The organism is Microbispora sp. H10949 (assembly GCF_014161435.1).
Classification (GTDB): domain Bacteria; phylum Actinomycetota; class Actinomycetes; order Streptosporangiales; family Streptosporangiaceae; genus Microbispora; species Microbispora triticiradicis.
The window spans coordinates 1-115,343 of sequence record NZ_JABBWZ010000010.1 but is presented as its reverse complement, the minus strand read 5'-3'; the positions used below and the strand labels follow the sequence as shown (position 1 = coordinate 115,343).

Annotated in this window: 92 protein-coding genes and 1 pseudogene (1 of these 93 running past the window's edge); 44 read left to right on the top strand and 49 right to left on the bottom strand. The window is 72.2% G+C overall.

The features are described from left to right. The 12 genes from HHX40_RS25655 to HHX40_RS25600 all read left to right on the top strand — a co-directional run. Nucleotides 1-283 carry the end of an MFS transporter gene (locus tag HHX40_RS25655; protein WP_182882657.1) on the top strand. The gene continues 1,157 nt to the left of window position 1, outside the view, so only the last 283 of its 1,440 coding nucleotides appear in the window; the start codon falls outside the window, past its left edge; its stop codon occupies nt 281-283. 133 nt (nt 284-416) lie between these two features. Beyond that, nucleotides 417-1,256 (top strand): LLM class flavin-dependent oxidoreductase, encoded by an 840-nt coding sequence (locus HHX40_RS25650; RefSeq protein WP_182882656.1) that lies wholly within the window; start codon nt 417-419, stop codon nt 1,254-1,256. A gap of 117 nt (nt 1,257-1,373) precedes the next feature. Beyond that, a complete protein-coding gene (locus HHX40_RS25645) occupies nt 1,374-1,835 on the top strand; it encodes a PH domain-containing protein (RefSeq protein WP_244302238.1) in 462 nt (153 codons plus the stop codon). After that, nucleotides 1,832-3,448: a PH domain-containing protein gene (locus HHX40_RS25640; protein WP_182882655.1), complete on the top strand. Its 1,617-nt coding sequence runs from the start codon at nt 1,832-1,834 to the stop codon at nt 3,446-3,448. Before HHX40_RS25645 ends, HHX40_RS25640 begins: the two co-directional genes overlap by 4 nt. A 41-nt stretch (nt 3,449-3,489) precedes the next feature. Beyond that, nucleotides 3,490-4,503 carry an agmatinase gene (speB, locus tag HHX40_RS25635; RefSeq protein ID WP_182882654.1) on the top strand — a complete coding sequence of 338 codons (1,014 nt, stop codon included), beginning with the start codon at nt 3,490-3,492 and terminating at the stop codon, nt 4,501-4,503. Nucleotides 4,504-4,584: 81 nt separating this feature from the next. Further along, the gene (locus tag HHX40_RS25630) at nt 4,585-5,496 is read left to right on the top strand and encodes a class A beta-lactamase-related serine hydrolase (protein WP_220499586.1); all 912 of its coding nucleotides are present in this window, start codon (nt 4,585-4,587) and stop codon (nt 5,494-5,496) included. Between the two features lie 95 nt (nt 5,497-5,591). After that, on the top strand, nt 5,592-6,626 hold the full coding sequence (locus HHX40_RS25625; protein WP_259403051.1) for a rod shape-determining protein: 1,035 nt from the start codon (nt 5,592-5,594) through the stop codon (nt 6,624-6,626). Between the two features lie 35 nt (nt 6,627-6,661). Further along, nucleotides 6,662-7,525 (top strand): rod shape-determining protein MreC, encoded by an 864-nt coding sequence (gene mreC, locus HHX40_RS25620; protein WP_182882653.1) that lies wholly within the window; start codon nt 6,662-6,664, stop codon nt 7,523-7,525. Continuing rightward, nucleotides 7,522-8,076 (top strand): hypothetical protein, encoded by a 555-nt coding sequence (locus tag HHX40_RS25615; protein ID WP_182882652.1) that lies wholly within the window; start codon nt 7,522-7,524, stop codon nt 8,074-8,076. Before mreC ends, HHX40_RS25615 begins: the two co-directional genes overlap by 4 nt. Then, nucleotides 8,069-10,075: a penicillin-binding protein 2 gene (gene mrdA, locus HHX40_RS25610; protein WP_310738275.1), complete on the top strand. Its 2,007-nt coding sequence runs from the start codon at nt 8,069-8,071 to the stop codon at nt 10,073-10,075. The genes HHX40_RS25615 and mrdA overlap by 8 nt, the downstream gene beginning before the upstream one ends. Then, complete coding sequence (gene rodA, locus HHX40_RS25605; RefSeq protein WP_182882651.1) at nt 10,072-11,259, top strand: rod shape-determining protein RodA; 1,188 nt, start codon at nt 10,072-10,074, stop codon at nt 11,257-11,259. Before mrdA ends, rodA begins: the two co-directional genes overlap by 4 nt. Next, nucleotides 11,252-12,295, top strand: coding sequence for a DUF2293 domain-containing protein (locus HHX40_RS25600; RefSeq protein WP_310738274.1), 1,044 nt, complete (start codon nt 11,252-11,254; stop codon nt 12,293-12,295). Before rodA ends, HHX40_RS25600 begins: the two co-directional genes overlap by 8 nt. A gap of 15 nt (nt 12,296-12,310) precedes the next feature. On the opposite strand, the gene HHX40_RS25595 is transcribed toward HHX40_RS25600, so the two are convergent. Next, a complete protein-coding gene (locus HHX40_RS25595; RefSeq protein WP_117408784.1) occupies nt 12,311-13,213 on the bottom strand; it encodes a serine/threonine-protein kinase in 903 nt (300 codons plus the stop codon). A gap of 40 nt (nt 13,214-13,253) precedes the next feature. Beyond that, on the bottom strand, nt 13,254-15,263 hold the full coding sequence (locus HHX40_RS25590) for an N-6 DNA methylase (RefSeq protein ID WP_182882650.1): 2,010 nt from the start codon (nt 15,261-15,263) through the stop codon (nt 13,254-13,256). 97 nt (nt 15,264-15,360) lie between these two features. Here HHX40_RS25590 and HHX40_RS25585 point away from each other — a divergent pair, with 97 nt between their 5' ends. Next, nucleotides 15,361-16,056 carry a PP2C family protein-serine/threonine phosphatase gene (locus HHX40_RS25585; protein WP_244302242.1) on the top strand — a complete coding sequence of 232 codons (696 nt, stop codon included), beginning with the start codon at nt 15,361-15,363 and terminating at the stop codon, nt 16,054-16,056. Between the two features lie 29 nt (nt 16,057-16,085). Here HHX40_RS25585 and HHX40_RS25580 read toward each other — a convergent pair whose 3' ends face one another. Both HHX40_RS25580 and HHX40_RS25575 read right to left on the bottom strand, forming a co-directional pair. Continuing rightward, nucleotides 16,086-16,844, bottom strand: a complete 759-nt coding sequence (locus HHX40_RS25580; protein WP_182882649.1) for an SDR family NAD(P)-dependent oxidoreductase — start codon at nt 16,842-16,844, stop codon at nt 16,086-16,088. Between the two features lie 101 nt (nt 16,845-16,945). Then, nucleotides 16,946-17,515: a CGNR zinc finger domain-containing protein gene (locus HHX40_RS25575; protein WP_182877680.1), complete on the bottom strand. Its 570-nt coding sequence runs from the start codon at nt 17,513-17,515 to the stop codon at nt 16,946-16,948. Between the two features lie 185 nt (nt 17,516-17,700). Between HHX40_RS25575 and HHX40_RS25570 the strand changes: the two genes are divergently transcribed. From HHX40_RS25570 to HHX40_RS25560, 3 genes are read left to right on the top strand one after another with little or no spacing between them, the layout of a single operon-like run. Beyond that, complete coding sequence (locus HHX40_RS25570) at nt 17,701-19,101, top strand: endo-1,4-beta-xylanase (protein WP_310738273.1); 1,401 nt, start codon at nt 17,701-17,703, stop codon at nt 19,099-19,101. A gap of 38 nt (nt 19,102-19,139) precedes the next feature. Beyond that, nucleotides 19,140-20,246, top strand: a complete 1,107-nt coding sequence (locus HHX40_RS25565; RefSeq protein WP_182882647.1) for an acetate/propionate family kinase — start codon at nt 19,140-19,142, stop codon at nt 20,244-20,246. 38 nt (nt 20,247-20,284) lie between these two features. Further along, nucleotides 20,285-21,079 (top strand): PhzF family phenazine biosynthesis protein, encoded by a 795-nt coding sequence (locus HHX40_RS25560; RefSeq protein ID WP_182882646.1) that lies wholly within the window; start codon nt 20,285-20,287, stop codon nt 21,077-21,079. A 7-nt stretch (nt 21,080-21,086) separates the two neighbouring features. On the opposite strand, the gene HHX40_RS25555 is transcribed toward HHX40_RS25560, so the two are convergent. Continuing rightward, nucleotides 21,087-22,139, bottom strand: coding sequence for a carboxymuconolactone decarboxylase family protein (locus tag HHX40_RS25555; protein WP_310738272.1), 1,053 nt, complete (start codon nt 22,137-22,139; stop codon nt 21,087-21,089). A 146-nt stretch (nt 22,140-22,285) separates the two neighbouring features. Here HHX40_RS25555 and HHX40_RS25550 point away from each other — a divergent pair, with 146 nt between their 5' ends. Then, nucleotides 22,286-23,461, top strand: a complete 1,176-nt coding sequence (locus tag HHX40_RS25550; protein WP_182882645.1) for a sensor histidine kinase — start codon at nt 22,286-22,288, stop codon at nt 23,459-23,461. Then, the gene (locus HHX40_RS25545; protein WP_117408792.1) at nt 23,458-24,132 is read left to right on the top strand and encodes a response regulator; all 675 of its coding nucleotides are present in this window, start codon (nt 23,458-23,460) and stop codon (nt 24,130-24,132) included. The genes HHX40_RS25550 and HHX40_RS25545 overlap by 4 nt, the downstream gene beginning before the upstream one ends. 34 nt (nt 24,133-24,166) lie before the next feature. Here HHX40_RS25545 and metE read toward each other — a convergent pair whose 3' ends face one another. Together metE and HHX40_RS25535 are read right to left on the bottom strand one after the other, a co-directional pair. Next, nucleotides 24,167-26,443: a 5-methyltetrahydropteroyltriglutamate--homocysteine S-methyltransferase gene (gene metE / locus HHX40_RS25540; protein WP_182882644.1), complete on the bottom strand. Its 2,277-nt coding sequence runs from the start codon at nt 26,441-26,443 to the stop codon at nt 24,167-24,169. Nucleotides 26,444-26,591: 148 nt separating this feature from the next. Continuing rightward, nucleotides 26,592-27,443 (bottom strand): helix-turn-helix transcriptional regulator, encoded by an 852-nt coding sequence (locus HHX40_RS25535; RefSeq protein ID WP_182878185.1) that lies wholly within the window; start codon nt 27,441-27,443, stop codon nt 26,592-26,594. An 85-nt stretch (nt 27,444-27,528) separates the two neighbouring features. On the opposite strand from HHX40_RS25535, the gene HHX40_RS25530 reads away from it, so the two are divergent. Then, the gene (locus HHX40_RS25530; RefSeq protein WP_182882643.1) at nt 27,529-28,308 is read left to right on the top strand and encodes an SDR family NAD(P)-dependent oxidoreductase; all 780 of its coding nucleotides are present in this window, start codon (nt 27,529-27,531) and stop codon (nt 28,306-28,308) included. A 30-nt stretch (nt 28,309-28,338) separates the two neighbouring features. Here the strand turns inward: HHX40_RS25530 and HHX40_RS25525 are convergent, their stop codons facing one another. The 5 genes from HHX40_RS25525 to HHX40_RS25505 form a co-directional block, all read right to left on the bottom strand. Beyond that, nucleotides 28,339-28,680: an MmcQ/YjbR family DNA-binding protein gene (locus HHX40_RS25525; RefSeq protein ID WP_117408795.1), complete on the bottom strand. Its 342-nt coding sequence runs from the start codon at nt 28,678-28,680 to the stop codon at nt 28,339-28,341. Nucleotides 28,681-28,805: 125 nt separating this feature from the next. After that, nucleotides 28,806-29,435: a hypothetical protein gene (locus tag HHX40_RS25520; protein WP_220499585.1), complete on the bottom strand. Its 630-nt coding sequence runs from the start codon at nt 29,433-29,435 to the stop codon at nt 28,806-28,808. A 42-nt stretch (nt 29,436-29,477) separates the two neighbouring features. Next, nucleotides 29,478-31,868, bottom strand: a complete 2,391-nt coding sequence (locus tag HHX40_RS25515; RefSeq protein WP_182882642.1) for a family 43 glycosylhydrolase — start codon at nt 31,866-31,868, stop codon at nt 29,478-29,480. A gap of 42 nt (nt 31,869-31,910) precedes the next feature. Continuing rightward, nucleotides 31,911-34,832, bottom strand: a complete 2,922-nt coding sequence (locus tag HHX40_RS25510; RefSeq protein ID WP_182882641.1) for a family 43 glycosylhydrolase — start codon at nt 34,830-34,832, stop codon at nt 31,911-31,913. Between the two features lie 113 nt (nt 34,833-34,945). Next, the gene (locus tag HHX40_RS25505; protein WP_182882640.1) at nt 34,946-35,872 is read right to left on the bottom strand and encodes a MerR family transcriptional regulator; all 927 of its coding nucleotides are present in this window, start codon (nt 35,870-35,872) and stop codon (nt 34,946-34,948) included. 96 nt (nt 35,873-35,968) lie between these two features. Here HHX40_RS25505 and HHX40_RS25500 point away from each other — a divergent pair, with 96 nt between their 5' ends. From HHX40_RS25500 to HHX40_RS25490, 3 genes are all read left to right on the top strand, one after another. Then, the gene (locus HHX40_RS25500) at nt 35,969-36,790 is read left to right on the top strand and encodes an SAM-dependent methyltransferase (protein WP_182882639.1); all 822 of its coding nucleotides are present in this window, start codon (nt 35,969-35,971) and stop codon (nt 36,788-36,790) included. A gap of 3 nt (nt 36,791-36,793) precedes the next feature. Next, nucleotides 36,794-37,690, top strand: a complete 897-nt coding sequence (locus HHX40_RS25495; RefSeq protein ID WP_182882638.1) for a LysR family transcriptional regulator — start codon at nt 36,794-36,796, stop codon at nt 37,688-37,690. 453 nt (nt 37,691-38,143) lie between these two features. Beyond that, complete coding sequence (locus tag HHX40_RS25490; protein WP_244302245.1) at nt 38,144-38,581, top strand: DoxX family protein; 438 nt, start codon at nt 38,144-38,146, stop codon at nt 38,579-38,581. A gap of 24 nt (nt 38,582-38,605) precedes the next feature. Here HHX40_RS25490 and atzF read toward each other — a convergent pair whose 3' ends face one another. From atzF to HHX40_RS25450, 8 genes are read right to left on the bottom strand one after another with little or no spacing between them, the layout of a single operon-like run. After that, nucleotides 38,606-40,291 (bottom strand): allophanate hydrolase, encoded by a 1,686-nt coding sequence (atzF, locus tag HHX40_RS25485; RefSeq protein WP_182882636.1) that lies wholly within the window; start codon nt 40,289-40,291, stop codon nt 38,606-38,608. Further along, on the bottom strand, nt 40,288-40,992 hold the full coding sequence (locus HHX40_RS25480; RefSeq protein ID WP_220499584.1) for a cysteine hydrolase family protein: 705 nt from the start codon (nt 40,990-40,992) through the stop codon (nt 40,288-40,290). Before HHX40_RS25480 ends, atzF begins: the two co-directional genes overlap by 4 nt. Beyond that, nucleotides 40,989-41,522, bottom strand: coding sequence for a cysteine hydrolase family protein (locus HHX40_RS25475; RefSeq protein WP_182882635.1), 534 nt, complete (start codon nt 41,520-41,522; stop codon nt 40,989-40,991). Before HHX40_RS25475 ends, HHX40_RS25480 begins: the two co-directional genes overlap by 4 nt. A gap of 11 nt (nt 41,523-41,533) precedes the next feature. Beyond that, entirely contained in the window at nt 41,534-42,688 is a 1,155-nt protein-coding gene (locus tag HHX40_RS25470) for a BMP family ABC transporter substrate-binding protein (protein WP_182882634.1), read from the bottom strand. Between the two features lie 12 nt (nt 42,689-42,700). Next, a complete protein-coding gene (locus HHX40_RS25465; protein WP_182882633.1) occupies nt 42,701-43,603 on the bottom strand; it encodes an ABC transporter permease in 903 nt (300 codons plus the stop codon). After that, on the bottom strand, nt 43,590-44,639 hold the full coding sequence (locus HHX40_RS25460; protein WP_182882632.1) for an ABC transporter permease: 1,050 nt from the start codon (nt 44,637-44,639) through the stop codon (nt 43,590-43,592). Before HHX40_RS25460 ends, HHX40_RS25465 begins: the two co-directional genes overlap by 14 nt. Next, on the bottom strand, nt 44,636-46,156 hold the full coding sequence (locus HHX40_RS25455; protein ID WP_182882631.1) for an ABC transporter ATP-binding protein: 1,521 nt from the start codon (nt 46,154-46,156) through the stop codon (nt 44,636-44,638). Before HHX40_RS25455 ends, HHX40_RS25460 begins: the two co-directional genes overlap by 4 nt. Then, nucleotides 46,131-46,883, bottom strand: a complete 753-nt coding sequence (locus tag HHX40_RS25450) for a GntR family transcriptional regulator (RefSeq protein ID WP_244302247.1) — start codon at nt 46,881-46,883, stop codon at nt 46,131-46,133. The genes HHX40_RS25455 and HHX40_RS25450 overlap by 26 nt, the downstream gene beginning before the upstream one ends. Before the next feature lie 248 nt (nt 46,884-47,131). Between HHX40_RS25450 and HHX40_RS25445 the strand changes: the two genes are divergently transcribed. Continuing rightward, nucleotides 47,132-49,627, top strand: a complete 2,496-nt coding sequence (locus tag HHX40_RS25445) for a glycoside hydrolase family 9 protein (RefSeq protein ID WP_182882630.1) — start codon at nt 47,132-47,134, stop codon at nt 49,625-49,627. A gap of 12 nt (nt 49,628-49,639) precedes the next feature. After that, a pseudogene (locus HHX40_RS38320) lies at nt 49,640-51,439 on the top strand (glycoside hydrolase family 9 protein); the annotation flags it as partial. 56 nt (nt 51,440-51,495) lie between these two features. On the opposite strand, the gene HHX40_RS38315 reads toward HHX40_RS38320, so the two are convergent. After that, nucleotides 51,496-51,759, bottom strand: coding sequence for a hypothetical protein (locus HHX40_RS38315; protein WP_396788319.1), 264 nt, complete (start codon nt 51,757-51,759; stop codon nt 51,496-51,498). Here HHX40_RS38315 and HHX40_RS38310 point away from each other — a divergent pair. The 3 genes from HHX40_RS38310 to HHX40_RS25430 all read left to right on the top strand — a co-directional run bounded on the left by HHX40_RS38310 (nt 51,641) and on the right by HHX40_RS25430 (nt 54,908). After that, nucleotides 51,641-52,441 carry a cellulose binding domain-containing protein gene (locus HHX40_RS38310; protein WP_396788317.1) on the top strand — a complete coding sequence of 267 codons (801 nt, stop codon included), beginning with the start codon at nt 51,641-51,643 and terminating at the stop codon, nt 52,439-52,441. The two genes, HHX40_RS38315 and HHX40_RS38310, sit on opposite strands and share 119 nt — an antisense overlap. 99 nt (nt 52,442-52,540) lie before the next feature. After that, nucleotides 52,541-53,965 (top strand): cellulose binding domain-containing protein, encoded by a 1,425-nt coding sequence (locus tag HHX40_RS25435; RefSeq protein WP_182882628.1) that lies wholly within the window; start codon nt 52,541-52,543, stop codon nt 53,963-53,965. Nucleotides 53,966-54,140: 175 nt separating this feature from the next. After that, nucleotides 54,141-54,908: a ribonuclease HII gene (locus HHX40_RS25430; protein ID WP_182882627.1), complete on the top strand. Its 768-nt coding sequence runs from the start codon at nt 54,141-54,143 to the stop codon at nt 54,906-54,908. Between the two features lie 5 nt (nt 54,909-54,913). Here the strand turns inward: HHX40_RS25430 and HHX40_RS25425 are convergent, their stop codons facing one another. The 17 genes from HHX40_RS25425 to betA form a co-directional block, all read right to left on the bottom strand. Beyond that, complete coding sequence (locus HHX40_RS25425) at nt 54,914-56,518, bottom strand: DUF222 domain-containing protein (RefSeq protein ID WP_182882626.1); 1,605 nt, start codon at nt 56,516-56,518, stop codon at nt 54,914-54,916. Then, nucleotides 56,488-56,781 carry a hypothetical protein gene (locus HHX40_RS25420; protein ID WP_182882625.1) on the bottom strand — a complete coding sequence of 98 codons (294 nt, stop codon included), beginning with the start codon at nt 56,779-56,781 and terminating at the stop codon, nt 56,488-56,490. Before HHX40_RS25420 ends, HHX40_RS25425 begins: the two co-directional genes overlap by 31 nt. Before the next feature lie 9 nt (nt 56,782-56,790). Beyond that, nucleotides 56,791-57,033, bottom strand: coding sequence for a hypothetical protein (locus HHX40_RS25415; protein ID WP_182882787.1), 243 nt, complete (start codon nt 57,031-57,033; stop codon nt 56,791-56,793). 505 nt (nt 57,034-57,538) lie between these two features. Beyond that, on the bottom strand, nt 57,539-58,777 hold the full coding sequence (locus HHX40_RS25410; RefSeq protein WP_182882624.1) for a hypothetical protein: 1,239 nt from the start codon (nt 58,775-58,777) through the stop codon (nt 57,539-57,541). A gap of 41 nt (nt 58,778-58,818) precedes the next feature. Next, complete coding sequence (locus HHX40_RS25405; RefSeq protein ID WP_182882623.1) at nt 58,819-59,388, bottom strand: RNA polymerase sigma factor; 570 nt, start codon at nt 59,386-59,388, stop codon at nt 58,819-58,821. A 188-nt stretch (nt 59,389-59,576) separates the two neighbouring features. After that, nucleotides 59,577-60,407, bottom strand: coding sequence for a hypothetical protein (locus HHX40_RS25400; RefSeq protein ID WP_182882622.1), 831 nt, complete (start codon nt 60,405-60,407; stop codon nt 59,577-59,579). Beyond that, nucleotides 60,404-61,501: a 2OG-Fe(II) oxygenase gene (locus tag HHX40_RS25395; protein WP_182882621.1), complete on the bottom strand. Its 1,098-nt coding sequence runs from the start codon at nt 61,499-61,501 to the stop codon at nt 60,404-60,406. The genes HHX40_RS25400 and HHX40_RS25395 overlap by 4 nt, the downstream gene beginning before the upstream one ends. Then, on the bottom strand, nt 61,498-62,658 hold the full coding sequence (locus tag HHX40_RS25390) for a radical SAM protein (protein WP_182882620.1): 1,161 nt from the start codon (nt 62,656-62,658) through the stop codon (nt 61,498-61,500). Before HHX40_RS25390 ends, HHX40_RS25395 begins: the two co-directional genes overlap by 4 nt. Nucleotides 62,659-62,663: 5 nt before the next feature. After that, nucleotides 62,664-62,960: a hypothetical protein gene (locus HHX40_RS25385; RefSeq protein WP_182882619.1), complete on the bottom strand. Its 297-nt coding sequence runs from the start codon at nt 62,958-62,960 to the stop codon at nt 62,664-62,666. A 147-nt stretch (nt 62,961-63,107) separates the two neighbouring features. Continuing rightward, nucleotides 63,108-63,545: an aspartate 1-decarboxylase gene (gene panD / locus HHX40_RS25380; RefSeq protein WP_182882618.1), complete on the bottom strand. Its 438-nt coding sequence runs from the start codon at nt 63,543-63,545 to the stop codon at nt 63,108-63,110. A gap of 74 nt (nt 63,546-63,619) precedes the next feature. After that, nucleotides 63,620-64,219 carry a sarcosine oxidase subunit gamma gene (locus HHX40_RS25375; protein ID WP_182882617.1) on the bottom strand — a complete coding sequence of 200 codons (600 nt, stop codon included), beginning with the start codon at nt 64,217-64,219 and terminating at the stop codon, nt 63,620-63,622. A 16-nt stretch (nt 64,220-64,235) separates the two neighbouring features. Continuing rightward, on the bottom strand, nt 64,236-67,073 hold the full coding sequence (locus HHX40_RS25370; protein ID WP_220499583.1) for a 2Fe-2S iron-sulfur cluster-binding protein: 2,838 nt from the start codon (nt 67,071-67,073) through the stop codon (nt 64,236-64,238). Next, the gene (locus tag HHX40_RS36020; protein WP_220499582.1) at nt 67,070-67,348 is read right to left on the bottom strand and encodes a sarcosine oxidase subunit delta; all 279 of its coding nucleotides are present in this window, start codon (nt 67,346-67,348) and stop codon (nt 67,070-67,072) included. The genes HHX40_RS25370 and HHX40_RS36020 overlap by 4 nt, the downstream gene beginning before the upstream one ends. Before the next feature lie 14 nt (nt 67,349-67,362). After that, nucleotides 67,363-68,589 (bottom strand): sarcosine oxidase subunit beta family protein, encoded by a 1,227-nt coding sequence (locus tag HHX40_RS25365; protein ID WP_111699831.1) that lies wholly within the window; start codon nt 68,587-68,589, stop codon nt 67,363-67,365. Continuing rightward, the gene (locus HHX40_RS25360) at nt 68,586-71,054 is read right to left on the bottom strand and encodes a GcvT family protein (RefSeq protein ID WP_182882616.1); all 2,469 of its coding nucleotides are present in this window, start codon (nt 71,052-71,054) and stop codon (nt 68,586-68,588) included. The genes HHX40_RS25365 and HHX40_RS25360 overlap by 4 nt, the downstream gene beginning before the upstream one ends. A 2-nt stretch (nt 71,055-71,056) precedes the next feature. Beyond that, entirely contained in the window at nt 71,057-72,547 is a 1,491-nt protein-coding gene (locus HHX40_RS25355; protein ID WP_182882615.1) for an aldehyde dehydrogenase family protein, read from the bottom strand. Between the two features lie 86 nt (nt 72,548-72,633). After that, on the bottom strand, nt 72,634-74,286 hold the full coding sequence (gene betA / locus HHX40_RS25350; protein ID WP_182882614.1) for a choline dehydrogenase: 1,653 nt from the start codon (nt 74,284-74,286) through the stop codon (nt 72,634-72,636). A 113-nt stretch (nt 74,287-74,399) separates the two neighbouring features. Here betA and HHX40_RS25345 point away from each other — a divergent pair, with 113 nt between their 5' ends. Next, nucleotides 74,400-75,188 (top strand): IclR family transcriptional regulator, encoded by a 789-nt coding sequence (locus HHX40_RS25345; RefSeq protein ID WP_310738271.1) that lies wholly within the window; start codon nt 74,400-74,402, stop codon nt 75,186-75,188. Here the strand turns inward: HHX40_RS25345 and HHX40_RS25340 are convergent. From HHX40_RS25340 to HHX40_RS25330, 3 genes are read right to left on the bottom strand one after another with little or no spacing between them, the layout of a single operon-like run. After that, nucleotides 75,166-77,538: an FdhF/YdeP family oxidoreductase gene (locus tag HHX40_RS25340; RefSeq protein ID WP_182882613.1), complete on the bottom strand. Its 2,373-nt coding sequence runs from the start codon at nt 77,536-77,538 to the stop codon at nt 75,166-75,168. The genes HHX40_RS25345 and HHX40_RS25340 overlap by 23 nt on opposite strands. After that, nucleotides 77,535-78,677, bottom strand: coding sequence for an aromatic ring-hydroxylating dioxygenase subunit alpha (locus HHX40_RS25335; protein WP_310738270.1), 1,143 nt, complete (start codon nt 78,675-78,677; stop codon nt 77,535-77,537). The genes HHX40_RS25340 and HHX40_RS25335 overlap by 4 nt, the downstream gene beginning before the upstream one ends. Continuing rightward, entirely contained in the window at nt 78,674-78,991 is a 318-nt protein-coding gene (locus HHX40_RS25330; RefSeq protein ID WP_111699825.1) for a bifunctional 3-phenylpropionate/cinnamic acid dioxygenase ferredoxin subunit, read from the bottom strand. Before HHX40_RS25330 ends, HHX40_RS25335 begins: the two co-directional genes overlap by 4 nt. 160 nt (nt 78,992-79,151) lie before the next feature. Here HHX40_RS25330 and pdhA point away from each other — a divergent pair, with 160 nt between their 5' ends. Together pdhA and HHX40_RS25320 are read left to right on the top strand one after the other, a co-directional pair. After that, nucleotides 79,152-80,282, top strand: a complete 1,131-nt coding sequence (pdhA, locus tag HHX40_RS25325; RefSeq protein WP_182882612.1) for a pyruvate dehydrogenase (acetyl-transferring) E1 component subunit alpha — start codon at nt 79,152-79,154, stop codon at nt 80,280-80,282. 122 nt (nt 80,283-80,404) lie between these two features. Next, a complete protein-coding gene (locus tag HHX40_RS25320; RefSeq protein WP_182882611.1) occupies nt 80,405-81,316 on the top strand; it encodes an SGNH/GDSL hydrolase family protein in 912 nt (303 codons plus the stop codon). A gap of 13 nt (nt 81,317-81,329) precedes the next feature. On the opposite strand, the gene HHX40_RS25315 is transcribed toward HHX40_RS25320, so the two are convergent. Next, the gene (locus tag HHX40_RS25315; protein ID WP_182882610.1) at nt 81,330-82,058 is read right to left on the bottom strand and encodes a YqjF family protein; all 729 of its coding nucleotides are present in this window, start codon (nt 82,056-82,058) and stop codon (nt 81,330-81,332) included. Between the two features lie 236 nt (nt 82,059-82,294). Here HHX40_RS25315 and HHX40_RS37880 point away from each other — a divergent pair, with 236 nt between their 5' ends. From HHX40_RS37880 to HHX40_RS25300, 3 genes are all read left to right on the top strand, one after another. Then, on the top strand, nt 82,295-87,040 hold the full coding sequence (locus HHX40_RS37880) for a ThuA domain-containing protein (RefSeq protein ID WP_182882609.1): 4,746 nt from the start codon (nt 82,295-82,297) through the stop codon (nt 87,038-87,040). A gap of 194 nt (nt 87,041-87,234) precedes the next feature. Beyond that, on the top strand, nt 87,235-88,998 hold the full coding sequence (locus HHX40_RS37875; protein WP_182882608.1) for a discoidin domain-containing protein: 1,764 nt from the start codon (nt 87,235-87,237) through the stop codon (nt 88,996-88,998). A 17-nt stretch (nt 88,999-89,015) separates the two neighbouring features. Further along, nucleotides 89,016-92,489, top strand: a complete 3,474-nt coding sequence (locus tag HHX40_RS25300) for a discoidin domain-containing protein (protein ID WP_182882607.1) — start codon at nt 89,016-89,018, stop codon at nt 92,487-92,489. Nucleotides 92,490-92,497: 8 nt separating this feature from the next. On the opposite strand, the gene HHX40_RS25295 is transcribed toward HHX40_RS25300, so the two are convergent. The 6 genes from HHX40_RS25295 to HHX40_RS25270 all read right to left on the bottom strand — a co-directional run bounded on the left by HHX40_RS25295 (nt 92,498) and on the right by HHX40_RS25270 (nt 99,577). Beyond that, the gene (locus tag HHX40_RS25295; protein WP_310738268.1) at nt 92,498-93,433 is read right to left on the bottom strand and encodes an MBL fold metallo-hydrolase; all 936 of its coding nucleotides are present in this window, start codon (nt 93,431-93,433) and stop codon (nt 92,498-92,500) included. Nucleotides 93,434-93,527: 94 nt separating this feature from the next. Continuing rightward, nucleotides 93,528-95,000: an AAA family ATPase gene (locus tag HHX40_RS25290; protein ID WP_182882606.1), complete on the bottom strand. Its 1,473-nt coding sequence runs from the start codon at nt 94,998-95,000 to the stop codon at nt 93,528-93,530. A 168-nt stretch (nt 95,001-95,168) separates the two neighbouring features. Continuing rightward, nucleotides 95,169-95,675 carry a CGNR zinc finger domain-containing protein gene (locus tag HHX40_RS25285; RefSeq protein ID WP_182882605.1) on the bottom strand — a complete coding sequence of 169 codons (507 nt, stop codon included), beginning with the start codon at nt 95,673-95,675 and terminating at the stop codon, nt 95,169-95,171. A 9-nt stretch (nt 95,676-95,684) separates the two neighbouring features. Beyond that, entirely contained in the window at nt 95,685-97,130 is a 1,446-nt protein-coding gene (locus tag HHX40_RS25280) for an MFS transporter (RefSeq protein ID WP_182882604.1), read from the bottom strand. A gap of 51 nt (nt 97,131-97,181) precedes the next feature. Continuing rightward, nucleotides 97,182-98,792, bottom strand: a complete 1,611-nt coding sequence (locus tag HHX40_RS25275; protein ID WP_182882603.1) for an FAD-binding oxidoreductase — start codon at nt 98,790-98,792, stop codon at nt 97,182-97,184. 110 nt (nt 98,793-98,902) lie between these two features. Continuing rightward, nucleotides 98,903-99,577: a GPR1/FUN34/YaaH family transporter gene (locus tag HHX40_RS25270; RefSeq protein ID WP_182882602.1), complete on the bottom strand. Its 675-nt coding sequence runs from the start codon at nt 99,575-99,577 to the stop codon at nt 98,903-98,905. 189 nt (nt 99,578-99,766) lie between these two features. Here HHX40_RS25270 and pabB point away from each other — a divergent pair, with 189 nt between their 5' ends. The 11 genes from pabB to HHX40_RS25215 all read left to right on the top strand — a co-directional run bounded on the left by pabB (nt 99,767) and on the right by HHX40_RS25215 (nt 114,519). Then, nucleotides 99,767-101,905 (top strand): aminodeoxychorismate synthase component I, encoded by a 2,139-nt coding sequence (gene pabB / locus HHX40_RS25265; protein ID WP_182882601.1) that lies wholly within the window; start codon nt 99,767-99,769, stop codon nt 101,903-101,905. Next, on the top strand, nt 101,902-103,359 hold the full coding sequence (locus HHX40_RS25260) for a 4-hydroxyphenylacetate 3-hydroxylase family protein (protein WP_117408629.1): 1,458 nt from the start codon (nt 101,902-101,904) through the stop codon (nt 103,357-103,359). The genes pabB and HHX40_RS25260 overlap by 4 nt, the downstream gene beginning before the upstream one ends. After that, a complete protein-coding gene (locus tag HHX40_RS25255) occupies nt 103,356-105,140 on the top strand; it encodes an ABC transporter ATP-binding protein (protein ID WP_182882600.1) in 1,785 nt (594 codons plus the stop codon). The genes HHX40_RS25260 and HHX40_RS25255 overlap by 4 nt, the downstream gene beginning before the upstream one ends. Then, nucleotides 105,137-106,924 carry an ABC transporter ATP-binding protein gene (locus HHX40_RS25250; protein ID WP_138462281.1) on the top strand — a complete coding sequence of 596 codons (1,788 nt, stop codon included), beginning with the start codon at nt 105,137-105,139 and terminating at the stop codon, nt 106,922-106,924. Before HHX40_RS25255 ends, HHX40_RS25250 begins: the two co-directional genes overlap by 4 nt. Beyond that, nucleotides 106,912-108,417 carry an FAD-dependent monooxygenase gene (locus HHX40_RS25245; protein ID WP_182882599.1) on the top strand — a complete coding sequence of 502 codons (1,506 nt, stop codon included), beginning with the start codon at nt 106,912-106,914 and terminating at the stop codon, nt 108,415-108,417. The genes HHX40_RS25250 and HHX40_RS25245 overlap by 13 nt, the downstream gene beginning before the upstream one ends. Nucleotides 108,418-108,524: 107 nt before the next feature. Further along, nucleotides 108,525-109,217, top strand: a complete 693-nt coding sequence (locus tag HHX40_RS25240; RefSeq protein WP_167521585.1) for a class I SAM-dependent methyltransferase — start codon at nt 108,525-108,527, stop codon at nt 109,215-109,217. A 33-nt stretch (nt 109,218-109,250) separates the two neighbouring features. After that, a complete protein-coding gene (locus HHX40_RS25235; protein WP_182882598.1) occupies nt 109,251-110,081 on the top strand; it encodes a DUF5602 domain-containing protein in 831 nt (276 codons plus the stop codon). A 3-nt stretch (nt 110,082-110,084) separates the two neighbouring features. After that, complete coding sequence (locus tag HHX40_RS25230) at nt 110,085-111,083, top strand: thiamine pyrophosphate-dependent dehydrogenase E1 component subunit alpha (RefSeq protein ID WP_182882597.1); 999 nt, start codon at nt 110,085-110,087, stop codon at nt 111,081-111,083. Then, entirely contained in the window at nt 111,080-111,310 is a 231-nt protein-coding gene (locus HHX40_RS25225) for an acyl carrier protein (RefSeq protein ID WP_117408636.1), read from the top strand. The genes HHX40_RS25230 and HHX40_RS25225 overlap by 4 nt, the downstream gene beginning before the upstream one ends. After that, entirely contained in the window at nt 111,307-113,490 is a 2,184-nt protein-coding gene (locus tag HHX40_RS25220) for a 2-oxo acid dehydrogenase subunit E2 (RefSeq protein WP_182882596.1), read from the top strand. Before HHX40_RS25225 ends, HHX40_RS25220 begins: the two co-directional genes overlap by 4 nt. An 18-nt stretch (nt 113,491-113,508) precedes the next feature. Next, nucleotides 113,509-114,519, top strand: coding sequence for a 3-oxoacyl-[acyl-carrier-protein] synthase III C-terminal domain-containing protein (locus tag HHX40_RS25215; RefSeq protein WP_138462285.1), 1,011 nt, complete (start codon nt 113,509-113,511; stop codon nt 114,517-114,519). A 123-nt stretch (nt 114,520-114,642) separates the two neighbouring features. Here HHX40_RS25215 and HHX40_RS25210 read toward each other — a convergent pair. Then, nucleotides 114,643-115,343 (bottom strand): phosphopantetheine-binding protein (locus tag HHX40_RS25210; RefSeq protein ID WP_182882595.1); only part of this gene is annotated, 701 nt, incomplete at its 5' end.

Here is a 115,343-nt window from a genome sequence, read left to right as displayed (position 1 = left end):
CTACCTGACGGTCTCGGAGATCTTCCCGATGGAGACCCGGGCCCTCGCCATCGCCCTGTTCTACGCGGTCGGCACCGGGCTCGGCGGCATCATCGGGCCGGTGCTGTTCGGCCGCCTGGTGGAGAGCGAGAGCGTGGGCAACGTCGTCGTCGGCTACGTCATCGGCGCCGTACTGATGATCGCAGCGGGGCTGGTGCAGTGGTTCATGGGCGTGGAGGCCGCCCGGCGCTCGCTGGAGGACATCGCCGCCCCCCTCAGCGCCGAGCAGCACCAGATGGCCTGACCGCCCGGAGGCGCGCTCCGGCTCTCCGGCACAGGCACCTGTCTCACGGCAGGTGCCTGTGCCGTCCTCGCCTCCCTCCGTCCTGGATACTTGGAAGGCCGTGGAGCCGATCTCGCACACTGGAGGGCCGCCCATGAGGCTTGGAGTCGTCTTCGACCGCGACCTCCCGCCGGAGTCGCTCCCCCGGTTCGCCCGGGAACTCGACGGCACCGCGGTCTCCGACCTGTGGGTGGTGGAGGACCTCGGCTGGACGGGCGCGATCTCCTCGGCGGCCACGGCGCTGGCCGCGACCACACGCCTGCGCGTGGGCATCGGCATCACCCCGGCACCCCTGCGCAATCCCGTGCTGCTGGCGATGGAGCTGGCCAACCTGGCCCGCCTCCATCCCGGGCGGCTGGCCGCCGGGATCGGGCACGGAGTGCAGGCGTGGATGCGTCAGGCAGGCGCCGCCGCCTCGTCACCGCTGTCGCTGCTGGAGGAGACGATCACGTCCGTACGGGCGCTGCTGCGCGGCGAGACCGTCACCCTGCACGGACGCGAGGTGAGCCTGGACGGCGTCCGCCTCGTCCACCCGCCGGCCGAGCCGCCGCCCGTCCTCGCCGGAGTGGTGAGCCCCCGCTCGCTGGCCCTGTCGGGGCGGGTGGCCGAGGGCACGGTCCTCCCCGAGGGGCTGGGCCCGGATCGGCTGCGTTCGGTCATCGAGCGCGTCGGCGCGACCGGTGATCACGAAGTGGTGGCGTTCGTCTACCTCTGCGTCGGCGACGACGCACGCGAGGTCATGCGGCCCGCGGCGGAGTGGCAGGCCGCGTTCCTGCGGGTCGCGCCGGAGGAGGTCGCCATGGCGGTGGGCTCCCCGCAGGAGGCGTCCGCGCACGTCAGGGCGTTGTGGCAGGCGGGCGTGACCACGGTCGCCGTCCGCCCCGTGGGCGCCGACCCGCTCTCCCACGTCCGCGAGCTCCTGTCGGCCCTCTGACCCAGGAGTGACCCCCCGTCGGCGTACACGACCGGCATGGGCGGATGCCCGGGAGGTCGGCGGATCGGGCAGAGTTGAGGCGTGGACGTCCCGACCCTCCGACCCCCTCGGCACCGCGTGAGCCGCACCGCCATCTGGTACTGGGCCGCGCGGGCCGCTCTGGGCTGGCTCATCCTCCTCGCGGCCCAGGTGATCTGGCTGGTGGCCGACGATGCGGGCGTGCCGCTCTCCGCGCACGTCATCGGCCTCGCCGCGACCGCCGTCGTCGCGGCGGCGCACGTCACGCTCATGCCGCTGTGGCGTTACCGGGTGCACCGCTGGGAGGCCACCCCGGCGGCGGTGTTCACGCAGTCGGGCTGGTTCCGGCAGGAGTGGCGCATCGCCCCCGTCTCCCGCATCCAGACGGTGGACAGCGAGCGCGGCCCGCTGGAGCAGCTCTTCCGCCTCGCCAACGTCACCGTCACCACGGCCTCGGCCGCCGGTCCCATCAAGGTCGGCGGTCTCGACCGGGACACCGCCCAGCGCCTGGTCGCCGAGCTCACCGCCAACGCGCAGGCGACGGCGGGCGACGCGACATGAGCAGCTCGACGAGCGGTCCCCTAAGCGGCCCGGCCCCGACCGACTGGCGGCGGCTCAGCCCGCGGATGCTGCTGGTCCACCCGGTCCAGGAGGTCGTACGGGCCGCCCCGGCGCTGCTCGGCCTGCTGGTGGCGGGAACGAGCAGCGGCGGGAAGGGCCACCTGTGGACCCTCGCGGGCGTCGGCCTGACGGTCCTGTTCGGCATGCTCCGCTGGTTCACCACGACCTACCGGATCTCCCCCGAGCACGTGCAGGTCAGGCGCGGGCTGCTGAACCGGAAGGTGCTGACCGTGCCCCGCGACCGGGTCCGCACCGTCGACGTCACCTCCCACGTGCTGCACCGCGTGCTCGGCCTGGCCCGGGTGGAGGTGGGGACGGGCACCTCCGACCGCAGGCACGACAGCCGGCTCAAGCTCGACGCGCTGAGCGCCGCCGAGGCCGCCAACCTGCGCGTGGAACTGCTGCACCGCTCCCCCGCGGCCCAGTCCCCCGTGGCCCAGTCCCCCGCGGCGTCGCCGGTGCCGCCGCCCGCCGGGAGCACACCGGCCGCGGAGACCGAGCTCGCGCGGATGCGCCCCGGGTGGGTCGGGTTCGGGCCGTTCACCATGTCCGGGCTGGTCACCGTGGGCGTCGTCGGCGGCTTCGTGTCCCGCCTGGTCTCGGAGGGGAACATCGACCTCGACCAGGTTGGGCCGGTCCGGGAGACCTGGCGGTGGTTCAGCGCGATGTCGCTCGCGCTGGAGATCGCGACGGTGGTGCTCGTGCTCGTGGTGTTCGTGGGCGTCGCGTCCACGCTCGGCTACGTCCTGGCGTACGGGAACTTCCGGCTGACCCGGCACGCCGAGGGCACCCTGCACGTGACCCGGGGCCTGCTGACCAGGCGGGCCACCACCATCGAGGAACGGCGGCTGCGGGGCGTCGAGGTCGACGAGCCCCTGCTGCTGCGGGCCGTACGCGGAGCCCGGTTGTCCGCGGTGACGACCGGCCTGCGCTCGGGGCAGGGCGGCCAGCGCGGCGGCTCGATGCTGCTGCCGCCCGCGCCCCGCGCGGAGGCCGCCGCGGTGGCCCGGCTCGTGCTGTCCCACGCGCCCGGCGCCACCGGCCCGGCACCCCCGACCGAGCCCTTCACCGAGCCCCTGACCGCGCCCCTCATCCCGCACGGGCCCGCAGCGCTGCGCCGCCGGTTCACCCGCGCCTTCGGTGTGCACGTGCCGGTCCTGGTCGCGCTGCTCCTGTTCTGGGCGCTGGGCGAGCCGCCCCTGTGGCCCTGGCTCACCGCCGCCGCCCTGCTGCCGGTGACGGCGCTGCTCGCCGCCGACCGCTACCGGTCCCTCGGACACGCCCTGACCTCGGGATATCTGGTGACCCGATGGGGCTCGCTCGTCCGACGCCGGGTCGTGCTGCGGTGCGACGGCGTCATCGGCTGGACCGTCGAGCGGTCGTTCTTCCAGCGGCGGGCGGGCCTCGCCACGCTGACGGCGACCACCGCGGCGGGCGGGCAGAGCTACCAGGTGCGCGACGTCGAACTCGCCGAGGCGCTGCGCCTGGCCACCGCGGGCACCCCCGGCCTGCTCGACCCGTTCCTGCAACGTGCCGGTTCTGTCAGCCAATAGCATGTGATGTCCGATAAGACCGATTGACTGCCAGGAGTGGGATGAGCCGCTACGGCCAGATGTTCGGCCCCGACATCACCTTCCTCGGGGTCGAGCGCTGCGACCTCGACGACCCGGCCGGTTACGCGGGAGCCGACGTCGTGATCCTGGGCGCGCCCTTCGACGGCGGCACCTCACACCGCCCCGGCGCCCGCTTCGGCCCGAACGCCATCCGCCAGACGTGCTATCTCCCCCACGACGGCTCCCGCCCCAGCCTGGCGCTGCGCGTGGACGCCCTCAAGGACCTGCGCGTGCTGGACGCCGGGGACGTGGAGACCTACGCCGGCGACATCGAGGGCAGCCTGCGCGCGATCGAGGACGCCGTCGCCCGTATCGCGGCCTCCGGGGCCGTTCCCGTCGTCCTCGGCGGCGACCACACGATCGCCCTGCCCGACGCGACCGGCGTGGCGCGGCACCACGGCTTCGGCCGCGTCTCCATGATCCACTTCGACGCGCACGCGGACACCGGCGACATCGAGTTCGGCCACCTGCACGGCCACGGGCAGCCGATGCGGCGGCTGATCGAGTCGGGCGCGATCCGGGGCGACCGCTTCCTGCAGATCGGCCTGCGCGGCTACTGGCCCGGCCCCGAGATCCTCGACTGGATGGCCGGTCAGCGGATGCGGTCGTACGAGATGACGGAGATCGTCGCCAGAGGGCTCGACGAGTGCCTCACCGAGGCGTACGCGATCGCGCTCGACGAGTGCGACGGGGTCTACCTGTCGGTCGACGTGGACGTCTGCGACCCGGGCCACGCGCCGGGCACCGGCACGCCCGAGCCGGGCGGCCTGTCGGCCCGCCAGCTTCTCGACGCCGTCCGCAGGACCTGTTACGAACTGCCGGTCGTCGGGCTGGAGATCGTCGAGGTGGCCCCGCCGTACGACCACGCGGACATCACGGCCTACCTCGGCAACCGGGTCGTCCTGGAGGCGCTGTCGGCCATCGCCCGGCGCCGCAGGGACGCCGCCGAGGGCACCCGCTGGGACCCCAGGCGTCCCCTCCTCGACGGACGCTGACCCGCTTCATCTGATAGTCATGGCCGGGTGACGCGATCGAGAACCGCCGCCCCCACGGCCGCATCGACTGCCTTGGCCGTCGTGCTCACGGCGCTCCTGACGGCCTGCTCGGCGAACGGCACCCCCGCGGCCGCCACCGCCGCGACCACCGCCACCACCGCGAAGCCGGCGCCCCAGGCGGCCGCGCGAGCAGCCGCACAGTTGTCAGTGCGATCGTCCGCGAAACCGGTGCGGGTGCCGGCCGGAGTCACGGCGGGATACTCGATGGTGGACCTGGCGACCGGCAGGACCGTCGCGCAGCATCTGGCGCACCACCGGTTCCGGTCGGCGTCGGTGGTCAAGATCCTCATCGCGACCGACTACCTGGAGCGGCACCGGGGCGCGATCCCCGCCCGGGACAGGGCGCTGCTGACGCCCATGCTCCGCGGCAGCGACGACGACGCCGCCACCGCCCTGTGGCGGCGCGGGGGTCAGGGCGAGATCGTCCGGCGGATGGCGCGCCGGATCGGCCTGTCCGAAACCTCCCCACCGCCCGCGGCCAAACCCGGCTTCTGGGGCTACACCGCCATCAGCGCGGCCGACATCGCGCTCGTTTACCGGTACCTGCTGAAGCGGGCCGAACCCCGCGTCCGCGACTTCGTCCTGGGCAACCTGCGCCAGGCCTGGCGGTGCGCGAGCGACGGCTTCGACCAGTACTTCGGCATTCCCCGCGCCGTCCCCCGGCCCTGGGCGATCAAGCAGGGATGGTCCGGGTACGGCTCGGTGCCCCCGGTCCGGTGCGCCCGCGCGAAGGCCGCGTCATACCGTATCGGGCCGGTCACGATGGGCCGCGAACCGGTTGATTTCGGCCGTCCGGTGCTCCACACTACAGGCGTGATCAGCGACCGGCTGATCATGGTCGTGCTCACCCTGCAGCCCTCGGGGGCGTCCTTCGCGAAGTCGGCCGAACGGGTGACGAAGCTGGCGAGAGACCTCTATCTCAGCGTCACCTAGCGGCCCGCTTTCGTGCGGATGTGTTCTGTTTCAGAGGCGGGGGCGGCGGGCAGCGATCACGCGTGCTCTCCCTCCTCTCTGAAAGCTGGTCGCCGATGGGTTTCCCGTGGGGATTGCTCGGCCGGGACATGGCGGTCGACCTCGGTACGGCCAACACGCTGGTGTACGTGCGCAAGAAGGGCGTCGTCCTGGACGAGCCCTCGGTCGTGGCGATCAACCTGCACAGCGACCGGATCGTGGCCGTCGGGACCGCCGCGAAGGAGATGATCGGGCGGACCCCGCCCCACATCGCGACTCTGCGCCCGCTCAAGGACGGCGTGATCGCCGACCTCGACGCCGCCGAGCGCATGCTGCGGCACTTCATCCAGCTCGCGCACCGGAACCGCTACCTGGCCAAGCCCCGCGTCGTCGTCGCCGTGCCGAGCGGCACCACCAGCGTCGAGCAGCGCGCAGTTCGCGAGGCGGCGTACGAGGCGGGCGCCCGGCGCGTCCACATCATCGAGGAGCCCATGGCCGCGGCGATCGGCGCGGGCCTCAACGTGGGCGACACGACCGGCAACATGGTCGTGGACATCGGCGGCGGGACCACCGAGGTCGCGATCGTCTCGCTCGGCGGGGTGGTCGTGTCGAAGTCGGTGCGGGTCGGCGGTGACGAACTCGACGAGGCGATCGTCAACTACGTCAAGAAGGAACACTCCCTCCTGCTCGGCGAGCGCACGGCCGAGCACATCAAGATCACCATGGGCAGCGCCCGGCCGGGCGGCGACGACACGACGACACGGCCGATCCGGGGCCGCGATCTGGTCACCGGCCTGCCCAAGACGGCGACGATCACCAGGGGCCAGGTCAGGGAGGCCATCGAGGACCAGGTCCAGACGATCGTCGACGCCGTCCAGACCACGCTGGACCAGTGCCCGGCCGAGCTCGCGGGCGACCTGCTCGACAACGGGATCGTGCTGACCGGGGGCGGGGCGCTGCTCGAAGGCCTCGCCGGGCGGCTCGAAGAGGCGGTCGGCATGCCGATCCACCTCGTCGACCAGCCGCTCCAGTCGGTCGTGCTGGGCGCGGGCCGCTGCACCGAGCGGTTCGACGACATGCGGGACGTGTTCCTCCCCGAAACCCGCAGATGAGGACGGCAGGTCACCCAGGTCGCCCCGGTCGCAGGGTGCCCGTGCTGCTGGCGCTCGCCGCCGTCGCGCTGATCGCGGCGGACACGGTGATCCCGCTGGACCCCCTGCGGGCGTTCGGGTCGGCCGTCTACGGCGGGCTGGAGGACGCGGCGTCCTCCGGCGTCCGCTGGGCGTCGGGCGCGGGCCGCCTGGAGGACCTCGAACGGGAGAACGCCCGGCTGCGCGCCGAACTGCTCGCCGCCCGCCGGGCCACCCCGCCCCCGGCCGAGGGGAACGGCTATCAGGTCGTCTCGGCCCACGCCGTCGGCTTCGGCCGGGACGGCACCGTCACGATCGACGCCGGTGCCGAGGCCGGGGTGACCCCCGACATGACGGTCTTCGACGCTGACGGGCTGGTCGGCCGGGTCCTGCGGACCGGCCCGGGGACGGCGACGGTGCAGCTCGCCACCGCCTCCGGCGCCTCCGTCGGCGCCCGCCTGGAGGGCTCGCGGGAGGTCGGCCTGGTGACCGGCGTCCCCGAGCACGGCCTGCTGCGGCTGGGCCTGCTCAATCCTTCGGCCGACGTGAAACCGGGTGACCGGGTGGTGACGCTGGGCTCGCGCGACCTGCGGCCGTTCGTGCCGGACGTGCCGATCGGCACCGTCGTCACGGTCGAGCCGGCGGCGGACGCCCTGACCAGGACCGCGCTCGTGCGCCCCTTCGCACGGTTCACCGCGCTGGAGAACGTCACGGTGGTCCTCGGGCCGCTGCCGGACGCCCCGGCCGTCACGGACACTTCCACGAAGGAGCCCGAGAAGAAGTCCGAGAAGTCCGAGAAGACCAATAAGTCCAAGAAGTCGAAGAAAAAGAAGAAAGCGAAGAAGAAGGACACATCCGGGCACGCGGAGGGGGCGCGATGAGGGCGGTCATCCTCTCCGTGCTCCTCGTCCTCGCCGCGCCGGTTCTCCAGGTCACCGTGGTCAACGGGTGGGCACTTCCCGGGGGAGTGCCCGACATCGTGCTGATCTGCGTCATCGCACTCGTGCCGCTGCTGCGGGCCAGGGCTGTCGCGGGCGCGGGGCCGGGCACCGGGGCCGGGGCGCTCCTGGGGTTCGCCGCGGGCCTGGCCGCCGACGTCGCCCCGCCCGCCGACCACACCATCGGACGGCTCGCGCTGGTGCTGTGCCTGGCCGGCTGGGCGGCCATGCGGATCCCCGCCGACGACGGGGCCGCGCGCCGTGTCGCGGGCGCCGCCCTCGTGGCCCTCGGCGCGTCACTCGCCGAGGGCGTGCTCGCGGCCCTGCTGGACGGGGCCCCCTGGGCCGCCGCGCTCGCCCCCGGCGCGATCGCCTGGACCACCGGCGGCGCCGCACTCGTGACGGCCGGGCTCGCCCTCCTTCCCCGGCGCCGGTCCTTCGGACGGGTGCCGGCCTCCCGCCCCCTGTACCCGCGCGGGGGACGGCGTGCGTAGCGGCGCCCCCGGCTACGTCCGCGGCAGCGCCTATCGTGGACGCCTCACGGTGGTGTTCGTCGTGGTCACCACGCTCATGCTGACCCTGCTCGGCCGCCTGTGGTACCTGCAGGTCGTCACCGGCTCGTCGTATTCGAGGGCCGCGACGGAGTCGCGGGTGCGCTCGGTGGTCCTGCCGCCCGTGCGCGGGCAGATCCTCGACGTGCGCGGCCGGCCGCTCGTGGCCAACGAGACCCGGCCGCAGGTGTCGGTGGACTACATGGCCCTCCTCCACCAGCCCGACGGCGGGACGGACGTGCTGACCAGGCTGGCGCGGGCCCTGGGCCGGCCGTACCAGGAGCTCGCCGACCGGGCCCGGCTGTGCGGCAGGGACGTGCCGCGGCCGTGCTGGCCCGGCTCGCCGTACCAGCCGATCGTCGTCGCCGACGACGTCAGCGTGCGCACGGCGCTGTGGATCGCGGAGCGGCAGAACGAGTTCCCCGGCGTCAGCACGGCGCTGCGGCCGGTCCGGACCTATCCGCTCGGCCCGGCCGCGGCGCACGTCCTCGGCTACCTGCAGCCACCCTCCCCCGACGACCCCGAAGGGGGTCCGGAGCTGATCGGCCGCGACGGCCTCGAAGCGCGGTACGACCGCGACCTGGCCGGCCGGACCGGGATCAGGGAGGTGGCGGTGGACAGCACCGGCAAGGTCACCGGCCTGATCCGCGAGGAGGCCGCCGTACCCGGCGAGACGCTGGTGACCAGCATCGACGCGCGCGTCCAGGAGGTCGCCGAGCGGGCGCTGGCCCGGGCGGTGACCGGCGCGCGCCGGCGCGGCGAGCCCGCCGACAGCGGCGCGGCGGTCGTGCTGGAGGCGAGGACCGGGCGGGTGACGGCGATCGCCGACTATCCCAGCTACGACCCCGGCGTGTGGACCGGCGGCATCTCCCAGCGCGCCTACGAGGACCTGCCGCTGATCAGCGCCGCCGTGCAGGGGCAGTGGGCCCCGGGGTCGACGTGGAAGGTCACCTCGACGGCCGCGGCGGCGAAGGCGGGCTACGGGCTGCGGGACTCCTACGACTGCCCGGGCGGCTACAAGATCGGTGGCCGGGTGTTCCACAACTTCGAGAGCGCCGAACTGGGCCGGATGGACATGCGGCGGGCCCTGGTGGTCTCCTGCGACACGATCTTCTACCGCTTCGCGGAGCGGATGTGGAAGCGCGACGGCGGGCTGACGCCCGTGAAGCGACCCAAGGACCCGATGCAGAAGATGGCGAAGGAGTTCGGGTTCGGCACGCCCACCGGGATCGACCTGCCGCACGAGGCGGCCGGAAGGGTGCCCGACCGGGCCTGGAAGAAGGCCAACTGGGAGCGGACCCGGGCAGACGCCTGCCGCCGCGCCAAGAGCGGCTACCCGGAGGAGTCCGACCGCGGGCGGGCGGCCTACCTCAAGGCGCTCGCGGCCGACAACTGCCGCTCCGGCGGGGTCTGGTGGGCCGGCGACGCGGCCAACTTCTCCATCGGCCAGGGCGACGTGCTGGTGACGCCGCTCCAGCTCGCCCGGGGCTACGCCGCGCTCGCCAACGGCGGCACGGTCTTCAGCCCGAGGATCGGCAAGCGGATCGAGCGTCCCGACGGGACGGTGGTCCGCACCATCGCCCCGCCCGTCGTGGGCAGGATCGACGTCTCCCGCAAGACGTTGCGCTTCATCCGCGACTCGCTGGCCGGCGTGCCGCGCGAGGGAACCGCCGCCGCCGCGTTCGCGGGGTTCCCGCTCAAACGCTTCCCGGTGGCCGGCAAGACCGGCACCGCCGAGGCGTACGGCAGGCAGGACACCTCGTGGTTCGCCTCCTTCGCCCCCGCCAAGGACCCCAGGTACGTCGTGGTGGTCGTGGTGTCGCAGGGCGGCACGGGCGGGACCACGGCGGCCCCCGCGGCCAGGGAGATCTGGGAGGGCATCGACGCGCTCACCCACCACAAGAAGCACCCCAAGAAGCACAAGAAGGGTGGTGGGCGATGACGACGCTGGGTCCCCTGTCCGTACGGCTGCCGCCGGCCCGCGCGACCCGCCGGCGGGCCTCGGCGGGCATCACCCTCCCCGCCCTGGGACTGGTGCTGCCCGCCGCCGCGCTGTCGGCTATCGGGCTGCTGCTGGTGTGGTCGGCCACCCGCGGCCGGCCGGGCTCCACGCTGCCGGAACGGCAGGCCATCAGCGTGGGCATCGGCTTCGCGCTGATGTGGGCCGTCTCGCGGATCGACCTGCGGCTGCTGCGGGCCTACGTGCCGCTGCTCTACCTGCTCGGGCTCGCCGGGCTGGTGGCCGTGCTGACCCCGCTCGGCCGCACGATCAACGGCTCGCACGCCTGGATCGTCCTCGGGAACGGCCTCCAGTTCCAGCCGTCCGAGTTCGCCAAGGCGGCCACGCTGCTCGCGCTCGCGACGATCCTCGGCGAGCTGCGCGACGGGGAGCGGAGGCCGGGCGCGGGGGCGGTGCTGCTCGCGCTGGGAGTGGCCGCGGTGCCGGTCGGCCTGATCGCGCTGCAGCCCGACCACGGCACCGCCCTGGTCTTCCTGGTCCTCACCTTCGGGATGATCGCCGTCTCCGGCGCGCCCAAGAGGTGGTTCGCGGCGTTCGCCGCGGCCGGCGCCGCCGGGGTGCTGCTGGTGTGGCGGCTCGACCTCATCCGGCCCTACCAGCTCCAGCGGCTGATGGTGCTGGCCGACCCCGACGCCGATCCGATGGGCGTCGGCTACAACGCCACGCAGGCGAGGATCGCGATCGGCTCGGGCGGGCTGCTCGGCAAGGGCCTGTTCCACGGCGAGCAGACGGCCGGCCACTTCGTGCCCGAACAGCACACCGACTTCATCTTCACGGTGGCCGGCGAGGAACTCGGCTTCCTCGGCGGCGCCTGCGTGATCCTGCTGATGCTCGCCCTGCTGTGGCGGGGTCTGTGGATCGCGGCCAGGAGCCCCTCCCCGTTCGGCACGGTCCTGGCCGGCGGGGTGGTGTGCTGGCTGGCGTTCCAGACGTTCGTCAACGTGGGGATGACGATGGGCCTGCTGCCCATCGCCGGGCTGCCGCTGCCGTTCGTCTCGTACGGCGGGTCGGCCACGATCTCCAGCCTGGCGGCCGTGGGGCTGCTCGCCGCCGTGAACCGCCGCACCCGCACGCCCCGCATACGGCAATCTAGGAGGAGTGCGTAGCAAGCTCGGCGGACGGGTGGCCCAGGCGGCGGAGATCGCCCTGGCCAACCGCAGATACGTGACCCCCATCGACGTCCTCACCGGCCTGCGCTGGCTGCACGACCGCCATGTGCAGACCTGGCGGCAGGGCCGCGTGGACAGCCTGGAACGGCTGGCCGCCGTGGACGCGGACCGGATGGAGGAGGCCCTGTCGCATCTGCGGGAGTGGGCCCGGTCGCGGAACCTCCTGGAGAGCGAGGCGGCGTACACGGCCGGGACCCGCGACCGGCGGCCCCTGCGCTTCACCGCCGTGGGCGGCGAGGAGACGGAGCGCGCCTTCCGGATCCACTGGCTGTCGCCCGACCTGAGCGAGGCCCGGCGGCGGCAGATCGAGGACCGGCAGGGCCGGGCCCCCGACCTCGTGGTCGTCGCACCGTCGGAGGCGTGGACCTGCGCCGGCTGCGCGGAGAGCGGGCCGTACCTGATCATGGAGGACGCTGCGCCGCACTGCCTGACGTGCGCCGACATGGACCATCTGTGCCTGCTGCCCGCGGGGAACGCCGCGCTGAGCCGCCGCGCCAAGAAGGAGAGCGGGCTGTCGGCCGTCGTGGTCCGCTTCAACCGGCGGCGCAAGAGGTACGAGCGGCTCGGCGTCCTCGTGGAGGAGGAGGCGCTGGCGCGGGCCGAGGAGCAGTGCCTGGCCGACGAGGAGGTGCGGCTGCGCCGCCGGGAGCGCGACCGCGAGCGCCGGGCGGACGAGGACGCCGGGTTCCGGGACCGGATGGCCGCGGAGATCCGCCGGCTGTTCCCCGGCTGTCCCGCCGGGCGGGCCGAGGCCATCGCCGGGCACGCCGCCGTACGCGGCAGCGGGCGGGTCGGCCGCACCGCCGCCGCCCGCGCGCTGGACGAGGGCGCCGTCACGCTCGCCGTGGTCGCGAGCGTGCGTCACCTGGACACCGACTACGACGTGCTGCTCATGTCGGGGGTGCCGCGGATGGCCGCCCGCGAACGGATCCGCTCCCGCGTCGACGAGGTGCTCACCGCCTGGCGGGCCTGAGCGGCTCTCGGCGCGTCAGCGGACGCGGCCGATCATCTGGGCGTACATGCGCCCCGGGCTGGGCACCGACGACGGGTTGAGGAAGCCGGGCAGCGGGGGCAGGTCCACCGCGAACGGCTGCAGCCGCTCGAACAGGGTGTACGCGTCGGACGGGCGCCGGTCCGGGTCCTTCTCCAGCAGTTCGGCGATCAGGTGGTCGAGCGCGGCGGGGACCCCCGGCACGCGGGGCGGCCGCTCCTTCACCTGCTTGTCGAACACGGCGTACTCGGTGGGCCCGGTGAACAGCTGGTTGCCCGTCAGCATCTCGTGCAGCACGCAGCCGAGGGAGTACAGGTCGCTCTTCGGCCCGGCCACCCCGCGCTGGATCTGCTCGGGCGACATGTACGCCGGGGTGCCGAGGATCTGCCCGATCCGGGTGAACTGGGCCGCCACCCCCGCGCGGTCCGGCTCGCGGAGCATCGCGAGCCCGAAGTCGAGCAGTTTCACGCTGCCGTCCGGGCAGAGCATGAGGTTGGTCGGCTTGAGGTCCCGGTGGCAGATCGACAGCTTGTGCGCGGCGGTCAGCACGGCGCAGGCCTGGGCGGCGACGGCCGCCGCCCAGGGCACCGGCAGCGGGCCGTGCTCGCTCAGCAGGTCGGCCACGGTCACGCCCTCGATGAACTGCATGACCTGGAAGAGCCGCTGCTCGTAGGTGCCGAAGTCGTACAGGACGGGCGCCCCGGGATGGTCGAGCTTCGCCAGGATGCGCGCCTCGCGGATGAACCGGCGCTGCAGCTCCTCGTCGGGGCCGTCGGGCAGGCGCAGGAACTTCACCGCCACCTTGCGGTCGAGCCGCCGGTCGTGGCCGCCGTACACGGCGCCCATTCCTCCCTGGCCCAGGGGAAGGTCGTCCAGCTCATACCGGTCGCCGATGACCATGCGCCCCTCCCGTCGACCTTTCGGGGAAAAAGCTACACCGTTACCCGCGCGGGCGAAGACGTCCGCCGACCAGCCCTTCGACGCCGAGGCGGGCGAGCGCCTCCCCGGCGGCGGCCACCTCCCGCAGGCCGTCCTCCAGCGCGAGCAGCCGCCGGAAGGCCGCGCCGTACTCCCGCTGGACGGTCAGGGGAAGCTGAGGGACCCGGGCCCGGCGGGCCTCCACCCGGCCGCTGCCGGGGTGCGGACGGCCCCCGCCCGCCGCGTACCGCAGGAACCCGGCGAGGAACTCGGGGTCCACCTTGCCGGGATCGACCCGGAACAGGCTGAGGTACGGGCCGAGCACCGCACCGTCCGCCGTGACCACACGCGCGGTCAGCGCGGACGCCACGACGTCCCCCGGCCGTACGGCGACCAGGCCGGGGGCGAGGGGAATCCGCCGCGCCGGCGCGGCCCCCGTCACCCCAGCGGCCCCCGTCGCCCCGGCCGCCAGGTCGTCGGCCGTCAGCACGGGCACGCCGTCCTCGCCGTCCTCGGGGGCGTCGCCGTCCGGGAGGGCTCTCAGCGGCGAATGCCGGATGGTGACCAGCCCGGACCTGGCCATCTCCGCCACGGTCGACCAGGAGACGTCCCAGCCCGCCCCACCCCCGGTGAGCACCTCCAGGTCCGGCAGGCCGTCGGCCAGGGCCGCCGACACCTCCCGGAAGCGGTCCCGCGCGGCGGGGAAACCCCGGGTGTCGACGCGCGGAGACAGGTGCCGCGCCGGGCTCACGTCCACCTCGTCGTCGAGGATGTCGATGATCCGGACGACGCGGCCGCCGCGCGGCGGTTCGGTCTCGGCGAGGTGGGCCCGCCAGCACCGCTCGACGGACTCCGGGTCGTCGCCCGCGTCGCCCACGACGATCGTGGCGGGCCCCCGCTCGCCCGGCTCCGGCCTGCGCAGCAGCCACAGGTCGGGCCCTCCGGCGGCCAGCGTGAAGACGGCGCGCAGCGCACCCGCCCGCAGCAGGTTCGCGCGGATCCGCCGGCCCGGGCGGCGGCTCGCCGCGGCGGCCGGCATCAGGATCGCCACCAGCCCGCCGGGCCGCACGTGGGCGAGGCAGTGCTGCACCCAGGCCAGCTCCGACTCGCCCCGCGGCGGCATGCCGTGCTGCCAGCGGGGGTCGCCGACGAGGTCCTCGTGTCCCCAGGCCCGCTCGTTGAACGGCGGGTCGCACACGACCGCGTCGACCGGCCGCTCCGGCGGGAAGGCGTCGTGGCGCAGCGCGTCCCCGGGCACGATCCGCGCGTCCCGCCCGCGCAGCAGCAGCCGCAGCGCGGCCAGCGCCGCCGCCGTCTCGTAGACGTCCTGGCCGAGGAGCCGTACGCCGTCCGCCTCCCCTGCCGGGCCGGTCATGATCTCGGCGGCGCCGAGCAGGAGCGTTCCCATGCCGCAGGCGGGGTCGAGCACGGTCCGCGCCTCCGCGCAGGCCAGCCGGGTCATGAGGGCGGCCACGTCGGGCCGGGTCAGGGCGAGCCTGCGGCTGTGCGCCTCGGCGTACCGCTCGCACAGGAACTCGAACGTCGCGGCCGCGCCGTGCCGCTCGGCCATGGCCGCGACCAGGCGGAGCAGCCCCGGTTCCACACTCGACGCGTCCCCCGGGAACAGGTCGCCGGTCGCCTCGGCCACGGCACGCGGGAGCTGTACGGCGAGGTCGGCGGACCTGGCGAGCCGCTTCCAGCCGCCGGGGTCGCGCTGGACGTAGAGCAGGAAGGCGCCCGCCTCGCGGATCACCTCGCCCAGCCGCAGGTCGTCGGCCGAGGCGCGCAGCCGCTGCCAGACGCGGTCGCCCTGGGACACCTCGAACGACTTGCCGTTCCTGCGCAGCCACGCCTCGACCTCGGGCAGCGAGAAGAGCGGGCTGGACGCGGTTCCGCCGACGGGCTGGGGGAAGTCGTCGTACCGGCGTCGCCAGTTGCTGACCGCGGCCCTGCCCACGTCGGCCAGCCGGGCGATGTCACCCGCGTTCACGGTCGCTTCGACGCCGGCGTCCGCCGGGGCCTCGTGATCCATGAACATGAGCCTAGCACCATGCTTGTGAAGTGACTCAACCAATGGTTTACTCAAAACCATGACGCACAGCCGCATTCGGTATGCCGCGGGGTCGGACGTGGGACGCTCGCGTGCCAAGAACGAGGACTCGGTGCACGCGGGCGAGCGCCTGCTCGCCATCGCCGACGGAATGGGCGGTCACGGACACGGTGAGGTCGCCAGCGCCGCCGTCATCTCCGAACTGGCCCGCCTGGAGGACGATCCCGCCCCCGGCGACCCGGTCGCCGCCCTGGCGGACGCCGTGCGCGAGGCCGGGCAGCGCCTGGGCGATCTCGCCGCGCAGGACCCCACGCTCGAACGGATGGGCACGACCGTCACGGCCATGCTGTGGGACGGCGAGGGGAGGTTCGCCCTGGCCCACGTCGGCGACTCCCGGGCGTACATGCTGCGGGACGGCGCCCTCTACCAGATCACGCGGGACCACACCCTGGTGCAGTCGCTGGTGGACGACGGCCGGATGAGCCCTGACCAGGCCGCCCGTCACCCCCGGCGGTCCCTGCTGCTGCGGGCGCTGGAGACGAGCGGCCTGGCCGAGCCCGACCTGTCGCTGCGGGAGGCGTATCCGGGCGACCGTTACCTGCTGTGCTCCGACGGCCTGACCGCCGTCCTCGAAGCGGAGGCGCTGCACAACGTCCTCAGCACGGTCGCCGACCCCCGTGAGGCGGTCGACCGGCTGATCGAACTGGCCAACGAGGGCGGCGGCCCCGACAACATCTCCTGCGTGGTCGCCGACGTCGAGCCCGCCGAGGCCTGAGGCCGTCCGGACACCGCTCGCGAGGTCCGTCAGACGGTCCAGCCGCCGTCGACGTCGATCGTCGCGCCGGTGACGTACCGGCCGCCGTCGCCCGCGAGGTGGGCGACCATCTCGGCGATCTCCGCCGGCGCCGCGTAGCGGCCGAGGGCCGTCAGGCCCCGGATCGTGTCCGCCATCGGGCCGTCCGCCGGGTTCAGGGCGGTGTCGGTCGGGCCAGGGTTGACGAGGTTGACCGTGATGCCCCGCGGCCCGAGGTCGCGCGCGAGCCCCTTGGTCATCCCGATCAGCGCCGTCTTGCTCAGCGCGTACAGGGCGAACCCGGGGAAGGGTGTCCGCTCGGCGACGTTGCTCCCGATGCTGACGATACGGCCGCCCTCGGTCATGTGGCCCGCCGCCGCCCGCGCGGCCAGGAACGGCCCCCGCACGTTGACCGCGAGCGTACGGTCGACCTCCTCCGGCCCGAGGTCCTCGATCGGCGCGACGGGGAAGACCGCCGCGTTGTTGACGAGGACGTCGAGCCTGCCGAACGCCGCGGCGGCCTCGTCCACCGCCGCTCCGGCCGCCGCCGCGTCGCCGCCGTCGGCCCTGATGGCCAGCGCCCGCCGGCCCATCCCCCTGACCTTCTCGGCCACCCGCGCCGCGCTGTCCTCGTCCTGCTCATAGGTCAGCGCCACGTCGGCGCCGCGCTCGGCCAGCTTCAGCACGACCGCCGCGCCGATGCCCCGGCCACCCCCGGTGACCAGGGCCGCCCTGCCGCGCATGTCGTTGATGTCGTTCGTCTCGTTCATGGCGTCGAGCCTGCCGGAAGGGCGGCGGGCGGATCCGGCGGCGATCGGACCTGTCACTCGCCTGTCACTCGGCGCTGTCACTCGGGCCCGTCACCAGGGCGTCAGGCGCCCCGGGCGCGGAAGGCGGCGGTCTTGACCCGGTTCTGGCAGGCGGTCGAGCAGAAGCGGCGGGTGCCGTTGCGGGAGGTGTCCACGTACACCCGGTCGCAGTGCGGCGCGGTGCACACGCCCAGCCGGTCGTGCAGCTCGCTGCCCAGCACGACGGCGAGGCCCGTCGCGCAGCCGGCCGCGTAGTTGCCCGCGAGAGTGCCGCCCGCGCCGTGGAAGTGCAGGTGCCAGGGCTCGCCGTCGTGCCGGTCGAGGTGCGGCCGGGCGTCGGTCTCGGCCAGCAGGCGGTTGACCGTGAGCGCCGCCGTGTCGACGTCCCCGCGCGACACCGCCTCGAACACGCCGCGCAGCGCCCGCGCGGTCTCCGCCAGCGCACCGGCCTCCGCCTCGCCGATCTTGACTGCCCCGCCGCGGCCGGCGTCGAGGATCTCGGCGACGACCTCGGCCCGCGCCCCGTCCGCGGGCGGCTCGTACGGACGCCCCCGCGCCTCGCCCGCCGTCAGCGCGTTCACCAGACCGACGGCGATGACCACCACGGCGTCGGTGTGACTGTTGAAGTTCACGGTTACGCCTTCACATTCCAGTACGTGACTGGCTAAATCCTACATGACAGTTACAAATGACCCGACGCGGTCCACGGCTTGTCCAATCGCAATATTTCGATAAAAATCCGAAACATTCGGCCTTCGGCTCGCGGCGTCGCCGCACCTGGTCATGGCTCAGGATCCCAGAGGAAGGACGTACCACCGTGAAACGTCCCAGTGTCCTGGCACCATCAGCGGCCCCCGGCGTGCGCCGCGCGCTCGTCGCGGGCGTGGTCGCGGCGCTCTCCTTGGGTATCGCGGTCGTGGGGACGACCGGCGCGAACGCCGCCGGTTCGGCGCCCGTCGCGAGCCCCAGCACGGCTCCGCCCCCCGGCACGACCCTGGGCACGGCGGCCGCCCGCAGCGGGCGTTACTTCGGCACCGCGATCAGTGCGAGCAAGCTCGGCGATTCGGCCTACACCACGATCGCCGGCCGCGAGTTCGACATGGTGACGCCCGAGAACGAGATGAAGCTCGACGCCACCGAGCCCCGGCAGGGCCAGTTCGTCTTCACCGCCGCCGACCGGATCTTCGACTGGGCCGTGCAGAACGGCAAGCGGGTCCGCGGCCACACCCTGGTCTGGCACGCCGCGGAGCCCTCGTGGTTGCAGAGCCTCACCGGCAGCGCGCTCCGCCAGGCGATGATCGACCACATCAACGGCGTGATGGCCCACTACAAGGGCAAGATCTACGCCTGGGACGTGGTCAACGAGGCCTTCTCCGACAGCACCGGCGGGCGGCGCGACTCCAACTGGCAGCGGACCGGCGACGACTGGATCGAGGTGGCGTTCCGCACCGCGCGGGCCGCCGACCCGGCCGCCAAGCTCTGCTACAACGACTACAACATCGAGAACTGGTCCTGGGCCAAGACGCAGGGCGTCTACAACATGGTCAAGGACTTCACGTCCCGCGGCGTGCCCATCGACTGCGTCGGCTTCCAGGCCCACTTCAACAGCCTCACCCCGTACAGCGCCGACTTCCGCACCACGCTGCGGAACTTCGCCGCGCTCGGCGTCGACGTCCAGATCACCGAGCTGGACATCCAGGGCGCCCCGGCCACGACGTACGCCAACGTGGTGAACGACTGCCTGGCGGTGCCGCGGTGCAACGGCATCACCGTGTGGGGCGTCCGCGACCCCGACTCCTGGCGGAGCATGGACACCCCGCTGCTCTTCGACGGCAACGGCGGCAAGAAGCCCGCGTACACCGCCGTGCTGGACGCCCTCAACGCCGCCGGCACCGACCCCTCGCCGAGCCCCACCCCGCCGGTGAGCCCGAGCCCCACGCCGCCCGCCGGGAGTTGCACCGCGGCCCTCAAGGCGGGTCCGAAGTGGTTCGACCGGTACGACCTCGTCGTCACCGTCACAGGTTCGGACGACTGGATCGTGACCATGACCCTGCCCTACCCGGAGAGGTTCATCTCGGCCTGGAACGCCGCCACCACCGTGAACTCCGCCCGGAGCGTCATGACGGCCCGGCCCGACGGTCACGGCGACACGTGGGGCGTGTCGATCAGGCACAACGGAAACCGGACCTGGCCCACGGTCACCTGCCGGCCGGCCTGACGTGTTTGCGGGGCGGGACGCCGGGGAGACGGATCGCCATGACACCGGTCGTGCTCACGGTCAACGCCGGCTCCTCCAGCCTCCAGCTGCACCTCGTGCGGGAGGGCCGGGTGCTGCGCGGCGAGCACAGCGAACAGAGTCCCGACCCCGCCGCCGCGGAGCGTACGCTGTCGGACTTCCTGTCCGGCGCCCTGTCCGGCACGGGTGCGGAGGTCACCGCGGTCGGTCATCGGCTCGTGCACGGCGGGGAGGCCGTGCGCGCGCCCACGATCGCCGACGACGCGGTGGTGGAGGCGGTGCGCGGCTACGCCGACCTCGCGCCGCTGCACGTGCCGCCCGCGCTCGCCCTGGCCGAGGCGGCCCGGCGGGTGCTGCCGTCCGTGCCCCACGTGCTCTGCCCCGACACCGCCTTCCACGCGGAGCTGCCCGAGGCCGCGGCCACCTACGCGCTGCCCGCCGAGTGGCGGCGCCGCTGGGGCCTGCGCCGGTACGGCTTCCACGGGCTGTCGTACGCCTGGGCGACCCGGCGGGCGGCGGAGCTGCTCGGGCGCGAGGACATGCGGCTCGTCGTCACGCATCTCGGCGGCGGATGCTCGGTCTCCGCCGTACGGGCCGGGCGGAGCGTGGACACCTCCATGGGGTTCACGCCCCTGGAGGGGGTGCCGATGAGCAAGCGGTCGGGCAGCGTCGATCCCGGCATGCTCCTGTGGCTGCTGTCCGGATCGCGGCTCACGCTGGAGGAGCTGCGCGACGGGCTGGAGCACTCGTCCGGGCTGCTCGGGCTCTCCGACGGCCTGTCCGGGGACACCCGCGACCTCGTCGCGTCGGGCGCTCCGGCCGCCGCGCTGGCGCTCGACGTGTTCGCCCACCGGGTGAGCCGCGAGATCGCCGCCTCGACCGCCGCCCTGGACCGGCTCGACGCGCTCGTGTTCACCGGCGAGATCGGCTGGGACCAGCCCGAGGTGCGTGAGGCGGTGTGCCGGAGGTTGTCGCCGCTCGGCGTGGCGCCTCCCGCCGTCGGCGCCGTGGACCGGGACGGCGTCGTCAGCCCGGAGGGCGCCCGGGTGCCGGTCCTCGTCGTACGGCCGCGGGAGGAGCTTCAGGTCGCCCGGGAGACCCTCGCCGCCCTCGGCCACCCCACCTGACCGCCTGACCGCGCGGGGCGACCGTAGAATCAGCCGGCATGCGCGTCTTCACCGTTGACTCCTTCACCGACCGGCCGTTCCGGGGCAACCCGGCGGCGGTCTGCCTCCTCGACGACACCGTGCCGGACGAGTGGATGCAGGCCGTCGCCGCCGAGATGCGCCACTCGGAGACGGCCTTCGTGCTGCCGCAGGACGACGGGCCGCGCTCGCTGCGCTGGTTCACCCCGGCCGTCGAGGTCGCGCTGTGCGGGCACGCGACCCTGGCGGCCGCACACGTCCTTTACTCCCTGGGCGAGTCCGGGCGACTGGAGTTCGCCACGAGGAGCGGGGTGCTCGCCACCGAGCAGACCGGTGACGGCCTGATCGCGATGGACTTCCCGGCGAAGCCGGCCACGCCCGGCCCGCCGCCGGACGGCCTCGTCGAGGCCCTCGGCGTCACTCCGGTGTGGACCGGGCGCAGCGAGTTCGACCTCCTGGTCGAGGTCGGGTCCGTCGCTGACGTGCGGGCCGTGCACCCGGACATGGAGCGACTGATCGGGGTGGAGGCCCGCGGCGTCATCGTGACGGCCTCCGGCGAGGGCACCTCCGCCGACTACGTGTCACGGTTCTTCGCCCCGCGGGCGGGCGTGCCGGAGGACCCCGTCACCGGCTCGGCCCACTGCGTGCTCGCGCCGTACTGGTCGGCCAGGCTGGGCCGGGACGCGCTCGTCGGCGAGCAGGTGTCGGAGCGCGGCGGGACCGTGCGCACCACCGTGCGCACGACCCCGCAGGGTGACCGCGTCGAACTCGCCGGCCACGCCGTGACCATCTGGTCGGGCGAACTGGAGGTCTAGGCCGGGTCTAGGCCCTGGCGGCGACCCCCGCCTCGACCCGCTCGACGGCGGAGATCGCCCCGAACGCCAGCAGCCGTACGAGGTCGGCGTCGGACCGGCCGCGCCCGGCCTCCCGCCACGCGGCGACGTCCGCGTCGGTCACCCGGTACGGCGCGAGGGCGGCGAGCAGCGCGAGCCGGGCGGCCGGGCGCCGCGCGGGGGCGACGTCCGCGAGCGGCCCGGCCGGCCACCCCGACAGCGGAGGATGCCCGCCGTCCCAGACGGCGACGGCCTCCAGGACCGCCTCCACCGCCTCGTCGTCCAGCAGGGCGGCCCCTTCTCCCGCGCAGGCCAGCAGTGCGGCGAACGCGGCGCCCATCGGGGCGCCCGCGGCCCAGCCGGGATCCCGGTACGCCGGCAGCCCGCGCAGCAGGGGCAGCGCCTCCCCGCGCGGCAGCCTCCGGCGCACCGCTCTGGACAGGGCTCCGCCGCCCAGGCGGCGCACCAGCCGGGACCGCTGCAGACCGGCCGGCAGGAGGTCGGCGGTGAGCAGGGACGACACCATGCGGTTGATGAAGTGGAACGCGAGCGCGGTGCCGATGTGCTCGGCGGCCTGCTCCGGAGGGCACGGCGGCGTGCGCCCGCCGCCGGTCGTGCCGGTGGCCCAGTCGAACAGCCGCGCGTGCTCCGGATCCGGCGGCCGTTCGCCTCGCGCGAGCGTCTCGGCCAGCCGGTGCTCGCCGGTCGCGTGCAGGAGCATGGTGTGCGCGTCCACGCAGAACGGACATTCGTTGGCCAGCGACACCCCGGCGGCGACGACCTCCTTGGCCGCCCTGGGCGCCTCGCCCACGAGCAGCGACTCGCGCAGCAGCGCCCAGGTGGCGGCCAGCACGTCCGGCGCCGGCGACAACGTCAGGAAGAGCGGCATCCGGGTCATACCGAAGTCGCGGGCGATCTGGTGGTAGACCTCCGCCACCCGCCCGGTGGCCGCCTCCACGGGCACGGGGGTCACATAGCGGTACGGCGTCGGCATATCGGCCTCCCTGGGATTGAACTGTCCGGCGCCGATCCTGCCGGTCACGGCCCTCCCAGTCGTCGTACGGCGGGAGAGTCCGCGGGCCGCTCCCCCGGCAAGTGAACGCGGCCCGGCATACTCCAGCGGGAGTAGCGCCCGAAGGGTCCGCCGGGAGGAGGCGGACGAACCGGACGCGGTTTACGCTTCGGGACATGGAGCGTGATCGCGGCCTGCGGCCGTACGCCGAGGACGGGGCGGCGGCGGCCGTCCTGGCGGTGCTGCTCGTGGCCGGCACCCTGATCCCCGGCGCCCCGAACAGCCCGGCGCGGGTGGGGGTGATCGGTTATCTGCTCCTGGTGGGCGGGTGCGCCGCCGTGACCGCGCGGCGGGCCGCGCCGGTCGCGGCGATGGCCGTCGCGACGGCCTGCATGTTCGGCTACGCCCAGGTGGTGCATCCGGAGACCGCGCCCACGTTGCCCGTCCTGATCACCGTCTACTCGGCGGCGAGTGCCGGGCGGCGTGTGTGGGCGCTGTCGGCGAGCGTGGTCTACCTCGGCGGCGCCCTGCTGGCGGAGCTGGCCGACCTCGGCACGCGGACCCCGCGCGAGGTCCTGGACCGGACCGGTCTGCTGGTCGGCTGGTTCGTCGCCGCCAACGTGGCGGGCATCGTGTCGCGGCAGCGCCGGGCGTACCTGCGCCAGGCCGAGCAGCGGGCCGCCGAGGCGGAGCGCACGCGCGAGGAGGTCGCGCTGCGCCGGGCGGGCGAGGAGCGGCTGCGCATCGCCAGGGAGCTGCACGACTCGCTCACCCACAGCATCTCGATCATCAAGGTGCAGGCGGGCGTGGCCGTCCACCTTGCGCGCAAGCGGGGCGAGGAGGTGCCGGCCGCGCTGCTGGCGATCCAGGACGCGAGCGCGGACGCCATGCGGGAGCTGCGCGCGACGCTGGAGGTGCTGCGCGAGCCCGGCGAGGAGGACGGCGGCGAGGAGGACCGCGCCGGACGGATCGGCGAGCTGGTCGAGCGGGCCCGGTCGGCGGGCGTGCCCGCCACGCTGGCGGTCACCGGCACGCCCCGCCGCCTGCCGCCGGAGGTGGATCTCGCCGCCTACCGGATCGTGCAGGAGGCGCTCACCAACGTCGCCCGGCACGCGGGGCCCGCGTCGGCCTCAGTACACGTCGGTTACCAGCCGGACGCCCTCGTCGTACGCGTCGAGGACGACGGCCGGGGCGGGACCGGCGCCGCGGACGCGGCGCATGAGCCGGGGGTGGGACTCACCGGCATGCGCGAGCGGGTGTCCGCGCTCGGCGGGCACATCCAGGCCGGCCCGGGAGCGGGGGGCGGCTTCCGCGTCCACGCCGAGCTTCCCCTGCGGGAGGGAGTGGCGTGATCAGGGTGCTGCTGGTGGACGACCAGGCGCTCATCCGGGCGGGCTTCCGGGCGCTGCTCGACGCCGAGGACGGCGTGGAGGTGGTCGGCGAGGCGGGCGACGGCGCCCAGGGCCTGGCCCTGGCCGAGCGGCATGTGCCCGACGTCGCCCTCGTCGACATCCAGATGCCCGTGATGGACGGCATCGAGACGACCCGGCGGATCGCCGCCGATCCCCGGCTGGCCCCCACCCGGGTGGTGATTCTCACGAACTACGGCCTCGACCGGTACGTCTTCGACGCGCTGCGGGCGGGCGCGAGCGGGTTCCTGCTCAAGGACACCGATCCGGTGGAGCTTCTCCAGGCCCTCAGGGTCGCCGCGCGGGGCGACGCCCTGCTCTCCCCCGCCGTCACCCGGACGCTGATCAGCGAGTACGTCTCCCGCCCGCCGGACGCCGCGCCGGCGGCCACCCTGGACGCGCTCACCAACCGGGAGCGGGAGGTCGTCGCCCTGGTCGCCCGCGGCCTCACCAACGAGGAGATCGCCGCCCACATGGTGATCAGCCCCTTCACCGCGAAGACCCACGTGAGCAGGGCGATGACCAAGCTGGGCGCGCGCGACCGCGCCCAGCTCGTCGTCTTCGCCTACGAGTCCGGCCTGGTCTCGCCCCGGCGTCCCGCCTCACCGCGGTGAACGGCCTCGGCCGTGCCGCTACCGAGGGGTGCCGCTACCGAGGGGTGTGCCGCTCGCGGAGGCGGGCCGCGGCCTCGGCCACGTTGGCGAGCGCGGCCTCGACCTGCTCGTGCGACCGGGTCTTCAGGCCGCAGTCGGGGTTGACCCACAGCCGGTCGGCGGGCACCACCCGCAGGGCCTCCTCCAGGAGCCGCTCCACCTCGTCGGCGCCGGGCACGCGCGGCGAGTGGATGTCGTAGACCCCGGGGCCGAGCCCCCGGCCGAAGCCGCGGCCGTCCCCACCGGCGACCCCACTGGCCATCACGGCGAGCACCCGGCCACGTGAGCGGGCCGATTCGACACTGGTCACGTCCGCGTCGAGGGCGTCGATCGCGGCGAGGATCTGGTCGGCGTCCGAATAGCACAGGTGCGTGTGGATCTGGGTGTGATCGCCGGCGCCGGAGGTCGCCCTGCGGTAGGCCGCGACGGCCCACTCCAGGTAGGCGGCCTGCCCGGCCCGGCGCAGCGGCAGCAGTTCGCGCAGGGCCGGCTCGTCGACCTGGATCACCCCGATGCCCGCCTCCTCCAGGTCGCGCACCTCCTCGCGGACGGCGTCGGCCACCTGGAGAACCACGTCGCGCAGCGGCAGGTCGTCGCGGACGAACGACCACGCCACGATCGTGACCGGGCCGGTGAGCATGCCCTTGACCGGCCTGCTCGTCAGCGACTGCGCGTACCGCGCCCAGCGCACCGTCATCGGCTCCGGCCGCCGCACGTCGCCGTGCAGGATGGGCGGCCGGGTGCAGCGCGAGCCGTACGACTGGACCCAGCCGTGCCGGGTGACGGCGAAGCCGTCGAGATGCTCGGCGAAGTACTGCACCATGTCGTTGCGTTCGGGCTCGCCGTGCACGAGAACGTCCAGCCCCAGCCGCTCCTGCACCGCGATGACGTGCTCGATCTCGGCGCGGACCATGTCCTCGTACGCCGCCTCGCCGATCTCCCCGGCCGCCAGCGCCGCCCTGGCCCGGCGCAGCTCCCCCGTCTGGGGGAACGAGCCGATCGTGGTGACCGGGAGGAGCGGCAGCTTCAGGCGCTCGGCCTGCGCCGCCGCCCGTACGGCGTAGGGCGCCCGGGTCTCTGTCACCCGGGTCTCTGTCAATCGGGCCCCGGACGTGGAGGGCCGCGCCTGCGGCGCGGGGAGGCGGGGGACGTCGGCGCCGGGGCCCTCGACAAGCAGGTGCGCCAGCTCGACCACCTCGGCGACCTTCTGCTCGGCGAACGCCAGCCGGCCCCGCAGGGCGGGATCGAGGCCGGTCTCCCGCTCCACGTCGTACGGCACGTGCAGGAGCGAGCACGAGGTGGCGACCACGACCTGTCCCGCCCGCTCCCGTACGGCGTGCAGCGTGGCCAGTGCCCGGTCCCGGTCGGTGCGCCACACGTCCCGGCCCGACACGACACCGGCGACGACCGTCTTGCCGGCCAGGAGACCCACGTCACCGGGCGTGCCCCGGACGAGATCCAGGGCCACGGCCTCGACCGGCGTCCGCGCCAGCACGGGCAGCGCCTCGCCGAGGTCCCCGAAGTAGGCGGCGACCAGAAGCGCGGGCCGTTCCGCCAGCCCGCCGAGCCGGCCGTACGCCGCCTCGACCGCGGCGAGTTCGGCGGGAGTCCGGTCGGCGACCAGCGCGGGCTCGTCGAGCTGCACCCACCCGACGCCCTCCGCGGCGAGCGCGCCCAGCAGGCGCCCGTACACCTCGACCACGTCGTCCAGCCGGTCGAGCGGCGCGAAACCGTCCGGGCTTCCCGCCGCCGCCTGCGACAGCAGGAGGAACGTCACCGGCCCGACCAGCACCGGCCGCGTCTCCAGGCCCAGCGCGCGAGCCTCGCGGACCTCCGAGAGCGGCTTGGCGGCGTCGAGGGAGAAGACCGTCTCCGGGCCGATCTCGGGCACGATGTAGTGGTAGTTGGTGTCGAACCACTTGGTCATCCGCAGCGGGGGCAGCCCCTCGGCGCCGCGGGCCATCGCGAAGTAGGCGGTCAGGTCGTCGTCGTGCCGGTAGCGCTCGGGCACCGCGCCCAGCAGCACGGCCGTGTCGAGAACGTGGTCGTAGTAGGAGAAGGTGTTCGACGGCGACCCGCCCAGACCCAGCTCAGCCAGCCGCCGCCAGGTGTCCTCCCGCAGCCGCCGCGCCACCTCCTCCAGGGCCGCGCGGTCCGAACGGCCCTCCCAGTACGCCTCCAGCGCCCGCTTCAGCTCCCGATCGGGCCCGATCCTCGGATACCCCAGCACGGTCGATTCCGGAAAAGGCGATGCGGGAAAAGACGACGTCATCACGGCTCCTCGCTCCGTCGAACAGGACGCCCCGCATCCTCCCCTCGCCCGGTTCCGCCGCGCCGGATTCATCACCCACGCTTATGGATCATCTCGGGGTCGTCCTGAACGGCCGTGGGCATCGATAAGCCGGCGTGAACGGCGCGGCTCAGCGAGGGGCGTCCATCCGCTGGGTGCCGATGACCGACAGCAGCCGCAGCGCCTCCTCGGACGGCGAGCCGGGGACGGCGGTGTAGATCACCATCTGCTGGTCGCGGTCGGCGATGTCGAGGGCGTCGCAGCTGACGGTGACCGGGCCGACCATCGGATGCCGGAAGGTCTTGCACAGCGTCGGCGGGCCCTCCACCTCGTGGGACGCCCACAGGCGGGCGAACTCCGGGCTTCCCGCGAGGAGCTCGTCCACCAGCCCGGTCACCTCCGGCGCGCCCGGGTAGCGGGCGGCGGCGGCGCGCAGCCGCCGGGCCGCGTGGCGGGCGAACGCGTCGGCGTCGGAGACTCCGTACAGCCGCCGTCCCCCTTGGTGCGGCCCGAGGAACACGCGGCGCACCAGGTTGCGGTCGCGCCGCGGCAGCGCCGAGAAGTCCTCCATCAGGGCGGCCGCCAGCTCGTTCCACGCGAGCACCTCAAGCGTCGCGGAGGTCACGAACGCGGCGGACTGCGGCAGTCTCCGGAGCAGGTCCAGGATGCTCTGCCGCACCTCCCGCGGGGGCCCCGGCGGCGGGGCGGCCGGGGCGCCGGCGAGGTGGTGGAGGTGGGCGCGTTCGGCGTCCGACAGGCGCAGGGCCCGGGCCAGCCCGGCCAGCACCTCACGGGACGGGCGCGGACCGCGGGCCTGCTCCAGCCGGGTGTAGTACTCGGTCGAGATGAACGCCAGCTGCGCCGCCTCCTCACGGCGCAGGCCCGGAGTGCGCCGCCTGGTCCCGGCGGGCAGTCCCACGTCGGCCGGGCTGATCCGCTCGCGCCTGCTGCGCAGGAAGGCGGCCAGTTCTCGTCGGTCCATACCTCCAGTGTGCCGGGCGCGCGGAGGCGATCCAGGTACCGCCGGTGCCTGGATGGGCCGCGCTCACCGGCGCAGGCTCTTCGCCATGGACAACACACGTACCGGTGCGGGCCTGCTGGCCGGCAAGGTCGCCTTCGTCAGCGGCGGCGGACGCGGAATCGGAGCCGCGGCGGCGCGGCTGTTCGCCCGGGAGGGCGCCCGCGTGCTGCTCGCGGCCCGGACGGAGGCCCAGCTCAAGACGGTGACCGAGGAGATCCGGGCGGCGGGCGGCACCGCGGACCACGTGGTGTGCGACCTGGCCGACGCCGCCAGCGTGCGCGCTGCCGTGAACCGCGCCGTGGACCTGTACGGCCGGCTCGACGTCGCCTTCAACAACGGGGCGACCATCCAGCAACCCGGCCCGATGGACCGGATGCCGGAGGCCGACTTCGACCATGTCTACGCCGTGAACCTGAAGAGCGTCTGGCTGGCCATGACCGCCGAGGTGGCGGCGATCCGGGCCACGGCCGGCACGGGCGCCATCGTCAACAACTCGTCCGTCGGAAGCTGGGGAGGCAACCCGGAACTCCCGGCCTACGCCGCGATGAAGCGGGCGGTCAACAGCCTCACCGAGTCGGCCGCCGTCACCTACGGCCCCGAGGGCATCCGGGTCAACGCGATCGCTCCCGGCAACACGCTCACCGAGATGATCCGCGCCTGGGAGGCCGAGTCCCCCGGGCTCCAGGAGCGGCTCACGGCGCAGACCCCGCTGCGCCGCGGGGCCGACCCGGCCGAGATCGCCGAGGCCGCCGCCTGGCTGCTGAGCGACCGCTCCTCCTTCGTGACCGGCGCCGTGCTCCGGGTCGACGGCGGCGCCCGGGTCTGAGCGGAGCCGAGGGCCGGAGCGGCGCGGGAGTCAGAGCGAGTCGTACGCGGCGGCCACCTTCTTGGGGACGACCATCCGCCAGGCGTCGGTGACGAGCTCCCGCATCTCGGCCACGTCGATGGCCGCCAGCCGGACCCGGACCCACTGGTAGCGCTCGTCCGAGGGCAGGGGCATGAGGAACTTCTCCGGCTCGGCGGCCACGAGGGCCGCCCGTTCCTCCTTGGGGAACCCGAAGCCCATCAGGGTCTCGTCCGGGGACACGGAGGCGTACACGATGCCCCTGACCCGGAACTTGACGTGGTCGCGGACCAGCGCCTCCTCGGTGCGCGGCAGTGCCCGCGCGACCTGCCGGACGTCGTCGGCTGTGACCATCGGATGCTCTCCTTCCGTCGCCGACGAAGGTAGCCGCCGCCACCGACATTCCGGCCACCCGGCAGCGAGGTGCCCCGCGACGCGCGTCGCGGGGCACGTGCTTCCCTCTCCGGTTCCGAGACGGGTCAGGACTGGTTGAAGAGGGAGAGGGTGAGGGTGGAGTGGTATTCGCCGGCGGCGACGTCGACGGGGGTGCGCAGGGCGAGGTCGGCGTTGACCTTGGAGGTGCCGATCTCGGTGGCGGAGTCGGCGGTGGAGACGAGGAGTTCCTGGCCCTTGAGACCGACGGTGGGGGCGCCGGAGCCGTCGGACACGACGGAGGAGACCGGCTCGCCGGCGGCGACGGCGCCGGTGGTGGTGTCGGACAGCAGGCGGGGCTTCCAGCCGAGGTATTCGGGGCCGATGGGGGCGGTGCCGGTGGCGGTGGCGGTGAACGCGCTGGCCTGGCCGACGACGGCCCAGAATTCGCCGTCGGGGATCTCGGCGGGCGTGCGGGTGTCGGTGACGGTGACGGTGGGCAGGGTGCCGACGAACTGGCGGGCGGCGGCGTCGGAGCCGTTCTCCTGGAGGGAGACGCCGTTGTTGTCGGCGACGGTCATGGAGATCTGGCCGGGGGTGGTGGTGGGGGTGATGGTGACCGAGACGTCGATGCCGGCGCCGGGGTCGTCGGCGAGGGCGGGGGAGACGCCGATGCCGGTGAGGGTGAGGCCGAGCACGGAGGCGGCCAGTATCTGGGTGGTGCGGGTCATTCGCATGGGGTGATCACTCCGATTCATGAGGGGGCGGGGCCGGTGCGGTCAGCGGCAGTCGGCCGCGGTGTAGGCGGCGTCGTAGGACGTGGTGACCTGCTTGCCGCCGATCGTCGCGGTCCCGGCCACGGTCACCTTGCCCGCGCCGATCTGCCCGGCCCGGGTGTTGAAGGACTGGTAGGCCTGCTTGCCCGGGGCCACGCCGGTCACGGTCTTGGAACCGTACGGGGTGGTCAGCGTCACCGTCGCCGGCGCGTCGCCGTCGTTGACGGCCGTGACCGCCAGGTACACCGAGGAGCCGATGCAACGGGAGGAAGCGGTGACGGTCAGCTTGACCTCCGGTGAGGACTGCTCCGCCTCGAAGGCCCAGGAGTCGATCTCGAAGAGGTCCGCGCCCTCGGGCCCGGCGTAGGTGAAGTACACGTCGTGCACGCCCTTGACACCGTCGAGCTTGGCGGAGAGCCTCGTCCACTCGCCGAGCGGAGCGTCGACGGGGATGGTCGCCACCACGGGCGAGTTGCGGCCGTCGAGACGGACCTCGATCCTGCCGCCCGCGGCGAGCGGCCGCACCTTCGCGGTGACGCCGGTGGCGCCGGCCGTGCCGAAGTCGACCTTGGCGAGCGACGTCCAGTCGCCGTTGTCGACGTCGTACACCGCGAGGTTCGGCGCCTGCGCGCCGAACTCCTCCGACCCGCCGTCGATCTTCTTGGTCGCGATGCCCTGCTGCCACGCGATCGTCTCGGCCTCGATGACCCGGTACGGATCGAGGTTGCGGATCTGCTCGACGCCCTTGTAGTCGCCCCTCACCTCCTTGATCGTGCCGTCGGCGTTGAAGTCGAGCTTGGCGAGGTGCGGGCTGCGGAAGCCCTGGGTGGCGCCGCCCGTGATGCGGCTGTTGAGCGTCTGGGCGTGGTAGGTGAAGTAGTACTGGCCGTTGAGCTGGAACACCGACTGGTGGTTGTTGCCACCGGCGCCGAAGTAGGTGCCGGGATTCTTGAAGATGATCCCCTTGTACGTCTCGGGGGTCCAGGGGCCCATCGGGCTGTCGGCCATGAGATAGGCGATCGCCCCGGTCGGCGGGCCGTTGGGGTCGACCGTGCCGCCGAACCCGAAGTTCGACGAGTACGAGTAGTAGTACTTGCCGTCGCGCTTGAACAGGTGGCCGGCCTCGAACACGAGCGGCGCGTCGATGACCTCCGCCGAGCCGTTCGTGCTGATCATGTCGTCGCCGAGCCTGATCACACGCGTGGACTTCGGGTGGTTGGTGTTCTCGGCGCTGCGCGTCCCGTCGTCGCCGCCACCGCCGAAGACGAGGTAGCCCTGGCCGTCGTCGTCGATGAACACGCCGGGGTCGAACAGCCAGTTGATGCCGTTGGACGCCCCCGGCGTCGCGCTCGTGATGAGCAGGTTGCCACGCTCGTCGTGCCAGGGACCCACCGGCGAGTCGCCGACGATGACGCCGGAGCCGCCGCCGTTGTTGGCGAAGTAGAGGAAGAACTTCTCCTTGCCGCCGACGACCTTGCTCTCCATGGCCGGGGCCCACGAGTTGTTCGCGTAGCGGGCGACCCCGTTCGGGCCCGCGACGGGGATCTCGCCGTGGTCGACCCAGTTCATGAGGTCGTCGGACGAGATGACCGTGATCGTGTTGATGCTGGCGTAGGTGTTCGTCGAAGAGACCCCGGTGGGGCCCGGCTTGTACTCCTGCGTGTCGTTGGTCATGTAGATGTACACGCGGCCGTCGTGGACGAAGGCGTTGCCGTCCGCCCCGAACTTGTGCGAGATGAGCGGGTTGCCCTCGCCCGGGTTCTTGCCGAGCGCCTCGATGGTCGTCGAGGGGGTGAACTCCGAGACCGACACGTCGTCGACCTTGAAGTCCATGAGGTGCGTGTCCGGAGCGGACGAGGGATTCGACGTCCAGGGCGTCTCGAGGAAGAGCCGCGCGGTCGTGACGCTCTGCCCCGCCGGGATCGTGAACGTGCCCTGGATGAGCCCCCACTGCCCGCGGGCCACGGTCACCGTGCCGACGTTCGTGTACGTCGAGCCGCCGTAGTGCATGGTGGCGAAGAACTGCTTGGTCGCCGGGCTGTTGGGATTCTCGTACTTCACCCGGGCCGTGATCGCGTACGTCTTCCCGGCCTGCACCTTGCCGGACAGGTCCTGCATCGGGCCGGATCCGGTCGTCTTCCGGTTCGTGACGAGCACGGCGCTCGAACCGGCGTAGGCGTCCGTCGTGGGTGACAACGTGGCGCCGTCCGTCGAGTTCCCGTTGTTGACGAACCAGCTGCTGAGGCCGTCCTCGAACCCGCCGTTCACGATGATGTTCTGGCCTGCGGCCTGCACCGGCCCTGTCGTCGCGGCGACCGCCGTCGCCAGCAGGGCGCCGGTCACGGCCGCGGCGGCGACCCGTCGCACGACCGACTTTCTGACGCGCTTCAACACGAATATTCTCCTTGACCTCGGACTTTGCGGGGAGATGTGGGGTCAGCGGCAGTCGGCCGCGGGGTAGGCGGCGTCGTAGGACGTGGTGACCTGCCTGCCACCGATCGTCGCGGTGCCCTTGACGGTCACCGTGCCGGCGCCGATCTGCCCGGCCCGGGTGTTGAAGGACTGGTAGGCCTGCTTGCCCGGGGCCACGCCGGTCACGGTCTTGGAGCCGTACGGGGTGGTCAGCGTCACCGTCGCCGGCACATCGGAGTCGTTGACGGCCGTGACCGCCAGGTACACCGAGGAGCCGATGCAGCGGGAGGCGGCGGTGACGGTCAGCTTGACCTCCGGCGAGGCGGCCTTGAGCGTGCCGAGCCGGGCGAGCTGGTAGCTGAGCGCCCGCTCGGGCGCGTCGATCTGGTTCTGGGTGCCGAACTGCCCGGCCCGCGCCGCCTTGGCGTCGGCGAGCGCGGCCTGCGTCGCGGACCAGGCGTCCGCGGGGTAGTCGCGCTCGTCGAGCGTCTCCGCGTACGCGACGGCCGCGTCGAGGGCGCTCGTGTCGAGCGGCTTGTTCTGCGCGGTCAGCGTGTCGCTGAGCTTGTAGTAGTCGAAGTCGACGTGGCCGCCGGTCTCCTTTGTCGCGTAGTCGAACAGGCCGACCCGGTGCCCCATGAAGTGCGAGAGGCTGCCGTCCAGCGCCTGCGGGCCGACGCGGCCGCCCAGCTGGGTCCACTTCAGCCCGTCCAGGCTGTAGTAGAACGTCGTCCACAGCTGTCCGGCCGGTGAGGCGAAGTCGAGGTCCGCCTTCACGTACACCTGGCTCGCGTCTCCGAGCGGAACCGTCGTGCCCGGCACGAAGTTCTCGATCGCCGCCTGGTCGATGTCGACCGCGAACGGCTGCCCCCGGTTGACGACGCCGAGCGTGTTCTGGCCGTCGGCGCGCTTGACCGCGATGTAGGAGAACCCGCGGTTGTAGGCGGCCAGGCCCGCGACGTCGCCGTTCTTCATGGCGGAGACGTCCATCCTGGTCTCGACGGACTGCCGGGGCCCGAACGTCCGCTGCGAGAGCGTGTTCCGCGCTTCCTCGAACCAGGTCAGCTCGTCCCGGTTGGAGAGCTTGGTGTAGACGTACTTGCCGGTGACCACCTTGCCGGTCGTCAGCCGCAGCCATCCGTCGCGATCGGTGAGCGACCAGTACCGGTTGTCGGGGGCGTGGTTCCACTCCCACACCGGGGCCAGGCGCGACCCGTTGGGGGTGATCTCCTCCTTGGCGGGGTACTCGGTCGTCACCGGCTGCCCGACGACGGAGACGTCGTCGATCAGGTACTCCACGCTCGACGACGCCGGCTGCGGGTTGCCCCACGGCGTCTCCACCGCGAACTTGAAGTTGTCCACGTTCGCCGTCGTGGGAACGGTGTACTGGCCCGTCACCGTCGTCCACTGGCCCATCGGAACGTTCCCGGACGCCATCGTCTGGACGCCGGCGCCCCAGTCGGCCACCAGGTTGAACCGGATGCTGCTCGGCCCCGACGTGTACCTGACCTTCGCCGACACGGTGTAGGTCACACCGCGCTGCACCTTCCCGTTCAGGTACTGGTTCGGACCGGAACCGTTGAGCGTGCGGTTGCTCACCTTCAGCGCCGCCGAGCCCGCCGCCGGGCCGGTCGTGTCGCGGCTGATCGTCGCGCCGTACTGCGTGCCCCACGGCGAGACCGCGTCGGACTCGAACCCGGGGTTCTGCAGCAGCTCGACGCCGATGAGCGAGGGGTCGTACGCCGGCGGCTGCGGGATCGTCCAGTCCTCGTCCATGTACGCCTTGTGCGGGGCGTCGTTGGCGAAGTCGTCGGAGGCGACGATGCTCTTCTGCTGCTCCAGCCGCTCCTCCTCCGGGCTCAGCGCGATCGGCTTGGCGAACGCGCCGCCCACCGGCACGACCCCGTTGTTCCCGAAGACCGGCCAGCCGTCCTGCCACGTCGCGGGGATGAGCGCCGGGGTGCGCCCGATCGGGAAGTTGTCGCGGAAGAACATGCCGTACCAGTCGGTGCCGCCTCCGTCGCGCGAGATCGGCACGAGGCTGCCCTGCGCGAAGCCGTTGGAGTTGAGCACCCCGCGGGCCTCGTAGGTGTTCGTGCCGTCCGCCGAGGTGTAGCGCCCGAGCAGGTTCTTGGAGCGGAACATGACGACCTGGCGTCCCTGGCCGGACGGCCAGGTGATGATCACCACGTAGTAGTAGCCGTTGATGTGGAAGACCTGGGCGCCCTCGAACAGGCCGCCGATGAACGGCTTGCCGGCGTAGTCGCTCGCCGCGAAGATGCTCGGAAAGTCCTTGTCAATGCCCGACATGTCGGACTTGAGGCGCACGGCACTCGTGCTGCCGGAGCCGTAGAAGATGTACGCCGTGCCGTCGTCGTCGAAGAACAGCGAGGGGTCGTGCAGCCCGCGGCCGAGGGGCGTGCGCTTCCACTTCCCGTTCTCGACGTCGTCGGTGCTGTAGAGGTAGGCGCCGCCGAGGTTGTTGGTGTTGAAGACGGCGTAGAACCTGCCGTCGTGGTAGCGGAGGGACGACGCCCACTGGCCCTGGCCGTACGAGTTCTGCCCGTTGCGCAGCGAGAACGCGTCGCCGATGTCCGCCCGGTCGAACACGTAGTTGACGATCTCCCAGTTCACCAGATCGTAGGACTTCATGATCGGTGCACCCGGGCTCAGGTGCATCGTGGTGCTGATCATGTAGTAAACGTCCCGGTGCTCCTTGTTCTCGGCGGCCGGGACGCGCTCCACGCTGATGTCCGGCACGTCGGCGTTGGTGATCGGCACGGTGTAGGTGCCGTCGCCCTTGTCGGTCGAGGTGTACGACGGCTTGGGCGACCACGCGTTGTCGGCGGCGGCCACGCCACCCGTGGACACGAGGCCGGCGCAGAGGAGCGCGCCGGCCGTCGCGATCGCGGTTCTGCGCGGTGAAGGGCGGGGGGATACGGACATGGGGGGTCTCCAGTCATGGATATGACGCGCCCGTTAATATTGTTTGCGCTAACATGTCCTGTCAAGGCTCCCCGGCGTCCACTTTGTCGGTAATGTTCGCGCTCACATCATGGTCAGGCCCCCGGGTGCGCGCGGAGTGCGTCCAGAAGCCAGGCGAAGTCGTCCGCGTGGGACGGCTTGGGCTCCCGGCCGTTGATCACCGCCATCAGGCGCCGGTACCGATCGGCCTCGGCGTACAGGCCGGCCTCGATCCGCTCCCGTACGGCCGCCCGGCCGGCGGCGTCCATGTCGCCGAGCAGGCGGGTGACGACCTCCGCGGCCTCCGGTGAATCGGGGCTCACGCCGTCCTCCCGGGCCTGCCCCGCGAGCCAGACGACCTTCTTGGCGAACCAGGCGAAGGCCCCCGGCTCCTGTCCGGCCCGCCCTCGGCTGTTGTGCTCCACCATGTCGCGCATGCGCCGCCGGAAGTCCGGGTCGCGTACGAGCTCGGCCAGTTCCACCCAGGCGTCCACCTGCTCGGGCGTGGGGTCGTCGGGGAGGTCGACCCGGGTGTGCCCCATCCGGTTCCTGAGCTCCGGATCGGCGTCCAGGCCACCGAAGACCTCGTCCACGAAGTCCTCGACGATGCGCCGCCGCTCCTCCGCGGACAGCCGTGCCATGTCGTTCAACAGTTTCATCTCCTCCGTGTTCATCTCTTCCGTGCCGGACCGTCGTCTCGCGACGGTGCTGAGCACCGCGCGCCGGATCCGCAGGGTGCGGATCTGCGCGTCCAGTGCGTCCACATGGACGGCGGCGACATCCGCCAGGGTGACCTTCCGCTCCAGCACCCGCCGAATGTCGCCGAGGCCGAGGCCGAGGTCCCGCAGGGTCCGGACGAGCTCCAGCCGTGCCACGGCGCCGGCGTCGTAGAGCCGGTAGCCTCCCTCGCTCCGTCCCGCCGGCGGCAGCACTCCCACGTCCGACCAGTAGCGGATCGTCCGCGCCGGCATGCCGGTGCGGCGGGAGAGCCGTCCGACGGTGAACAGCCCTTCATCGTCCATGGCGACGAGTGTCACCCTGACAGCGGCTGGAAACTCAAGCCGTCCGTCTCTCGGGTTCGCCGTGAACCGGCACTAGGGTTGTGCACGGGAGGTCGGATGAGCGCAGGCTTGGTGGACGGTCCCGGCGACGAGGGCCGTCCCAGGCTCGACACGAGCGTGCCGCACGCGGCGCGCGTCTGGAACTACTTCCTCGGGGGCAAGGACCACTTCCCGGCGGACCGGGAACTCGGCGACCAGCTCATGCAGGCGTATCCCGGCATCGTGGACATCGCCCGGCAGTCGCGGAGTTTCCTCGGCCGGGCCGTGCGGTATCTCGCGGGCGAGGTGGGCGTCCGGCAGTTCCTCGACATCGGCACCGGCCTGCCGACCGCCGCCAACACCCACGAGGTCGCCCAGCGGGTGGCGCCGGAGTCGCGGGTCGTGTACGTCGACAACGACCCGCTGGTGCTGGTGCACGCCCACGCCCTGCTGACCAGCACTCCGCCGGGGATGACCGCCTACATCGAGGCCGACGTGCGCGACCCCGGCACGATCCTGGAGACGGCGGCGAAGACGCTCGACCTGGCCGAGCCGGTGGGGCTCATGCTGCTCGGGGTCATGGGTCAGGTCCTCGACGACGAGGAGGCGTACGGGCTCGTGCGCTATCTGATGGACGCCCTCCCGTCCGGCAGCCACCTCGTGTTCGAGGACGGCACGAAGGTCGTCGCGCCCGAGGCGGCGGACGAGGCCGAGCGCATCCGCGCCGAGGCGGGCGACCCCTATCGTCTGCGCACGCCCGAGCAGATCACCCGTTTCTTCGACGGTCTCACGCTGCTGGAGCCGGGGGTGGTGTCGGTGTCCCGATGGCGGCCCGGGCCCAGCCAGTTCGGCGAGGCGCCGGAGGTCGACGCGATGTGCGGGGTCGGCCGCAAGCCCTGACCCGTGGACCCCGGCCCGCCACTGCGTGACATCGGCTGCTTCGCCCTCGTCGCCCGGCATCTCAGCTTCTCCCGCGCCGCCGCCGAGATGGGCGTCTCCCAGCCCGCCGCGAGCCAGGCCGTCGGGCGGCTGGAGCGTGTGCTCGGGGTCCGCCTGTTCGAGCGGACCAGCCGCGAGGTGCGGCTGACCCCCGCCGGGAAGACGCTGCTGCCGTACGCCGAGACGTTGCTGGAGTCCGCGGCGGCCTTCTCGGCCGAGGCGCGGCGGCTGGCCGCACCGGCGGGCGCCGGCGTCCGGCTGGCCTATCCCCCGCTGGTGGGTGGTCTCGCGGCGCGGGTGGCCCTCCGGATGGCCCGCCGCGATCCCCCGGCCGAGGTGGAACTGCGTCCCGCCGGGCGCGCCGCCTCCCTCGCGGCCGTCTCCGCCGGTGAGGTGACCGCCGCGATCCTGGCGAGCCCCTTTCCCCGTGACCTGACCACGGCCGCCCGGTTCCATGTGCCCGTCAGTCACCTGGCCGTGCCCGCCGGGGACCCGCTCGCGGACCTGCCCCGGCTGCAGCCCGAACGGCTCGCCCGGCACCGGGTGCTCGTGCCCCGTGAACGCCCTCCCGGCGGCGTGTGGGCGCGGCTCGCCGCTCGCGTCGGGCCCCACCGGCAGCACGTGGTGGCCGGCGAGATCGACGACTTCGCCGCCGCGCTCGACCTGGTCGCGGCGGGCGTCGGCCTGCTCCCGACTCCCGCTCTGCTCGTCGCGTCCGTCCGCAGGGACGACGTCGCCTTCGTCCCGCTCGACGCGGGCGATCTGCGGCTGACGTACGCCCTCGCATGGCGGGGCGAACGAGTGTCGGCGGGCCTGATGGCACTGGTGCAGACCGTGCAGGAGTGTCTCTGGACGCGATAGCGCACGACCCGATCGGAAAGTTTCACGCGGCCCGAATGGTCACTGAAACCAAAATCCGATGGGTGGACGGAGCACTACCAGGCATTATCCCGCATAGCGCCGCCACGGCACCCCTAAGCATTACTTGAACACTTGACTACCGGCCTCCGCACCAGCAATCTAAGACCAGCGCGGTCCGCTGTCCGTTCGGCGCCGAACAGTGACATCGGGCTCGTCGCAGTCCATGGACGCATGAGCGACACCACCAGCGACGCTGCTGGGATAAAGGTGTTGACCTGCACTTTCGGGGTCTGCACCCCTACCTGCGCGCGGCTTCCCACAGCCGGGCGTCGAATCCGCCGACAATGTGAAGCTCGGAACGCCGGAATTCTGCACGGTTTATACAGTTCTGAGCCAAACTTTCGTCGGCCGGTGCTCTCATTCTTATTTTTCACCACAAAGAAGGTGGTCTCCGTGAAAATCGGTCAGATCAGCGGGCCGGTGCTCTCGCTCTTCCGGGTCGTGACCGGGCTGCTGTTCGTCTGCCACGGCGTGTCGTCGATCTTCGGGGTCCTGGGCGGCATCGACGGGAAGGGTCAGGTCCTGCCGACCGGCTCGTGGCCGGGCTGGTGGGGGGCGGCCATCCAGCTGGTCTTCGGCACGCTCGTCCTCCTCGGGCTGTTCACCCGCGTCAGCGCGGTGCTCTGCTCCGGCTCGATGGCCTACGCCTACTTCACCGTCCACGCCCCGCAGGATCTCTTCCCGCTTCTCAACGGCGGCGAGGCCGCGGCCATGTTCTGCTGGTCGTTCTTCCTCATCGCCGTCTTCGGCCCCGGCTCCTGGGCGCTGGACACGTTGATCCACCGGATGCGGCGCCGCGATGTCGAGGCGTACGCGCCCGCGGCGGCGTAGGCGCGACCGCCTCGCGGCCGGGCGCTACGCGCGTCCGGCCGCGAGGTAGGCGGGCCAGCTGCCCAGCCCGGTGATGTCCCTGGCCGACCCCACCGCGTACGACTCGCACAGGAAGCCCTGGACCCGGCGGCCGTCGGACAGCTCCACCGTGCCGAGGCCCAGCGGACTGGGGACGGTCACGAGCAGCTCCCCCAGTGCGGCCGGTGCGATCTCGTGCAACTCGACCTCGACGGAGGAGCCGCCCTCCTCCCTGACCAGGCCGGGCCTGTCGCCGAGGTCGTAGAGCCGGTAGCAGGGGGCCGTCCGGGCGACGGCGGCGAACCTCGCGCCGAGCGCCACCAGGTGCGGGTGCAGCGGCTGGCCCACCCGGTGGGCCCCGACCACCGCCAGCGGGACGGTCCGGCCCGCCGGCGCCCGGGGCGCCGGGTCCGCCTCGGCCTTCTCGTCCTTCTCACCCAGGAAGCCCGAGCCCAGGGCGGCCAGGAAGTCGTCGGACCCCGCCGGAGCCAGAAAGGTCACGCCGTGTGGCCGGCCGGCCGGGGTGAGCCCGGCGGGCACGGCGACCGCGGCGAGGTCCAGCAGGTTCGCGAACGTGGTGTAGTGGCCGAGGATCGTGTTGCGGCCGATGGGGTCCTCGGCCATCTCCGCCAGCGTGAACGTCGTCGGCACGGTCGGCACGGCCAGCGCGTCGATCCGGGTCCACACGGGCGCCGTGACGGACCGCAGCTCCCGCAGGCGGTGCAGCCCCCCGAACACCTCGGCCCCGCTGATCGCGCCGCCGCTCTCCAGCACCCGCCGGGTCACCGGGTGCAGGTCGCGCGCGTGCCGGGCGGTGAAGTCGCCCACGCCCGCGAGCCGCTCGGCCACCCACGGCCCTTCGTAGAGCAGTCTCCCCGCCGCGAGGAACGGCGTCAGGTCGACCGGCACGATCTCGTGACCCAGGCCCGCCAGCCGCTCGGTCACCGCGGTGAACGCCTCCGCCGCGGCGCCGTCCCCGAAGAACTCCGGCGTACGCGGGACGCCGATCCGGGCGGACGCGCCGCCGCCGGGCTTCCGGGGTGTCGGCGTGCGCGACCACGGGTCGCCGGGGTGCGGCCCGGCGATCACCCGCAGGACCGCCGTCGCGTCCGCGACCGTGCGCGCGAACACGCTGGGGCAGTCGAGCGACCTGCAGGCGGGCACGACGCCGAGGGTGGGCACCAGGCCGCGGGACGGCTTGAGCCCCACCGTCCCGGTGAGCGCGGCCGGCACGCGGCCCGACCCCGCCGTGTCGGTGCCGATGGCGAACGGCACGAGCCCCGCCGCGACCGCCACGGCCGACCCGGACGACGAGCCGCCCGAGATGAGCCCCGGCACCAGCGGCGACTCACAGGCGCCGTACGGCGTGCGCGTCCCGGACAGGCCGGTGGCGAACTGGTCGAGGTTCGTCTTGCCGACGAGCAGCGCCCCCGCCGCCACCAGGCGGTCCACGAGCGGGGCGCTACGCGCGGGCCGGTAGGCGAAGGCCGGGCAGGCCGCCGTCGTCGGCAACCCGGCCACGTCGACGTTGTCCTTGACGGCGAACGGCACGCCGTACAGCGGGAGCGCGGGGTCGAGCCCGTCCAGGTCGCGCAGCACGTCGGCCTCCCGGCGGAGGCTGATCCAGACGCCGTCGTCCCCGCGTTCGCGGATCCTCCGGTACGTGCCCGCGACGACCTCGGCGGGGGTCACAGAGCCGCCGTCGGCGAAACGAGGAGCGAGGCGAGGAGCGCGGCGGACGGGGCGACCGCGCCGAAGACGCCGCCCTGCATGGTGACCATCTTCAGGGCCGCCTCGTAGTTGCCCTTGTCGGTCGCGCCCGTGCAGTCGGAGAGGAGCAGGCACTCGTATCCCCGGTCGTTGGCCTCGCGCATGGTCGTGTGCACGCAGACGTCGGTGGTGATCCCGGTCAGCACGAGATGGGTGATCCCGCGCGTCCGCAGCAGCAGGTCGAGGTCGGTGGCGTAGAACGCGCCCTTCCCCGGCTTGTCCACCACGAGTTCGCCCTCGACGGGCGCGACCTCGGGGACGATCTCCCAGCCCGGCTCGCCGCGCACGAGGATTCGCCCGCAGGGCCCCGCCGTGCCGATCCCCGCGCCGATCCGCCGTGACCGCCACAGCTTGTTGGGCGGGCAGTCGGCGAGATCGGGCCGGTGTCCCTCACGGGTGTGCACGACCAGGAGGCCGCGTTCGCGGCAGGCGGCGAGCACCCGCGCGGTGGGCTCCAGACCGGCCCGGGTGAGCGACAGGTCGTAGCCCATCATGTCCACGTAGCCGCCCGGCCCGCAGAAGTCGACCTGCCAGTCGACGCAGATCAGGGCGGTGGTGGCGGGATCGAGCCCACCGTCGTACGGCCAGGCGTACGGCTCCGCCTCGACAACCGGAAAAATCATGACAGCTCCCTGATGAGGGCGGCGCTCGATCCGACCGCGCCGAAGATCCCGCCGGACATTTCGATCATGGAGAGGGCGGCCCCGGCCAGCATGGGGTCGGCGGCGGCGCAGGCGTCCGCCACCAGCAGGCACTCGTACCCCCGGTCGTTGGCCGACCGCATCGTCGAGTGGACGCCGAGTTCCAGGCAGCAGCCGGTGAGCGCCAGCAGGTCGCGCCCGGCGGCCCTGAGCAGGTCGTCGAGGCCGCTGCCGTGGAACCCGTCCCACCCCGCCGCCGCGACGTCGCAGTCCGGAGCCTTACCCGGAGCCCTACTCGACGGTGCCACCGGAGGCCCGGCGGGGCGCAGCGGCGGGCGGACCCCGACCCGGACCACCAGGCCGCCCGCGCCGCGCACCGCCTCCTCCAGGCCGGGCGTCCCCCCAGCCATCCCCCCTCTGGCGGCGCGATCCGGGCAGGCCACGGCGAGCAGGGCGAGCCGGGACGGGTCCAGACGCCCGTGCCAGGGCCAGGGATACGGAGTGGTGGTCATGACTGAGGACCTCACGACTTCGGCAGGCTTCCGACGACGCCCTCGACGAAGTAGTCGATCTTCTCGATGGTCTCGTAGTCGGGCACGGTGCCCTCAGGGACGCGGACCTTGCCCTCCTGGTCGCGCACCGGCCCGGCGAAGGGCGAGGAGCTCCTGAGCCTCTCCTTCGCGGCGTCGACCAGCTTCTTCGTCTCCTCGTCCACGCCCGGCCCGTACGGCGACTGCACGAAGGGGTTGTCGCCGGTCTTGTAGCCGACCCGGAAGTTCGCGTTGTACTTCGAGCCGGTGAACGTGCCGGCCAGGGCCGTGCGGACGATGTCGGAGTAGAGCGGTCCCCAGTTCCACTGTGACCCGGTCAGCCAGCCCTTCGGGGCGATGCCGGAGGCGTCGGCGTGGTAGCCGACGGTCATCGCGCCGGCCGCCTCCGTCGCCTTGATGACGGTCGCGGTGCAGTCCTGGTGCTGGGTGATCACGTCGACGCCCTGCTTGAGGAGGTTCGCCGCCGCCTCGGCCTGCTTCGCCGGGTCGCACCAGCTCGACGTGCTCACCGCGTACGTCTTCACGGTGGGGTTCACCGAGCGGGCGCCGAGTTCGAAGGCGTCGATGTTGTCGATGGTCTGGCTGATCGGGAACGCGTAGACGTATCCGAGTTTGCCGGTCTTCGTCGCCTTGCCCGCCGCGATGCCCGCGAGGTACACGGGCTCGTACACGGTGCCGAAGAACGTGCCCGCGTTCGGCGGGGTGGTCCCGGTGATGAGGTTGCCCTGCTGGACGACCACGACGTCGGGGTGCTCGGCGGCCACCTTGAGCGCGGCGTCCAGGTGTCCGTACGACGTGGCGAAGATGATCCGGGCGCCCTTGGCGATCATGCTGTTCATGACGCGGGCGGCGTTGTCGTCCTCGGGCACGTTCTCCGCGGTGATCACCTTCAGTTGCGGGAACACCTTGGCCACCTCCTGACTGCCCTGGTAGGCGGCCTGGTTGTAGCCATAGTCGTCCTTCGGGCCGACGAAGACGAACCCGACGGCGGGCGAGTCCTTGCCGGGCGCGGCGCCGCCCGGGGCGGCGGGCGCGGCGGTCCCTGCGGTGTTGGCGGAGCAGGCGGTCGTGAGGGTGGAGAGGACGGCGAGGGCGGTGAGGGCCGCCCCGGCGATGATCGTGCGCATGGGGTCTCCCGGCTAGCGAGCGAAGACGCGGCGGAGTTCCTCGGGGGCGGCGCGCAGCGTGCGCCTGCCGAGGATCGCGAGGATGACGAGGGTGATGACGAAGGGCAGGGCGTCGAGGGCGAACTGGTTGAGCGCCTCCCCGCGGGCCTGCAGCGCCGGCGCCACGGCGAGCGCGGCGCCGAACAGGTACGACCCGGCCATCACCCACAGGGGACGCCAGGCGGCGAAGATGACGAGCGCGACCGCGATGAAGCCCCGGCCCGCCGTCATGCCCTCGAACCAGGCGTGGGCGTACGCCGTGGAGAGCTGGGCCCCGCCGAGCCCGGCCAGCCCGGCGCCGGCCACCACGGCGGCGGCGCGGACCAGGGCGGGCGAGTGCCCGTGCGCGTGCAGCACGTCGGCGCGCTCCCCGGCCGTGCGCACCAGCAGGCCGGTCCTGGTGCGGCCGAGGAGGAACCACAGCAGGGGCGCGACGGCGAACGACAGGTAGGTCACCGGGTCGTGCCGGAACAGGATCTCCCCCACGATCGGGAGATCGCCGAGCACCGGCACCGGCACCGGGTCGAACCCCGGGGCAGGGCTGCCGACGTACGCCGCGCCGAACAGCGAGGTGAGGCCGAGCCCGAGGAACATGAGCGTGAGGCCGGTGGCGAACTGGTCGGCGCCCCGCCACAGGACGGCGGCGGCGTGCACCAGCCCGAGCAGCGCGCCCGCGAGCGCCCCGGCCAGCAGGCCGAGCCAGGGGCTCCCGGTCTCCGCCGCGACGGCGTAGCCGCCGAGCGCGCCGACCAGCATGCAGCCCTCGGTGCCGAGGTTGACCACCCCGGCCCGCTCGGCCAGCGTCTCGCCGAGCGCGGCGAACATGATCGCGGTCCCGCCCCTGACCCCTCCGGCGAGCACGTCAACGACGAGCATGGCGACTCCATCCGAGTACGGCGAGCAGAACGAGGCCCATCAGGACGTTCACGGTCGCGGCCGGCAGCCCGCTGTCGAGCTGGAGGCTGTCGCCGGCCACCGTGACCGCGGCGAGCAGCAGCGCCGCCCCCACGGCCGGCAGCGGCCGGTGCCGGGCGAGCCAGGCGGCGAGGAACGCGATGTAGCCGATGTTCGTGGTGAGCCCCGGCCTGAGCTTGAACTCGACCCCGGCCAGGTGGACGGCTCCGGCCAGCCCCGCGAACGCCCCGCCGAGCAGCATCGCCGCGAGGATCAGCCGCGCCACCGGCAGCCCGGCGCGGCGGGCCGCCTCGGGGTTGCCGCCGACGACCGACAGGTGGAAGCCGAACGACGTGCCGCGCAGCACCAGCCACACGGCGACGGCGACGAGCAGGGCGACGACGATCCCCATGTGGACGGCGGTGCCGCTGACCAGCGGCATCCGCTGCACGATCTCCAGCGGGCGGGTGGCCGGCTGCCCGGAGCCGTGCGGGTCCTTCCACGGCTCGTAGATGAGGTAGAGCATGACGTCGAGCGCCACGTAGTTGAGCAGCAGCGTGGTGACGGCCTCGTTGACCCCCACCACCAGCCGCATCGCCGCCGCCACGCCCGCCCACAGGGCGCCGCCGGCCGCCCCGGCGAGCAGCATGAGCGGCAGCGCGGCCGGCCCGGGGACGGACAGGCCCACGCCCGCGCCCGCGACGGCCCCGATGAGGATCTGCCCCTCGCCGCCGACGTTGGTGAGTCCGGCCCGGGCGGGCAGCACGACCGCCATCGCGCCGAGGACCAGCGGGGTCGCCTTGATGACGATCTGCTCCAGGCTCGGCCCGGTGAACGCCTGCGCGACCATGCCGGTCAGCGCCGCGACCGGGTCGACCCCCTTGGCCAGCAGGAGGACGGCGAACAGCGCCACCGCCCCGGCGAGCGCCCCGATCCACCGCGCCGCCGTCCTCAGCGCCGTCCTGACCGGGGAGACGGTCCGGTCGGCTACCGCGGGCCGCGTGAGCGTCGCCGTCATGCCGCACCACCGATCGCACCGCCGAGCATGAGGCGTCCGATCTCCTGCCGGTCGGCGCCGCGCGCCGCCACGACGCCCGCCAGGCGGCCGTCGTGCAGGACGGCGATGCGGTCGCTGATCGCGATGAGCTCGTCGAGGTCCTCGGAGACGACGAGCACGCCCGCGCCCGCCGCCGCCCGCTCCAGGAGCAGTTCCTGCGTACGCCGGGTGGTCGCGATGTCGAGGCCCCGGCTGGGGTAGGCCGCGACGACCAGCGCGGCGTCGTCACGGGCGAGGGCCCGGGTGAGCATGACCCGCTGGACGTTGCCGCCGGACAGTTCGGCGACCCTGCGGCGGGCCGCGGCCATGCCGAGCCCGGCGCGGCCTTCCAGGTCGCGGGAGATCTCGGCCACCCGCCGCCAGTCGACGTTCAGCCGCCGCCGCGGCCTGCGCGGCAGGCCGAGCGCGACGTGCTCGACGACCGTGAGCCCGGGGACGACGGCGTCGGCCAGCGGGTCCTCCGGCACCTCGGCGACCCGCCCGGACGGGCCGGTGAGCGCCTCGCCCGCGACCGCGACCACACCCGTCGCGGCCGGGCGCAGGCCGCAGGCGACCTCGCACAGCTCCCGCTGGCCGCTGCCCGCCACGCCCGCGACCCCGACGACCTCGCCGGGGAGCACGTCGAGCGTGACGTCGCGCAGCCGGAGCACCCCGTTGTCGCCGTACGCGCTCACCCACGTGAGGGAGAGCGCGGCCGTACGGCCGGGCGGCGGCGCGGGGCGGTCGGCGGGCAGCGGCGGCACCGCCCGGCCCACCATCGCCTCCACGAGCTCGGCGTCGTCGTACGCGGCCGGGTCCGCCCCGCCGGTGATCACCCGGCCGCCGCGCAGCACGGTGACCCGGTCGGCGACGGCCCTGACCTCACCCAGCTTGTGGGTGACGATGACGACGCCGTACCCGAGGCCGCGCAGCCGCCGGACGACCTGGAAGAGGGCGGAGACCTCCTGGGGGGCCAGCACGCTGGTCGGCTCGTCCAGGATGATCACCCGGCTGCCGGTGAGGAGGACCTTCAGGATCTCGGCGCGCTGGCGCTCGCCGATCGACAGGTGGGCGACCTTCGCGTGCGGGTCCACGGCGAGGCCGTACTCCTCGGCGGCGGCCGCGATGCGCCGCGCGAGCGCGGCGGGCCTGAGCCTGCCGGGCATCGCGAGCGCGACGTTCTCCGTCACGGTCAGCGCGGGGACCAGCCGCAGGTCCTGGAAGACCATGCCGATCCCGAGGGACCGGGCGGCGGCCGGGCTGCCGACCCGCACGGGCGTGCCGTCCACCACCAGGTCGCCCGCGTCGGGCCGGTGCACGCCGTAGATGAGCTTGAGAAGGGTGCTCTTGCCCGCGCCGTTCTCCCCGACGAGGGCGTGCACCTCGCCGGGCCGTACGTCGAAGTCGACCCCGTCGTTGGCGACGACGTCGCCGAACGCCCGGGTCAGGCCGCGAGCCGCGAGCAGGGGATGGTCAGTGGGAGCCTCGGTCAACGTCATGGCGCCTGCCTCGGTTGAGGGCCATCTGGGTGATCGCGCGAGCGGCCCTGCGCTCGACGACGTCCATCGACTCCCCGACGTGCCGGCGCATCGCGGTCAGGGCGTCCTCGAGACGCCCGGCGAGGACCTCCTCGACGATCTCCAGGTGCTGCAGGATCGTGAGGGTGATGCGGTCGGCGGTCAGGAAGTCGTACATGCGCACCGCTCTGATCCGCGCGTTGACGGACGCGAGGGTGCTCGTGAGCGCCGCGTTCCCCGAGGCGCGGCTCATCGTGACGTGGAAGTCCTCGTCCATCACCACGAACTGCGGGTCGGGCTCCGGCTGGTCGTCCCGCAGCGCGCGCCACTGGTCGCGCAGGGGTTCCAGCACCGCCGGGTCGTGCCCGCGTACGGCCGGCTCCAGCGCGCGGCTGATCCCGCGCAGTTCCAGAGTCACCCGCAGTTCGTAGAGGTCTCTGAGGTCGTGCAGGTCGGGCTGGGCGACGTAGTAACCGCCGTCCTGGCCCCGCTCCACCAGGCCGTCGGCGAGAAGGCGGACCAGCGCCTCGCGTACCGGGGTCCTGGAGACCTCCAGCAGCGCGGCGATCCGCTCCTCCACCAGCCGGGACCGGATCGCGAACTCGCCGAGCATCAGCCGCCGGCGCAACTCGCCGTAGACCTGCTCCCGCCGGAGTTTCGTCCTCCCGGCCGGGCCCGTGTCCGGTGTTGTATACAGCCCTGCATCCACGACTCGGACGCTAGGTACGCGGCGTTTCTCGAAATGTCCGGCGCGGTTAATTCGTGGTCGCCATGCCCTCACAGCGGCCGGGCTCGTGCTGAAAGTTTCACTCCCCCGGCTCGCTGTGACGCCCCTGACCTGTACGGACGGCCCTGCGTCCAGGGCCGCGCTTGGAGCGCGCCAGGTCCCGTACGCACGATCCGGGCGGGATCCCTTTCCGGTCGTCCCGCCCGTACGTCATCCCTGGGGGGATTTCCATGCGACTACCGCGACGGCTGCTGAGCGCGAGCACTGCGGCGGCACTGGCCGTGACAGTGTCGACCGGCGCCGTGTTGTCCGGCACCTCCGGCGGGGCTCCCGCCTCCGCCGCCACGTTCGCCTACGGCGAGGCGCTGCAGAAGTCGTTCCTGTTCTACGAGGCGCAGGAGTCGGGCCATCTGCCGTCCACGAACCGGGTGACCTGGCGGGCCGACTCGACCGTGAACGACGGGAAGTCCGCCGGAGTCGACCTGTCGGGCGGCTTCTACGACGCCGGCGACCATGTGAAGTTCGGCTTCCCGATGGCCTCCATGACCACCACCCTGGCCTGGGGCGGCGTCGACTACCGGTCGGCCTACGAGAGGTCGGGCCAGCTGCCGTACCTGCTGAACACGCTGCGGCAGTCGGGCGACTACTTCATCAACGCCCATCCCGAGCCGAACGTCCTCTACGTCCAGGTCGGCGACGGCGGCGAGGACCACTCCTACTGGGGTGCGCCGGAGACCGTCGAGGCCAAGGGCCACAAGCGGCCGGTCTACAAGATCACCGCGTCGTGCCCCGGCACCGACGTGGCGGCCGAGACCGCCGCCGAGATGGCCGCGTCGTCGATCGTCTTCCGGCCGACCGACCCGTCGTACGCCGACACGCTGCTGACGCACGCCAGGCAGCTGTTCACGTTCGCCGACACGACCAAGGGGACGAACGGCCGCGACACGGCGTACGTGAACTGCGTCAGCGCCGCGCAGGGCTTCTACAACTCCACCGGCGAGGGCGGCCAGGTCGAGGGCGCCACGAAGATGTACTGGGACGAGCTGGCCTGGGCGTCCGTCTGGCTCTACCGGGCCACGGGCACCGCGAGCTACCTCGACCGGGCCCGCGAGTTCTATCCCAAGATGGGCACCCAGGAAGACCCCGGGAGCAACGGCGTCCAGGTCCCCGTCTTCAACTTCGGCTTCGGCTGGAACGACAAGCAGTACGCCGTCTACGAGCAGATGGCCGAGCTGACCGGCGAGCAGAAGTACAAGGACGACGTCCAGCGCTACCTCGACTACTGGACCGTGGGCTACAAGGGCAAGAAGGGCACGATCACCCCCGGCGGCCTGGCGTACATCTTCTACTGGGCCTCGCTGCGCATGGCGGCCAACACCGCGTTCGTCGCCCTGAGGTACGCGGACTATCTCGGCTCGTCCAGCTCGCTCCGCGCCCGCTACCACGACTTCGGCAAGCGCCAGATCGACTACGCGCTCGGCGACAACCCGCGCCACTCCAGCTACATGATCGGGTTCGGGACCAACCCGCCGCGCAACCCCCACCACCGCGGCGCCCACGGCTCCTGGACCAACGCCGGTCCCGACGGCGAACCCACCGTGAGCAGGCACATCCTGTACGGCGCGCTGGTCGGCGGCCCGGACGGCGCCGACGCCTACACTGACAGCCGGGGCGACTACGTCAAGAACGAGGTCGCGCTCGACTTCAACTCCGGCATCACCAGCTCGCTCGCCGTCCTCTACGGCGCGTACGGCGGGTCGCCCCTCGCGACGCTGCCGCGCGAGACGCCCGACGGCCCGGAGTTCTCCCTGGAGCCGACGATCACCCACACGACCCGGGAGACGGCGGCCAAGACCTTCGTCATCAACAAGTCGGCCTGGCCCGCGACCGTGCTCGACCGGGCGAAGTTCCGCTACTACTTCACGCTCGACGGCTCGACGACGGCGAGCCAGGTCACCGTGAGCACGTCCTACACCCAGTGCAAGCAGCCCACCGGGCCGCACCTGCTGGAGGGCCGGACGTACTACGCCGAGGTCGACTGCACCGGCACGCTCATCTTCCCGGGCGGCCAGTCGGAGTTCCGCCGCGAGGTGCAGCTCAGGATCGGCGTCGCCGACGGCGCGACCTGGGACCCGTCCAACGACTGGTCGGCGAAGGGCGCCGACCGCATGACGCTGTACGGCAACGACGGCAGGCTGCTCTGGGGAACCCCGCCGGGAACCGGACCCTCCCCGTCGGTATCCCCGTCGGCCTCGCCCTCGGCGTCTCCCTCAGCGTCCCCGTCCGCATCACCGTCGGCGTCCCCCTCCGCGTCCCCGTCGGCGTCGCCCTCTGCATCTCCCTCTGCATCTCCCTCTGTGTCGCCTTCTGCGTCCCCGTCTGTGTCCCCGTCTGTGTCGCCTTCGTCCGGGGGCACGTGCAAGGTCGCGTACGCGACCAACGACTGGGGAGGCGGGTTCACCGCGACCGTCACGATCACCAACGCCGGTGCCGCGACGATCAACGGCTGGACCCTGAAGTTCGCGTTCCCGGGCAACCAGAAGATCTCCCCGCCCGGCTGGTCGGCCACCTGGACGCAGACCGGGACCGCCGTCACCGCGGTGAACCTCGACTGGAACAAGACCATCGGTGCCGGCCAGTCCGTCCAGATCGGCTTCCAGGGCACCTACACCGGCGCCAACGCCAAACCCACCGCCTTCACCCTCAACGGCACCACCTGTTCCTGAGACGAGGCATCGATGAGACCCCTGTCGCTGGGCCGGCCGGCCACTGCGCTGGCCACAGTGCTGGTCACCGCGCTGGCCGCCGTGCTGGCCGCCCCGCTCGTCCCCGGGCCGACGCGGGCCCAGGCCGCGGCGTCGTACAACTACACCGAGGCCCTGCAGAAGTCGATCTACTTCTACGAGGCGCAGCAGTCGGGTAGGAAGCCCGCCTGGAGCCGGGTGGAGTGGCGCGGCGACCGCACGCTGAACGACGGCAAGCCGGCGGGGGTGGACCTGTCCGGCGGCTGGTACGACGCGGGCGACCACGTCAAGTTCGGCTTCCCGATGGCGTTCACCACCACGATGCTGGCCTGGGGGCTGGTCGAGAACCGGTCCGGCTACGGGACCCAGCTCACACCGATGCTGAACAACCTCAAATGGGCCACCGACTACCTGATCGCCGCCCACCCCGAGCCGGAGACGTTGTACGTCCAGGTGGGCGACGGCAGCGTGGACCACGCGTACTGGGGTCCGCCCGAGGTGATCGACATCAAGGGCATGTCGCGGCCGGTCTACAAGATCACCCCGACGTGCAAGGGCACCGACGTCGTCGCCGAGACGGCCGCGGCCATGGCGGCCTCCTCGATGGCCTTCCGCCAGAGCGACCCGTCGTACGCCGACACGCTGCTGACGCACGCCAGGCAGCTGTTCACGTTCGCCGACACGACCAAGGGGACGAACGGCCAGGACACCGCGTACACGAGCTGTGTGCCGGGCATCTCCGGCTACTACAACTCGACCTGGGAGGGCGGCTCCGACCACCCCGGCGCGACCAAGATGTACTGGGACGAGCTGGCCTGGGCGTCCGTCTGGCTCTACCGGGCCACGGGCACGGGGAGCTACCTGGACAAGGCCCGCGAGTTCTACCCGAAGATGGGCAGCGAGCCCGACGCGGGCCAGGGCGCGGGCGGGACCACGGTGCCCGCCTACACCTTCGGCCTGGGGTGGAACGACAAGGAATACGGCGTTTACGCGCTGATGGCCACGCTGACCGGCGAGCAGAAGTACATCGACGACGTCCAGCGCTACCTCGACTACTGGACCGTTGGCTACAAGGGCAAGAAGGGCACGATCACCCCCGGCGGCCTGGCGTACGTCTTCAACTGGGCCTCCCTGCGCATGGCGCTGAACACCGCGTGGGTCGCCCTCGTCTACGCCGACCACCTCGGCACCGGCGACCCGCTCTACTCCCGCTACCACGACTTCGCCAAGCGGCAGGTCGACTACGCACTCGGCGACAATCCCCGCCACTCCAGCTACATGGTCGGCTTCGGGACCAACCCGCCGACGCACGTCCACCATCGGGCGGCCAGCGGCCAGTACCTCGGATACATGAGCGACACCACCGGCCCGAACCTGCACGTCCTGTACGGCGCGCTCGCCGGAGGACCGGACGCCGCCGACGCCTACACCGACAGCCGTACGGACTATGTCCGCAACGAGGTGGCGATCGACTACAACTCCGGCATCACCAACGTGCTCGCGCGGTTCGCCAAGGAGTACGGCGGCACGCCCCTGGCGGACTTCCCCGCGCCGGAGAGGAAGTACGACGAGATCACCGCGGGTGTCGACAACGTCTACACCGGTGTGGACGGCACTTCGCTGGCCGTCACCATCACCAACACGTCGAACTGGCCTCCGCGCGTCCTCCAGTCGGGGAAGGCGCGTTACTACTTCACGCTCGACGGCTCCACCTCGGCCTCGCAGGTGAAGGTGACCGGCGGCGACAGCAGCGGCTGCGCCGTGAGCGGGCCCGTCCTCGCCCGGGACCGCACCTACTACGCGGAGGTGGACTGCACCGGCAAGCCGATCTACCCCGGCGACGCCCAGCTCTACCGGCGCAGCGCCCAGCTGCGCATCTCCGTGCCGAACGGCGCGACCTGGGACCCGGCCAACGACTGGTCGGCCTCGGCCGCCTCCCACGTGCCGGTGTACGACGGGAACACGCTGGTGTGGGGCACCCCGCCGGAGGGCACGGTGAGCCCGTCGCCGTCCCCCAGCCCTTCGCCCTCCCCCAGTCCGTCGCCGTCCCCCAGCCCCTCGCCGTCCGTCTCTCCGTCCGTCTCTCCGTCCGTCTCGCCGTCTCCGGTGGACACCACGCCGCCGAGCGCGCCCACCGGACTGCGGGTCTGCGGCGCGGACTTCACGAACGCGGTGCCGATGTGCTGGACGGCCTCGACCGACGACACCGGGGTCACGGGCTACGACGTGTACATGAGGCAGGGCACCGGCTTCAGCAAGATCGGTTCATCGACCACTCTCCTCTACGTCGCGGAGAGGCTGGTCGCCGGCACGAGCTACACCTTCTACGTCGTGGCGCGGGACGCTGCGGGCAACTCCAGCCAGCCCTCGGCCACGCTCACCGCGACCGCTCAGCACGGCCTGTCCAGCCCTTCGCCGTCGCCCAGCCCTTCGCCGTCCCCCTCGCCCAGCCCGTCGCCGTCCCCCTCACCGTCGCCGGGTGGCGGATGCCGGGTGACGTACGGCACGAGCGACTGGGGCGGCGGGTTCACCGCGACCGTCACGATCGCCAACACCGGCACGGCCGCAGTCGACGGCTGGACGCTGAGGTTCGCCTTCCCCGGCACCCAGAAGATCAGCCCGCCCGGCTGGTCGGCCACCTGGACCCAGAACGGCGCGAACGTGACGGCCGTCAACCTCGACTGGAACAAGACCATCGCCCCCGGACAGTCCGTCCAGGTCGGCTTCAACGGCACCTACAGCGGTTCCAACCCCAAACCCACCGCCTTCACTCTCAACGGCACCACCTGCTCGTGACTTCGACCCGTGGCCCGGCCGTCCCGCCTGACGTGCCGGGCCGCCCGAACTAGAGGTGAACAGTTGCCCGTCAAAGGTCTGCACACCGCCGCTGTTCTCATGAGCGCCGGACTCATGGGCGCCGGACTCATGGGCGCCGCCGGTCTCCCGGCCGCCGCGGCGGCCGGAGACACCACCCCGCCCAGCGCTCCGGGAGCCCTGTGGCACTGTCCGTTGCCCGCGGCTCCCGGATCGGGCCTCGGCATCGGCGTGTCGCTGTGCTGGGGCGCCGCGACCGACGACGTCGGCGTCACCGCCTACGACGTCCAGGTCAAGCAGGACGGCGTCTTCACCTCCATCCGCACCACGACCGGCCCGGGGTCCATCGTCAGCGGCCTCACCCTGGGACAGTCGTACACGTTCCGGGTCGTCGCGAAAGACGCGGCGGGGAACGCGGGCCCGCCGTCCAACGAACTGACGGCCAGCGCCGGCTACCTCAGCGGCATGCCTCCCTCCAGTCCGCCGCCCAGCCCCAGCCCGATCGACCGGACCCCGCCCACCCGTCCCGAGGGCCCGGAGCCGTACGCGGCCTACGTCAACGGCGCGGCCGGCCTGACCTGGACGAAGTCCACGGACGACGTCGCGGTCACCGGCTACACCGTGTATGCCTGGATCGACGGCGCCTTCACCCCTGTGACCGCCCAGCTCTCCTCGTCCGGCGACAGGGTCGTCGGGGTCGTGTACAACCTCACTCCCGGGCGCGACTACCTGTTCTACGTCGTCGCCAAGGACGCCGCAGGCAATCTCAGCGCGCCCTCCGACCTGGTCCGCCAGCGGGCCATGGTCGAGCCGCCCGTCGCCAGTCCGAGCCCGGGGACGGACACCACACCTCCCGGCACGCCGACCGGAATGGCGACCGTGACCGGGATGGACATCCCCGGCGGCATCTTCCTCGCCTGGTACACCGTCAGCGACGACAGTGGCATCTCGCCCCGCTACGACCTGTTCCGGCGGACCGACCACGGCTACGCGTACGAGGGCGAGAACGGCACTCCCCGCGACATCGTCACCGGGCTCGAAGGCGGCAAGCCGTACACCTTCCAGGTCGTGGCCCGCGACGCCGCCGGCAACCTGAGCAACCCCTCGGCGCCGTACACGGCCATCGCGCAGCCTGGGGGAACGTCCTCGCCCAGCCCGTCGGTGTCCCCCAGCCAGTCGGCGTCGTCCGGTTCCGGATGCAGGGTGACCTACGCCGCCACCACCTGGGACGGGGGGTTCACCACCACCGTCACGATCACCAACACCGGCACCGCCATCGTCGACGGGTGGAAGCTGGCCTTCTCCTTCCCGCTCGCCTCCCAGCGGCTTACCAACGGTTGGTCGGCCGTCTGGACCCAGACCGGCACCGCCGTCACGGCCGAGAACTACGCGTGGAACAAGACGCTCAAGCCGGGCCAGTCGCTGTACCTCGGCTTCAACGGCACCTACACCGGCGAGAACCCCAAACCGGCCGCCTTCACCCTCAACGGCACCACCTGTTCCTGACCCTCCCTTCCCGGCCCGGCGCACCCGGAGGCGCCGGGCCGCGGTGCGGCCAGCCTGACCTGTACGAAGTCCACGGACGACGCCGGAGTCTCCGGCTACGACGCGTATGCCTGGATCGACGGCGGCGCGTAACGAGTGCGCTCCTGAGGCCGGTGGTGCGTGCGATGATGCCGGGATGACCGATGCGCTGCCCGGCCTGGAGCCCGAACCGAGCCGGGGGTCCCCGCCTGCCACCCCACGCCGACGCGTCGCCGGATACGAGATCGAGGACGAGTTGCGGGCGGCCGGGGCGGTCCATGTCGCCGGTGTGGACGAGGTCGGCCGCGGCGCCTGGGCCGGGCCGGTCGTGGTCTGCGCGGCCGTCACCGCTTTCGGCCCGCCGCCCGAGTTGCCGGGGCGCGGGGAGCGCACGGTCCGCCTGACCGACTCCAAGCTGCTCGGCCAGGCGCAGCGGGAGGCGTTCGCGGAGGTCCTGCCGGGCTGGCTCACCTGTCACGCGTACGGCGAGTCCAGTGCGGAGGAGATCGACGAGGTCGGCATGACGGAGGCGCTGCGCCGGGCCGTGTGCCGGGCCCTGGAGGTCCTGCCGCTGCGGCCCGACGTAGTGCTCCTCGACGGCGCGCACGACTTCCTCGGACGCCCGTGGCGGGTGCGGTGCGAGGTGAAAGCGGATCAGCGCTCGGTCTCCGTGGCTGCCGCGTCGGTGCTGGCCAAGGTCCACCGCGACCGGCTGATGGCCGAGATCGGCGAGGAGCATCCGGCCTATTGCTTCGCCGCGAACGCGGGCTATCCGTCGCCGGTCCACCAACGCGCTCTCGCCGAAAGCGGCCCGACCCCGCACCACCGGCTGTCGTGGTCCTACCTCGACGACCTGCCGCGCTGGAGGCACCTGCGCAAGCACCGTGACCCCCTCGCCGGCTCCGGTCAGACGACCCTTCTCTGACCCCCTCATGTCCTCACCCTCCGGGTGGTGCGGGGGTTGCGGTAGGTGAAGGCCCAGCGGTCGTCGCCGATCTTGCGGCGGGTGTAGCGGGTGGGGTGGCGGTAGCGGTCGCGGTTGTGGAACTGGCACGCCGGTCCCAGCAGCTTGAGATCGGTCAGCCCGCCGCTGCACCAGTCCTCGGCGTGGTCGATCTGGCACATGGTGGCGGGCAGCGGGCAGCCGTCCACCCAGCAGGTCGCATACCGCGCGAAGACCGCCCGCCGCTGCGCCGGAGTGGCCAGACGGACCTTGCGGCCCATGTCCAGCACCTGCCCACCGGCGTCCATCACGATCCGCACCAAAGTGCTGGTACGGGCCAACCGGTGCACGCTGGAGACGGGCAGCAGATGCCCGGTCGCCAGGATCAACCCCGGCAACCCCCGCAACCACACCCCCGGCGACGGACTGCCTCCCACCCCCGCCCAGGCCGCGCCCCCTGGCCAGGCCCCGCGTCCCACCCGAGCATCTCTCCCCGGCCGGGCGCTGCCTCCAGGCCACACCCGGCCTCCCGACCAGGCCTCGCGTCCCACCCGGGCGTTACCTCCCGGCCAGGCGTCAGGCCCGGGGCCAGGGTCATCGTTCGGGGCTGGGTCTGAGAGGTCTGGGTCTGAGGGGCCGGTGCCCGAAGGGGCGGGATCAGGGTCGGGACCAGGGCCTGGGTCGGTGTCTACCGAGTCGGTGGTGGGGTGTCCAGCTGAGGGGTCGGTGCCTGCGGGACCGTCGGTAGTGGGGTCATCTGGGGGACCGGCAGTAGGGTCGTCTGAGGGGCCGGCTGTGGGATCACCTGAGGGGGTGGTGCCTGCGGGGTCGGCGGCTCCGGGGTTGTCGGCTGGGGGGTCGTCGGGCAGGGATTCAGCGTTGACCAGCACCAGAAGCTCGGCCGCGATCTTGTTCTCCAGGAACGCGATGAACGCATCCGCGTTCCGCACGCTCAGGGTCCGGTCGTCGCCCTCGGCCTTGGGCTTGGCGTAGACGTCCAGCAGGTGCTGCAACCGCGCGGCCGCCTCGACCGGGAGGTAGAACTCTCCCTCCAGCCCGCCGTTCCTGCGCCGCCGCACCCGGAAGAACCGGCGGTCGAAGTCGGCCTGCTCGTCCTGCTCGTGGCCGTCGGGGTCCAGCACCGCCCGCAGATACCGCCCCGCCTTGGCCACCTCCGCAGCCCCCGCCGAACCCGCCAACTCCAGCAAAATCGCCTCAGCCGTCGTGGCCTGCTCGTCGGTCAACCCGGAGGTGGCGGTACAGATCGCCTCCACAATGCCTTCGGCCAGGCTGCCCTCGGCGAACCGCTCACGCACCCGCGACAGACGACCCAACTCCATGCCCATCGTCACCAACCGGCCCGCACCCGGGATCGTCATGCCCCCGACAGAGCGCAACCACAATCTGGTCGAGGCATGCCCATGGTTCCTCGCCTCCCCAGCCCGGTGGACCCGGCCCACCCGGGCGGCCAGCGCGCTGGTGATGCGGTCCCGGGCCGCCAGCAACTCCTCGGCCTCGGCCAGGCACACCTCCGCCGACTCAGGCACCGGCACCAGCGCCACTACCCGCGCCGCCTCACCAACAGCCGCCACCGCCACCCACGACGACGACCCACCAGCACCAGAAGCATCCCGGTCCGGGCCCACATCGCTTCGGCCGGCGCCCTCGGCACCGCCAGACGCACCACCGGCATCACCACCAGAAGCACCACCGGCATCACCACCAGAAGCACCAGCGAAAGCACCGCCGGAAGCGCCGCTGTAGGCACCCCCGGCGCCATCCGGACAAGCCGCGTCAGGAGAAGCACAACCAGGAGAATCACCGTCAGGAAAAGCACCGTCGGCGGCACCGCCATCGGTGCGCCCTACATCCGTGCGCGCGGCATCAGTGCGCGCGGCATCAGTGCGCGCGGCATCAGCGCGCGCGGCATCAGTGCGCGCGGCATCGGCGTGCGGGGCATCAGCACCGGCATCAGAGCGCGCGGCATCGGCACCGGCAGGGGCGCCGCTGTCGGCATCTCCTGCGTGAGGGGCAGCGGCGGCGGAACCGACTCCAGGGCCGGGGATGTCGGCATGGTGGTCAGGAGCGCAATCAGAGGCAGTGCCATTCACCGTTTCGTCAGCGCTGGAGTCGTCAGTGCTGGAGTCGTCAACGGCAGCGGTACCGGCATGAGTCGTAAATGCTCGAATGAAGGGAAAAGTCGCCGGGGTGCGGAATCGGCTCGCATGCTCTGGCGCATCGGGATCGACGATCGGCACGTATTCACGGGCAAGTGCGCCCTCGGACGACCAAAGGGGCGAGCCGGCGATGAGCTGATCCCACCAGTCGCCATCGCCCATATCGTCCAAACAAGGGAGATGCTCAGGGCCAAAGCCGAACAGATCCATCGCACCTCCCCCCTTAGATTCGAATACCTGTATTAATTCTTCCACACCAACCCGACGCAGGCACGCCCGCGCAAGCCATTTGTTGGAGTTACAGGTGCGCTCTCTTTGTGGGGCGATAACCGATATTTCCCTCGTGCGCATCGCGACGTGAGAGACGGAAACGGCCGGGGCGTGCGACCCATTCGATCAGAACGGATCTGGCCCCGGCCGCCCTTAAGGTGCCGTTCAGGGACGTTCGCGGAGATCGTCCACCCAGCCGGCCTCCTCCAGGCTGACCCGGAGGTTCGGCGCGGATTCGCCGTCACCGACCACCTCGTACTGCAGGAGCCTGGCCGAGTCGGGATCGATGATGATCCGGTACTCGATCGATCCGCCGTCGTCGCCGGGGCCCTTCGCCGCCAGGGCCGCCCCTGTACGCCCCAGCGCGTCGGCGCGATCGCCGAGGGCGGTCAGCCCTCGCTCACCGGCCAGCACCCGGAACAGCGCCGCGCGGGTGCCCGGCGTGATCGGGGCGTTCAGCAGGTCGACGGCCGTCTGCCACAGGTAGACGGAGAAGTCCTCCTCGTTCGCGCCGCCGCCGGGGCGTGCCCGGTACAGCTCGTGCAGCCGCCGCTCCAGCACCTTCTCGTCCGTCGGCAGCCGGTCGACGTTGCGGATGGTGATGCCGGGGTTGTCGATCGAGAGGACCCGGTCGAGCCGGTCCTCGTAACTCCTCTCGCCGCCCTTGACGAGCCGGGGCGCACCTGACGCGCGCCACTTCCGCTCGTCCTCGGGCGACCCGAACGTCAGCCTGCCGTCCGACCTGCTGACGTTGCGGTTGGCGTCCCCCTTCCGGCGGGCCCGCCAGGTCTCGTCCGTGCTCGCGGAGAAGACGACGTAAGGCAGCGGCGCGGGGTTCTTCTTGAGCTCGGTCACCTTGTCCTCGAACCACCGGTCGGCGGCCTGCCGGGAGCCCGACGCCGCCCTCTTGTCCCGCTCGGCGACGAGGACCTTCAGTCTCGTGGCGTACGCGTCGTCGTCGACGACGTGGCGGCTGAAGGTGCGGTCGCGTGTGTACCAGTAGTGCCCGGTGCCGGCCTCGACTCTGGACGCGCTCTCGGCGGCGGCCAGCAGCACGGTACGCGCGTCAAGGACCTCGGTGGTGGGGGCGCCGGTGGTGGGGGCGTCCGTGCCGGGTGCGGCGGCGACGTGTGAGTTCCCTCCGGGCTGCCCCACGGCGCCGGTGACGGCCGGGTCCGAATCGGGGGTCACCCCGGGCACGACGATCACGGCGGCGGCCAGCCCCGCCGCCAGCACACCCCCCAGGAACCACGGGCGGCGTCCGAGCGAAGGGACGCGCCGCGGCGGCGCGGCCGGGGTCCGGAAGGCCCGGGCGAGATCGTCCGTACGGCGGCGGCGATGGGCCACCTCGGTCAGCTCGTCCAGCCGCTCGGGCTTGAGCTGGGCGAACATGCGCTCGGTCATGTGCTCCTCCTGGGGAGTGTTACAAGATTGCCCGGTGTCCATCACGCCTCCTCCGCGAACCGCTGTCCGTGTTCGACCGCTCGCGGGCGCCCGGCACTCCCGGCCTGACCGCCGGCCGGTTCGGCGCGCAGCGCCCGGCTCAACCGTTTGCGGGCACGGTGCAACCGCACGTTGTAGGTGCGGGTGGAGCAGCCCATCACGGTGGCGGCCTGCTCGGGCGGCAGGCCGTGCCAGCTCGTCAGCGCCATCGCCTCCACGTCCTGCTCCGGCAGGGTCGCGAGCGCGGCCAGCGCGGTCGTCCGGTCCACGACGTGGTCGGCCACGTCCCAGGCCACGGCGTCGCGTTCGGTGCTCAGCGCGGCGATGCGGTCGACCAGCGCCTGCCGCCGGCCGCGTGAGTCACGCTGCTTGGCCAGCAGGTTGCGGGCCACGCCCAGCAACCACGGCAGCACGGGCTCGGGCAGCTCGCCCAGGCGCCGCCAGGCGACCAGGAACGTCTCGCTGCACACGTCCTCGGCGACGCCGTGCTCGGCCCGCAGCAACGCGTAGCCCAGCACGGCCCGGTAGTGCCGGTCGTAGAGGGCGGTGAATCGTTCTTCGGGATCGTCCACACCCAGTAGTCCCTCCGGAGACCCCAGGATTACCGATGAGCCGGAAAACCGAATCCCGAGGGGCGCTCGGCAGCGTGAGACGCCCGGCACGCCGACACCCCGCCGGGGCCGTGCTCTCGCCCGGCGGGGAACCGATGGAGGAGGTGGCGGTTCACCCGGCTTGAGGCGGGCCGACGCAGGTCACCGCGTCATGGCTGCGCGAACGGCAGGCGCAGAGCCGGCCACTGCCGGCCGAGCAGGTCCTGCAGCCCGGTCAGCGCCGGTCGCCACAGCGCCGCCGGGAAGAAGCCCGGGGAAAGGGCGACGGTCACCAGAGCCGGCCGTACGGGAAAGGCGGCGCGGATGTGGTCCGCCATGTGGGCGAGCCGTGTCCGGAGCTCGGCCTCCCCGATCAGCGGCTCCGGGTTGCGGTCGTCCAGGGCGTTGCAGAGGCAGTCGAGGTCGATGTCGAGCCAGGCGGGCTCGGTGACGGTCCGGGTGGGCGGGGTGCGCAGCGACGGGCGCTGCACCTGCCAGACGGTGTGGATGATCCCGGCGTCGGCGAACGGCCTGATGAAGCTGCCGATGCCGAACCGACCTGCGATCACCCACGCGGCGACGGCGGCGGGGTCGCCCAAGGGCGGCAACCGCCCGGGCGGGGGCGGCGCGAAGTCGTCGTGCGCGTCCATGTGCACGAGATGAGCCGGCCTGGGATCGTGGCGCGCCGCCCGGGCGAAGGCCACGGCCGCCCAGGAGTGGCTCGCGGCGACCATGCACGCGGGCCGGTCCGGTGCGGGCGGGCGCCAGGCGCTGACGAGCGGCAGCCGCCTCACCGGACAGCCCAGAAGCTCCCGGCTCACCGCGGAGAGATCCGGGTCTCGGGCGGCGCCGGGCGGGAGCGCCGGCAGCAGATGCGCGGTGGCTCTGCTGTCCCAGGCACTCTCCAGGAGGGGCACCCGGTCTTCGTGGACGGTCGCCAGCGCACGCACCGCGGCGTCGGCCGGAGTGCTGCCCAGGACGTCGATCAGGGCTCTTCTCATGGCCGTCCCGACCTGCGAGCGGCGATCGCCTGATCGAGAGCGGCCATGCCCTCCGGAGGGAGCAGGTGGGCGACGGGTTCGAAGCGCGCCCGCTCCCAGTGCAGGCCGTCCTCGTCGATCGGCACTCTGGGAAGCTGCTCGACGGTGTCGGCCAGGTCGATGAGCAGGAGAGCGCGCCGTTCGTCCTCGGTCGCGGGCACCACGCCGCCATCGCGGTGGTCGTTCAGGTCCGCGCCGAGCGCGGCGTGTGGCAGCGACGCGCGTGCGCAGACGGAGAACAGCCAGACGAGCCGCTCGGCCTCGGCCCCGACCTCGGCGCATACCCGCTCGCGATCGGGCGGGTCGCCGTGCGCGCCCGTCGAGAAGTACTCCGTCCCGTAGACGCTGTGCAGGTGACCGGCGACGCAGACGGGTTCCGGCGCCCCCCACCGCCGCAGCAGGTCGTGGACGCCTTTCAGGTGCTGTGCCAGGGTGCCCCCGGAGTGCGCGATCCGGTCGGCGCCCGCGTGCAGGCGGTCCCGGTGGCGCTGCCAGAAGGAGAAGACGACCGAGTGGCGGACGCCCGCGCGTACCGGTGTGACCGCGTGGAAGGAGTCGTCGGAGGCGGCGAAGACGAGCCCGGTGTTGGGCAGCGGGCGCAGCACCCGGTCGACCGCCTCGATGCTCGGCTCGCTGAAGAGCACCAGATGGCCACCGTGGTCGTCCCGATATCCGGTGCCGAGGTGGACCACCAGGCGGTGGGTCTCGTCGTCGGCGTCGGGCGCGTCGTTGTGGAGCCCGATGCCCTGGCCCGGTATGAGCCGGTGGGCGACGACCTGCACACGCTCGGCCAGTTCCACCATCAGCAGGTCGGCCGCCCACGTGCGCAGCCGGTCGATCAGTTCCGGGCCGAGCAGGCCGCCCATGGGAGCATGCCGCAGCAGGTCGCATTCGTACTGCTCGAAGAACCGGCCGCGATGCAGATTCCACCCCTCGATGCCGGACAGTTCTTCGGTGAGGGCCCCCGCGAGATCGTCGGCGAAGACCTGGGAGACGGTGGCGTGGAGGAAGGGGTCGGTCCGCACCTCGGTGCCGGCCAGCAGCAGCCCGGTCATCTGATCACCTCCAGCAACGGCACCCGGCTGTGGTCCTCGAACTCCAACTGGAGGTCGGGGCCGACGCGGCTCCAGATATGGCCGAGGATCACCTTGTAGTCCTCGCAGTAGACGCTGGGGTTGTCGTACCGCCGCTCGGGCGACCAGCGCGAGGCGACGTGACCGCCTCCGCAGGCGTAGCGGTAGACGCACCGCCGACACACGTCGGCCAGGTTGGTCGAGGCGTGGCGGATCTCCTGCCAGGTGGGGTCCTCGTTGATGGCGACCAGCGGGTCGTCGATCACGTTCAGCGTGCTCCTGGTGATCGCCTGGCGCGAGGTGCGCAGCACGTCCAGGGCCTCCAGGCTGCCGTCGGTCAACATCGTCATCGTCGTGATCTGGCCGTACCCGATGGACTCGGACCTGCTGGGCATTCCGAGCAGGCCCTTGACCAGGCTGGACAGGAAGCGCACGGTGACCCCACGGTCGGCGTACTCGTCGTACCAGACGTCGAACAGGCCGCAGTAGAACGGCGCGATCGAGGCGGGGGTGTCCTCATGGGTGGCGTCGGGGACCAGGATGTCCACGTCGGCCTTGAGGTCGTCGAGGAAGTACCGCAGGACGGCCACCGGGTCGGCGGCCGGATCGCAGACCGCCAGGGCGCCTGGAGAGACGCCATGCCGGCGCATCACCTCGAAGGCGCGCAGCACCGCCTTGTGCGTGCCGAACCCGCGGAAGTCCCTGCGCCTCAGGTCGTGCACCTGTGGCGGGCCGTCGATGCTGATCGTGACGTGGATCTCGTTGGCGCACAGGATCCGCGCCCATTCGTCGTCGAGCAGCAGGCCGTTGGTGGTCATGCTGAGCTTGAGCTTGGTTCCCGTGTCGTATTCCAATTCCCGCAACGCCTCGAACAACGCCCGGGAACGCCGCTTTCCGAGGAGCAGCGGCTCACCTCCGTGAAAAAGGATCGAGAAACGCCGGAGATCGTGCTCGGCGATGTGCTCGGCCAGCCGGCGCAGTAACGCCCGCTCCGCTTCCTCGGTGAGGAGCGGCGGTCGTTCGTACACCGACGAGTCGCGGAACCAGTAGCAGTAATCGCAATTGATGTTGCACCGGCTGGCCAGCTTGAGCAGCAAGTAATCCGGGATGATCCGGCCGTCGGCCGTCTCCGCAGGCATCGCGCTCAGGGTTGCACGGGCGGCAGGACGATTTCCTCGCCGGGCAGCGAGGTGGGGATGTCGCGGTTGTAGTAGCGGTCGTAGCCGGGGGACGTGCGGTCGAACCCGCGGGTGAACTCCGCCGTCAGCCCACCGCCCTCGCGGCCGATGTCCCGCAGAATGGTGTCGATCGCCGTACGCGTGGAGTGGATGGAGATTTCCATCCCGAACCGCTCCTGCAGCTCCCGGAGATTGTCCATGGAAAGAGTGCGGAGCTCCTCACCGGAGAGTTCGATGCTGACTTTGTCGTCTTCCCCAGCCATGCCGTGCCCTCTCTTCCGCCGATTCTTATTTCATCAGAACCGACGGCCGCACACATGTCAAGGCGGAATTCGCCGCGATATTCAGATCTTTCCCGGTCACGGTGTCGATACAATGACCATTTGTCTATTCTGCCGCCCATATGGCTTTTATTCTTCCGGAATGCCGATCGCCTGCCTCACCCGGTCGCCGGGGATCAGGCCTATGCCGTCGGGCACGGCGGCGGGGTCGGAGCCCACGTGGACCGGCTTGTTGTCCCGGTCGACGAAGACGACGCGCGGCCTGAGCGCCTTGACCTCCTCCTCGGCGACCAGCGCATACGCAATGATGATCACGAGGTCGCCGACCGAGATGAGCCGGGCGGCGGCGCCGTTGATGCCGATCGTCCCGGAGCCCGCCGGGCCCTCGATGACGTACGTCGACAGGCGGTTGCCGTTGTCGATGTCGACGATGTCGACCTTCTCGCCCTCGACGAGGTTCGCCTCGGCCATGAGGTCGGCGCTGATCGTCACCGAGCCGACGTAGTGCAGATCGGCCTGCGTGACGGTGGCGCGGTGGATCTTCGACTTCATCAGCGTGCGGAACATGGTCTCCCACCGGGGTTCGAAAGCGGCCTCCTCACGAGCGCCCTCGATGGTACGTCACGTCGCGAAGCCGCCTTTCATCCCCTGTACTCGGCGGCCGCGTACTCGACGGACGCGTCGAGCAGCCACTCCGCCGCGTACGCCGCGAAGGAGGAGCGGACGAGCACGTGAAAGCCGTCCTCCACGGCGACCAGGACGACCCCGGTCCTGGCCAGCGGGGTCTGCGCGCACCGGCCGGGGCCGAACACCCGGGGGTGCAGGTCGAGCGCGCAGCCGTGCGCCAGCACGTCCCGCGCCCGCTCCCCGGCGACCACCAGGGTCGTGCGCTGCGCCGACACGTCCACGACCGAGACGTGCTCGCCGGCCGCCGCGTCCCGGATCCGCTCGGTCAGTTCCCGCGCGGCGCCGTCGGGGCCGACGACCAGCCACTCGTCCGGCCCGAGCCACAGCACGCTCAGGCCGCCACCCTCCGTCACCGTGCCGGGCTCCACCGGCAGCGGCACTCCTAGAGCCGCCCCGATCCGTTCCGCCGCCGGGCTCCCGGGGTCGGCCCGCACGTTCAGGTGCGTGAGGAAGGGGATCTCCGCCAGGCGGATCGCGCCGCCCGCGCTCGCCGCCGCGAACCTGGCGGCGTACGCCGCCGCCGGGCTCCTGCGCCCGATCGCGGATTCAGCCACAGACCCAGCCACAGACTCAGCCGTCACGGCGGGCTCCTTCCGGGTCGTACAGGACGTGGGAGGTCACGGTCACGGGCACCAGGTCGTCCCCGACCGGCGCGTACAACCGCTCGCCGACGCGCCCGCGCCCGCCGCTGACCAGCGCGAGCGCGAACGTCCGGCCGAGCGCGGCGCTGCGGTAGCTGGAGGTGACGAAGCCGAGCGCCCGCACCGGCGGCGCGGGCAGAGCCGGGGACGACACGAGGTGCGCGCCCTCGGGCAGCAGCACGCCGGGGTCCTCCGGCAGCAGGCCCACCAGGTGCCTGCGGTCGGGCCGGGACGTGTCCGCCCGCGCGTACGACCGCCTGCCGACGAAGTCGGCCTTCTTCTTCGAGACGATCCACTCCATGCCGAGGTCCTGCGGGGTGACCGTGCCGTCGGTGTCCTGGCCGACGATGGGGTATCCCTTCTCCGCCCGCAGCACGTGCATGGTCTCGGTGCCGTACGGCGTGACCTCGCCGGACGCCATGACCGCCTCCCACAGGGCGAGCCCGTACCAGGACGAGACGTTGATCTCGTAGGCCAGTTCGCCGGAAAAGCTGATCTGGCAGACCCGCGCCTCGATCCCGGCGACCTCGGCGTCCCGCCAGGTCATGAAGGGGAAGTCGGCGTTGCCGACGGCGAGGCCGGGGGCGAGGGCCGCGAGCACCTCGCGGGAGCGCGGCCCGGCGAGCGCGACCGTCGCCCACTGCTCGGTGACCGAGGTGCAGCGGACCCGCAGGTCCGGCCACTCGGTCTGCAGCCACTCCTCCATCCAGTCGAGCACCGCCGCCGCGTTGCCGGTGGTCGTGGTGACGAGGTAGTGGTCGTCCGCCAGGCGGATGGCGGTGCCGTCGTCGAAGACCATGCCGTCGGGGCGGCACATGACGCCATAGCGGATGGAGCCGACCTTGAGGGTGCTCATCATGTTCGTGTAGAGCCGGTCCAGGAACACCCCCGCGTCGGGGCCGACCACGTCGATCTTGCCGAGTGTGGAGGCGTCCATCGCGCCCACGCCCTCCCGTACGGCGGCGCACTCGCGCAGCACCGCGGCGCCCATGTCCTCACCGGGCCGGGGGTAGTACCAGGGCCGCTTCCACTGCCCGACGTTCTCGAACAGCGCGCCGCGCGCCACGTGCCACTCGTGCACGGCGGTGACGCGCACCGGGTCGTGCAGGGGCCCTCGGTCGCGGCCCGCCAGCGCGGCGAACGAGACCGGCGTGTACGGCGCGCGGAACGTCGTGGTCCCGAGCCCGGCGACGTCGACGCCGAGGGCGTGCGCCACGACGCCGCTGGTCAGCAGGCCGGAGGTCTTGCCCTGGTCGTGGGCCGTGCCCGCGGTTGTGTAGCGCTTGACGTGCTCGACCGAGGTGAGGCCCGCTCCGGTCGCGCGCAGCACCTCCGCCACCGTCACGTCACGCTGCAGGTCCACGAAGTGGGTGCCGTAGTCGCCCGACTCCACCAGCCACAGATGCTCGGCGGGCGCGGCGGCGGGCTCCTCCTCCACCACCGGCACAGCAACCCCAGGCGCACCGAACCCGAGGGCGGCCAGCGCGCGGCGGCCCGCCTCGGCGCCGTCCGCCAGGCAGTCGCGCAGCGTCGTCACGCCGGCGGCGAACCCGGCGGCCTCGGCCGCCTGACGGGTCTCGCCGGGGACGAACGCGCCCAGCCCCTCGTCGTACCGCAGGGTGCCCCCGGCCTGGCTGAACAGGTGCGCCACCGGCGTCCAGCCGCCGGACACGAGCAGCAGGTCGGCGGCGACCTCCCTGGTCCCGTGGCCGGAGCGGGGGGCGATCTCGGCCCCGGTGACCTCGCCCTCGCCCTGCGCCGCCGTCACCACGTGCCCGGTGAGGACCTCGATGCCGCGTTCCGCGCACCGGTCCGCCCACACCCGGTCCGCCCCCATACCGCCCGGTTCCCGCCGTACGTCGGCCACGGCGGCGATCTCGATCCCGGCGTCGGCGAGGTCGAGCGCCGCCGCGTAGGCCGTGTCGTTGGTGGTGAACACGACCGCCCGGCGGCCGGGCAGCACGCCGTACTGGTTGACGTAGGTGCGGGCGGCGCCGGCCAGCATGACGCCGGGCAGGTCGTTCCCGGCGAAGGCGACGAACCGCTCGTGCCCGCCGGTGGCCAGCACCACACGCTTCGCGCGGATCCGCCAGACGCGTTCGCGCGCCATGCCGGGCGGGGCCGCCGCGCCGAGGTGGTTGGTCCGCCGCTCGAGCGCGACGACGTAGTTGTCGTCGTAGTGGCCGATGACGGTGGTGCGGCGCAGCACGCGCGTCTCCGGCAGGGCGGCCAGCGCGGCGATCTCGGCGGACGCCCACGCACGGCCCGGCCGGCCGTCCACCGTCTCGGTCGTGCCGAGCAGGCTGCCGCCCGGCTCGGGCCGCTCGTCGGCGAGAATGACCCGCGCACCGGCCCGCGCGGCCACACTCGCGGCGGCGATGCCGGCCGGTCCCGCGCCCACCACGAGCACGTCGCAGTGCGCGTGGACGGCGTCGTACCGCGCCGGGTCGGGCCGGTCGGCCAGCCTTCCCCGCCCCGGGAGCCCGGTGGCGACCAGGCCGTCGTACAACTCGACGGTCGTGGCCGTGAGCATCGGCTCGGGGAACGGCTCCTCGATCTGGACGACCGCGTTGGGCTCCTCGCAGCCCGCGGCGTAGACGCCGCGCGGGCGGCCGAGCCTGACGCTGCTCGCGACCGTGCGCACGCCGTTGGCCAGCAGCGCCGAAGCCAGCGTGTCGCCCGCCAGGCCTTCGAGGTCGCGGCCGTCGAACCGGAAGCGCAGGACCCGCCCGGTCACACCCTCGCGGCGGTACGGCCGGCCGCTCATGTGATCACCGGCCGCGGCTCGCCGGCCCGGTAGACGGCGTGGATCTCGTTGGTGGCGGTGTCCCGTACGGCGTTGAACCAGCGGCGGCACCCGGCCGCGTGGCTCCACCGCTCCGCGAACAGGCCCTTGGGATTGTCACGGAAGAACAGGTAGCGGGCCCACTCCTCGTCGGAGAGGACGGCCGGGTCCTCCGGATGGGCGACGTGCGCCTGCCCTCCGTAGTGGAACTCGGCCTCGTCCCGCGGCCCGCACCACGGGCAGGCGATCAGCAGCATCAGCACTCCGAAAGTCAGTGGGCGACGGCGGCGGCGCCGTGCTCGTCGACGAGCCTGCCGGTGGTGAACCGGTCGAGCGAGAAGGGGGCGTTGAGCGGGTGCGGCTCGCCGGTCGCCACGGTGTGCGCGTAGCACCAGCCGACACCAGGCGTGGCCTTGAACCCGCCGGTGCCCCATCCGCAGTTCACGTAGAGGTCCTCGACCGGGGTGAGCCCGACGACGGGTGAGGCGTCGGGGGTGACGTCCACGACGCCGCCCCAGGTGCGCAGCACGTGCGCGCGGGCGAAGACCGGGAACAGCTCCAGCGCGGCCGCCATCTGCCGCTCGATGATGTGGAACGCCCCGCGCTGCCGGTAGGAGTTGGCCGTGTCGATTCCGGCGCCCATGACCAGTTCGCCCTTGTGCGCCTGGCTGACGTACACGTGGACGGCGTTCGACATGACCACGGTGGGGTGCACCGGTTCGAGCAGTTCCGACACCAGCGCCTGCAACGGGTGGCTCTGCAGCGGCAGCGGCACGCCCGCGAACCCGGCGACCACCGAGGAGTGTCCGGCGGCGGCCAGCGCGACCTTCTTCGCGGCGATCGGGCCGCGGGTGGTCCGCACCCCGGTCACCCGGCCGTCGCGCACGTCGAGGCCGGTCACCTCGCAGTGCTCGATCAGGTCGACCCCGAGGTCCGCCGCCGCCCTGGCGAAGCCCCAGGCGACGTAGTCGTGCTTGGCGATCCCGGCCCTCGGCTGGAAGGTGGCGCCGAGCACCGGGTAGCGCACGTCCGGAGAGATCTCGACGATCGGGCAGACCTCCTTGACCTGCTCCGGCGTCAGCCACTCGGCGTCGACGCCGTTGAGCCGGTTGGCGTTGACCCGGCGCACGCTCTCGCGGACGTCCTGAAGACTGTGCGCGAGGTTGAGCACGCCGCGCTGGCTGAACAGCAGCGGATAGCCGAGGTCCTCCTCCAGGCCCTCCCACAGCTTCAGCGCGTGCTCGTAGATGCCCGCGCTCTCGTCCCACAGGTAGTTCGACCGGATGATGGTGGTGTTGCGGGCCATGTTGCCGCCCGCGAGCCAGCCGCGCTCCAGCACCGCGACGTCGGTGATCCCGTGGTTCTTGGCGAGGTAGTACGCCGTGGCGAGCCCGTGGCCGCCGCCGCCGACGATCACCACGTCGTACGACCGCTTGGGCTCGGCGGAGCGCCACAGCCGGTCGGGGTGGTCAGGCAGGGAATCGGGCAGGGGGTTCATCGGGCCTCCCCGGTCCCGCGCAGTCGTTCCATCGCGGGGTCGAACAGGGGCTCCTCGGCGACCACGGCGGTCACCCGGCGGTCGAAGTAGCCGATCTCCAGCGTCCGGCCGGGCGTGGCCAGCGCGGCGGGCAGCCAGGCGTAGGCGATGCCCTTGCCGATCGTGTAACCGAAGGCCGCGCTGGTGACGTAGCCGACGCCCGTGTCGCCGTCGTACACCGGCTCTCTGCCCATGACCACCTGGGCGGGGTCGTCGATGGTCAGGCAGGTGAGGCGGCGGCGCACGTTCTCCCTGCGCCGCTCCAGCGCCGCGCGGCCGACGAAGTCGCCCTTGTCCATCCTGACGGCGAACCCGAGCCCGGCCTCGTACGGGTCGTGCTCGAAGGTCATGTCGGTGCCGAAGGACCGGTAGCCCTTCTCCAGCCGGAGGCTGGCGAACGCGCCGCGCCCGCCGGCGATGATCCCGTGCTCCTGCCCGACCTCCCACAGCGTGTCCCACAGCTTCGCGCCGAGGTCGGCGGTGGTGTAGAGCTCCCAGCCCAGCTCGCCGATGTACGACAGCCGCAGCGCGGTGACCGGCACGGCGCCGACGTACGCCTTCTTGGCCCTGAAGTAGCGGAAGCCCTGGTTGGAGAAGTCGGCGCCGGTCAGCGGCTGTACGAGGTCGCGGGCGCGCGGCCCCCAGACGCCGAGGCAGCAGGTGCCGGCGGTGATGTCGCGGACCACGACGGACCCGTCCTCCGGCAGGTGGCGGTGGAGCCAGTCCAGGTCGAGGTTGCCGTTCGCGCCGACCTGGAACGTGTCGCGGCCCAGCCGGGCGACGGTGACGTCGCTGCGGATGCCGCCGTCCACGTCGAGCAGCAGGCAGTAGGTCACCGAGCCGACCGACTTGTCCATCTGGCCGGTCGTCAGCCGCTGGAGGAAGGCGAGGGCGCCGGGGCCGGCGACCTCCAGGCGTTTCAGCGCGGTCATGTCGTACAACGCGACGGTCTCTCGGGACGCCCGGGCCTCCGCGCCGACGATCGGCGACCAGTAGCGGGCGGCCCAGTCGCCGGGCGCCGGGATGTCCCCGCCCTCCAGCAGGCGGGCGTTGGCGCCGTACCACTGCGGCCGTTCCCAGCCGGACGCCTCGAGGAAGTACGCGTCCAGCTCGCGCTGCCGGGCGTGGAAGGGGCTGAGGCGCAGCGGCCGCGGCTCCTCCATCGGCTGGAGCGGGTGGATGATGTCGTAGACCTCGACGAAGTTCCGACAGCCGCGGGCCAGCACGTAGTCGGGCGCGAGCTGGTGCGGCTCGAACCGGTTGACGTCGCACTCGTGCAGGTCGAAGGACGAGCAGTGGCCGTCGACCAGCCACTCGGCCATCGCCCTGGCGACCCCGGCGGAGTGGGTCACCCAGACCGCCTCGGCGACCCAGAAGCCCTTCACGTCGGGCGACTCGCCCATAAGGGGAAGGTGATCTTGAGTGAAAGAGAAGATCCCGTTGATGCCCTCGTCGATCTCCGCCGCGCGGGTGCCGGGCAGCAGCCGCCGGGTCTCGGTCCAGGCGTCCTCGAAGTCCTCGGGAGTGAAGGCGAGCACCGACGGCATCACCTCGGCCTCGTCCACCGGCAGCAGGTCCTCGGGCCGGACCGGCATCGGCCGGTGGCCGTAGTAGCCGACGCCGACGCCGCCGGAGCGCTGTCGGTAGTAGAGGTCGGCGTCCTGGTGCCGCAGGATCGGCAGCGTCGCCTCCTCGGTGTGTCCTTCCAGGCCGGGCACCGGCCCGGTCCAGGCGAGCTGGTGGGCGAGGGGAGTGAGCGGCAGCTGCATGCCCGCCATCGCGGCGACCTTCGGCCCCCAGATGCCGGCGCAGCACACCACGACGTCCGCCGCGATCTCGCCCTGGCCGGTCACGACCGCGGCCACCCGGCCGTCCTCGATGCGGATGTCCAGCACCTCGCGCCGCTCCAGCACCCGTACGCCGCGCGACCTGGCCCGGCGCAGCTGCGCCTCGACCGCGCGTACGGCCTTGGCGATCCCGTCGGTGGGGATGTGGAGACCGCCGAGCACGACGCCGGGGTCGAGCAGGGGAAAGAGCTCCGCGCATTCGGCGGAGGTGAGCAGGCGCGATTCGACACCCCAGGAGGTGGCCCAGCCGTGCCGCCGGTGCAGCTCGGCGAGCCGCTCGGGGGTGGTGGCCACCTCCAGGCCGCCGACCTGGAGGAAGCAGGGCTCGCCGTCGAGGTCGAGCGAGCTGAGCTTCTCGACGGTGTAGCGCGCCATCCGGGTCATGGTCTTCGACCCGTTGATCTGGAAGACCAGGCCGGGCGCGTGCGAGGAGGAGCCGCCGGTCGCGGGCACCGGGCCCTGGTCGACCACCGTGACGTCCGTCCAGCCGCGGGCCGACAGTTCGTCGGCGAGCGCCGCGCCGACGACGCCGGCCCCGATGACGACGACGCGCGGGCCCGTCGTGGTCACGTGTTCCATGTTCACGCTCCTCGGCCGGCGTCGCGCGGCCTGAACCAGTGCTGGGGACGGGGATCGGTGTTCTGCCACACGTGCTTGATCTCGCGGTACTCGTCCAGGCCCGTGGGGCCGAGCTCGCGGCCCACCCCGGACTGCTTGAAGCCGCCCCACTCCGCCTGCGGCACGTACGGGTGGTAGTCGTTGATCCACACCGTCCCGTGCCGCAGCCGGGCGGCCACCCGCTGCGCCTTACCCGCGTCCCGCGTCCAGACGGCGCCCGCGAGGCCGTAGTCGGTGTCGTTGCCCAGGGCGACCGCCTCGTCCTCGCCGGAGAAGCGCTCCACGGTGAGGACCGGCCCGAACGACTCCTCCCTGACCACGCGCATCTCCCGGTGGCATCCGTCGAGCACGGTGGGGCGGTAGTAGAACCCGCCGGCCAGCTCCGGCTCGTCCGGCCGCCGCCCGCCGCAGCGGAGCTTCGCACCCTCGGCGAGACCGGCCTCGACGTACGCCTCCACCTTGGCCAGGTGCGCGGCGGAGATCAGCGGACCGGTCTCCGCCTCGGGGTCGAACGGCCCGCCCAGCCGGATGTCCTCGGCCCGGCGGGCGACCTCGGCCACGAAGGCGTCGTGGATCGGGTCCTCCACCAGCAGGCGGGCGCCGGCCGAGCAGACCTGGCCCGAGTGCAGAAAGACCGCGGTCAGCGCGAAGTCGACCGCGGTCTCGAAGTCGGCGTCGGCGAAGACGATGTTGGGGTTCTTGCCGCCGAGTTCCAGCGCGACCCGTTTCACGGTCGCCGCCGCCGAGGCCATCACCCGCCGCCCGGTCGCGAGGCCGCCGGTGAACGACACCATGTCGACGTCCGGGTGCTCGGCGAGCGGCGCCCCGGCCTCCGGGCCCGCGCCGAGCACGAGGTTGGCCACGCCCGGGGGCAGGCCCGCCTCCTCCAGCAGCCGCATCAGCAGGACGGCCGTACTGGGGGTGAGCTCGCTCGGCTTCAGCACGAAGGTGTCGCCCGCGGCGAGCGCGGGCGCGACCTTCCAGGAGGTCTGCAGCAGGGGGTAGTTCCAGGGGGTGATGAGCCCGCACACGCCGAGCGGCTCGTGGACCACCCGGCTGACCGCGTCGGCCCTGCCGGTGTCGATCACCCGGCCCGCGTCGGTGCCGGCGATGCCGCCGAAGTAGCGGAAGCACCGGACGACGTCGTCCACGTCGTACTCGCTCTCGGCGAGCCGCTTGCCCGTGTCCAGCGACTCGGCCCGCGCGATCGACGCCCTGTCGCGCTCGATCAGATCGGCCGTCCGCAGGAGCAGCCGTCCCCGTTCACCCGCGGGCGTACGCGGCCAGGGGCCCGCGTCGAACGCGTGCCGCGCCGCCGCGATCGCGGCCTCGGTGTCGGCGCGGCCGGCCTCCGCGACGGTCGCGACGACCGAGCCGTCGGCGGGGCATCGGATCGTACGGCGTCCGCCTGCGACGGCGTCGGTCCAGGCGCCACCGATGAAGAGGTCCGCCACGGGCAGCGCCTTCCGATCACAGTCGTTGCGTAATACGCACCTGTTTGCTTATCGAGGAACAGAATCGATCCCAGACACGGGCTCCGTCAAGGCGTGATCCCTGGCGTGTGACGGTAGAAGCCGGCCTCGGCGGGCGGGAGGGGGGTGTTGCCGAGGATCAGGTCGGCCGCCTTCTCGGCGACCATCATCACCGGGGCGTAGATGTTGCCGTTCGTGACGTACGGCATGACCGAGGCGTCCACCACCCGCAGGCCCTCCAGGCCGTGCACGCGCATGCTGTCGGGGTCCACCACCGACATCTCGTCCACGCCCATCCTGGCGGTGCAGGACGGGTGGAGGGCCGTCTCGCCGTCCCTGGCGACCCAGTCGAGGATCTGCTCGTCCGTCGCGACCGACGGCCCGGGGGAGATCTCGCCGGCGCTGAACTCCTGGAGGGCCGGCTGGCCCAGGATCGCGCGGGTGACCCTGATGGCCTCGACCCACTCCCGCCGGTCCTGCTCGGTGGACAGGTAGTTGAACCGCAGGGCGGGCTTCACCCCCGGGTCGGCGCTCTTGATCTTCACGCTGCCGCGGGCGTCGGAGTACATCGGCCCGACGTGCACCTGGTAGCCGTGCCCGCCGGCCGGGGAGCTGCCGTCGTAGCGCACCGCGATGGGCAGGAAGTGGAACATCAGGTTCGGGTAGGCCACGTCCTCGTTGCTCCGCACGAAGCCGCCCGCCTCGAAGTGGTTGGTCGCGCCCGGCCCGGAGCGCAGGAACAGCCACTGCGCACCGATCCACGGCCGGTGCCGCCACTTGAGGTACGGCTGCATGGACACCGGCCGCTTACAGGCGTGCTGGACGTAGACCTCCAGGTGGTCCTGGAGGTTCTCCCCCACGCCGGGCAGGTCGTGGACCACCTCCACGCCGAGGGCCCGCAGTTCGGCGGCGTTGCCCACGCCCGAGAGCTGGAGCAGTTGCGGGGTGTTGATCGCGCCGCCGCACAGCACGACCTCGCCCGCCCGGATGACCTGCCCGTCGCACTCGACCCCGACCGCCCGTCTCCCCTCGAACACGATCCTCGTGACGTACGCCCTGGTCCTGATCTCCAGGTTCGGCCGCTTCCGCACCGGGTGGAGGTAGGCGCGGGCGGCCGACAGGCGGCGGCCGCGCCGGATGTTGCGGTCGAAGCGGGCGAAGCCCTCCTGGCGGTAGCCGTTCACGTCGTCCGTGAGCGGGTAGCCCGCCTGCTGCACGGCCTCGAAGAAGGCCGGGAACAGCGGGCTCGCCGCCGGGCCCCGCTCCAGCACGAGCGGCCCGTCGTGCCCGCGCCGGGGATCGTCCGGGTCCGCCGCCAGGCAGTTCTCCATCCGCCTGAAGTACGGCAGGCAGTGCGCGTAGTCCCAGTTCTTCATCCCGGGATCGGCGCCCCAGCGCTCGTAGTCCATCGGGTTGCCCCGCTGGAAGATCATCCCGTTGATGCTGCTCGACCCGCCGAGCACCTTCCCCCTGGCGTGGTAGATCCGGCGGCCGTGCATGAACGGCTCGGGCTCCGACTCGTACTTCCAGTCGTAGAAGCGGCTGCCGATCGGGAAGGTCAGCGCGGCCGGCATGTGGATGAACACGTCCCACAGGTAGTCGGGACGGCCCGCCTCCAGGACCAGCACCCGGGTGGACGGGTCGGCCGACAGCCGGTTCGCCAGCGCGCTGCCCGCGGAACCGCCACCGACGATGACGAAGTCGTACTGCTGAGCGGTCAATCTGCCCTCGTCTCACTCGCGTCCGTACGGGGACCGCCTAAAAGGGGAGGTTTAGTGCAAATCGTATCGTCATGATCGCTGGCCGTTCCGGGTGAAGCGCTACAGTCTCGGCTGTGAGCAACGACGCTTCCGCCGCCAGGTCCGAGGCCTCCGGTGGCGGCGTGCAGTCCGTGGACCGGGCGGTCAGCATCATGGAGATCCTCGCCAGGCGCGGGGAGGCCGGGGTCACCGAACTCGCGGCCGAGATCGAGGTGCACAAGTCGACCGCGTTCCGGCTGCTGGGCGCGCTGGAGGCACGCGGGCTGGTCGAGCAGGCCGAGGACCGCGGCAAGTACCGCCTCGGCTTCGGCCTCGTCCGCCTCGCCGGGAGCGTCTCCATGCGGATGGACGTGACGCAGCGGAGCAGGCCCGTCTGCCGGCGGCTCGCCGAGGAGATCGGCGAGACGGTGAACATCGCCGTCCTGCGGTCGCACTACGCGGTCAACCTCGACCAGGTGCGCGGCCCCGCCGCCGTCACCGCGCACAACTGGGTGGGCCAGCTCACGCCCCTGCACGCGACGTCGAGCGGGAAGGTCCTGCTGGCCCATCTCGACCGGCGGCACCGCGAGGACCTGCTGCGCGCGGCCGGCCTGGAGCGATACACGCCCGGCACGGTGACCTCCGTGGAGGCCCTCGAACGCGAACTGGCCGGGGTGCGCGAGCGCGGCTACGCCCTTTCGCTGGAGGAGCTGGAGGTGGGCCTGAACGCGATCGCCGCCCCGGTGCGCTCCTTCCGGGGCGAGGTCGTGGCGGCGGTCAGCGCGTCCGGGCCCGCCTACCGCTTCAGCGAGGAGCGCATGCGTGAGACGGCCCCCGTCCTGCTGCGGGGCGCCGAGGAGATCAGCCACCGCCTCGGCGGGTAGCCGTCTCCCCAGCCGGCCCTTCCGCCGGGCCTCCCGCCGCGTCTTCCGCCGCACGGCGCAGCCGTACGACGACGCTCTTGGAGGTGGGCGTGTTCGACGTCTCCGCCACCGAGTCCAGGGGCACCAGCACGTTCGTCTCCGGGAAGTACGCCGCGCAGCAGCCCCGCGCCGTCGGATAGGCGACCGCGCGGAACCCCTCGGCCACCCGCTCGCCGTCCGCCCACTCGCTGATGATGTCCAGCATGTCGCCGTCCGCTAGCCCGCGCTCGGCCAGGTCGTCGGCGTGGACGAAGATCACCCGCCGCCCGTTCCTGATGCCGCGGTAGCGGTCGTCCAGGCCGTAGATCGTGGTGTTGTACTGGTCGTGGCTGCGGATCGTCTGCAGCAGGAGGCGGCCCCGCGGCACCCGCAGCACCTCCAGCGCGTTCACCGTGAAGTTCGCCTTTCCCGTGGCCGTGGGGAAGCGGCGCTCGTCGCGCGGCGAGTTCGGCAGCGCGAAGCCGCCCGGCCCGCGCACCCTCGCGTTGAAGTCGTCGAACCCGGGCACGACCCGCTCGATGCGCTCCCTGATCGCGTCGTAGCCGGCCTCGAACTCGGCCCACGGCACGTGCGGGTCGTCGCCGAACAGCTCGCGGGCCAGCCGGCACACGATCGCCACCTCCGACAGCAGCACGTCCGACGCGGGGCGGAGCCGGCCGCGCGAGGCGTGCACCATGCCCATCGAGTCCTCGACCGTGACGAACTGCTCGCCACCGGCCTGGACGTCCCGCTCGGTACGGCCGAGCGTGGGCAGGATCAGCGCCTGCTCGCCGCACACGGCGTGCGACCGGTTCAGCTTGGTCGACACCTGCACGGTGAGCCGGCAGCGGCGCAGGGCCGCCTCGGTCGCGGCGGTGTCCGGCGTCGCCGAGACGAAGTTGCCGCCCATGGCGAAGAACACCCGGGCGTCCCCGTCCCGCATGGCCCGGATGGCCTCCACGGTGTCGTGGCCGTGCTCGCGCGGCGGCGGGAAGCCGAACTCCTCCTCCAACGCGTCGAGGAACTCCGGCTTGGGCTTCTCGTAGATGCCCATCGTCCGGTCGCCCTGCACGTTGGAGTGCCCGCGTACGGGACACACGCCAGCGCCGGGACGCCCGACGTTGCCGCGCAGCAGCAGGAAGTTGACGACCTCCCTGATCGTCGGGACCGATTTGCGGTGCTGCGTGAGGCCCATCGCCCAGCAGACCACGACCGAGCGGGCGGCGAGCACGTCGCGGGCCGTCTCCTCGATCTCGGCGCGGGTCAGCCCGGTCGCCTCGATCACCTCGGCCCAGTCCGGACCGGCACCGTCGCGCCCGCGCAGGTGCTTCTCCCAGTCTTCGAAGCCGTGCGTGTGCGCCTCGACGAACTCGCGGTCCACCACCGTGCCGGGCGCGGCGTCCTCGGCCTCCAGCAGGAGCAGCGACAGCGCCTGGAACAGCGCCAGATCGCCCCCGAGGCGGATCTGCAGGAACCGGTCGGACAACGCCGTCCCGGTCCCGGCGAGGCCGGAGGCCTTCTGCGGGTTCCTGAACCGCAGCAGCCCGGCCTCCGGCAGCGGGTTCACCGACACGATCCGCGCGCCGCCCCGCTTCGCCCGTTCCAGCGCGGTGAGCATGCGCGGATGGTTGGTGCCCGGGTTCTGGCCCACCACGAAGATCAGGTCGGCCCGGTGCAGGTCGTCGAGCAGCACCGTGCCCTTGCCGATGCCGAGCGTCTCGGTCAGCGCCGAGCCGCTCGACTCGTGGCACATGTTGGAGCAGTCGGGCAGGTTGTTGGTGCCGAACCGGCGGACGAGGAGCTGGTAGGCGAAGGCGGCCTCGTTGGACGTGCGGCCGGAGGTGTAGAAGACCGCCTGATCGGGGTGGTCGAGCGCGCGCAGCTCGCGCGCGACGACGCCGAAGGCGTCCTGCCACGAGATGGGCTCGTAACGGTCCGAACCGGCCGGCTTGTACATCGGCTCGGTGAGCCGGCCCTGCTGGCCCAGCCAGTAGTCGCTGCGCCGGGCCAGCTCGTCCACCGGATGCTCGGCGAAGAAGTCCCGGGTGACCCGGCGGACCGTCGCCTCCTCGGCCACCGCCTTGGCGCCGTTCTCGCAGAACTCGGCGGGGCTGCGGTGTCCGTCGCCCTCCGGCCAGGCGCACCCCGGGCAGTCGAAGCCGGTCTTCTGGTTGACCCGGAGCAGAGTCAGCAGCGTCCGCCCCGCACCCATCTGGCGGTACGCCGTGCCCAGCGCGTGGCCGACCGCCGGGACCCCGCCCGCCCATGTCTTGGGCGAGCCGATCTCCAGCCGCTCGTCTCCGACGTCCTCCCGAGGCGCCTTACGCGTCACCCTGCATCTCCTCCGACCTCACTCAGCCTGCCGCGTACCCAATCATGGAACAGGCCGATGTGGTGCTCGCTCGGCACCAGCACCCCGCCCCGGGCGTACGTGCGGGAGCTCATCGACGGCTGCGTGCGCTCGCAGGCCTCGAAGTCCTGCTCGTTGACCCGGTGGAACAGCTCCACCGAGCGGCTGACGTCCTTGCCTGCCGCCACGACCTCCGGCAGGTACAGCCAGTCGCACTCCACGACCGTCCGGTCCGCCGCGAGCGGGAACATCCGGTGCACGATCACGTGGTCGGGCACCATGTTGACGAAGACCTGCGGCTTGATGGTGATCGCGTAGTAGCGCCGGTCCTGGTCCTCCCGGATGCCCGGGATCCGGTCGAGCCCCTCGGAGCCGTCGACCGTGAACCCCCGGATCTCCTCGCCGAACGACGCGCCGTGGCCCACGTAGTACTGCGCCGCGTAGCCGCCGGCGAACTCCGGCAGCACCTCGGTCAGCTCCGGGTGGATGGTCGCGCAGTGGTAGCACTCCATGAAGTTCTCGACGATGAGCTTCCAGTTCGCCGCGACGTCGTACCGGATCCTGCGGCCGAGCGCCAGGTTGGCGACGTCGTAGTTGTCGAGGGAGGCCACGTCGCCGAGCCGGGTGCGCACCTCGCCGAGCACGTCCTCCTCGAACGAGGGCGGCTCGTCGGCCAGGCAGACCCACACGTAGCCCAGCCACTCCCGCACCGCCACGTTCACCAGGCCGTACTCGACCCGGTCGAGGTCGGGCATCTTGGTGAGGTTGGGGGCCGCGATCAGCCTGCCGTCGAAGTCGTACGTCCACGCGTGGTACGGGCACTGGAAGGCCCGCCTGGCCTCGCCGGACTCCTCCGTGCGCAGCCGCGCGCCGCGGTGACGGCAGACGTTGTAGAAGGCGCGGATCGAGCCGTCCCGCGCCCGGGTGACCAGGATGCTCTCGGCGCCGACCTGCACGGTCCGGAACGCCCCGGGCTTCGGCAGGTCCGAGGCCCGTACGGCGCAGAACCACATCGCCTCGAAGACGCGCTCGCACTCCCGCGCGAAGACTTCCGGGTCGGTGTAGGACGCGCCCGGCAGGGTGGCGATCAGACTGGGCGGCAGACTGGGCGGCAGGCTCACGGCTGCGGCTCCCGCGACGGGATCACGTAGATCGTGTCGTCCTCCACGACCACCGTGTGCGTCCGCACCGGCAGCTTGGCGGGAGGACTGTCCACCTTGCCCGTCCGCAGGTCGAAGCGCGAGGCGTGCAGGGGGCACTCGACCTCGCACCCCTCCAGCCAGCCGTCCGCCAGTGAGGCGTCCTGATGCGTGCAGGTGTCGTCGACGGCGTAGATCTCCCCGTCCTCCGTGTGGAAGACCGCGATCGGCGGCTCGGCGTCCAGGCGGAACGCCTCTCCCCGCGGCAGGGACCGGAGGGGACACACAGGAATCATCGGCGTCCTTGGTTGTAGGTCGGCACAGTTGTGTAAGCCGAAACTCCTAGCGCTATGCGCAACACACTGAGGTCACCCGCGTCCGGTGTCAATAGGGGGGCCAATAGGTGGAAAGCGGACGTCGGCCATGTCGGGTGAGCCGAGAGGCCCGGCACCCGCGATGATTGTCCTTCGCGTTCTTCACCGTTCTCAGAGAGGAGACGACGTGCGGCGCCAGGACGAGGCCGAAGATCTGGTCCAGTTGCTCACGCCGGAAGGCGAACGTGTCGTGCACCCCGGGTACGACCTGGACCTGTCGAAGAGCCAGTACCGAGGGCTGTACCGCGACATGACGCTGGTACGGCGGCTGGACCGGGAGGCCTTCGCCCTCCAGCGCCTGGGTGAGCTGGGCATGTGGATCCCCTGCCTGGGGCAGGAGGCCGCGCAGATCGGCTCGGGCCGCGCGCTTGAGCCGGACGACCACGTGTTCCCCTCCTACCGGGAGCACGGCGTCGCCTGGTGCCGGGACATCCCTCCGCTCACGCTCATGGGGATGCTGCGCGGCACGACGAACGGCGGCTGGGACCCCCGCCACACCGGCTTCCACCTCTACACGATCGTCCTCGGCGCGCAGACCCTGCACGCCGTGGGTTACGCGATAGGGATGCGCCGGGACGGCGACTCCTCGGCCGTCGTGGCGTACTTCGGCGACGGCGCCGCGAGCGAGGGGGACGTGAGCGAGGCGTTCAACTTCGCCGCCGTCTACGACGCGCCGGTCGTCTTCTTCTGCCAGAACAACCAGTGGGCCATCTCCCACCCCGTGGACCGGCAGAGCCGGACGCCGATCCACCGCCGGGCGCAGGGCTACGGCTTCCCCGGCGTGCGCGTGGACGGCAACGACGTGCTGGCCTGCCTCGCCGTGACCAGGGCCGCCCTGGAGCACGTACGCCGGGGCGACGGGCCGTTCCTCATCGAGGCCCACACCTACCGGATGGGCCCGCACACCACCTCCGACGACCCGGGGCGGTACCGCCCGGCCGAGGAGGTGGAGGAGTGGCGGAAGAAGGACCCGATCGCGCGGATGCGGGCGTTCCTCCTGCGCGAGGGCCTGGCCGACGACGCGTTCTTCCGGGAGGTCGACGAGGAGGGCGACCGGCTCGCCATGGAACTGCGCGAGGGCGTCATCGCCATGCCGGATCCGCCGGTGGACGCCTTGTTCGACCACGTCTACACCGGCCGCCACGCGCAGCTGGAGGAGGAACGCGCCTGGTACACCGCCTATCTCGACCGGTTCGAGGAGCCGCGCGCCTGACCGCAGCCGGAACCACAGCCCGGCCGCGCGCGGTGTCGCGGTGACGGACGAGGCGAACCCGGGGCTCCAGCTGGGCGTCCAACAGCGACCCCACAACCGGCAACCGACCATGGAGCTCCCCAGTGGCCCTCGGCATCACCCCACGCTCCGTTCGGCGTACCGCGGCGACGGCCGCGCTGCTCGCCGCCTCGGTCTCCCCACTCCTGCCCGCCACCGCCACCGTCGCCGCCGCCTCCACCGCTTCCACGGCCGGCACCGCCGTCACCGCGCGTTACGTCGCCCTCGGCGACTCGTACGCGTCCGGGGCGGGGCTGCCGGACCCCACGGACCCGCAGTGCGCGCGCTCCGGCCTCAACTACCCGTCGGTGCTCGCCCGGTCGTACGGCTCCCGCACCTTCCGGGACGTCACCTGCGGCGGCGCGACCACCCGCGACCTGTGGCACCGGCAGGGCGCCAAGGCCCCGCAGTTACGCGCCCTGTCGAGGAACACGACCCTGGTCACGGTGACCATCGGCGGCAACGACATCGGCTTCTCCGGCATCATCGGCACCTGTGTCTCCGCCGCGCGGTCCGACCCCGCCGGCAGCCCGTGCCGGGCGGAGTACGCGAAGAGCGGACACGACGAACTCGCCCGCCGCATCAGGGCCCTGTCGCCCCGGATCGCCGCGATGCTGGCCGACGTCAGGCGGCGCAGCCCCCGGGCGACGGTCATGCTGGTCGGCTACCCCGCCCTGCTTCCCGAGAGCGGGGCCGCATGCCCCTCGGTCGTCCCCTTCGCCAGGGGCGACTTCCCCTACCTGCGGGACACGGTGAAACGGCTCAACGGGATGCTCCGGCAGCAGGCCCGGCGGGGCGGCGCGGTCTACGTCGACACGTACACGCCGACGATCGGGCACGACATGTGCGCGGGCGACGCGCGTTTCGTCGAACCGCTCGTCGTGGCCGCCGGGGTCGCGCCCGCGCACCCCAACCAGCAGGGACAGCGTGTCATGGCGTCCCTCGTCGCGGAGCGGATCGACCGGCTCCGCCGCTGACGGCGCCCGCTGGTCAGGCCGCCGGCACCGGCCGCCACATGCCGATCCGTACGGACACGCCGGGCGACGCGTGGACGATCGGGTCGTGCCCCGGGTCGGGCAGGCCGACCGCCCGCAGCAGCCCCTGCTCCAGCCCGGCCGTCCGGGCGTGGTGCAGGGGCCAGCGCGGGTGCTCGACCTCGGCGGTGGCCAGCCGCCCGGCGACGACCGTGAAGAGCCGGTACCGCTCGACCAGGAAGTCGGCGAGCCCGCTCCGCCCGGCCTCCGTCACCGGCGCGCCGAGGTCGACGTCCGCGTCGCACCGCACGCCCGCGTGGCCCGGCCAGAGGCGCCGGCAGCGGTAGCTGCGCCGCGCCCCCGCGCCGCTCACGGACATGCGGGACCAGTAGTACGGCAGCCCGTAACCGGCCCGGGCGCCCAGCACGGCGGGGAGCCTCCCGGCGTCCAGCGACAGGAACCACAGGCCGCCGCGCCCCCGCGCGTCCCGCGCGTACGTCCGCACGTTGGTCTCGGGGAACCGCGACAGCCACGGCAGCGGCGGCAGGCCGGGCACCCGCACGTCCCGCATGAGGAACGGCGTGATCCCGACGTACGCGGACCCCTCGAAGGTGTCCACGGCGAGCCCGTCCGGCAGGAACCCCTGCACGACCTCGGGCGGATACCGCCAGTGGATGAAGGTGATGTCGGCCCAGCGGTGGTGCATCACCGGCTGCTCGACCCGTCCCGACGGCATGAAGACCATGCCCCGGCATCTACCCAGGACGCCACAGGCCGGTCGTGATGACCTCGTCCGCCATCCACGGAACTTTCGTCACAAGGTAACGAAAGCTCAGCCGTTTTGCCGAAACTATCTTCACAATTCCCCAAAAGGGGCTTACCTTCGGGGCGAATCACCGCTACGCGGCCGGTTTGTGAAGCGAACGCGTGCCCACGACCGTGCAGCGGCCCGCACCGCACCAAGGGAAAGGGAGGTCCGCCATGCCCCCCAGGTGGCCGACCGATCGCGCCAGAAAACGGATCGCGCAGACCTGCGCCCTAATCCTGGCCTTCACGGGCCTGACCGTGCTCGCCCCGGCCGCGCCCGCGCAGGCGGCGCCCGTCGACGCCGCCGACTACCAGCGCGTGGAGCTGGCCAGGGGCGTCGCCGAGATGGGCGAGCCGATGACGATGACCGTGCTGCCCGACCTGTCGGTGCTGCACACCGCTCGCGAGGGCGTGCTGCGGCGCACCGACGCGCGCGGCGACACCACCGTGGTCGGCACGCTGAACGTCTACTCCCACGACGAAGAAGGGCTTCAGGGAGTCGCCGCCGACCCGGGCTTCGCGACGAACCGGTTCATCTACCTCTACTACGCTCCCCGTCTCGACACCCCCGACGGAGACGCCCCGGCCACCGCGTCCGACTTCTCGGCCTGGAAGGGCGTGAACCGGCTGTCGAGGTTCACCGTCAAGCCCGACTGGACGCTGGACAAGGCCAGCGAGGTCAAGATCCTCGATGTGCCGGCCGACCGCGGCATCTGCTGCCATGTGGGCGGCGACATGGACTTCGACGCCGCCGGCAACCTCTACCTGTCGACCGGCGACGACAGCAACCCCTTCGACTCGTCGGGCTACGCCCCGATCGACGAGCGGCCCGACCGCAACCCGGCGTACGACGCCCAGCGCAGCGCGGGCAACACCGACGACCTGCGCGGCAAGATCCTTCGCATCAAGGTCAAACCGGACGGGACCTACGACATCCCCGAGGGCAACCTGTTCCCCGCGGGCACCCCGAACACCCGGCCCGAGATCTACGCGATGGGCTTCCGCAACCCGTTCCGGCTGAGCGTCGACAAGGCCACCGGCGTCGTCTACGTCGGCGACTACGGCCCCGACGCCGGCAGCACCGACCCCAACCGCGGGCCGAGCGGCCAGGTCGAGTTCAACCGGGTCGCCCGCCCCGGCAACTACGGCTGGCCCTACTGCACGGGCACCAACACGCCGGTCGAGACCTACAACGCGTTCACCTTCCCCTCCGGACCCTCCGGGGCGAAGTACGACTGTGCCGGCGGCCCGGTCAACGCCTCTCCACGCAACACCGGCCGGCGCACGCTGCCGCCCGCCCAGCCCGCGTGGATCAGGTACGGCGGCGACGCCGGCTCCCCGCCCGAGTTCGGCGGCGGCTCCGAGTCCCCCATGGGCGGGCCGGTCTACCACTACGACGCCGCGCTCAACTCCGCGGTCAAGTTCCCGCAGGACCTGGACGGCCACCTGTTCGCCGGCGAGTTCGGCCGCAGGTGGATCAAGGCGATCGACGTGCAGGCCGACGGGACGCGCGGCGACATCACCGACTTCCCGTGGACCGGCACGCAGGTGATGGACCTGGCGTTCGGCCCGGACGGCGCGCTGTACGTGCTCGACTACGGCACCGGCTACTTCAACGGCGACGCCAACTCGGCGTTGTATCGCTTCGAGTACGTCAAGGGCCGTGACCGTTCCCCGATCGCGGTGGCCAAGGCCGACAAGACCTCGGGCAGGACGCCGCTCACAGTCACGTTCTCCTCGGCCGGCTCCGCCGACCCCGAGGGCGCGACGCTCACGTACTCCTGGGACTTCGGCGACGGCACCACCTCCACCGAGGCGAATCCGGTCAAGACGTACGACAAGGACGGCACGTACACCGCGACGCTCACGGTGCGCGACCCCGCGGGCAACAGCGGCAGCGCCAGCGTGGTCGTCACGGCGGGCAACACCGCGCCGACCGTGACCATCGAGACGCCCACGGCGGGCAGCCTGTTCCAGTGGGGCGACTCGGTCCCCTTCACGATCAAGGTCACCGATCCCGAGGACGGCGACGTCGACTGCACGAAGGTCAAGATGACCTACGTGCTGGGCCACGACAGCCACGGCCACCAGATCAGCTCGAAGAACGGCTGCTCCGGCGAGCTGACCATCCCGGTCGACGGAGAGCACGACGACGCGGCGAACATCTTCGCGGTGTTCGACGCCGAATACACCGACAAGGGCGGGCTGACCACCCACACCCAGCACATCCTGCAGCCGCGGCACCGCCAGGCCGAGCACTACGCGGCCTCCTCGGGCGTCAACCCGATCAGCAAGTCGCAGGCGCACGGCGGCAAGACCGTCGGCGACGTCAACAACGGCGACTGGATCTCCTTCAAGCCCTACGAGCTGAGCAAGGCCAAGGGAATCGCCGCCCGCGTCTCGTCCGGCGGGAAGGGCGGCACCATCGAGGTCCGCACGGGATCGCCGACCGGCACCCTGCTGGGCAAGGTGAGCGTGCCCGTCACCGGAGGCTGGGAGACGTTCACCGACGTCTCCGCGCCGCTGTCGAACGCCCCGGCGGGGACGACCGAGCTCTTCCTGCTCTTCAAGGGCAACGACGGCGCGCTGTTCGACGTGGACGACTTCACGCTGACGGCCGAGCCGCCCGCGGGCGGAAGCCCGGGACCGATCGTCAACGCCGGCGGCCTGTGCCTCGACGTCGCGAACGCCGACCCGGCCAACGGCACCAACGTGCAGCTCTACCAGTGCAACGGCACCGGAGCCCAGGTCTGGAGCGTCGACGGCTCCACGCTCCGATCGCTCGGCAAGTGCCTCGACGTGTCCAACGGCGGCACCGCCGACGGCACGCGGGTGCAGATCTGGGACTGCGTCGCCAATGTCGGCGCGCAGGTCTGGACCATCGGGACGGACGGCACGATCAAGAACCCGCAGTCCGGCAAGTGCCTCGACGGCTCGAACACCGGACAGATGGTCATCAAGACCTGTGACGGCGGCAACGCGCAGAAGTGGACGACCTCGACGACCACGGGCGGCGGCGCCGAGGGCGAGGTCCTGGTCTTCTCGCGTACGGCCGGCTTCCGGCACGACTCGATCCCGGCCGGCATCCAGGCCATCAAGGACCTGGGCTTCAAGGTCACCGCGACCGAGGACCCGGCCGTCTTCACCGCCCAGAACCTGGCCAAGTACAAGGCCGTGGTGTTCCTCAGCACCACGGGCGACGTGCTGAACGACGCCCAGCAGGCGGCCTTCGAGTCGTACGTCAAGGCGGGCGGCGGCTACGTGGGCATCCACGCGGCGGCCGACACCGAGTATGACTGGCCGTTCTACGGCGGCCTGGTCGGGGCGTGGTTCGCCTCGCACCCCGCCGTCCAGCAGGCGACCGTGAAGGTGGAGGACCGGGCCCACCCGGCGACCGCCCACCTCGGGCCGACGTGGACCCGCACCGACGAGTGGTACGACTACCGCTCCAACGCCCGCACCACCGCCCACGTGCTGGCCTCGCTCGACGAGAAGTCGTACTCGGGCGGCAAGATGGGCGAGGACCACCCGATCGCCTGGTGCAAGGAGTATCAGGGCGGCCGGTCGTTCTACACGGGCGGCGGGCACACGGCGTCCTCGTTCTCCGAGCCGGAGTTCCGGCAGCACCTGCTCGGCGGCATCAGGTACGCCATGGGCGACCTCAAGGCCGACTGCCGTCCCGAGACCGGCTACACGACGCTCTACGACGGCGACACCACCGGCTGGCAGCAGGCCGGGCCCGGCGGATTCACGAACGCCGACGGCACCCTGACCTCGCACGGCGGCCTGGGGCTGTTCTGGTACAAGGCGAAGGAGTTCCACTCCTACTCGCTCAAGCTCGACTGGAAGATGCGCGGCGACGACAACGCGGGCGTCTTCGTGGGCTTCCCCGCCTCCGACGACCCGTGGTCGGCGGTCGACAACGGCTACGAGATCCAGATCGACGCCACGGACGCCCCGGAGAAGACGACCGGGTCGGTCTACGGCTTCCAGTCGGCGGACCTCAAGGCCCGTGACGCCGCGCTCAACCCGCCGGGGCAGTGGAACACCTACGAGCTCCGGGTGGAGGGCGAGCGCCTGCAGATCTTCCTGAACGGCGTGAAGATCAACGACTTCGTCAACACCGACCCGAAGCGGTCCCTCCAGCAGGGCTACGTGGGCATCCAGAACCACGGCGACGGCGACGAGGTGGCGTTCCGGAACATCCGGGTCAAGGAGCTCGACCCGGCGCAGGGCGACGTCACCGTCCAGGCCGAGAGCTGGACCGAGGCGAACGGCGTCGACACCTACCCCCACGCCCCCGCGCACGGCGGCACCGTGCTCGGGTACGTCAACCCCGGCGACTGGGCGGCGTACGACGGCGTGGACCTCACCGGCGTCACCCGGTTCACCGCCCGGGTGGCCTCGCCCACCCCGAGCGGCGGCTTCGAGATCCGGACCGGCTCTCCGACCGGCCCGGTGCTCGGCAGCGTCACCGTGCCGAACACCGGTGGCTGGGAATCGTACGCGGACGTCTCCACGGAGCTCACGAACGTCCCCTCCGGGAGCGTGAAGCTCTACCTGGTGTTCACCGGGGCCGACTTCGACGTGGACGACTTCACCCTCGTCCGCGGCAAGGACGGCTCTCCGAAGGTCGAGCTGACCGTGACGGCCTCCTCCCGCTGCATCGGCACCTCGGCGTACCTGGCGGTCACGGCCGTCAACAACGGTGATGTGCCGGCGACCGTGGAGCTGACCACTCCGTACGGTTCCAAGACCGTGGCCGACGTGGCCCCGGGCAAGCAGGCCTACCAGTCCTTCAACACCCGGGCCGCCCAGATCGACGCCGGCACGGTAACCGTCAAGGGCACCGCGACGATCGGCGGCAAGCAGGTCGCCACGTCCTACGACGCGGCCTACACCGCGGCCGGCTGCCGCTGAGCACAACCCGGGGCCGGCCGGCCGACCAGCCGGCCGGCCCCGGCCTCGTACGACCCGGTGGTTTACCCGCTGCTTTCCAAGGGAGTCAAGATCATTCCATCGCATACTAAATTCAAGTATTGACCTAAGTTTCGAAGGCGATCATTCTCTGGTCAGAGCTCTCCCCGTTCACCCCCCGAAGAGAGATCGCCATCATGCGAAAGCGTTCGACGATCCATCGCACGCGCCGCGCTCTGACGGCCGTGCTCAGCGCGCTGGTCCTGGTCGTGGCCTGCGTCGTCGCGGCGACGGCCGGGTCCGGGCCGGCGCACGCCGCGCCCGTCCTGCTGTCGCAGGGCAAGGCCGCGACCGCCTCGTCCACCGAGAACGCGTCCACCCTCGCGTCCGCCGCCGTCGACGGGAACACCGGCACCCGGTGGTCCAGCGCGTTCGGCGACCCGCAGTGGCTCCAGGTGGACCTCGGCACAACGGCGACGCTGAGCCAGGTCACCCTGAACTGGGAGGCCGCCTACGCCAGGTCGTTCAAAATCCAGGTGTCGGCCGACGGTTCGGCCTGGACCGACGTCTACTCCACCACGAGCGGTACGGGCGGCACACAGACCCTCGCCGTGACCGGTTCGGGGCGGTACGTCCGGGTCTACGGCACCGCCCGCGCCACCGCGTACGGCTACTCCCTGTGGGAGTTCCAGGTCTACGGCACCACGTCGAGCAGCGGGTGCGGCACGGCCGACGCGGCCCAGGGCAGGCCCGCGACCGCCTCGTCCGCCGAGAACGCGTCCACCCCCGCGTCGGCCGCCGTCGACGGGAACACCGGCACCCGGTGGTCCAGCGCGTTCGGCGACCCGCAGTGGCTCCAGGTGGACCTCGGCTCCGTCAAGACGATCTGCAAGGTCGTCCTGACGTGGGAGGCGGCCTACGCCACGGCCTTCAGGATCCAGGTGTCCGACAACGCCACCACCTGGACCGACGTCTACAGCACGACCACCGGCACCGGCGGCACGCAGACTCTCGACGTCACCGGCTCGGGCCGCTACGTCCGCCTCTACGGCACCGCCCGCGCCACCGCGTACGGCTACTCGCTGTGGAGCTTCACCGTGAACACCACGGGCGGCTCGACCGACCCGACGACACCGCCGCCCGACGCCTTCTGGGGCGACACCGCGAGCATCCCGGCGGCCAGGAACGTCGTCATGGTCAAGATTCTCAACCGGACCAACGGCCAGTACCCCGACTCGCAGGTCTACTGGAGCTACAACGGCCAGGTCCACTCCATCGCCGAGCAGCCCTACTTCGACATGCCGGCCAACACGGCGGGCCGGATGTACTTCTACCTCGGCTCCCCCAACAGTCAGTACTACGACTTCATCGAGTTCACCGTCGGGCCTTCGGTCTTCAACGGCAACACGACACGGGTGGACGCGTTCGGCCTGAAGCTCGCGATGCGCCTGCACGCCCGCGACGGCTACGACGTGGCGGTCGGCGAGGACTACGCCACCTTCGCCGAGTCCCGCGCGGCGACCTTCCAGCGGTTCATCGACGAGGTGCCCGCCGAGTTCAAGCAACTGGCCCAGGTGCAGGCGCCGTACCGCATCCCGGCCCCGGGCAGCGCGTCGATCTTCCAGCCCGGCGGGGCGTACGCGAACTACTTCACCGGCTATGCCGCCCAGCAGGGCGTGACGGCGACGACCTCGCAGGTCACCGGGTGCGCGGGACCGCTCGCCGAGGCCCCGAAGATGTGCGCGGCGCTGAACCGGCACGTCGCCGGGCTGTCCGACGCCCAGCAGTCGGACGCGGCGAACTACTACAAGGCCGCCCCGGCGAACTACTACGCGAAGTTCTGGCACGACCACGCCATCGGCAAGCTCGCCTACGGCTTCCCCTACGACGACTACGCGGGCCGGTCCTCGTTCATCTCGCACGGCGACCCGCAGTGGCTGCTGGTCGCGGTCGGCTGGTAGCGCAGGGAGGAGACGCCATGAAGCACACCCTTCCGCTCCGGCGCGGGCTCCCTCTCGTCCTGGCGCTGGCGCTGGCGCTGCTCGCGAGCGTCGTCGCCGGGCCCGCCCACGCCGCGCCCGTCCTGCTGTCGCAGGGCAGGACCGCGACGGCCTCGTCCACGGAGAACGCCGGCACACCGGCGTCGGCCGCCGTCGACGGGAACACCGGCACCCGCTGGTCCAGCGCGTTCGGCGACCCGCAGTGGCTCCAGGTGGACCTCGGCACAACGGCGACGCTGAGCCAGGTCACCCTGAACTGGGAGGCCGCCTACGCCACCTCGTTCAAGATCCAGGTGTCGGCCGACGCCGCCACCTGGACCGACGTCTACTCCACGACCACCGGCACCGGCGGCGTACAGAACCTCAACGTGACCGGCTCCGGCCGGTACGTCCGGGTCTACGGCACCGCCCGCGCCACCGGCTACGGCTACTCCCTGTGGGAGTTCCAGGTCTACGGCACCACCGGCACGTCCTCGGGCTGCACCGGCCCCAACAGCGCGCTGAACCGGCCCGCGACCGCTTCATCCACCGAGAACGCCGGGACGCCCGCGTCCGCGGCCGTGGACGGCGACCCCGGCACCCGCTGGTCCAGCGCCGCCGCCGACCCGCAGTGGCTCCAGGTGGACCTCGGGTCGGCCAGGACGATCTGCAAGGTCGTCCTGACGTGGGAGGCGGCCTACGCCACGGCCTTCAGGATCCAGGTGTCCGACAACGCCACCACCTGGACCGACGTCTACAGCACGACCACCGGCACCGGCGGCACGCAGACCCTCGACGTCACCGGCTCGGGCCGCTACGTCCGCCTCTACGGCACCGCCCGCGCCACCGGCTACGGCTACTCCCTGTGGGAGTTCGGCGTCCACACCAGCGGCGGCACCACCGACCCGCCGCCGAGCGGGACGCCGATCTCGGCGTACAAGCAGGTGACGGCCTCGTCCTGGGAGGGCGGCAACGCTCCGGCGGCGGCGCTCGACGGGCGGACGACGACCCGCTGGTCGAGCCAGTACTCCGACGACCAGTGGCTGCGGGTCGACCTCGGCGGCGCCGGGCACGTCACCGGTGTCACGCTCAACTGGGAGTCCGCGTACGCCACGGCTTACCGGATCGAGGTGTCCGCCAACGGCACCTCGTGGACGCCGATCCACACCACGACCAGCGGCAAGGGCGGCGTGGAGAACCTGAGCGTCACCGGCGACGGCCGCTACGTCCGCTTCGTCGGCACGGCCCGCGCGACGGGCTACGGATACTCGCTGTGGGAGTTCCAGGTCTTCGGCACCGTGGACACGGCGGCGACGACCGCTCCCCTGCTGTCCCCGCCCACCAAGGCCCCGGCGACCACCGGCCAGTTCGCGCTGTCCGCCCCCGCCGACAAGGCCATGATCACCGACACCCGGCGGCCCGCGCTCTCCTGGGCGGCCGTCTCCGGCGCGGTGCGCTACGAGGTCTGGCTGAACGTCAGCCGCACCGACTACGACTTCACCGCCTCGGGCAACCTGATCGACCTCTACACCAAGGTCGCCGAGCCGACCGGCACGAGCTACACGCCCACCTGGGACATCCCCGACCGGTGGACGTACAGGTGGTACGTCGTCGCGGTGAGCCAGTCGGGCGCGAGGACGACGTCGAACATCCGCGCCTTCAGCCTCTACCTGCCCGACATCGAGCAGGTCGCCGACGGCGTCCCGATCGTCAACGGCGCCCGCGACCTCAACAAGAACGGCACGATCGAGCCGTACGAGAACTGGCGGCTGCCCGTCGAAACCCGCGTCAACGACCTTCTCGGCAGGATGACCCCCGAGGAGAAGGCGTACCAGATGTTCTACAACGCCCAGACCTACCCGCTCTCGGGCTGGCACTTCGGCCCGGCGTTGCCGAACGACCTGCACGCCGTCCTGCTGGGCGCGTCCGGGACCCGGCTCGGTATCCCGCCGGTCTCGGCGGGCGACACCATCGCCGGATACCAGACCACCTATCCCCTGCAGAGCGCGCTCGCGGCGGGCAAGGACTACGCGCTCGACTACAAGCTCGGCGACATGCAGCGCCGCGAGGAGCTGGAGGTCGGGGCGCGTGGCGTGCTCGGCCCGCTCGCCGAGGTCGGCACCAAGGTCCTCTACCCCCGCATCCAAGAGGGCAACGGCGAGAACGCCGACGTCGCCGCCGCCCAGGTCCGCGCGCTGGTGGCCGGGCTGCAGGGCGGCCCCGAGCTCAACCCCGCCTCCGTGCTGGCGACCGTCAAGCACTGGCCGGGCGAGGGCGCGGGCGGCGAGGCGGGGATCACCTACGACGCGGTGACGATCAAGTACCACATGATCCCGTTCAGGGCCGCGATGGAGGCCGGCGCCGTCAACATCATGCCGGGCTACGCCGGGAGCTCCTACCTCGACCCGGGCGGCTCGGGCGCGGGCGACAGCAAGCCGATCCTCGACTACCTGAGGAGCAACCTCGGCTACACCGGCCTCATCACCACCGACTGGCTGCCGTCCTCGGTCTGGGTCAAGGCCGCGAACGCCGGCTCCGACGTGATGGGCGGGGCCGACCCCGGAGCCACCGGGTTCACGATGGCGACCTTCCTCGCAGGTGTCCCGATCGCGCGGATCAACGACGCGGTGACCCGGATCCTGCGCCTGAAGTTCACGCTCGGCGTGTTCGAGCACCCGTACGGCGACCCGGTGAACGGTCCCTACCGCTTCCACCAGCCGTCGTACGTCGCGCTCGCCAACCAGGCCGCCCGGGAGTCCATCACGCTGCTCAAGAACAACGGCGTGCTGCCGGTGAAGCTCAAGGCAGGCGACAACGTCGTGGTCGCCGGTCCGCGGGCCACCGACGGATCGGCCTGCTGCATCTGGACGAGCTTCTTCCACCAGGAGTACGGCTCGCAGACGTTGCTGGACGCGGTCAAGGCGCGGGCGGCCACCGCGGGCGTCAACGTCTACCAGGACACCGGTCCTTCGCCCAAGCTCGCGATCGTGGCGGTCGGCGAGCCGACCTACACGCACGCCACCGCCTGGGTGAAGGAGCAACCCCAGTTGCCCGCCGACCAGCTCGCCGTCATCCAGAACTTCAAGAACCAGGGCGTTCCGGTGGTCATCGTGCTGACCCTCCCCCGGCCCATCGTCATCAGCGAGTGGAACGGCCTGGCCGACGCCATCGTGGTGACGTACCGGGGCGGTGAGGAGGTCGGCCCGGCCACGGCGAGCCTCCTGTTCGGCGACTACACACCGCGCGGACGCCTGCCGTGGCAGCTCCCACGCGGCCTCGACCAGATCCTCAAGCCGGGCGGCGGCGACGTGCTCGCCGACGCCGTCGAGGACTGGAACCTCCCCTACGACCTGGGCGCGACCGCCGCCCAGCGGTCGGAGATCCGGGCCCGCATCGACGCGGGCCAGACCGTCCCCACCACTTACGGCAACCCCCTCTATCCGTACGGAGCCGGCCTGCAGGGCTGGTCGTGACGCCCGCGTCAGACTGACGTGGGCAGCGGCCCGCCGTGCCAGGTCATGGCGTCGCCCAAGGCGGCGAGGAGATCCACCTCGCCGCCTTCGGCCTCGCCGTAGGCACGGTGCAGGTTGAGCACCAGGCGCTCGGCGTCCGCCCATCCGGCGAACTCGCCCAGGTCGGCCGCCTGCGCGGCGGCCAGAGGGGTGAGCCCGTTCTCACGTCCAGCCCGGGCGGTGTCGAGGACGAACCGGTAGTACCGCTCGTGCGCGGCCAGGACCTCCGGCAGCTCGGAGGCGGTGGCGAGCGGCCCGTGTCCCGGCACGACGTGCTCGGGCTCGAAGGCCGCCAGCCAGTCCAGCGACCGCAACGCGCCCTCAAGCGAGCCCATCAGCACCAGCGGCGTGAGCCCGTTGAACAGCAGGTCCCCGGCGAACAGCACCCGTTCTCCGGGAAGCCACGCCACCACGTCCCCGGGGGTGTGGGCGGCGTGGCCGGGGTGCCGCAACTCGACGCGGCGCGCCCCGAGATGGACGGTCAGCTCGGAGGTGAACACCACCGACGGCGGGCGGCGCGTCACGTGTCCCCAGTCGGGCACCGGCGTCCAGGCCGGCGGGCAGCCGTCGATGATCGGATCGGCCAGCAACGCCTCTCGCATCGCCGCGTGCCCGAAGACGACCGTGTCGTCCGGGAGCAGGCTGTTTCCGTAGCAGTGGTCCCCGTGCTGGTGGGTGTTCACCGCCATCCGGACCGGGGCGTCGCCGGTCGCCTCGGCGACCGCGCCGAGGAACCGCCGGGTGCGCCCCTCGGTCGCGCAGGTGTCGACGATCAGCACGCCGCCGTCGCCTGCCACGGCTCCGGCGTTGTTCACCCACCAGGTGCCGTCCGGCTGCACCCAGGCGAAGATCCCCGGCCCCACCTCGTGCAGCCCCGCCCCGTCGGCCCGCTCCACCACACTCACGCTTCCTCTCACCGGCGTCCTACCCACGGGACCCTACCGATGTAGGAACTCGCGGTGGGCGCGCCCAGACCCGGTCACGCCGGGCCGAGCCGGGTCAGCTCCGGCCGTACAGGGCCGGCAGGTCGACGAGGTGGACGTCGGGGGACGCGGCCGTGGCGGCACGCGCCTTGTCGTTGAACCCGGTGCCGCTGAAGCAGAGGAGTCGGGTGTCCGTGGTGTCGTAGCGGCCCGTCCGGGCGATCAGGTCGCGGAGGTGCCGGAGCCGTTCGATGTGGGCGGCTCCCATCGTGTCGTTCCACTTCGCTTCGCCGATGGCCAGCAGCGGCGCCTTGCCGCCGTCGGCGATGCCGACCACGGCCACGTCGACCTCGTGGCCGGTCCTGGCCTTGGGGTCGTGGACCACCCCGTGACCGACGCGGGCGGGCAGACCGCCGAACAGGTCGGGATCGGCATGGTGCAGCGCCCAGTCGCGGCAGATCTGCTCGAAGTGGGGGCCCAGGACGTTGCTGACGAAGCGGCCGCGGCTGGCCTGCCAGACCCGTCCGGCGCTGCCGGGCCGCTCCAGCTGGTCCCAGACCGGGCGCATGATGGCGTGGTAGAAGCGGATCAACGGCTCGGAGATGCGGTAGGTGGCGCGGTTGTCCCGGAACGCGTCCGCGTCGCGGTGCAGCAGGCCGGCGTTCTCCAGCACGTTGATCGGATGCGCGATGTCCGTCGCCCTGCGCTCCAGATAGCCGGCCACTCCCCCGCGCGTCGCGTTGCCGTCGGCGACGGCCGCCAGGACGGACAGGTACAGGGCGCTGTCGCGCAGGTCGGGCTCCTCGGCGAGGAGGTAGCGGGCCTCCCGGAAGAGAGGCGTCTCTGGGTTGAGCACGGTGCGGATCACCCAGTCGTCGAAGTCCTCCGGTCCCGACGGCGTGTCACCGCGCGCGAACTCGCGACGATAGGCGGGGGTGCCGCCGACGACCGCGTTGACCTTCAGGGCCAGCGCGGGATCGGAGATCTCCCAGAACTCGGCGGCGAGGCGGTGGTCCAGTGGGCGGACGAGCATCTCCAGCCCCGCACGTCCGCGCAGCGGGGCGTTGCCGGACAGCAGCCGGCCCATGAAGGAGAGGGCCGACCCGCACAGCAGCAACCGGGTGCGCGAGCGGGTCCGCTGATCCCGCATGGGCCGGAACGCCTCCTGGAGAAGGGACGGCAGTTCCGGGTTGGCCCGCGCGAGGTAGGGGAACTCGTCGATGACGACGGGGATCGGCCGCTCGGCGCCGAGGGCGAGCAGCGCGTCCAAAGCCTCCGACCAGTCGGCGAAGTGATAGGGGACGGCGGGCCGGACGTGGGCGGTGAGCGCGGCGCTCAACCGGCGCAGGGACTCGGCGTTCGCCGCCTCGGTCGCGGCGAAGTAGAAGCCGCCCGCGGCACGGCAGGCGGCGTCCAGCAGGAAGGTCTTGCCCTGGCGGCGCCGGCCGGAGACCACGCCTAGGGTGGCGCCGGGCTGCTCGTCGGTGATGAACCGTCGCAACGCCGCCCACTCGTAGTCACGGTCGAACATGTCGGCCGGCTTGTCCACACCTGCTCCTGCTTATAGGACCACAGTTTATATAACTGTAGTCCTATAAGCTGCGCGGTCAGTAGGGCAGGGCGCGGCCGGAGGGGGTGCGCAGGTCCAGGTCGGCGGGCCTGGGACGGCGTCGCTTGGTCGTGGTCCTGGTTGTGGTCGTGACGGCTTTCGGGCGTCTCATGGGCGGCCTCTCAGCACCGTGAGCACCGCGCTCCCGGACGGGCCCGGGGAGGCGCCCGGGGACGCAGCGGGCGGGCGGGAGCACCGGGTGCGGGTGCCGTCGCGTGAGCCGTCCCAGAAGACCCAGCCGCACCGCCGGTCGGGGCAGCGCTTCAGGCGCGGCCACTCCCCGCCGGCGGTGGTGGCGAGCCAGGCCCGGGCGATGGCGGCGAGCGGGTCGTCGGAGCGGAGCGCGAGGCCGTCCAGGACGGCGTGCGCCGCGGCCATTGACCGGCGGTCCGGCTGCTCGCCGTCGGCGAGCAGCCGGGCCCGCAGGCCCTGCCGCAGGGTGCGGGCGCGGGCCAGGTCGTGCGGCGTGACGTGGGCGGGCAGCCCCTGCGCGGCCAGCCAGGCGCGCATGCCCTCCACGCTCTCCAGGAGGTCGGCGCCGCGTTCGACGTCGATCGTGTTCGCGAACGACTCCAGGAGCCTGGTCTCCTCAAGCGGTTCCCGGTAGCTCATCATCTCGGGCTCTCAGGAGGTCCGGGACCTGCCGATGAGCAGGGCGGCGAGCAGCGCCGCCACGGCGAAGCCCGCACCTGTCAGGAAGGTCGCCTGCATGCCCTGACTGAACACGTACCCGTCGAGGGCGGCCTTGGACAGACCGGCCGGCGGGTGCTCGGTGGCGCGGGTGCTCGCCGCGGTGGCGATGACCACGATCACGGCGAGGGCGAGGGAGGACCCGACGTTCTGGACCATGCTCACCACGCTGGAGGCCGCGCCGGCGTCCTCGCTCTCCACGCCCGAGGTGGCGCGGCTGAACGCGGGGATGATCGCCATGGCGACCCCGGCCCCGACGAGCACCAGCGAGGGCAGCACACCGGTCCAGTAGCCGTCGCCGATGTCCATCCGCAGCAGCCAGGCGTTGGAGATCAGCAGCAGCACCGCGCCGATCAGCACGACCATCCGTCCGCCGATCCTGGGTTCGAGGCGGACGGCGAGGCTCGCCGCGCCGGTCATGCCGACGGAGACGGCCAGGAAGGCGAACGCGGTGGTCAGGGTGTCGTAGCCGAGGACGATCTGGAAGTACTGGCTCAGGTAGAAGAACAGGCCGATCTGCGCGCCCGGCGTGATCATCAGCACCAGATAGGCCCCGACGCGGCTCCGGTCGGTGAACAGCCCGAGGTCGAGCAGCGGCTGCCTGGCCCGGCGGCTGATCAGCACGAACAGCCCGAGAAGCACCAGGCCGGCCACGACGGAGCCGATGACCCAGCCGTTGAGCCAGTCGCCGCCCTGCGAGGTGGTGAGCCCGTAGACGATCGCGACGACGCCCAGGGTGGCGCTCAGCGCACCCGCGAAGTCGAACCGCCCGGGGCGGCGCGAGGTCTCCTCGATCACCATCGGGCCCAGCACCAGGAGGACGAGGCCGAAGACCGCGCTGGGCAGCAGCACCACGCGCCAGGAACTGATCGTGCCGAGCAGCCCCACCAGCATCAGCCCGACGGCGGCGCCCGCGCCGCCCGCGATCGTGTACGCGCTGATGGCCCGGCGGCGCAGCGGGCCCTCCTCGAACATGCTGACGATCAGAGCCAGCACGCACGGTGTGGCCAGCGCCGCGCCCACGCCCTGGGCCCCCCGGGCGGCGATGACCAACCATGCGTCCGGAGCGATCGCGCGCACCAGGCAGCCCGCGGTGTAGAAGGCGACGCCGGCGACGAACACCCGGCGCTTGCCGAGGATGTCGCCGGCCCTGCCGCCGAGCAGCAGCAGGCCTCCGTACGGGAGGAGGTAGGCGTTCACGACCCAGGAGAGCTGGGTCTGGGACATCTCGAGCGCCTGGCCGATACCGGCCAGCGAGATGCTGATCACCATCTCGTCGACCATGATGAGCGCCCAGAAGGCCACCACGACGGACAGGGCGATCAGGCTCTTGCCCCTGATTCCGTCGGGGACGGTCCGGGTTGACGGATGAGTGAGCATGGAGATCCTCCGGCTCCGGATTCGCGCCGCGGGCGCGTGGTGTGCTTTGTGCTAGGAGGGCAGGCCGATGGACAGGCCGTGCCGGAAGACGTTGCGCGGGTCGTACTGCCTCTTGATCCGCTGCAGTCTTGGGTAGTTGTCGCGGTAGTAGAGCGCGTGCCAGGGAGTGCCGGAGGTGTTCCACGCCGGGTCGGCCAGGTCCCTGTCGGGGTAGTTGATGAACGCCCCGCCGTTGACGGCGTTCGGCACGGGCACCCCGCCGGTGTCCTGGTAGAGCTCCCGGTAGAGGTTCCGGATCCAGGCCATGTTGGCCTCGTCCTCGTACGAGCTGCTCCAGCCGCCCGCGGTGAAGTAGACCCGCAGGACGGAGTCGCGGTGGACGGCGGCGGTCGCGCCGGACGCCACGCTGTTGATCCGCCCGCCGAAGCCGGTGATGTTCACCAGGGCGTTGGGGTTGTAGTAGGAGTCGTCGCTGAGATGCCGGTAGAGCGTCGCGATCTGCGCGGGGGTGTAGCTGCGGCGCAGGTCGGCGGTCTTGTTCTTCTGGCGGCCCGCGGGGTCGCTGACCCAGTTGCGGGGGTCGAGCCAGGGGGTGGTCTCCTGGACGTCGACCATCGGTTCGACGCCGACCCCGGAGGTGACGGCGGCGAAGTGGGCGTCCAGCAGGGCCTGGCCGCCCGACACCGACTCGTCCACGCCCGCCAGCAGCATCAGGGTCCCGGCCGAACGGTGGTTGGTGGTGAGCGTGCCCCACAGGTTGACCGCCGGGCTGCCCGGTGCGCTGTTGTTCTGGTACCAGGTGCAGTAGTTGCCGACCAGGGTGGTGAAGGCCTGCTCGGTCATCGCGTCCCACGACCACATCAGCAGGCGGGCCCGCTGGTTGCCGATCCGGGGCAGGAGCCTGGTGGGGTCGGTGGACGTCACGCCCGGCGTCCTGAACCAGTAGCGGGTGACGATGCCGAAGTTGCCCGCGCCGCCGCCGGTGTGCGCCCAGAACAGGTCGCGGTTGGGGTCGGACGGGCTGTCGGTGGCGACGATGACGCGGGGCCTGCCCGAGGCGTCGACGGTGACGACCTCGACCGCGTTCAGGTGGTCGACGCTGAGGCCGTGCTTGCGGGAGAAGAAGCCGTAGCCGCCGCCGGGGATGTGCCCTCCGATGCCGACGGTCGCGCAACCGGTGAAGGGGATCATCACGCCCCAGCCCTTGAAGAGGGTCTCGGCCACCTCGCCGACGAGGGCGCCGGGCTCCACCGCGAAGGCCCCGCGACGCGCGTCGTGGTAGACCGCCGTCATCTGGGACAGGTCGACGACCGCCTTGATGTCGGAGGTGGTGGTGAAGTCCTCCATGCAGTGGCCGCCGGAGCGGGCGACCAGCCGCTTGCCCGCCGCCACGGCCGCGCCGACCGCGTCCACGACCTGCTCCGCCGAGCCCACCACCGTCACCTGGTCGGGGGCGCCGGTGAAGCGCATGTTGTGCCCGCTGCGCATGCTGTCGAAGCGGGGATCGCCGGGCTTGACGACGAAGGGGCCGAACTCGGGCACGCACCGGGTGCCGGTGGTTCCCGCGGACGCCGGTGTGCTGCCCAGGGCGACCCCCGAGGCCAGGCCGGCCCCGGCCGCCGCCGCGCCGGCCAGGAATCCCCGGCGGTTGTATACGGTCACGCTTTCCACTCCTCAATCAGCGAATTACCCGACCTCGGCGGGCGCCTTCTCCGACGCCCGCCAGATCGAGTGGTTTCGTTTTTTCCAGACCGTACTACTTCGAGCCGGTTTCAGCTCTTGAACGGCTTGCCCACCGGGAACTGCCTGCCGCCGAGGAAGCTGTTCAGTGTGCTGGCGAACAGGTACATGCCGATCAGCGGCATCGAGAAAATCGCGATGATGCCGAAGGGGAGGATCCACGGGTCACCCGCGGCACCGGGCCGCGCCACGCTGACGGCGATGAACAGCGTCAGCAGCGAGAAGTCGATGACGAGGAACAGCAGCCCGAAGATCTTCGGAAGCCGGAGCGTGGTGAGGGTCACCACGGTCATGAGCCCGAGCCAGACCAGGATGAAGTTGGCCTGGGCGCCGCGCTGCGCGGGCTCGGGGAGCTGACCGAACCAGCTGTTGACGAGGCCGAACACGAGCATCGAGAAGCTCAGCCAAAAAGCACCGAACAGGCCGAACATGGTCGCCTGCCAGCCGTCGCCGCGGCGGGCCGCCCAGACCGTGGCGCCGATGAGGAGCACGCCGCAGAGGGACATGATCGGCAGCGGGGCGGCGAGCGTGCTGGGGATGGTGACCTGGTTGAAACCGGTCAGGAACAGGGCCAGCGCGAACGCCGCGGTGGCGAAGGCGGGGTACCCGAGGAGACCCGGGTCGGCGGTCGCCGGCTGCTTTCCGGCGCTGGCCCGCTCCGTCGAGTGGTTGAGGTCGGGGAGTACGGGGATTTCGGTGGCGGTCATAGGACTCTCCGGTCGCCGGGATTCTGGCGTCGTGAACGTATTCGCGGTGGATATCCATTGCCGTATCAATCCGCTCTCGCCCGCCGGGCCCGCCTCTCAGACCGCTCTCAACCTGCTCTTTTCGCATTGTCCACGACCAGGCCGCGGTTTATGCAAGTCGTAGCTTTACTGGTCGAGATGAGGGACCGTATGCTTACGCTACTGATCGACAACCATGATTCGTACACCTACAACCTCTTTCAGCTGATGGCCCGGGTGTACGGCACGGAGCCGACGGTGGTGACGAACGACGACGCCGCGTGGCCCGGTCTGGACATCGAGGATTTCGACGCGATCGTCGTCTCCCCCGGCCCCGGCCATCCGGGCCGGGACCGCGACCTCGGCGCGGTCCGGCAGGTGGTGGCGCGCACCAGGGTCCCGCTTCTCGGGGTCTGCCTCGGTCACCAGGCGATCGCGTTGCTCTCGGGAGCCGACGTGGTGCCCGCGCCCCGGCCCCGGCACGGTCACCTGACCCGCGTGCGGCACACCGGCGAGGACCTCTTCCAGGGACTGCCCCAGGACTTCCAGGCGGTGCGCTACCACTCGCTGTGCGTGCCGGAGGAGGGCCTGCCCGACACCCTCACGCCGACGGCGTGGGCGGAGGACGGCGTGCTCATGGGGCTGCGGCACCGGGAGCGGCCGCTGTGGGGGGTGCAGTTCCACCCCGAGTCGATCGCGACCGAGCACGGCGCGCAACTGGTCGAGAACTTCGGCCGTCTCGCGGCGAAGGCGCTGGCGGAACAGGGCAGGTCACTGCGCCCGGCGCGGGCGCCGCGACGGGCGTCCGCCCAGCCGGCGCCCCTCGCGCCCGAGGCGCCGCCCGCCGCCGTGCGCCCGTGGCGGCTGCTGCACCGCGTGGTGCCGTACGAGGTGGACACGGCGGCGGCGTTCACGGACCTGTTCGGCGGCCTGGAGCACGCGTTCTGGCTGGACAGCAGCCGGGTGGAGCCCGGCCTGTCGCGGTTCTCCTTCCTCGGCGCGCCGGAGGGCCGCGACGGCGAGATCCTGAGCTACTCCGTCGGCGAGGGGCTCACGATCCGGAGCGGGCCGGCCCCGGAGACCGTCACCTGGCCGGATTCGATCTTCGATGCCCTCCGGACCCGGCTCGCCGAGCCGGTCCTCGACGTCCCCGACGTGCCCTTCGACCTCACCAGCGGATACGTGGGCTACTTCGGCTACGAGCTGAGGGCCGAACTGGGCTCGCCGTGCCGGCACCGCGCCACCACGCCCGACGCGGTGTGGCTGTCCGCCACCCGCCTGGTGGTGGTCGACCACGAGCAGCGGACCACCCATCTCATCGCGCTGACCCGGTCGCCGGACGACCCCGCCGCGTCGTCGTGGCTGGCCCGCGCCGAACGGCGGCTCGCCCGGTGGCGGCCGCCACCGGGAGCGGACGCGCCCGCCGCAGACGGCCACGACCCCGAGCCCGGCCTGCTCCGCGCCCGGGACGGCTACCTGGACGACGTCGAGGCGTGCCGGGGCAAGCTGCGCGAGGGCGAGAGCTACGAGATCTGCCTGACCACGCAGACCCGGCTGCCCGTGACCGGCGACCCGCTGGAGCTGTACCTCGCGCAGCGCGCGTCCAACCCCGCGCCGTACGCGGCCTTCCTGCGGCTGGGCGGCTTCGCCGTCCTCTGCTCGTCCCCCGAGCGGTTCCTGCGGATCCGGCCGGACCGGACCGTGGAGACGAAACCGATCAAGGGCACCGCGGCCCGGGGTCGCGGGCGCCGGGAGGACCTGCGGCTGCGGGCCCGGCTGACGACCGATCCCAAGGTCAGGGCCGAGAACCTGATGATCGTGGACCTGCTGCGCAACGACCTCGGGCGGGTCTGCGAGGTCGGCTCCGTCCACGTGCCCAGCTACATGGCGGTCGAGACGTACGCGACCGTCCACCAGCTCGTGTCCACAATCCAGGGCACGCTCCGCCCGGACGTCGACGCCATCGGCTGCGTCACGGCGTGCTTCCCCGGCGGGTCGATGACCGGCGCGCCCAAGCTGCGCACGATGGAGATCCTCGACGAGATGGAGCAGACGGCGCGCGGCGTCTACTCCGGCGCCATCGGCTTCCTCGGCCACAACGGCACGGCCGACCTCAACATCGTCATCCGCACCGCGGTGGCCACCGCCGAGGGCCTGACGGTGGGGGCGGGCGGCGCGATCGTGCTCGACTCCGATCCCGCCGAGGAGTTCGAGGAGATGCTGCTGAAGGCACGGGCGCCCCTGCGCGTGGCCGGGCCCCCGCTGTCGGCGTCGGAACCAGGGCTGCGCTGGGCGGAGGCGGCACGATGACCAGGACCGGCAAGGACTACCTCGACGCGCTGCGCGACGGCAGGACGATCTGGCTGGACGGCGAGCGGGTGGACGACCTGACCACCCATCCCGCCTTCCGGCGTTCGGTCCGCTCGATCGCCGACCTCTACGACCTGACGGCGGAGCACCCCGAGACGCTGACGGCGTCGGTGCCCGGCGTCGACGGGCCGGTGTCGCGCGCCTACCAGATCCCGCGTACGAAGGACGAGCTCAAGGCCAAGGGCCGGGCGTTCAAGCTGTGGTCGGAGGCGACGTTCGGGTTCCTCGGCCGCTCCCCCGACTACATGGCCTCGGCGGTCGCCGGGATGGCGACCGTGCCGGGCGTGCTGGCCCGCGACGGGTTCGACGGCTCGGCCAACCTGGTCGCGCACTGGCGGCGGATGGCCGAGGGCGACCTCTACCAGGCGCACACGCTGGTCAACCCGCAGATCGACCGCACGAAGGCGCCGTCGGAGCAGATGGAGGACGACCTGTGCCTGCGGGTCGTCGCCGAGCGCGACGACGGGATCGTCGTGCGCGGCGCCAAGATGATCGGCACCGCGGCGGCCCTCGCCGACGAGATCCTGGTCGGCGTCACCCAGCGGATGCCGCCCAGCGAGGCCGACTACGCGGTGAGCTTCTCGGTGCCGGTCGCGGCGCCCGGCATCTCCTTCGTCAGCCGGACCTCCTACGAGGCCCGCGCGACCAGCGTCTTCGACTACCCGCTCGCCAGCCGGCTGGACGAGAACGACGCGCTCGTGGTCTATGACGACGTGTTCGTGCCGTGGGAGCGGGTGTTCGCCTACCGCGACCCGGAGGCCTGCCACGCGCAGTTCTGGAAGACCCCGGCGTTCGTCAGCTTCGTCCACCACGGCGCCACCCGGTTCTGGACCAAGCTGGAGTTCCTCACCGGCATTGCCATCCTCGTCGCCAAGGCCAACAACGTCTACGACATGCCGCCGGTGCGGATGCAGATCGGCAAGCTGCTGTCGTGGGTGAACACCGCCAAGGCGCTGGTCGTCGCCGCCGAGGAGCTGTGCGAGCCGGTGCCCGGCGCCGACGCGGTCATGCCGCACCGTGAGACGGCGTACGCCCAGCTCGCCGTGGGGCCGGACCTCTACCCCAAGGTGATCAACGAGATCAAGCTGCTGGCGGGCGGCGGGCTGATCCAGCTGCCGTCCTCCTACCGCGACCTGCTGCGCCCGGAGGTCGCCGCGCTCCTCGGCAAGTACGTGAAGTCCCCCGGGTACGACGCCGAGGCGCGGATCAAGCTGTTCAAGCTGGCCTGGGACGCCGTGGGCAGCGAGTTCGCCGGGCGGCACGACCAGTACGAGCGCTTCTACCACGGGGCGCCGCACGTGTACCTGCCCGCCCTCGTGCGCGAGGGCGACCCCGGCCGGTACGCCGCGCTGGCCGACCGGTGCCTCGACGGCTACGAACTGGAGGACGGGTGAGCACCGCCCGGCCGCCGATGACCGCCGTCTCCCTCCTGCGCGCCTACGTGGGGTCGCAGCCGGCGGCCGTCGCGGTGATGGCCGGTCTGCTGGTCTTCTCCATCGGCCTGGAGATCGCGGAGCCGCGCATCGCCGCGCACTTCATCGAGTCGGTCCAGCTCGGCCGGGCCGAGAGCGTGCTCGTCGGGATCGCCGGGGTGTTCCTGGCCGTGGCCGTGACGCGGCAGGCCGCCCGCATCGTGTCGGCGTACGCCAGTGAGCGGGTCTCGTGGACCGCCACCAACGCCGCCCGCGAGGACCTGACCGCGCACGTGCTGTCGCTCGACCTGACCTTCCACGAGTCCCGCCCGCCCGGCGAGCTGATCGAGCGCATCGACGGCGACGTCAACCAGGTCGCGGAGTTCTTCTCCAGCCTGATCGTGCACATCGCCGGCAACGTCCTGCTGGTGCTGGGCATCCTGATCGCCCTGGCCACCCTGGACTGGCGGGTCGGGCTCACCTTCACGGCGGTCACGATCCTCAGCTATCTGGCGCTGTCGAGGATCGCCGGGATCGCCGGGCTCAAATGGGAGGACGACCGGGAGCAGAGCGCCCGGTTCTTCGGCTACGTCGGCGAGGCGACCCTCGCCACCGAGGACCTGCGCTCGTCCGGCGCCACCGGCTACGCCATGGCGCGCTTCCACCGGCACCTGCGCGCGTGGCTGCCGGTGAAGGTCAGGGCCGAGGGCTGGGGCAGCGCCATCTGGGTCGTGCTCTCGATCGCGTTCACCGCCGGCACGGCGATCGCCTTCGGGTACGGCGGCGTCTTCTACCGCGACGGCGTGGTGTCCCTGGCCGGCGTCTACCTGATCGTCGCGTACGCGGCGATGCTGAACACCCCCATGGAGGTGCTGCGCCACCAGGTGCAGACGCTCCAGCAGGCGATGGCCGCGACGCGGCGCATCGCCGAGCTGTTCGCCCACCGGTCCTCCCTCGCCGACGGGACCGCGGCCATCCCCTCCGGCCCGCTGTCCGTCCGGTTCGACCACGTCAGCTTCGGCTACGGCCGGGACGACTCCGGGGACGAGTCCGGCGACGGCTCCGGGGACGGCTTCGGGGACGGCATGGTCATGCGCGAGGTGTCGTTCGACGTCCCGGCGGGGACCACGCTCGGGCTCGTCGGGCGGACCGGCGCGGGCAAGACCACCATCGCCTCCCTGCTGTTCCGCCTGTACGACGCGAGCCGGGGACGGGTGCTGGTCGGCGGGGTCGACGTCCGCGAGGCCTCCCTGGCGTCGCTGCGGTCGCGGATCGGTTTCGTGCCGCAGGACGTGCAGATCTTCGACGCCACCCTGCGGGAGAACCTGACCTTCTTCGACGAGCGGGCCGACGACCGGCGGCTGCTGGAGATCCTCGACGTGCTGGAGCTGCGGCCCTGGCTGGAGGGGCTGCCCGACGGGCTGTCCTCGCGGATCTCACCCGGCACCCTGTCGGCCGGGCAGGCGCAGCTCATCGCGCTGGCCCGGGTGTTCCTGACCGATCCGGGGCTGGTCGTGCTCGACGAGCCGTCCAGCAGGCTCGACCCGGTCACCGAGGCCCAGGTGGAACGCGCGCTCGACCGGATGCTCGCCGGGCGCACCGCGATCGTGATCGCCCACCGGCTCGACACGATCCGCCGTACGGACCAGGTGATCGTGCTGGACACCGGCGCGATCGCCGAGCGGGGCGCCACCGCCGGCCTGCTGGCCGACCCGGGCTCCCGGCTGGCGCGGCTCTACCAGGTCGGGAAGGTGCTCACATGAACGGACCGGCCGAGCCGTCCCCGCTGGGGTTCCTCTGGCGGCTGATCACCTACAGCCCCTGGCGCTACCTGCTGGCCGCCTCCGCGTGGGCGATCTTCCATCTGTGGCCGCTGCTGCCCGGCGTGCTGGGCAAGCTGCTGTTCGACGTCCTGGAGGGCCGGGCGCCCGCCGGGATCACCGTGTGGACGGTGGTGGCGATCGCGGTGGGCGCGGGCCTGGCCCGGTGCGTCGCGATCGTCGGCGCGACCGTGGCCTGGGCGGGCTGGTACCTGCGCGCCCGGGGGCTGATCCAGCGCAACCTGCTCGCCCTGGTGTTCCGCAAGCCGGGCGCGCAGCCGCTGCCGGCCGCCGCGGGCGAGAACATCTCCACCCTGCGGGACGACAGCGACGCCATCGCGATGATGGGCGGCTGGGGCTTCGACATGATGTCCGGGCTCATCTTCGCGGGCGGCGGGCTGGCGATCCTGCTCAGCGTCGACGTCCAGGTGACCCTCGTCGTCATGGCGCCGCTCGCGGTCGTCCTGGTCCTCGCGCAGCTGGCGCGCGCCCGGGCGTACCGCATCCGGGTGCGCAGCAGGGCGGCCACCGCCCAGGTCACCGGGACCATCCAGGAGATCGTGGCCGCGGTCCGCGCGATCAAGGCGGCGGGCCGGGAACGCGAGGTCGTCGCCCGGCTGCGCCGCGACAACGAGGCGCGCAAGACCGCGATGATCCGTGACAAGGTGCAGAGCCTCGCCATCGACTCCGTCTTCAACAGCACCGCGAGCATCGGCTCCGGCCTGATCCTGCTGCTGGCGGCGGGCCGGATGCGTTCCGGCGAGTTCACCACCGGCGACTTCGTGCTGTTCTCCACCTATCTGATGCAGGTGGCCGACTACACGTCCTTCATGGGCTACCTCGTGCGCACCTACCAGCAGGCCCGGGTCTCGTTCGTACGGGCGGCCGCCATGCTGCCCGGCACGCCCTCGCGGACGCTGGTCGAGCACCACCCGCTGCACCTGCGCGAGGACGCGTCCCTCACCACGGCGCCGCCGGAACCGGAGCCGCTGCGCGAGCTGGAGGTGCGGTCGCTGACGCACGTCTTCCCCGGATCCGGGCGGGGCGTGCGCGAGGCGTCCTTCACGATCCGGCCGGGCACCGTCACCGTCGTGACCGGCGCGGTGGGGTCGGGCAAGACGACGCTGCTGCGCACCGTGCTCGGCCTCTACGCGCCGCAGGACGGCGAGATCCACTGGAACGGCGAGCGGGTCGACGCCCCGGACGACTTCATGGTGCCGCCGCGCGTCGCCTACACCCCGCAGAACCCCTCCCTGCTGTCCGGCACGATCAGGGAGAACGTGCTGCTCGGCCTGCCGGACGACGGCCGGGTCGAACGGGCGGCGGCCCTCGCCGTGCTCGGCCCGGACCTGGAGCGGCTCGGCGGCGGGCTCGACACGGAGATCGGCGTACGCGGCGTGCGCCTCTCCGGCGGGCAGGCGCAGCGCACGGCGGCCGCCCGGATGTTCGCCCGCGACAGCGCGCTGCTGGTCATGGACGACCTGTCCAGCGCCCTCGACGTGGAGACCGAGCAGGAGCTGTGGCGGCGCATCTTCGCCACGTCGGCGACCTGCCTCGCCGTCTCCCACCGGCCCGCCCTGCTGGAGCGGGCCGACCAGGTGCTGCTGCTGAAGGACGGCCGGGTCGTCGCCGCGGGCCCGCTGGCCGAGCTGCTGCGGACGTCCCCGGACATGCGGACGCACTACCGCCCCGCCCCGCCAACGAGGAGTCGACAGTGTCACGTGTGATCATCGTCGGCGCCGGCCCCTCCGGGCTGGCGCTGGCCGGCGAGCTGGCGGCGGGCGGTGTCGACTGCCTCGTGGTGGAGAAGCGGTCGAGCCGCGCCGCCCTGTCCCGGGCCTTCACCGTGGAACCCCGCACGATGGAGTTGCTCGACATGCGCGGCCGGGTCGCCGGGCTGCTGGCCGACGGCCGCCCCTGCCCGCACCCCCCGGTGGGCGACCGGAACGGCTACCTCGACTACGGCCTGCTCGACACGCCGTTCCCGTACAGCCTGGTCGTGCCGCAGCACCGCACCGAGGCCGCGCTGCAGGCCGCCGCCGAGCAGGCCGGCGCGGTGGTCCGCACCGGCGCCGAGGTGGTCGGCCTGCGCCAGGACGCGGAGTCCGCCGAGGTCGACGTACGCGGCCCGGACGGCGTGGTGACGACCGAGCGCGCCGACTACGTCGTCGGCTGCGACGGCGTGAACAGCAGCGTGCGCGAGGCGATCGGCGTCGACTTCGAGGGCTGGAACTACGACGTGTCGGTCATGATGGGCGACATGCGGCTGCGCAACCCGCCGTCGCCGCCCGCCTACGCCCGCATCACCCGCCGGGGCATGGTGGCGCTGTTCCCCTTCAGGGACGACACCTACCGGGTCATCGTGTTCGACCACGAGAAGATGCACGTCCCGGCCTCGCTGCCGGTGACCCCGGCGGACCTGCGGGAGAGCTGCGCGGGCATCCTCGGCATCGACGTCGAGCCGTACGACCCGATCTGGCTGTCGCGGTTCCGCAGCTCGCAGCGCCACGCCCGGCGCTACCGCGTCGGCCGGGTGCTGCTGGCCGGGGACGCCGCCCACACGCACATCCCCTCCGGCGGCCAGGGCCTGCAGACGGGCATCCAGGACGCGTTCAACCTCGGCTGGAAGCTCCGCGCGGAGCTCGACGGCTGGGCCCCGCCGGGCCTCCTGGACAGCTACGAGGACGAGCGCTACCCGATCGCCGCGGCGACCCTGCGCAAGACCGACCTCTCCTTCCGCTTCGAGACCTCGAACGGCGTGGCCGCACGGCTGGTCCGCGGGATCGTCACGAAGCTCGTACGCGTCCGCGCGATCCAGCGGGTGAACCTGGAGCACCTGTCCGGGCTCACGCTGCGCTACCCGCCGGGCGACGGCGGGCCCTGGGCCGGGCGGCGGGTCCCCGACCGGCCGCTGACCGACGGCTCGCGGCTGTTCGAGCGGTTCCGGGACGGCCGGTTCGTGCTGGCCGGCCCTCCGGGCGTCGCCGTCGAGCTGGACGGCTGGACCGACCGGGTCGTCACCGCGACCCTCGCGGAGCCGATCGGCCGGGGATGCCCGCCCGTGGTCCTCGTCCGGCCCGACGGTCACGTGGCGTGGGGCGGGCGGGCCGACTCCGGCGAACTCGCGGGGGTGCTCCGCCGCTGGTGCGGCGAGCCGCGCCGCGCGGCGAGCGGCTCCGGCCAGAACGAGACCGCCGGTATCACGCGGAGAGAAACGTGAGAGCCGCTTTTCCGACAATGAATTGCACATAAAAAGCGTCGGAAAACTGCCGGAGGCGGGCCATGCGAAATTATTCAGCCGAATCGTATGGCGATGCCATCGCCTCCGTGTTCGACGTCGTGAACGACGACCCGGCGGAAGTGGCCGCCATCGTGGAGTTCCTGCGTAGCCGTGCGGGGACCGGCCCGGTGCTGGAAGCGGGCATCGGGACGGGAAGGATCGGCATCCCGCTGGCCGGGACCGGCGTCGAGGTGTTCGGCGTGGAAGTCAGCCGGGAAATGGCCAACCAGCTTCGCACGAAGCCGGGCGCGGAAAAGGTGACCGTCGAAGTCGGCGACATGAATGAAATCGACTTCGGGCGGAAGTTCTCGCTCGTGGTCCTCGCGCAGGGCACCTTCGGCGCGCTGCTGTCGGAACCGGCGCAGCGCGCGTACCTGCGGCGTGTCCCGGAGATCCTCACCGAGGACGGCCGGCTCGTCGTGGAGACGATGGAGGTGGACGACTCCCGCTTCACCCACGACCAGTACGTCGCCACGTCACTGCTCGACGTCGACCACGTGGTGCTCAGCGCGGCGCTCCGCGACCCCGGGCACCAGGTGCTGAGCATCCAGAACGTGCTGCTCACCGCGCACGGCATCCAGCTCTACCCCGTGAAGTTCCGGTACTACACCGCCGGGCAGCTCGACGAGATGGCGGGTGACGCGGGACTGCGGCTGCTCGAACGCTACTCCGACTGGACCGAAGCCGACTATGCGCCGGGCTGCCTCCGGCACGTCTCGGTCTACGGCACCCAGGACTGAACGACCCGTCACCGTCTGGAAGGCGACTCGCCGATGAACATCTCACCCCCCAGGACGCCGCGGCGCTACACCGTCGTGGTCGCGGCGCTCGGCGCCGCGGTATCCCTCACCAGCGGTTGCGCCCTGAACCTCGCCAACGCCAAGTGGTACACCACCACCTACTCGGGCGAGGCGCAGACCGTGGGCCACGGCACCGCGCGGCCGTACGTCATCATCGACCAGGACGGCAACCCCACGGAGGTCGGGGTGCGCCTGTCGGCGACGGCGCTGGACGGGCTGCCCACCGAGGACACCGTCCCGCCGACGGAGACCATCCTGGAGTTCCCCAAGCAGGCGAAGGCCACCGTCTTCAACCACGTGATGCTCAACTGGTACAGCCACGGACGGAAGCCGGCCGAGATCTTCGGCGAGCCGCACTTCGCCTTCCACTTCTACACGCCCGACCACCACTCGGTCATGGACATCGACCCCAAGCTCCACCCCGACCGTGCCGGGAAGGTGCCGGAGAAGAAGTACATCGCGCCCGACTACATCTCCGAGCCGGGCAACCCGGTGGAGATGACCAAGCCCCAGATGGGACTGCACTGGATCGACACGACGCGGCACTTCGGGCCGGTCGGCAGCGCCGAGGAGTTCCGCGAGGTCTTCGTCTACGGCTCCCACGACGGCAGGCTCATCTTCCAGGAGCCGCTCGCGACCCGGAAGTGGCTGCTGACCAAGCCCACCTTCAAGTCCGACATCCGGCAGCCGCAGGAGTACCAGCGCAGCGGCTACTACCCGACCTTCTACGGCATCAAGTACGACGCCGCCACCAACGACTACGTGATCTCGCTGGGCGGCATGCGGATGCGTAAGGCGACGTAGGTCGTGTCCGGCACCCTCGGCCCGTCGCGCGAGGCCCAAGGCCCCCGGGCCCGCGCGGCGGGCGCCGCCGTCCCCGGCCTGCCGGACGCCGTGCCCGGTCTGTCAGATGACGACGTGGCGCAGCTGGTCCGCATCCGCCACTTCGAGCGGACCCTGCTGCGGATGTTCGAGGCCGGCGCGCTGAGCGGCACCACGCACACGTGCATCGGGCAGGAGTACGTGCCGGTGGCGCTGGCCCCGCTGCTCGACGGCGACTTCGTGGTCAGCAACCACCGCGGTCACGGCCACTACCTGGCCCACGTCGGCGACGCCGCCGGGCTGCTCGCCGAGATCATGGGCCGGGAGGGCGGGGTCTGCGCCGGCGTCGGCGGCAGCCAGCACCTCTACCGGCCCGGCTTCCTGTCCACCGGCGTGCAGGGGGAGGGCCTGGCGCTCGCGACGGGCGTCGCGCTGCGGCACCGGCGCGCCGGCACCGGCCGGATCGCCGCCGTCTACGTCGGCGACGGCACCTGGGGCGAGGGCGCGGTGTACGAGGCGCTCAACATGGCGGCGCTGTGGCGGCTGCCGGTGCTGGTCGTCGTGGAGGACAACGGGATCGCCCAGTCCACCCCCACCGGCGCGCACCTCTCCGGGACCATCGCCGGCCGGGCGCGCGCCTTCGGCGTCGAGTACGCCGAGATCGCCACCCATGACATCCCGGCCGTCCGCGCCGCGGCCGGGCCGGTGATCGCGCGGGTCCGCGGCGGCGGCGGGCCGGCGGTCGTACGGTTCCTGACCCGGCGGCTCGGCCCGCACAGCAAGGGCGACGACACCCGCCCCGCCGAGGAGGTCGCGGCCCTGTGGGAAGGCGACTGGCAGGCGGGGCTGGAGGCGCGCCTCGGTCCCCGCTTCCGGGAGATCGACGAGCGGGTCCGCGCCGAGGTGGACCGCATCGCCGCCGAGGTGGCGGCACGCCCGCCGTCGCGGTGGGCCGACGTGGCCGAGGCGGGAGCCGTACAGTGAACGAACTGATCACCCTGGTCGCGGGCGTCCTCGACGTGCCCGCCGAGACGGTCGACGAGAACACCGGCACGGCCACGGCCGCCGAGTGGAGCAGCCTGCGCCACGTGCAGATCATCGGCACCGTCGAACGGGCGTACGGCGTGCGGCTGAGCCCGCGCGAGGCCCGCGCGTGCCGCTCCGTGGGGGCGCTGCGGGACACCCTGCGGACGCGCGGAGTCGCGGTATGACACCGCTCGCGCCCCGGCTCGCGGAGAGCCTGAACGGCGCGCTGCACCGGCTGTTCGCCGAACGCCCCGGCCTGCACCTCCTCGGCGAGGACGTCGCCGATCCCTACGGCGGCGCCTTCAAGGTCACCAAGGGGCTGTCGGACCGGCATCCCGGCCGCGTGCTGTCCACCCCGATCAGCGAGAACGGCCTCGCGGGCGTCGCGGCCGGTCTCGCCCTCGCCGGTGACGAGGTCGTGGCCGAGGTCATGTTCGGCGACTTCGCCGCGCTGGTCTTCGACCCGGTGCTCAACCTGATCTCGAAGTCGGTGACGATGTACGGCCGGCGGCTGCCCATGCCGGTCGTGCTCCGCTGCCCGGTCGGCGGCCGTCGCGGCTACGGGCCCACCCACAGCCAGAGCGTGCAGAAGCACTTCATCGGCATGCCGAACCTGGCGTTGTACGAGCTCAGCCCGTTCCACGATCCGTACGGGCTGCTCGCGCACGCCCTGGACCACGGGCCCGCGCTGCTCTTCGAGGACAAGGTGCTCTACACCCGGCGGGCGTACCCCGACGGGGTCGTGGACGAGCACTTCCGCCACTCGCTCGTCGGGGACGCGTCCGGCTGGGCGCACGTGACCCCCGTGGGCGGCACGGCCCCCGACGTCGTGCTGATCTGCCCCGGCGGCGTCGCCCACCGGGCGCTCGCCGCCGCCCACCTCCTGCGGGACCAGGGCGTCACCGCGCACCTTCTGGTCCCCGGGCGCCTGTACCCCGTGGACATCGAGCCCGTCCTGCCGGTCCTGGAACGGCCCGCGCTGGTGGCCGTCGCCGAGGAGAGCACGGCGGGCGGCACCTGGGGCTCCGACATCGCGGCGCTGGTGTACGAGCGGCTGTGGCCGCGCCTGCGCGCCCCGGTGCTGCGGCTGTCGTCCGCCGACTCGATCATCCCGGCCGCTCGCCACCTGGAGGACCGGGTGCTGCTGGGCGAGCGGCACATCGCCGAGGCCGTCGCGGAGCGCCTCGGCACGATCGCGACGGGCGCCGCGGTCGTCGCCGGGCCCGTCGTGACGCCGGTCGCCGAGTCCGTTGTCGAGCCCGTCGATGCCGCCCCACCGCTCGCCGTACCTTTCGTCGTGCCGAAGCTGAACAACAACGACACGCACTACCTGGTGACCTGCTGGCTCGCCGAGGACGGCGCCAGGGTCGAGGCGGGCGCTCCCCTGGTCGAACTGGAGACATCCAAGGCGGTCGAGGAGATCGAGGCCCCGGCGGCCGGATATCTGCGGATCTCGGCCGACGCCGGCACCGAGGTGGAGGTCGGCGCCGTCATCGCGGAACTGCACGAACTCGCGCCCCCGGCGCATGCGGCGGCGGGGAGTGGAGCGGGCGGCGAGGCGGCCACGACCGCCGGTCGTGGTGCGGGATCGGCGGCGCCCGCGCAGGCCGCTCCGGCCGCCGAGCCTTCCCGGCCCGCCCCGTCGTCCCAGCCCGCCCAGTCGTCCCCGGCCGACCGGCGGACCTACGTGCTCGACCGGGTGCAGCGGGGCACCGCCGCCGTCGTGACCCGGGCCCACAAGGAGGTGCCGGCGGCCTTCACCGCCGTCGAGGTGGGGGTCGACGCCCTCCTCGCCAGACTGCGCCTGCTGTCGGAGGAGTCCGGCGCCGAGGTCGGCGTACCCGAGGCCGTGGTGAAGGCGGTCGCCGCCGCCCACGACCGCTTCGGCCACCTCTTCGGCAGCCTCGTGGACGACCGGACGGTCGCCGTCTCCGAGGCGCCCCATGTCGCGGTGACGATCGACGCGGGACGCGGCCTCTACACGCCCGTGATCCGGGACTGCGCGAGCCGATCGATCACCGATATCGCCGACGACCTGATGGATTTCCGGATGAAAGCGTGGCGGGGAGGCGATTTCACCACATCCGAGCTCGATGGCGGTACGATCACCATCTCGATCAACACTGAGGCTGATGTGGTGTTCGTACAACCGATCGTCATGTGGCCGCAGTTGTGCATGCTCTCCGTCGGCGGGCTACGTCGGCAGCTCGCGCTCCACGACGGAGTCCTCGCGACAACCACGGTCGTCGTTCTCGGCCTCGCCTATGACCACCGGGTCGTGAACGGCGCCGAAGCGGTGGCCTTCCTGCGAGCGGTCGCGGACAACCTCCGCGAGCCGGACCGGCTCGACCAGCTGGTCGCCTGACGGCGTGATGGAGGACTGATGACGTTCGGGCTGATCGCCTTCGCCGCGGAAGTGGGCGAGCCAGTGCCCGTCAAGGATGTGGTCGCGGATTACACCGAGGACGTCGCGCGGGTGCTCGCGTACGGCTACGACTACGTGCACCGCGCGGCTCCCGGGATGGGCCTGACCGATCTCGCCGTCGAAGCGGGCGGGCAGGCCCTCGCCGCGGCGGGCGTCGCCGCCCGCGACGTCGACCTCCTGGTGTTAGCGATCACAGACATCGCGGAGTACCTGTACTGGGACGCGGCGGCCGCGGTCGCCCACCGGCTCGGCCTCTCCTGGGCGGAGGCCGTACTGGTGGACCAGGGCTGCGCGGGCGGCGTCACCGCCTTCGACACCCTGGCCGGCCGGTTCGCCACCCACCTGTCCTACGACACCGCGCTGGTCATCGGCGCCAACCGCACCACCGAGGCGTACTGGAACCGCCTGGACACCCACTCGCTGCTGTTCTCCGACGGCGCGGCGGCGGCCGTGGCCAGCCGCAACGCCGCGTCACTGCGCTGGCGCACGTCGTACGCCGAGACGGACGGACGCTACGCCGACTTCTTCCGCCTCGACGACGGCGGCGGGGCGAAACCCTTCGGGCCCGGCACGCCGCCTCCCAAGGTCCGGGACGCCTGGCAGATCATGGAGCACTTCCAGTACGACTCCGACCGCATGGCCGCCTTCGCGGACGAGATCAACGACCGTACGGCCCGTGCCGTCCACCGCGCCTGCAAGCAGGCCGGTATCACGGAGGACGACCTCGCGTGGCTCCTCCTGCTCAACGACAATCCTCGTGTCATCGCCGCCCAGGCCGATCTGATCGGTGTGCCGACGTCCCGTACGAACATCCGCGGCGCCCGGCAGCACGGGCATTTCGGTGCCGCCGACCACCTGTTCGAGCTGGGCAACCTGCACGCCTCAGGGGAGCTGGGCCTGGGTGACTACGTGGCGCTGGCCACGAACGGCCGCGGAATGCACTGGGCGTGCACGATCCTGTGGTCCTGACCCACGCCTTGGCCTGAATCGGGCCTGACCGGGCCTGATCGCCCGCTCCCTCGGCTCCCCCGGGCTCGCGTCTCCGGGATCCGCCCCCACGCTCGCCCGGGTCACCGGGTCCTCATCGCCGTGTCAGTCGCTCGGGACGCCGCTCGCCGCCCCGGCACGGCCGAGTGTCCGGCGCAGCCTGGGGATGGCCGCCGGCCGCACCGGCCCGCTCGCCGGCTCGGGCAGAAACTCCGCCAATCCGGCGATGGTGGGATGCTCGAAGACCACCCGCAGCGGGAGCGACGCTCCGGTGAGCGCGTTGAGGCGGCTGACCAGCCGCGTGGCCAGCAGGGAATGCCCGCCCAGGCTGAAGAAGTCGTCGTGGATGTTCGTGACCGGCCGGCCCAGCAGGCCGGTGAACAACTCGGCCACCAGATGCTGCGCCTCGGTGCCGGGAGGCTCGACCTCGCCGGTGCCGAACACCGATGTCGGCTCGGGCAGCGCCTTGCGGTCGATCTTCCCGTTGGGGGTGCGCGGCAGCGCGTCCATCACCACGATGCGGGCAGGGACCAGATGCTGCGGCAGACAGCCCCGCAGATACCGAAGGAGGATCTGTTCGTCGTCCTCCCCACGCTCCTCCGGCACGACGGGGTCGTCCTGGGAGGGGGTTCTGGTGGCGATGTGGGCGATCAGGTGGTCGCCGTGGACGGTGACCACCGCCTCGGACACGGCCGGGTGCTGGAGCAGGGCGTGTTCCACCTCGCCCGGCTCGATCCGGAACCCCCGCAGCTTCACCTGATGGTCCACCCGGCCGTGGTAGTCCAGGAAGAACTCCACCCCGCCGT

Coding starts and splice junctions, on each gene's coding strand:
- HHX40_RS25650 (WP_182882656.1), top strand. CDS start 417: ATGAGGCTTGGAGTCGTCTTCGACCGCGACCTCCCGCCGGAGTCGCTC.
- HHX40_RS25640 (WP_182882655.1), top strand. CDS start 1,832: ATGAGCAGCTCGACGAGCGGTCCCCTAAGCGGCCCGGCCCCGACCGAC.
- speB (WP_182882654.1), top strand. CDS start 3,490: ATGAGCCGCTACGGCCAGATGTTCGGCCCCGACATCACCTTCCTCGGG.
- HHX40_RS25625 (WP_259403051.1), top strand. CDS start 5,592: ATGGGTTTCCCGTGGGGATTGCTCGGCCGGGACATGGCGGTCGACCTC.
- HHX40_RS25615 (WP_182882652.1), top strand. CDS start 7,522: ATGAGGGCGGTCATCCTCTCCGTGCTCCTCGTCCTCGCCGCGCCGGTT.
- rodA (WP_182882651.1), top strand. CDS start 10,072: ATGACGACGCTGGGTCCCCTGTCCGTACGGCTGCCGCCGGCCCGCGCG.
- HHX40_RS25595 (WP_117408784.1), bottom strand. CDS start 13,213: ATGGTCATCGGCGACCGGTATGAGCTGGACGACCTTCCCCTGGGCCAG.
- HHX40_RS25590 (WP_182882650.1), bottom strand. CDS start 15,263: ATGGATCACGAGGCCCCGGCGGACGCCGGCGTCGAAGCGACCGTGAAC.
- HHX40_RS25580 (WP_182882649.1), bottom strand. CDS start 16,844: ATGAACGAGACGAACGACATCAACGACATGCGCGGCAGGGCGGCCCTG.
- HHX40_RS25565 (WP_182882647.1), top strand. CDS start 19,140: ATGACACCGGTCGTGCTCACGGTCAACGCCGGCTCCTCCAGCCTCCAG.
- HHX40_RS25560 (WP_182882646.1), top strand. CDS start 20,285: ATGCGCGTCTTCACCGTTGACTCCTTCACCGACCGGCCGTTCCGGGGC.
- HHX40_RS25550 (WP_182882645.1), top strand. CDS start 22,286: ATGGAGCGTGATCGCGGCCTGCGGCCGTACGCCGAGGACGGGGCGGCG.
- metE (WP_182882644.1), bottom strand. CDS start 26,443: ATGACGTCGTCTTTTCCCGCATCGCCTTTTCCGGAATCGACCGTGCTG.
- HHX40_RS25535 (WP_182878185.1), bottom strand. CDS start 27,443: ATGGACCGACGAGAACTGGCCGCCTTCCTGCGCAGCAGGCGCGAGCGG.
- HHX40_RS25530 (WP_182882643.1), top strand. CDS start 27,529: ATGGACAACACACGTACCGGTGCGGGCCTGCTGGCCGGCAAGGTCGCC.
- HHX40_RS25525 (WP_117408795.1), bottom strand. CDS start 28,680: ATGGTCACAGCCGACGACGTCCGGCAGGTCGCGCGGGCACTGCCGCGC.
- HHX40_RS25520 (WP_220499585.1), bottom strand. CDS start 29,435: ATGCGAATGACCCGCACCACCCAGATACTGGCCGCCTCCGTGCTCGGC.
- HHX40_RS25510 (WP_182882641.1), bottom strand. CDS start 34,832: ATGTCCGTATCCCCCCGCCCTTCACCGCGCAGAACCGCGATCGCGACG.
- HHX40_RS25505 (WP_182882640.1), bottom strand. CDS start 35,872: ATGGACGATGAAGGGCTGTTCACCGTCGGACGGCTCTCCCGCCGCACC.
- HHX40_RS25500 (WP_182882639.1), top strand. CDS start 35,969: ATGAGCGCAGGCTTGGTGGACGGTCCCGGCGACGAGGGCCGTCCCAGG.
- HHX40_RS25480 (WP_220499584.1), bottom strand. CDS start 40,992: ATGATTTTTCCGGTTGTCGAGGCGGAGCCGTACGCCTGGCCGTACGAC.
- HHX40_RS25475 (WP_182882635.1), bottom strand. CDS start 41,522: ATGACCACCACTCCGTATCCCTGGCCCTGGCACGGGCGTCTGGACCCG.
- HHX40_RS25470 (WP_182882634.1), bottom strand. CDS start 42,688: ATGCGCACGATCATCGCCGGGGCGGCCCTCACCGCCCTCGCCGTCCTC.
- HHX40_RS25465 (WP_182882633.1), bottom strand. CDS start 43,603: ATGCTCGTCGTTGACGTGCTCGCCGGAGGGGTCAGGGGCGGGACCGCG.
- HHX40_RS25460 (WP_182882632.1), bottom strand. CDS start 44,639: ATGACGGCGACGCTCACGCGGCCCGCGGTAGCCGACCGGACCGTCTCC.
- HHX40_RS25455 (WP_182882631.1), bottom strand. CDS start 46,156: ATGACGTTGACCGAGGCTCCCACTGACCATCCCCTGCTCGCGGCTCGC.
- HHX40_RS25445 (WP_182882630.1), top strand. CDS start 47,132: ATGCGACTACCGCGACGGCTGCTGAGCGCGAGCACTGCGGCGGCACTG.
- HHX40_RS25435 (WP_182882628.1), top strand. CDS start 52,541: ATGAGCGCCGGACTCATGGGCGCCGGACTCATGGGCGCCGCCGGTCTC.
- HHX40_RS25430 (WP_182882627.1), top strand. CDS start 54,141: ATGACCGATGCGCTGCCCGGCCTGGAGCCCGAACCGAGCCGGGGGTCC.
- HHX40_RS25420 (WP_182882625.1), bottom strand. CDS start 56,781: ATGGCGGTGCCGCCGACGGTGCTTTTCCTGACGGTGATTCTCCTGGTT.
- HHX40_RS25415 (WP_182882787.1), bottom strand. CDS start 57,033: ATGGCACTGCCTCTGATTGCGCTCCTGACCACCATGCCGACATCCCCG.
- HHX40_RS25410 (WP_182882624.1), bottom strand. CDS start 58,777: ATGACCGAGCGCATGTTCGCCCAGCTCAAGCCCGAGCGGCTGGACGAG.
- HHX40_RS25400 (WP_182882622.1), bottom strand. CDS start 60,407: ATGAGAAGAGCCCTGATCGACGTCCTGGGCAGCACTCCGGCCGACGCC.
- HHX40_RS25395 (WP_182882621.1), bottom strand. CDS start 61,501: ATGACCGGGCTGCTGCTGGCCGGCACCGAGGTGCGGACCGACCCCTTC.
- HHX40_RS25390 (WP_182882620.1), bottom strand. CDS start 62,658: ATGCCTGCGGAGACGGCCGACGGCCGGATCATCCCGGATTACTTGCTG.
- HHX40_RS25385 (WP_182882619.1), bottom strand. CDS start 62,960: ATGGCTGGGGAAGACGACAAAGTCAGCATCGAACTCTCCGGTGAGGAG.
- panD (WP_182882618.1), bottom strand. CDS start 63,545: ATGTTCCGCACGCTGATGAAGTCGAAGATCCACCGCGCCACCGTCACG.
- HHX40_RS25370 (WP_220499583.1), bottom strand. CDS start 67,073: ATGAGCGGCCGGCCGTACCGCCGCGAGGGTGTGACCGGGCGGGTCCTG.
- HHX40_RS36020 (WP_220499582.1), bottom strand. CDS start 67,348: ATGCTGCTGATCGCCTGCCCGTGGTGCGGGCCGCGGGACGAGGCCGAG.
- HHX40_RS25365 (WP_111699831.1), bottom strand. CDS start 68,589: ATGAACCCCCTGCCCGATTCCCTGCCTGACCACCCCGACCGGCTGTGG.
- HHX40_RS25360 (WP_182882616.1), bottom strand. CDS start 71,054: ATGGAACACGTGACCACGACGGGCCCGCGCGTCGTCGTCATCGGGGCC.
- HHX40_RS25330 (WP_111699825.1), bottom strand. CDS start 78,991: ATGATTCCTGTGTGTCCCCTCCGGTCCCTGCCGCGGGGAGAGGCGTTC.
- pdhA (WP_182882612.1), top strand. CDS start 79,152: ATGATTGTCCTTCGCGTTCTTCACCGTTCTCAGAGAGGAGACGACGTG.
- HHX40_RS25315 (WP_182882610.1), bottom strand. CDS start 82,058: ATGGTCTTCATGCCGTCGGGACGGGTCGAGCAGCCGGTGATGCACCAC.
- HHX40_RS37880 (WP_182882609.1), top strand. CDS start 82,295: ATGCCCCCCAGGTGGCCGACCGATCGCGCCAGAAAACGGATCGCGCAG.
- HHX40_RS37875 (WP_182882608.1), top strand. CDS start 87,235: ATGCGAAAGCGTTCGACGATCCATCGCACGCGCCGCGCTCTGACGGCC.
- HHX40_RS25300 (WP_182882607.1), top strand. CDS start 89,016: ATGAAGCACACCCTTCCGCTCCGGCGCGGGCTCCCTCTCGTCCTGGCG.
- HHX40_RS25285 (WP_182882605.1), bottom strand. CDS start 95,675: ATGATGAGCTACCGGGAACCGCTTGAGGAGACCAGGCTCCTGGAGTCG.
- HHX40_RS25280 (WP_182882604.1), bottom strand. CDS start 97,130: ATGCTCACTCATCCGTCAACCCGGACCGTCCCCGACGGAATCAGGGGC.
- HHX40_RS25270 (WP_182882602.1), bottom strand. CDS start 99,577: ATGACCGCCACCGAAATCCCCGTACTCCCCGACCTCAACCACTCGACG.
- pabB (WP_182882601.1), top strand. CDS start 99,767: ATGCTTACGCTACTGATCGACAACCATGATTCGTACACCTACAACCTC.
- HHX40_RS25260 (WP_117408629.1), top strand. CDS start 101,902: ATGACCAGGACCGGCAAGGACTACCTCGACGCGCTGCGCGACGGCAGG.
- HHX40_RS25250 (WP_138462281.1), top strand. CDS start 105,137: ATGAACGGACCGGCCGAGCCGTCCCCGCTGGGGTTCCTCTGGCGGCTG.
- HHX40_RS25235 (WP_182882598.1), top strand. CDS start 109,251: ATGAACATCTCACCCCCCAGGACGCCGCGGCGCTACACCGTCGTGGTC.
- HHX40_RS25220 (WP_182882596.1), top strand. CDS start 111,307: ATGACACCGCTCGCGCCCCGGCTCGCGGAGAGCCTGAACGGCGCGCTG.
- HHX40_RS25215 (WP_138462285.1), top strand. CDS start 113,509: ATGACGTTCGGGCTGATCGCCTTCGCCGCGGAAGTGGGCGAGCCAGTG.